Source organism: Aromatoleum diolicum, from assembly GCF_012910955.1.
Lineage (GTDB): Bacteria > Pseudomonadota > Gammaproteobacteria > Burkholderiales > Rhodocyclaceae > Aromatoleum > Aromatoleum diolicum.
Genome location: NZ_WTVQ01000016.1, coordinates 1 through 108,240, shown reverse-complemented (window position 1 = coordinate 108,240; position 108,240 = coordinate 1). Strand labels below are relative to the sequence as shown.

Genomic DNA, 108,240 nt, shown 5'->3' with positions numbered 1-108,240 from the left:
ATCCTCGCGGGCTGGTGGCTGCGCGACGAGTTGCAGGTGGCCCTCGCCGCGATGAGCACGCACGGCACGACGCTGATCGTGCTGGTGGTGCTCGCGCTGGGCGGCTGGCTCGGCTGGAAGCTGTGGCAGCGTTACCGTTTCGAGAAACTCGCGGCGATCCCGCATATCACCCCGTCCGAGCTGCTCGCGGCGCTCGCCTCGGACGAGCCGCCCCTGTTGCTGGATTTGCGCGGCGCGCAGATGATCGAGACGACCGGTCCGGTCGAAGGTGCCACGGTGGCCGATCTGGAAACGCTGGCGGGCGTTGTCGGCGATTGGCCGAAGCACCGTCCGATCGTGACGATGTGTGCCTGTCCGCGCGACGCCACGGCGATACGTGCCGCCCGGATGCTGAGCGAGCTGGGTTACGCCTCGACGCGGCCGCTGCGCGGTGGCTACGAAGCCTGGCTCCTCGCCACGCGGCCGGACTGAGCGAGCCGCGGCATGGCCCGCGCGGTGCTATTCGAACAGCGCGCCGACGCTCTCGCCACTATGGATGCGCTCGATCGCCGCGGCGAACAGCGGCGCGACGGTGAGCTGGGTGATCTTGTCGAGGCGCTTGCCCGGCGGCATATGCACGGTGTTGGTGACGACGATGGATTCGATCGCCGCCTCGCGCAGGCGCTCGATGGCCGGGCCGCACAGCACCCCATGCACGGCGCCGGCGTGGATCGAGTGCGCGCCGGCGGCCTTCAGCGTGGCGATCGTCGACAGCAGGGTGCCGGCGGTGGAAATCTCGTCCTCGAAAATCACGACGTCGCGCCCCTGCACGTCGCCGACCACTTCGCCGTGCTTGACGTCGGTGTCGCTGACGCGGCGCTTGTCGATGATCGCCATCGGAATGCCGAGGCGCTCCGAGAAGCGTCCGACGCGTTTCGCGCCGCCGGCATCGGTCGCCACCGCGACCATGCGCGACAGGTCGTGGTGCTGGCGGAAATGCTCGGCGATCGTCGGGATCGCGGTGAGGTGATCGACCGGGACGCTGAAGAAGCCGTGCACCTGGTCGGCGTGCAGGTCCATCGTCAGCACGCGGTTGGCGCCGGCGGTCTGCAGCATGTCGGCGATGAGGCGACCGGTGATCGAGATGCGCGGTGCGTCCTTCTTGTCGGAGCGCGCGTAGGAGTAGTACGGAATCACCGCCGTCACGCGCCGGGCCGACGCGCTGCGCAGCGCATCGAGCGTGATCATCAGCTCCATGATGTGGTCGCTGACGGGTTCGGTGAAGGACTGCACGACGAACACGTCGCGCTCGCGCACGTTCTCGCGGATCTGCACGTGCAGGTTGTCGTTGGAGAAGCGCGAAATCTCCAGCTGACTCAGCTGCAGCCCCAGTTCGTTGCAAATTTCCGCGGCCAGTGCGCGGTTCGAGTTGCAGGCAAAGATGCGCAGGGCGTCGTTCATCGCGATTGATCCGGTGGCGGACAGGCGGCCGTTGCCGCAGGGTGCCTGCACCACGCTTTGTGGTCGCAAGCCTCGCTGCGGATTGTAAGCCGACTCGGCGCCGGGGGATCAGTGCGATGTCGTTCGGACCGGTTTTCCGGATCCGTTGGTGCTGGCGGCTACCCGTTCAAGCGCCGGCGCGGGGTTCGCTATAGCGAAAGTACGCGCTCCATTCGCTCAGCGAGATCGTGCCGTCCGAGTCGGTATCGATGTCGCCGAAGTATTTCACGAGCGGTGCGGAAGCCTTTGCCTCTTCCTTGGCGATGCGGCCGTCGGTATCGAGGTCCAGCAGGCCGAAAACGTACTCGACGTCTGCCACCGACGGCAGCGCCTCGGTCTTCTCCGGTTGCGTCTGTACCGCGACGGAGGGGGCTGCAGCGGCAGGTGTTGCGGGGGCCAGGGCGCCGGCGGCGCCGGCGATGACCGGCGCGAGGACGCTGACCGCGATCACGGCGCAGATCAACTGCTTGGTTTTCACATCAGTACTCCAGTCGGGCGATCGGACCTGCAGGGCAACGCAGGTGGACGATCAGGACTATGCAAGCGCTGCGCCAGGACTGGAAAATTCTATTGTTTCAATCTGTTGGAGTCTGTTGCGGGGTTGCACGCGGTGCAGGACGGGCGAAAACCGTCGCCGCATGGCGACGGGATGAATGCCGAAGTCGCCAGGATCACCGCTGTGCGCGGGTTTCGCGCCGTCGCCGGTGGGCGACGGGTGTGACGGCGGGGCGGGGCGTCATGCGATCGTCTTGCGGATGGGGTTACCGACGCCGGTTACGATCGGACGCACATTTTGTGCTGCACTGCCGCAATTACGACGGTGTCGCCATTTCTTGGCAGGGCACTCAGCGATACAGCAGGAAGGCCTCGCGTTCGTCGCGCCAGCGTGTTTCGTCCGTCCGCGTCAGCGTCTCGAGGTCGGTCGGCGTCGCCGCCGGATCATCGACCCATTCGCGCAGCAGTTCGCTGCCGTTGATCAGATCGATCGCGAGGCGGTCATGCTCGTATTCATAGGGGAAGTCGCGCCAGATCGGGTAGCCCGGCTGCAGCCCGCGCAAGGCCTTGAAGGCCAGCGCCTGCAGGCGCCACGGACGGAAGGCGGCATGGTCGTAGTGCGCGGCATCCTCGACGTGGATCTGCAGGCCGCTGCACAGCTTGCCGGCGTGCTTGTGGAAGGTCGGCTCGAACCAGCATTCGCGCAGCACGCAGCCTTCGAGCCAGTGCGGGGCGAGGCGCTGCATTTCGGCACGCAGCGCGCGCGCATCGATGTCCGGGGCACCAAAGAGCTCCAGCGGACGCGTGGTGCCGCGGCCTTCGGACAGCGTCGTGCCTTCGAGCATCACGGTGCCGGCATAGGCGCGCGCCATCGACAGGTTGGGCGCGTTGGGACTGGGATTCACCCAGCTGCGTTCGCCCAGCGGCCAGCCATAGCCCGGCGCGGCGTCGGGCGCCCAGCCTTCCATCGTGACGACTTCGCAGTCGACATCGAGCTGCAGCGTCGCGATGAACCAGCGTGCCAGTTCGCCCATCGTCAGGCCGTGGCGCATCGGCATCGGACCGGCGCCGACGAAGCTCTCCCAGCCGGCGCGCAGCAGCAGGCCTTCGACCGGCCGCCCGGCGGGATTCGGACGGTCCAGCACCCACACCGACTTGCCGTGACGGGCGGCGGCTTCGAGCACGTAGCGCAGCGTGGTGATGAAGGTGTAGATGCGGCAGCCCAGATCCTGCAGATCGACCAGCAGTACGTCGAAGCTCTCCATCATGGCGTCGGTCGGGCGGCGCACCGCGCCATACAGGCTGAACACCGGGATGCCGTGCAGGGGATCGATGAAGTCGGGCGATTCGACCATGTTGTCCTGCTTGTCGCCACGCAGCCCGTGCTGCGGGCCGAAGGCGGCGGTGAGCTGCAGGTCGGGCAGCGCGGCGAGGGCGTCGAGCGAATGCGTCAGCTCGCGCGTCACCGATGCAGGGTGGGCGAGCAGCGCAACGCGGCGCCCGGCGAGCGGGCGGCGCAGGGCGGGGTCGGCGAGCAGGCGGTCGAGTCCGAACTTGACGGCAGCGGTCATGGTGTCCTGGCGGTGGGCGGGCGGCGCGCTCAGGGCCGAGGCGGCGAAAGCGTCAGCGTGAAGGCGTCGCGGTGGTGAAAGTCGGGGCGGGCACCCGGGTGGTGCAAGGCCCAATAGGATAGCGTGCCGTCGTCCGCTTCGACGACTGCCGACAGGCCCAGCTGCAACGCCTCGCCGGGCGGCAGCGCCGCGGCCTCGATCGCGGCTTCGAGCGTCAGCAGTTCGCCGTCGCGTCGCAGCGTGATGGTCGGCGCGGGTAGCGGTGCGGGCGCCGCCGCAGGCGTACGGTAAGCGCTGAAATCGTAGATCGCCCACTGGCGCGAGGGCGAGAAATTGAACTCGCGATAGGTCGCGCTGCCCTGTACCGCGACGAAGGCTTCGCAGCAGGTATGCGCCCACAATCCGTCGGTGGCGAGTGGCGCCTGTTGCGGCGGCACGACAATGCGCTCGAGCCTGCCTCGCAGTTCGAAGCGCAGTCTCAGCGTGCCGTCGGCTCCCCACTGCAGGTCTACGGCGATGGTACGGGTAGGGGATGTCGTCGTTTGCGGATGCGCCTGCAGGGTGATCGGCGTTGCCGCGTTCATGGGTTGCGGCTCACTCCAGCGCCATCGAGACCGACAGATACACCGTGCGGCTGACCGGATTGACCGGATCGTCGCCGCTGACGGCCTGCTGGCTGCGGTCGGCGATTTCCTGGTGCTTGGCGCCGAGATTCAGTGCGGTCAGCGCGAACTGGACCGCCTGACGGCCGATGCGGGTGGCGTAGCTCAGGTTGGCGTCCAGCGTCGTATACGGGCGCGCAAGATAGCGGTAGCGCGGCACGTAGCCGTCACCACCGGCGAGCGGCCCCATGCGCAGCACGCTGAGCATGCTCTTCCAGCCGCGTCCGTAATCCTGCAGCCAGCTCAGGCTGGTGGTATAGGGGGCGCTGCGGTCCTCGATGTCCGGGTTGCTGCGACGATCGATCAGACTGTGGGCGAGGCGCAATTCGGTGCCCCCGGCCGGGCGCGTGACGAGCTCGTATTCGATGCCGCGCAGGCGCACCGCGGGCCCGAGGTTCTCGTAGCGCGTCGAGCCGAGAAACGCCGACAGCAACGGTGCCGGGCTAGGATCCGCCTGCGGCACGCGGACCACGAAATCGTGGATGTGTTCGTTGAAGACGCGCACGTCGAGCGTCGTGTTCCACGTGTCGAAGCGGCCGAAATAGCCCGCCTCGATGGTGTCGATGCGCGGCTGCTTGAGGTTCGGGTTCGGCAGGAAGGGGCGCACCAGCACAGCGCCGCTCGCCGGGTCGATCGCACGGATGTCGCCGTAGCGCTCGAACGGGTTGTGCTGTCGGTAGGCGCGCGCAAAGCCCATGCGCAGGGTGTCGGCGGGCGAGGCTTGCCAGTTGGCAAAGAGCCGCGGGCTGAAATGGGCGCTGGCACCGGAATACTTTTCGTGTGCCGCGCCCAGGTTGAAGGTCAGCGTATCGAGCGCGCGCCATTCGACGTTGCCGAACAATCGGTAGAGATACTGCGGATCGGGGTTGTCGCCGTAGAACAGGAAGGGCGCGTCGACATCGTCGCGTCGCGCCTCCGCACCCCACACGAGTTGCAGGTTCGCAAGCGGCGCGCTGCGGTGCTGCAGTTCGAAATTGTCGCGCACGCTGTCACGGTTGCGGTTCAGCGGCACCGCCGGGAAAAACGGCGGTGCGCTGGCCAGCCATTCGTCGCGGATGCGTTCGTGGTTGCGGTAGTAGTTGAGCAGCCATTCCTCGTCCGCCGACGGGTTGTGCTGCCACTGCAGGTGCAGGGTGTGGCTGTGGTTATCGCTGTCGCGCAGCCCGTTGTTGCCGAACACCGAATCCGCATAGCCTTCGCTGCGACGCCCGTGATTGGTGGCCGCACGCAGCAGCAGGGAATCCTGTGGCGACAGCTGCAGGTCGCCCCGCAGCGAAAAGGTATCCGTACGGCGCGAGTCGTGCAGTCCGTCAAAACCCCCATCGCGCTGCGTTGCGGCACTCGCGCGCAGCGTCAGTGGTGCGTCGCCGCCACTCCAGGTCAGTTCGGCGTCGCGCACCCGGTCATGGCCGCCGCGCACGCCGACGCGCAGGCCGCGAGCTTCGGCGCTGTGGCGCGTGATGATGTTGATGACGCCGAGAAAGGCGTTGGCACCGAAGCTGGTGGGATTGGTGCCGCGCACGATCTCGATGCGGTCGATTTCGTCCAGCGTAAGAGGCAGCCCGCTCCAATCGACCCCGCCAAACGCACTCGGCGTGATGACCGAGCGTCCGTCGATCAGGACCTGCATCTCGGTCGGAAAGTCGTTCGACAGGCCGTGGTAGGTCACCCATTGCGCGTGGCCGCGCTCCTGCCCGACCTGCATGCCGGCCACCAGGCGCAGCACGCGCGCCAGATCGCGGTAACCGGTCGCGGCGATCAACTCGCGGTCGATCACGGTCACCGCGCCGGGCACTTCGTGCAGCGGCTGCGGCAGGCGCGTCGCGCTCAGCACCAGCGGCATTTCTTCGAAATACGGCGATTCCGTGGCGTGAGCGGCACTCATCCCGGTCATCAGCCAGGCGAGCGTCATTTTCATCGGAAGAAGGCGTCGCGACATGTGACCTTGTGACGGAACGAAATCGAGGCGAAATGCTGCGAAGCATACCCTGTCTGCTAACCCAATGGTAATAGCCGCGCATGCGATCGCACTGCAGCCTGCGATGAGCGGAGGCACAACTCCGGATCGCAGCTCATCGCGCCAGATGCGTGCCGTGCTCGGTGCGGACGTCGGCGGCGTGACCGGCGATCGGACCGGCAAGCACCGGCGTCACCGAGGGTCCGCAGCGCGTTCTGCGCCGTCAATCACGAAATTCCGAAGTTTGGGTGAGGCGCCACAATTCGGCATTCTCGCGGGCAGCATGCTATACAAGCGGCACCCTTTTCCACTTGAAAACAACATGCTCGAATTCATGACCGACCCGCAACTCATCGTTGCCTTCCTGACCCTCACCGCGCTCGAACTCGTTCTGGGTATCGACAACATCATCTTCATTTCGATCCTGGTCGACAAGCTGCCGCCCGAGCGGCGCACGTTCGCCCGGCGCCTGGGGCTGTTTCTCGCGATGTTCATGCGCCTGGCCCTGCTGTCGATCCTCGCCTGGCTCGCCGGCCTGAATACCGCGCTGTTCGAACTGTTCGGTCGCGGCATTTCGGCGCGCGACCTGATCCTGATCGGCGGTGGTCTGTTCCTGGTGTGGAAGAGCACCGGCGAAGTCCACCAGCTGCTCGAAGGCGAGGAGGGCGAGGCATCGTCCGCCGTGAAGGCCACGTTCACTGCGGTGATCCTGCAGATCATGGTGATCGACCTGGTGTTCTCGCTCGACTCGATCATCACGGCGATCGGCATGGTGAGCAACCTCACCGTGATGATGGCGGCAGTGATCGCGTCGGTCGCGCTGATGATGGTCGCCTCCAAACCGATCGGCGACTTCGTCTCGGCGCACCCGACGGTCAAGATGCTGGCGCTGTCCTTCCTGATGGTCGTCGGTGTCGTGCTGATCGCCGAAGGCTTCGGCCACCATGTGCCGAAGGGCTACATCTACTCGGCGATGGCCTTCTCGGTGGTGGTCGAGATGCTCAACATCCGCATGCGCAAGCGTGCGGCCAAGCCGGTGGTGCTGCACGAGCCCTACGTCGCGGAGCAGGCCGCAACGAAGTAAGCGAGCTAGCGCCGAAACCCTGAAGCCGAACCCCGCGCCGGAGCCCGACTCCGGCGCGGGCATTCCGGAGCTGGCGCGATCAGCGCGAGTCGTCGATACCCTGTTCGCGCTCTTCGCGCGCGATTGCCGACAGGTCGCGCAGATACCACGCCGCATAGGCAAACCCGGCCACTGCGACCAGCGCGGTAAACCCCAGCGTGCGATCGAACGGCACCCCGGCCGCAAGATTCGCGACCACGACGTAACCGAGGTAGCACGCCGCGACGAGCCCGCCGAGGATGCGGGTGAGGGCGAAGATCTTGCGCTGGCGCAGCGTCGGAGTGGCTCGGGTCATGACGGCATGGTCGGGTTTCGGAAGGGCCGCATCATCGCAGATTTCCCCGTGCCCGCGGCCAATCTCCTGCGATCGGGCGTAATTCCTTGATAGAATTGAGCTTGTACCCGCCTGGCCGCTCGGCTCGGCGGCTTTGTTTTTTTGCGATCCGACGATGTCCGACACCTCCCCCCCCGATACGCCTTTCCCGCCCGAACTGCTGCGCGACGTCGAACGCCGCCGCACTTTCGGCATCATCTCCCACCCTGACGCCGGCAAGACCACGCTGACCGAAAAGCTGCTGCTGTTCGGCGGCGCGATCCAGCTCGCGGGCACCGTCAAGGCGCGGAAGAGCGCGCGTCACGCGACCTCCGACTGGATGGAAGTGGAAAAGCAGCGCGGCATCTCGGTGACCAGCTCGGTGATGCAGTTCGATTACGCCGGACATACTATCAACCTGCTCGACACGCCGGGCCACCAGGACTTCTCGGAAGACACCTACCGCGTGCTGACCGCGGTCGACGCTGCGGTGATGGTGATCGACGCCGCCAAGGGCGTCGAGGCGCAGACCATCAAGCTGCTCGAAGTGTGCCGCCTGCGTAACACGCCGATCATCACCTTCGTCAACAAGATGGACCGCGAAGTGCGTGAAACCTTCGATCTGCTGCAGGAGATCGAGGAAGTGCTGAAGATCGACTGCGCGCCGATCACCTGGCCGATCGGCATGGGCAAGACTTTCCGCGGCGTCTATCACCTGCTCGAAGACCGCGTGTTGCGCTTCGCCGCCGGCGAGGAAAAGCGCAGCGAGGCCGAAGTCATCAAGGGCATCGCCAACGCCCAGCTCGATGAACTCTTTCCGCTCGAAGTGGAAAAGCTGCGCGAGGAAGTCGAGCTGATTCAGGGCGCCTCGCACCCGTTCTCGCTCGGCGACTTCCTCGCCGGCAAGCAGACGCCGGTGTTCTTCGGCTCCGGCATCAACAACTTCGGCGTGCAGGAGATCCTGCAGGCGCTGCTCGACTGGGCGCCGCCGCCGCAGCCGCGTGACGGGGGTACCCGCCTCGTGATGCCGGCCGAAGCGCCGTTCTCCGGCTTCGTGTTCAAGATCCAGGCGAACATGGACCCCAAGCACCGCGACCGCATCGCGTTCTTCCGCATCTGCTCGGGCCGCTACAGCTCGGGCATGAAAGTGAAGCACGTGCGCATGGGGCGCGAGATGAAACTCGCCAATGCGCTGACCTTCATGGCCAACGAGCGCGTGTTGATGGAAGACGGCGTGGCCGGCGACATCATCGGCATCCACAACCACGGCCAGCTGCACATCGGCGATACCCTCACCGAAGGCGAAAACCTCGGCTACAAGGGCATCCCGTACTTCTCGCCGGAAATGTTCAGTGCCGCGCGCCTGCGCGACCCGCTGAAGGCCAAGCAGCTGCAGAAAGGCCTGCAGGAACTCGGCGAGGAAGGCGCGATCCAGGTGTTCGAACAGGAAGGCGGCAACATGCTGCTCGGCGCCGTCGGCCAGCTGCAGTTCGAAGTCGTCGCCCAGCGCCTCAAGGACGAATACAAGGTCGACGCGATCTTCGAATCCGCCGAAATCCACACCGCGCGCTGGCTGACCTTCCCCGACGACCTCACGCGGCGCAACTTCGAGCGCGAGCAGGGGATGCGCCTCGGCAAGGACGTCGACGGCAACCCCGTCTATCTCGCGACGAGCCGCTACAACCTCGAAGTGACGAGGGAGAAGTGGCCGAAGGTCGGCTTCCACGCCACGCGCGAGCATGGAGAGAAGCTGGTCTGAGCGCGGGCGCGCGGCGGGTCCGCCAGGGGAACGCCCTTGTCCGTGCGCGGGGGTGGTCCCGGCAGCGGTATCCGTCGCGCCGACGCCGCAGTGTTGTCCCCTGACAACATGCAGCAGGAAAGAACGCACACTGTGCATCGAAGCGTCATCGTCCGGGCTATCTAAGCGGGCTGCCGATGCTGGATAATCCGGGTATCACATCATTCGGGCGCAAACGTGTCAGGAAACAACAGCAACAAGAATCCACCGCGGCGCGGGTGGTTCCGGGCGCTCCGGCGTGCGCTCTTCTGGCTGGTACTCCTGGTCATCGTGGTCGTGGCGGTTGCGGCGTTTTTCGAGAGCCAAAGCTCCTGGTTGCAGGCGCGCGAGATTCCGCGCTATGCCGCGAAGCTCGAGTACACGCTGCAGTCCGGGCCCAGCGATGCGATCCGCTTCCCCGAACACGGGCCCTTCGATGAGCGCCTGGGCTACACCCGCCTGCCGCATTTCGTCGAGCGTCTGGGGACACGCGACTTTGCCGTGGAAAGCCAGGTGCGCTTTGCCGATGCCCTGCTCGATTACACCGCACGGGGATATTTCCCGTCGTATCGCGAGAAGACGCGGGCCGGTCTCGACGTGCGCGATGCACATGACGAATCCCTGTACGAAACCCGCTATCCGCTGCACCACTACGCCACCTTCGAGCAGATCCCTTCGCGCGTTGTGGAAAGCCTGTTGTTCATCGAGAACCGTGACCTGCTCGACACCGAGCGGCCGGATCTGAACCCGGCGGTGGATTGGGCGCGCTTCGGCCGCGCGGTGTTCGCACAACTCGTCAAGGTGGTCGATGAGGATCTCAATACCCCGGGCGGCAGCACGCTGGCGACGCAGATCGAGAAGTACCGCCATTCACCGGATGGCGTGACGCATTCGCCCAGCGAGAAGCTGCGCCAGATGGTGTCGGCCAGCGTTCGCGCCTATCGCGATGGCGCGGAGACCCTGCCGGTGCGGCGCACCCTGGTGCTCGACTACCTCAACACCGTGCCGCTGTCGGCGGCGCCGGTGTATGGCGAAGTGCATGGCCTGGGTGACGGACTGTGGGTCTGGTTTGGCGCCGATTTCGCACGCGCCAACCGCCTGCTGGCCGCCGACGAGGCAACGGGCGAGATGCTTGCCCAGCAGGGCTTGGCGCTGCGCCAGGTGCTGGCACTGATGATTGCGCACCGCCGTCCCTCGCACTATCTCGGGCGCGGGCGCGACGACCTGTCGCGGCTCGCGGACGCCCATCTGCGCGTGCTGGCCGAGGGCGGCCTGATCGGGCCGGCTCTGCGCGACGCGGCGCTCAAGAGCGAACTGGTGTTCCGCGATCCCGCGACCGACCCCGCGCGGGTGCCGGCCGATGCCGACAAGGGGGCGACGCTGATGCGCACGCGTATCGCCGGCATGCTGGATGTGTCGCTGTACGATCTCGACCGTCTCGACCTGCGTGCGTCGGCGACACTCGATCGCAAACTGCAGAATGTGGTCAGCGACTATCTCGGACGTCTCTCCGATCCCGACTTCGCGCGTGCCAGCGGCGTGATCGGCGAACGCCTGCTGACGCCTGCCCAGCTCAACAAAGTGCACTACAGCTTCACGCTGTTCGAGCGCACCGCGGGCGGCAATCGCGTGCGGGTGCAGACTGACACCACCGACCAGCCGCTCGACATCAACGAGGGCAGCAAGCTCGAGCTGGGTTCCACCGCGAAGCTGCGGGTTCTCGCGACCTATCTGGAGCTCGTTGCCGAGTTGCACCAGCGCTTCGCCGGTCAGACCGTGCAGGCGCTGCGCGAGACGCCGGTCGACCGACACGACGCGCTCTCCCGCTGGGCGCTGGACTACCTGATCCGCAGCCCGGATCGCAAGCTGCCGGAGATGCTCGATGCCGCACTCGAACGCCGCTTCTCGGCCGGCCCCGGCGAAGCCTTCTTCACCGGTGGCGGGCTGCATACCTTCAACAATTTCCGCAAGGAAGACAACGACCGCATCCCGACGATCCGCGAGGCGCTGCAGGCGTCGATCAACCTGCCCTTCGTTCGCCTGATGCGCGAGGTGGTGCGGCACACGATGTACCAGGTGCCGGGCAGCACCGCCAAGCTGCTCGAGGACGACGGAGATCCGCGGCGCGACGAGTACCTCGCCAAGTTTGCCGACCGCGAGGGGCAGGTGTTCCTGCGGCGCTTCTGGCGCAAGTACCAGGGGCAGAGCCCGGACGATATCCGTGCGGCCTTCCTCGATGGCCTGCGTCCGAGCGCCGACCGGCTCGCGGCCGCGTTCCGCTATTTGAACCCGCATGCCGATCAGAAGGCATTCGCGGCCTTCATCGACGAGCGCCTGCCGGGCAGTGATCTCAGTGACGAGCGCCTGGCGGCGATGTTCCGGCGATATGCCCCGGGCAGCTTCGATCTGCCCGACCAAGGCTACATCGCGCGCGTGCATCCGCTGGAATTGTGGCTGGCCGGTTATCTCGCCGCCAATCCCGGCGCGAGCTATACCGATGCCGTGGAGGCCAGCAAGGAGGAGCGCCAGGCCGTGTACCGCTGGCTGTTCCGCACCCACGCCAAGGGCGCGCAGGACCAGCGCATCTACACGATTCTCGAAGTCGAAGCCTTTCTCGAGATTCACCGGCGCTGGGCGCGTCTCGGCTATCCGTTCAACCGCCTGGTGCCGTCGCTCGCGACCGCGCTCGGCAGCGCCGGCGATCGTCCCGCGGCGCTGGCCGAACTGATGGGGATCATCGTCAATGACGGAGTGCGCCTGCCGACCGCACGCGTCGACCGGCTGCATTTTGCCGCGGGCACGCCGTACGAAACGGTGCTGGCGCGTCGCGCCCGCGCCGGCGAACGGGTCATGGCGCCGGAAGTGGCCACCGCCCTGCGCAACGCCCTGTCCGAAGTGGTCGAAGGCGGTACCGCACGGCGCCTCGCCGGCGCGTTCGCCGCCGCCGACGGCACGCCGCTGGCGGTCGGCGGCAAGACGGGTACCGGTGACAATCGCATCGTCATTTCCGGCGCGCGCGGGCAGGTACGTGGCGCCATTGCGCTGAATCGCACGGCGACCTTCGTGTTCTACCTCGGCCCGCGCTACTTCGGCACTCTGACCGCGTACGTGATCGGGTCGGACGCGGCGTCGTTCCGCTTTACCTCGGGGCTGCCGGTACAGATCCTCAAATCGATGGCGCCGACCCTCATTCCCTACCTGCGCCAACCGGCGCCGGAACCCGAGCCGGTGCTGGCACCCGCGGAGGAGCCGGTAGGGGAGCCTGCGGTTGAGCCGGGCGTCGCGGCGAGCGGCGGCGGAAGCGCCGAGACGGAGTCGCCTGCCAATCCGCCGACCGACCCGGTCGCCCCGCCTGCCGCGGAAAACGATGGCGCAACGCCACGCTGAGCGCGCTGTCAAAAAAGCGCGTGGCATCGGATTTGAAAATAATTGTGTGAAGCGTCAGCACCTGCGGCGCACGTCCGTTGATCTTCACAGGACGTCCTCTTGCATGCGCCGATCCGGTGCCCGCCCGAGGGATGCCTGCCCGCCCCGTTGGGGTTTGACCGGAGTACCACCGAGATGGTCCGCGAGTTGATGCGTAGCCTGCGACTGCTGATTGCACTGCCGCTCGTCCTCACGATGTTGGGTGCGAGCGCTGTTTGGGCGGATCCCCCCACGCGGGTGGGGCGCCTTTCCGTGATCGACGGCGAACTCGCATTGCGCCGTGACGGCAGCCAGCAGTGGGAAAGCGCGAGCGTGAATTTGCCGCTCACCACCGGCGACGAGCTCGCCACCGAGTCCGACAGCCGTGCCGAAATCCGCATCGGTTCCAGCGTGTTGCGCCTGGCCGAGGACACCTCGCTGGAGATCCTCCGGCTTGACGACGAGCGCATCCGCGTGCGTCTTCACGACGGCAGCGTTGCGATGCGGGTGCGCAGCGCGGATCCCGAGGCGGCAATCGAGGTCGAGACGCGCGACGGCCTTGCGGTGCCCACCGAACCGGGCCAGTACCGCATCGATTACCTCGACTCCCTCACTCGCGTCAGCAATTATCGTGGTCACGTCGACTTCCGTGGCGACGGCCGTGACGTCAGCGTGAGCGATGGGCGCCGGGCGGAGATCCCGACGGATGGCCGCGATGAAGTCCGCTGGGATCGTCCGGACGACGACGATTTTTCCGACTGGTCGCTGGCACGCGACGAGCGTGACGACCGACTGGGGCGCCAGCGCTACGTTTCGCCCGAGATGACCGGTGCGGAAGACCTCTATGAGCATGGCGACTGGCGCGAATACGACGACTACGGTCCGGTGTGGTTCCCGCGCAGCGTGCCCTACGGATGGGCGCCGTATCGCTACGGGCGCTGGGTGTGGGTGGTGCCCTGGGGCTGGACCTGGGTGGACGACTCGCCGTGGGGCTTCGCACCCTTCCACTATGGCCGCTGGGTGCAGATCCGCAGCTCGTGGGCGTGGGTGCCGGGCCGCTACATCGCGCGCCCGGTCTATGCGCCCGCGCTGGTGGCCTGGGTCGGCACGCCGGGGGTGAACATCAGCTTCTCGGCGGGCCGATTCCCGGATGTCAGCTGGTTCCCGCTGGCGCCGCGCGAAGTCTATGTGCCGCGCTATCGCCATAGTTCGACCTACGTTCGGCAGGTCAACATCACGCATGTCACCAACGTCACCGAAATCAATCGCGTGGTGAGGGCGCCGGATCGGGTGCGTCACGCGTTCCGCGACCAGCGCGACGCCGTCACCCGCGTGTCGGACGAGGTCATCAGGCCGCCGCGCTTCATCACCCGTGACCCGGATCGTCGCCGCCATCGCGTGCAGCAACTGGAAGGGCGCCCGACGGTGCAAAGACGCGACGGCGGGGATGCCGCGCGGCCGCTGTTCGGCCAGCCCGAGTCGCCGCGCCGCGCTGAAGAGTCGGGCAGCGATTGGCAGCGTTTCCGCGACGACGCGCGTCGCCGCGAGGCCGAACGTGAGCAGGGCCAGGAGCGCGGGCGTCCGGTACTGCAGGAGCGCATGGAGCGGACCCAGCGCGAGGGCAGGCAGCGCCAGGAACAGGAGCAGCAACTGCAACAGGAACAAGGGGCCCGGCAAGCCGTGCCGGAGCGCCTGGAGCGGGCGCAGCGTGAGGGCAGGCAGCGTCAGGAGCAGGAGCAGCAACTGCAGCAGGAACAAGGGCGCCGGCAAGCCGTGCCGGAGCGCCTGGAGCGGGCGCAGCGTGAGGGCAGGCAGCGTCAGGAGCAGGAGCAACAACTGCAGCAGGAACAGGGACGCCGGCAGACGGTGCAGGAGCGCCTGGAGCGGGCGCAACGTGAGGCAATGCAGCGTCAGGAACAACAGCAACAGCAGCAGGCGCAGGAGGAGCGCAAGCGCTCGCAACTGCGGGCGCTGCAGGAACGCCAGCAGCTCGACCAGCGGCGCGAGCTGGAACAACGGAACCAGCGCATGCAGCTCGACGAACGCCGGCGCCAGATGGAGGCTCAGGAGCAGGCGCAGGCGCAGCAGCGTCAGCAGGAGCGTGCGGCGCGCGAACAGCAACAGCAGTCGCGTCGCGAGCCGCCGCGGGAAGAGCGCGAGCCGCGCGGTCAATGGGAGCAGATGCGCAAGCGCGCCCAGCAACAGCAGTCCGACCAGCCCGCGCAGTAATCCGGCCGCGAGGGCGAGTCCCCGCGCGGCCCGAGATGGTGCCATCCCGACAATTGATCGCGCGGGGTGGCAATCTCTCGCTCCGTAGCTAGGATGTTGCAGTGCAGCGGTTGCTTTTGGCGAGGGGAGGTTCTATCTTTGCCTGCCCTGCCTTGAAATTCCGCCTCCCGTGTCCGTCCACCACCCCAAGCTGCGCTCGTTCTGGGACCGTGTCCGCCAGATCCTCCTGTTCGAGCTCGGCGGGCTGGTCCTGATCACGCCGCCGTTTGCGTGGCTCAGCGGCGTGGCGATCGCCGATTCTATCGGTCTGCTGGCGCTGGTCGCTCTGATCGCGGCCATCTGGAACGGCACCTACAACACCTGTTTCGACTGGGTCGAAGGCCGTATCACCGGCCGCACGGCCGATCGCCGGCCGTACCGCATGCGCGCCCTGCACGCCGTCGGCTTCGAGGGCGGCCTGCTGCTGATGAGCCTGCCGGTGATCATGGCGTGGACCGGCATGGGCTGGCTCGAAGCGCTGGTCGCCGACCTCGGGCTGGCCTCCGCTTACGTACTCTATGCCTTCGTCTTCAATCTCGGCTACGACCGCATCTTCCCCATCGACCCGACCGGCTGCGAGACCCTTGCCCGTGCCGAATGAGCTTTCCGCCGCCGCAGCGGCGCCGCCGACGATCCGCAGGGCAGCCGATCTGCGCCCCTTCAACACCTTCGGCCTGCCTGCATATGCCGCGCTTCTGGCGGTCATCGACGACGCGGCACAGATCGCCGCACTGATCGCCCGCCCGGACTGGGCCGATACGCCGCGCCTGATCCTCGGCGGCGGCAGCAATATCGTGTTGACGCGGGACTTCCCCGGTCTGGTGCTCAAGGTCGAGATTGCCGGCCGGCGCCTCGTCGGCGAGGACGAGGCGGCGTGGTATGTCGAAGCCGGCGCCGGCGAAGCCTGGCACGACTTCGTGCGCTGGACCCTCGCGCAGGGCTGGCCCGGACTGGAGAACCTGTCGCTGATTCCCGGCACCGTCGGCGCTGCGCCGGTGCAGAACATCGGCGCCTACGGGCTCGAAGTCGCCGAACGCTTCCACGGCCTGCAGGCCGTGTCGCTCGAAACCGGCGACCTGCTGCAGCTTGGCGCGTCCGACTGCCGCTTCGCCTATCGCGACAGCATTTTCAAGCAGGCGCTGGCCGGGCAGGTGCTGATCACCGCCGTCACCTTCCGTCTGCCGAAGCGCTGGCAGCCGGTCACCGCCTATGCGGACGTCGCGCGCGAGCTCGCCGCTCGTGGCGTCGAACCCCCCACGCCGGTCGACGTTTCGGACGCCATCATCGCCATCCGCGAACGCAAGCTCCCCGATCCCGCACGCATCGGCAACGCCGGCAGCTTCTTCAAGAATCCGGTCGTCGACGCCGCCACGCTCGCGCGGCTCGACGCCGCCCACCCGGACCTGCCGCGCTACCCGCAGTCCGACGGCCACTTCAAGCTCGCTGCCGGCTGGCTCATCGATCGCTGCGGCTGGAAGGGGCGCAATCTCGGTCCGGTTGGCGCCTATGAGCAGCAGGCGCTGGTTCTCGTCAATCGCGGCGGTGCCACCGGTGCCGACGTGCAGCGCATCGCGCACGCCATCCAGTCCGACGTCATCGCACGCTTCGGCGTGGCGCTCGAACCGGAGCCGGTTTTTGTCTGACTGCCGCATCGCATGCGTGCGCCTGCGCAGTACCGGGGCGATGCTAAAATGCGGCGCACATACGCCAAGGCTAAATGCGCTGGCGTGCGATTACTCCGCAGGGAACACATCATGAATTGGACAGGCCGCCTGGCCATTGCCGCGGCCTTGCTGGCCGTGTTCTGCAACACCGCGTCCGCCGGACCCGAGGCCGTGCAGGGTCTGCTCAAGAAGGCCGCAGCCGATCCGGCCACGCGCGCGGCGCTGATCCGCGAAGGCGATTCTGCCGCCTTCTTCTGCAAGAACTGCCACGGTGAAAAAGGCATCGCCCGCTTTCCCGAGGTACCCAACCTCGCCGCCCAGAATCCCGCCTACATCGTCAGTCAGATCGACGCCTTCCTCACCGGCAAGCGCCGCAACGAATTCATGCAGGGCCTGATGAAAGTCCTCGGTGACCGAGAAAAGGCCGCCATCGCCATGTTCTATGGCAATGCTGTCCCCGCCGCGTCGGTTGCCACGCGAGGCCCCGCGGCTGCCGGCGGCGCAGAACACTACAAACGCCTGTGCGTTTCATGCCACCAGAACGACGCCCACGGCAGCGAAAGCTTCGCGCGCCTGGCCGGCCAGCAGGTCGATTACCTGCGGTTGAGCCTGAAGCGCTACCTCACCAGGACCGGCGAGCGCACCAACAGCGAAATGAGCGCAGCGGTCACCCAACTCGGCGAGCAGAACATCGAGTCGGTGGTGCAGTATCTGGCGAGTTTGAAGTAGGGAAGGGGCTCCGGCCAGGCGCAGTATTCCCCTGCCATGCACTACAGTCGCTCAACTTGTGGGGCGAGCTCTCGAACGCCTGCAGGAGCGCCGCGACGCATCGCATAAGCTTGCTTAATGAAGCTGGCGCCGCATGCGGCCTGTCAAAAGAGAGATTTTGGAAGGAGGCTGATCATGAATCGTGCACGATCCCTGGTTTTTGGTATGGCGGCGCTGTGCATGAGCGCAGTCGGGCACGCGGCTGACCTCCGGCCGGGGCTGTGGGAATTTCGCTCGACGCGGATGAGCATTGCCGGCCTGCCCGACATGTCGTCGCAGATGGCGCAGATGCAGCAGCACCTGAAGAACCTGCCCCCGGACATGCGCCGCATGATGGAGCAGCAGATGGCGGCGCGCGGCGTGAGCCTGGGTAATGACGGCGCGGTGCGCAGCTGCATCAGCCCGGAACAGGCGAAGCAGGACAACATCTACTCCGGCAAAATCGAGGGCAACTGCACGCTGGGCAATGTCGTGAAAACCGGCAACACGGTGACCGGGCGCCTGAGCTGCACGCAGCCGGACGCCAGCGGCGACTTCAACGCGCGGGTCGACGGCCCGGAGCACTTCACGACGCGCGTCAATATGAAGTCTACTAGCGGTGACTTGAAGATCGAAACCGATGCGCGTTGGCTATCCGCGCACTGCGCCGCGCCGCGCGGGGTAGTGCCCCCAGGGCCACAGTAGAAACAGCGGGCGGCGTCCCCACCGGGTATGCGAGAGCTACCTGTCGGCCGCTCCGAAGCGTGGCCAATTTCATCGCATCGATCAAGTCGTCGGCGGATTCGGGCCGATGAAGTACGGGCGCATCATCTCATTGTCCTCGTGCTCGACGATGTGGCAATGCCAGACGTAGAGGCCAGGCAGATTGAACAGGGCTTTGATTCGCGTGATCTCGCCCGGATAGGCGATGACTGAGTCCTGGAAGCCCGTCTCCCAGTTCTCCGGCGAGCGGGCCTCACCGTCCTCGATCGGCTGGCGATTCAGCACCTGGAACTGCACCTCGTGAATGTGAATGGGGTGCGCATCCTCGGTGAAGTTGTAGATCTCCCAGATCTCGATCGAACCGAGCGCCGGGTTCTCGGTGATCGCATCGTCCCAATCCCCCGGGACCGGATTGCCGGCGCTGTCGAGCGTGCCCAGCTCCGCTTCGACGGGGCCGTCAAATCCGGGGAAGGCACTGGCTTTTTCGTTGAGCGACACCTTCCGTGTCGTGCTTGCCGGGCCAAGCGGCCTGAATGCCGGCAAGGTCAGCCGTGCGGGATCCTGGCTGTTGTCCTTGCTGCTTAGCGGCACCACCACGAATTTCATGACTTGACCGGTCGTGTCGGGATCCGCTGCGTCGAAATCCGTGCCTGGCGTGCCGCCGCCGAAGGGCTCGTCGGGGCCCTCGTTGATGAGGTGGAACTCGGTACCGACCGAGAGGCCAGTGAAGTCGACGATGACGTCGGCCCGGTCGGAGGGGGCCATCAGGAGGTAATCGATCTCGACCGGCGCGGGCAGGAACCCGCCCGCGACGCCAATCTGCCAGAACGGGCGCGCCGCAGTCGCCGGCCGCGTTGCAGACGGGTCGGTGACGATTTTCAGGATCAGGAAGCGCGAGTTGCAGCCATTCAGGACGCGGAAGCGGTAGCGGCGTGGCTCGATCTCCAGATGGGGCCAGGTGCGCCCGTTGACCACCATGGTGTTGCCGAAGAACTCCGGGTTCCACATCGGCGGGACATCGCTGACCGGGATATAGGGCCCCGCGAAGCCGTCGAAGAACTCGCGGGTACTCGGGTAAAACAGTGAGCCGTCCGCGTTGAAGGAGCGGTCCTGGATCGCGATGGGAACCTCATAGAATCTCCCGAAGGGGTCGGCCCCCACCTCCGGGGCCGGACCGGGGAGAACCGGGTCCGGCAGATCGCCCGGCCCGCGGCGCAGGAGATAGAACCCGGCGGGTCCCGCATAGACGTTCAGGCGGGTCATGCCCAGCGTATGGTCGTGATACCAGAACGTGCTCGCCCGCTGATCGTTCTCATATTGGAACGTCGCCGTGCCAGGCTCCCAGACCTCGCCGAACTTGCTGGAGAACTCGCTCTTGAAGGACTCGTACCACGTGCCCTCGTTGGCGAAGCCCGCGGGGATGTCGTTCGCCGCAGGCAGGTACCAGGCCTCGGCATAGCCGTCGCTTTCCTGGGCGCTGTGCCCCCCGTGCAGATGGGTCACGATCGGGACCGGGCCGGTATAGGGCCCCGGGGTACGCGCGAAGCTCGGGCGCATGTCCCGGCCCGCGGCGCCGCCCGGCGGGTTAGCCCAATGGAGCGTCGGATCCACCGCCAGGAGGTGGGGAAGGAAGTTCCCGTCGGCGTCTTTCAGGTCGTTGATCCACTTGACCCGGACCGGCCTGCCGTACCTGGCTTCGATGGTGAAGGCCGGGTAATTGAACGTATCCGGGTGGTTGGCCGAGCCGTAACTCCATACCGTCGTACGGGGCAGGGGGGTAGGCAGGATCTGCTGCTGGAACTGCCGGACAGCGATCTCATAGTAGTCGACTCGCCCGCTGCTTGTTTTGGGCATCGCCGGCGGGATGACCAATGGCATGGCGTATTTCGTGATTAAAGCGGGATCCAGCGTGCCACCCGGTATCGCGGCAAAGGCACGCCGGATGAACCCGAACTTGGTGAAGAGGAAAGTCCCCGCGCCCGCCAGCGTACTGATTCTCAGGAATTCGCGTTTGGTAGTCATAAACGACTCCTGACATTGGCTGCGTAGCGGAGAGAAGTTGATTCGTCGTTCTGGCCGAAGAGAGTCGCTCGTCACGTCATTGATTCAACATAGCCTGCCGCCGATGACATTCAAGCGAAATGTAACGACGGCGGACGGCCCATGGCCGCCTGCTGCTGTCGCGCTGTCAACGGTCGTCCAGTGCAGCTCTACCGATGGATGATCGCCGCAGACACGGGAGAAACCCATGGCAGTGCGGCAGCGAGTTGTCCGATACGGGCCTGTCCTTACCAACGTCAGCCTGCGATAACAGTTCATCCCCACGGGCGCGGGGAACACCATCGTCTCGGGCTTGATGTCGTTGACGGTGACTGTTCATCCCCACGGGCGTGGGGAACACTGGATTGAATCGGGCGTCACAGATTCGACCAACGGTTCATCCCCACGGGCGTGGGGAACACGACGTACCGCGACGGGGCAGGGGCTGTGCTCGGGGTTCATCCCCACGGGCGTGGGGAACACGATGGTGGTGTCGCGTTCGGGTAAAGCGGTTGCGGTTCATCCCCACGGGCGTGGGGAACACACCATCCATACGCACCACACCGACGCACAAGACGGTTCATCCCCACGGGCGTGGGGAACACAGACTTCGTCGACGTACAGGTTGCCGTGGTAGCGGTTCATCCCCACGGGCGTGGGGAACACACCGTGGCCGGCTCGATGCTGGTCAATTCGATCGGTTCATCCCCACGGGCGTGGGGAACACATCCAGTCGCACGTCCTGCACACCCAGGTAGGCGGTTCATCCCCACGGGCGTGGGGAACACTGTCGTGATGCGCAGATTGTTCCGGCCGAATACGGTTCATCCCCACGGGCGTGGGGAACACTCGATGCACTCGATTTCTCCGCTCGCGTAGTGCGGTTCATCCCCACGGGCGTGGGGAACACGGTCTGCCATGCGCTACTCCGTCAGGTCGCGGTCGGTTCATCCCCACGGGCGTGGGGAACACCGTGCCCCGCCGCCAGGTCCGCCACGCTCACCACGGTTCATCCCCACGGGCGTGGGGAACACGCGTCTTCCTCGGTAATGGCCGCGTCCAACACCGGTTCATCCCCACGGGCGTGGGGAACACCTCCCCGGCAGACTCGCCCACTCGGCCGCGCACGGTTCATCCCCACGGGCGTGGGGAACACTAGCCTCGTCGCCCACGTCTACTCGGTCGCTCGGTTCATCCCCACGGGCGTGGGGAACACGACTCGATCATCTCCTTCGCAGAGACAGCCGGCGGTTCATCCCCACGGGCGTGGGGAACACAGCTCGAGGCCCAGCACGTCGGCCACCTCATTCGGTTCATCCCCACGGGCGTGGGGAACACGGGCTCAGGCGCGGGGCCTGGGTGAGGTAGTGCGGTTCATCCCCACGGGCGTGGGGAACACAAGACAGACACCGCCGCTGCACCAAATGCCGCCGGTTCATCCCCACGGGCGTGGGGAACACTGACGTGCGGCAGCAGGAGCGCCGGAACGCCCGGTTCATCCCCACGGGCGTGGGGAACACTAATCCGGTATCCAGATGCCCGCCTGCCCTTCCGGTTCATCCCCACGGGCGTGGGGAACACGACTTCTCGCGGATTGTGCTCGACTACCTGATCGGTTCATCCCCACGGGCGTGGGGAACACCCACGGTCGCAGCGCGAAGGGCGTCAAGGACTTGGTTCATCCCCACGGGCGTGGGGAACACCCGGTCGCCTCAATGATGACTTTTCCGTTAGCCGGTTCATCCCCACGGGCGTGGGGAACACCGCAGCACGTCCGGCGCCCTGGGGATGATCGCCGGTTCATCCCCACGGGCGTGGGGAACACTCCCGCAGGCCTTGCAGGTAGGCGAGCACGAGCGGTTCATCCCCACGGGCGTGGGGAACACAATCAGCAGGGTTTCGCCATTGACCGTCGAGAAGGTTCATCCCCACGGGCGTGGGGAACACCTCAGCGGCCTAAGCATCGGGTCGTGGAGTTGCGGTTCATCCCCACGGGCGTGGGGAACACTCAAGGCCGGTCTGGCCGTATTGGGTGGCGGTCGGTTCATCCCCACGGGCGTGGGGAACACACATACAAACACCAACCCCACAAATCGCGCACCGGTTCATCCCCACGGGCGTGGGGAACACACATTGCCTTTTGGGCGTCCCATGAAGCGTCCCGGTTCATCCCCACGGGCGTGGGGAACACTCCGGGCGCACGGAGACACCATGAACATCACCCGGTTCATCCCCACGGGCGTGGGGAACACGACGAACCGTGAGGCCACCACGGACGCTTCCGCGGTTCATCCCCACGGGCGTGGGGAACACTTTCTGCGCGAAGTCGATCCGACCTGGAGCGGCGGTTCATCCCCACGGGCGTGGGGAACACAGGGACAGGTCGGATTCGCTCGCGTTATTGCTCGGTTCATCCCCACGGGCGTGGGGAACACCGCACGCTGTTCGGTGGGCGCCTGTTCGATTCCGGTTCATCCCCACGGGCGTGGGGAACACGTATGCCCGTACCCCGTCACGAGCCGACATGCCGGTTCATCCCCACGGGCGTGGGGAACACATCAGTTCAAAGTCGAGTAGCATGCTGGCCTCCGGTTCATCCCCACGGGCGTGGGGAACACAAGATCGGCCCGGTCACGCAGACCTATGACGCCGGTTCATCCCCACGGGCGTGGGGAACACGGGGGCCGACATTCTCAAGAGTGGCGGGGTTCCGGTTCATCCCCACGGGCGTGGGGAACACCGACGACGCCATGCGCAGGAGTTCAAAGCGGTCGGTTCATCCCCACGGGCGTGGGGAACACTGAGCAAGCGCCTGAATCCCCGTTCCGGCCAGCGGTTCATCCCCACGGGCGTGGGGAACACGACGTTCAGGATCTGCAGCGCGGCATTCACGACGGTTCATCCCCACGGGCGTGGGGAACACGCTGTAATAGGCGGCGCCGCTGGCAAAGTAGGCGGTTCATCCCCACGGGCGTGGGGAACACCCATCCATCCATGTGCGCGCGTACTGCATCGACGGTTCATCCCCACGGGCGTGGGGAACACACAGCAGCATTGACGGTGCTGGCCGTCGTCACCGGTTCATCCCCACGGGCGTGGGGAACACGGTTGCTGCTCGTTCAGCCATTGCGCCGTTGTCGGTTCATCCCCACGGGCGTGGGGAACACGCGGCGTAATCGCTCGGCAATTGGTGCTTTGCCGGTTCATCCCCACGGGCGTGGGGAACACGAGGTCCGCCCACGCACCGATGGGCGTCAGGTCGGTTCATCCCCACGGGCGTGGGGAACACGAAACCAAGGCGACGTGTCTTTGGTTGAAGGGTGGTTCATCCCCACGGGCGTGGGGAACACAATGCGTAGTCGGATTTCAAGCCCTGCTTGACCGGTTCATCCCCACGGGCGTGGGGAACACGGTTTTGTAGCCTGCCCAACCGCGTTTCGATTCGGTTCATCCCCACGGGCGTGGGGAACACGCACAAGGCGAGCAGGGCGAATAAGGCGTGGACGGTTCATCCCCACGGGCGTGGGGAACACCGTGGAGGGTTCAGGCATGAGCATCCTGACTACGGTTCATCCCCACGGGCGTGGGGAACACCTGTGCGACTTCGGTCAGCAGCGGATCGAGCCAGGTTCATCCCCACGGGCGTGGGGAACACTCCATCGACGACAGCGAGATCGAGTTCATTCACGGTTCATCCCCACGGGCGTGGGGAACACCCGAGTCGTATAGCCAAAAACACCCCGCTTCCCGGTTCATCCCCACGGGCGTGGGGAACACACAACAAGGGACGATATGATCCGCGAAAGCATCGGTTCATCCCCACGGGCGTGGGGAACACACCGATCCCACAGGCATGACGCGCAGCGCCGACGGTTCATCCCCACGGGCGTGGGGAACACGTTGCACGGTGGATTACGTTGAACTGGGATCACGGTTCATCCCCACGGGCGTGGGGAACACTGGAGAGGGCCTGCTCGGCCTTGCCAATAACTAGGTTCATCCCCACGGGCGTGGGGAACACAAGACGCGGCCTGTTATGTATCGGACGTGTCGCGGTTCATCCCCACGGGCGTGGGGAACACACCTGGGGCGTCAATGCGGCGCTGTATTCGACCGGTTCATCCCCACGGGCGTGGGGAACACGGACTCGCGCGCCCTACGCTGCACCATCTGCGCGGTTCATCCCCACGGGCGTGGGGAACACCGGCGCGTGCGGCATCCAAAGCGCACGAGCGGCGGTTCATCCCCACGGGCGTGGGGAACACGGCGGGGCCGTGCCGGGTGTGCAGGGCGCTAACGGTTCATCCCCACGGGCGTGGGGAACACGCGATAGCCGTTCAGGCCGGCGGTCCCCTCGCCGGTTCATCCCCACGGGCGTGGGGAACACGAGGGTGCGTCCGCGACTCCCGGTACCGGCAACGGTTCATCCCCACGGGCGTGGGGAACACTTTCGCGCCGGCCTGCGCCGCGGCGGCGATCGCGGTTCATCCCCACGGGCGTGGGGAACACAGTTCCTGATACGGGATGGTGTGTTTGCCATCCGGTTCATCCCCACGGGCGTGGGGAACACGGCGGGGGGTGTTTTCGCATGAACAAAAATGACGGTTCATCCCCACGGGCGTGGGGAACACGAAATGCAAATGCACGACGAACAGGCGGCGGACGGTTCATCCCCACGGGCGTGGGGAACACTGCGGCATTCAGGTAGTCGCCCGTCACGTCGTCGGTTCATCCCCACGGGCGTGGGGAACACCTCGGGAAAGCGCGTCATCGTCAAGACGCTTGCGGTTCATCCCCACGGGCGTGGGGAACACATCGGGGCGTCGATGCCGACGAATCTGGCCGGCGGTTCATCCCCACGGGCGTGGGGAACACGCGGCCGCATCCACCACATACCGCATCACACCCGGTTCATCCCCACGGGCGTGGGGAACACAGCGCCGCATTGGCGTCGACGTCCTCGACCGGCGGTTCATCCCCACGGGCGTGGGGAACACGCGTATGCGCTGGCGCCGGATACCTGGTCGCGCGGTTCATCCCCACGGGCGTGGGGAACACGAGGCCACGCCAGCGATGAATCCGCCACGCACCGGTTCATCCCCACGGGCGTGGGGAACACGCACCCGTTCCATCGCCGATGCCGTCGATACCCGGTTCATCCCCACGGGCGTGGGGAACACGCGCGCATTGCCGCGCACCCGTACCGGCTCCGCGGTTCATCCCCACGGGCGTGGGGAACACGAACTGCCGCACGCCCCAGGTCGCCGCCCAGGCGGTTCATCCCCACGGGCGTGGGGAACACCCGAAACGACGGTATCGAGCGCAGCCCGGATTGCGGTTCATCCCCACGGGCGTGGGGAACACTCCGACATGTGGGGTTAATCAGGGCTCTGCGACGGTTCATCCCCACGGGCGTGGGGAACACTGCAGAATTCTCGGTCTTATTGTCAGATCCAGCGGTTCATCCCCACGGGCGTGGGGAACACAAGCGCCCGCCTTTTGCGCTGGCTGGCGAGAACGGTTCATCCCCACGGGCGTGGGGAACACGTCTTCCGAGCTGACCCCCGCATGCGTGGCTGCGGTTCATCCCCACGGGCGTGGGGAACACTCGGTTTTTTCTCCTGAGGTCTTTCAAAGTCCCGGTTCATCCCCACGGGCGTGGGGAACACTTCGCCAGCGTGGCGAACAATCTCGCGAGAGACGGTTCATCCCCACGGGCGTGGGGAACACCGTGATGCCCGGAGCCTATGCCGACGTGCTGGCGGTTCATCCCCACGGGCGTGGGGAACACAATGGCACGGCGGTCGGCGACAGCATCTCCGGCGGTTCATCCCCACGGGCGTGGGGAACACGTCGGTTCCGTAGCTCAGCTCGTCGCGCATGGCGGTTCATCCCCACGGGCGTGGGGAACACGTCATATTGCCGCCGTGGAAAACATGCACGCGCGGTTCATCCCCACGGGCGTGGGGAACACGTTCATGCAGCTGGTTTATCACGTTCGCCTCGCGGTTCATCCCCACGGGCGTGGGGAACACATGCGGGCATGTCATGAGGTACAGCGCAAGCACGGTTCATCCCCACGGGCGTGGGGAACACTTCATCACCTGGAATTCGCATTGCACGGCTGGCGGTTCATCCCCACGGGCGTGGGGAACACTCTTCGTCAGCGCCATCAACGCGGAGATGCAGCGGTTCATCCCCACGGGCGTGGGGAACACCAGTTCATCGAGCGTCTTGCCGAGCCCTGTGTCGGTTCATCCCCACGGGCGTGGGGAACACTTTGCCGGGGTGATGGTCAGGCGGGTGTAGCGCGGTTCATCCCCACGGGCGTGGGGAACACACGACCCGACACGGCGCACGCGGTTGAAGACGCGGTTCATCCCCACGGGCGTGGGGAACACGACCAACCCGCGACCGAATCCAACCCCTCACGCGGTTCATCCCCACGGGCGTGGGGAACACCGTACTGGTGCCGGTCGTGTTGCCGTTGGCGTCGGTTCATCCCCACGGGCGTGGGGAACACCCATGTGGCGATGCAGGCTAACGATACGGCGCCGGTTCATCCCCACGGGCGTGGGGAACACCAGATCGACAGTTCAGCGGGACGGATGGCGAGCGGTTCATCCCCACGGGCGTGGGGAACACTCAGGAAGGAAAGAGGCATGACCGCCAAGGAGCGGTTCATCCCCACGGGCGTGGGGAACACATCTGGTCGGAGAGCAGCTTGTGCACCGAGTCCGGTTCATCCCCACGGGCGTGGGGAACACCTGTTACGCGTCGCCCGGCTCGATTGGGGCTGCGGTTCATCCCCACGGGCGTGGGGAACACTGACGGCAAACCGATATTCCTGAGCGCGGAGGCGGTTCATCCCCACGGGCGTGGGGAACACGCAAGGGAGGTGGCGGCGTGACGCTCGTTCACCGGTTCATCCCCACGGGCGTGGGGAACACGCCGGTCGGCGCGGACAACAAGCCGCTGACCCGGTTCATCCCCACGGGCGTGGGGAACACTACCGCGCTCTGCCCGTCGCTGCTGGAGCCGACGGTTCATCCCCACGGGCGTGGGGAACACTATTCAGATTCCCCCCACCTGGACAACTGCCTGCGGTTCATCCCCACGGGCGTGGGGAACACCTCCCACGATGCGCTCTCCCACTCGATCTCCCCGGTTCATCCCCACGGGCGTGGGGAACACACGGTGGCGTTATATGCGGCCTTGTCGTTGGCCGGTTCATCCCCACGGGCGTGGGGAACACGTGTCGCCAGAAGTGAGAAACACGACGACGGGCGGTTCATCCCCACGGGCGTGGGGAACACCGCGGTCCGTGAGCTTCTCGAGTCCGTTTATGCGGTTCATCCCCACGGGCGTGGGGAACACACCCCATTCACGGTGCCAAAGCCCTGCCCACTCGGTTCATCCCCACGGGCGTGGGGAACACGTCAATTCCGCCTCAAACGGAAACGGCAAATGCGGTTCATCCCCACGGGCGTGGGGAACACGAGCTCGCCAGCATCGCCCAGAGCCTGCGCGCCGGTTCATCCCCACGGGCGTGGGGAACACAACCTGTGTGGCAGCAGGATCTTGCACGAGCACGGTTCATCCCCACGGGCGTGGGGAACACCCGACCGGCTGCATGGTGCTGTTCGAATACGCCGGTTCATCCCCACGGGCGTGGGGAACACAAACGAGGTCGCCGAGTTCGGACGGGGAACCTCCGGTTCATCCCCACGGGCGTGGGGAACACAAGCGAGCGCAAATGCAGATGCTTGCCGGTGAGCGGTTCATCCCCACGGGCGTGGGGAACACACCGTGAACTGCCGTTGCAGATGCTTACCAATCCGGTTCATCCCCACGGGCGTGGGGAACACCATTGGTTCCTATGCCGATGGGGTCGGCGTGACGGTTCATCCCCACGGGCGTGGGGAACACGTGGTTGCGAACTCCCGCTGCGCGACATCGGCCGGTTCATCCCCACGGGCGTGGGGAACACATCATCTGCATCTCACTGTCGCTGCCGAAGGCCGGTTCATCCCCACGGGCGTGGGGAACACTGCGCGACACGCTGAAAAACATGTTCAACACGCGGTTCATCCCCACGGGCGTGGGGAACACAATCTCGATGGACTGCACGACGATGTGCCAGTCCGGTTCATCCCCACGGGCGTGGGGAACACAAGATCCGCCACCAGACGGGCTGCCCGTTCTTCGGTTCATCCCCACGGGCGTGGGGAACACACGCAATCATCGTCCGCGACATGCAGCGCGACGCGGTTCATCCCCACGGGCGTGGGGAACACCGGCAGGCCGAGCTCGCCGCGATGATCGCCACCGGTTCATCCCCACGGGCGTGGGGAACACCTGCTTTTGCGCCTTCCCGGTGACCACGCCGGCGGTTCATCCCCACGGGCGTGGGGAACACAACGGCGCGTGTGTATCGGTTGCCGGATCAGCCGGTTCATCCCCACGGGCGTGGGGAACACACGGGTACGGGTTGAAAGACGGATGGGTGATCCGGTTCATCCCCACGGGCGTGGGGAACACCGGTTCGCCTCGCCAACCATGCCGTCTAGCTTCGGTTCATCCCCACGGGCGTGGGGAACACGAGGTGGTCGTAGTCCTCGGGCGTCGCGCGACCGGTTCATCCCCACGGGCGTGGGGAACACGAAGAACGGCCCGAACGCTGGCCGCAAGATGACGGTTCATCCCCACGGGCGTGGGGAACACATCTGCGCGTCGGGGCTGGCCCGGTCGGCGTGCGGTTCATCCCCACGGGCGTGGGGAACACCGGTGATTCGGTAGCGGATGGGGTCTCGCTCGCGGTTCATCCCCACGGGCGTGGGGAACACGGGTGCCCCGATCAGGTCGGCCAGTTTCCTCGCGGTTCATCCCCACGGGCGTGGGGAACACAACTGCCAGACGATCGAGCGCACGCCGAACTGCGGTTCATCCCCACGGGCGTGGGGAACACCCGCCCGGAATACAGCGTGCCCATGACGATTACGGTTCATCCCCACGGGCGTGGGGAACACGCGCCACATGATTAGCTGACGCGCGACGCAACCGGTTCATCCCCACGGGCGTGGGGAACACGACGCACCGCGCCGACTTGAGCGGTCGTCGCGCGGTTCATCCCCACGGGCGTGGGGAACACGGTGGCGCTCTATGCGGCCTTGGCCTTGGGGCAGGTTCATCCCCACGGGCGTGGGGAACACCTAGCCACCCTCGACATGACGCACCGCGCCGACGGTTCATCCCCACGGGCGTGGGGAACACCTACCCAGCATCTACGAGGAGGTGACGAGCCGCGGTTCATCCCCACGGGCGTGGGGAACACGTGCTCGCACCGGACGGCAACAGCATCGGCCGCGGTTCATCCCCACGGGCGTGGGGAACACTCATGTCCGCGTGTTTCATGCTGCCGCCTTCGCGGTTCATCCCCACGGGCGTGGGGAACACTTGCGCACACGAGCGCGCCAGCCAGATGCGATCGGTTCATCCCCACGGGCGTGGGGAACACCGTGGGTGAAGAAAGTCATGTGGAGCAAACGGCGGTTCATCCCCACGGGCGTGGGGAACACTCAGTAGACGTCCAGAGGTTCGAGGGTCTCGACGGTTCATCCCCACGGGCGTGGGGAACACTCCCACGCGGTGAGCCGATACCAGCAACCGCCCGGTTCATCCCCACGGGCGTGGGGAACACCGGCGAGAGCGCTTGACGTGCATGGAACTGGACGGTTCATCCCCACGGGCGTGGGGAACACAACTGTTTCGTATTCGGGATCAGTGGTGAGTGCGGTTCATCCCCACGGGCGTGGGGAACACCCGGTGCATTGCCGCAATGTGCGCGTGATTCGCGGTTCATCCCCACGGGCGTGGGGAACACCCCACGAGCGCACCGCCACTCGCCGGGAAAGCCGGTTCATCCCCACGGGCGTGGGGAACACTTCAGCGCATCGATGAGGGCCATTTCCTCGACCGGTTCATCCCCACGGGCGTGGGGAACACATATTCACCGGCGGGGTTTACGAGCGCATGGGCGGTTCATCCCCACGGGCGTGGGGAACACGGTGAACCCGTCGTCCATGCCGCTGGAAATATCGGTTCATCCCCACGGGCGTGGGGAACACAATGTTGTCGTTGTGGGCGTGGTCGCAAACGACGGTTCATCCCCACGGGCGTGGGGAACACTTCAAGTGGGTTCGTCGCGCAATGTAATGCGGCGGTTCATCCCCACGGGCGTGGGGAACACGACGGATATTGCGGGTGCTGCGGTGCCGATCGCGGTTCATCCCCACGGGCGTGGGGAACACGTATCTGCAAACAACGGGGGTGTCATGTACAGCGGTTCATCCCCACGGGCGTGGGGAACACACTTCTTCCATCTCCATGAATGTTCATGGAAATTTTGAGCAAATGAATTCTACCGACGAATTTGCATTCCGAATGAATTTGTTCTGGTTGTTAAAGATCGGTGCTGCCAATTTCCGGATGAAAGCTTACCAGTCGTACTCCGTCCCAATCGGCGGGCAGACGACGGTTAGCGCCGAGCGTCTGGAATTCGAAGCCGGCCTCGTTGTTTGTGTGCCATGCCATCACGGCGTTACCGTCTTCGATGCCGTCTTCCACTTGCGCCCAGATATGTTCGCGCACCTTGCGCGAGTAGTTGCCCACGTAGACTCCGGCGCGAATCTCGAGCAGCCACACGGCCATGCGGCCGCGCAGGCGCGGCGGGGCGTTTTCAAGCACGATGACCAGCATCGCCGAGATTCTCCGGGTTGGGGATGGCGGGGGCAACGGCGTTTTCGGGTGGATCGGGGCGCGGGATTTCTCCGGCGGCGAGGATTTCCTCGATGTCCGGGATGATGCGTTCGAGGAGTTTCGTCTGGCGGAAAATGTCGCGACAGGCGAGGCGCACGGCACGTTCCGGGTTCGGAGTCTCGCTCGCGGCCACTTTGAAGGCGGCCGGCACCACAGTTTCAAACTTGTAGATATCGGCCACGTCGTAGACGAACGACAACGGTTTGCCGGTGTGGATGAATCCCACCGCCGGCGCGTAGCCGGCCGCGAGCACAGCGGCTTCGGTCACGCCATACAGCGCCGCCGTGGCTGACGACAGGCAGCGGTTGGGCAGGTCCGAGACATCCCAGTTTTCCGGGTTGTAGTCGCGCCCCGACCATTTCACGCCGAACTTCTGTGCCAGCAACTGATAGGTGCGCCGCACCCGGGCGCCTTCGATGCCGCGCAACTGTTCCACGCTGCGCCGCGCAGGTGGCTCCTCGCCGAAGCGCAGTGCATACATCTTGCGCACGACCTTCAGCCGCAACGCCTCGTCCAGAGCCAGCTTAGCCTGATAGAGCAGCCGGTCTGCCCGCGCACCGCCCGGCTGGCCGGACGAGTAGAGCCGAACGCCCGCTTCGCCGACCCATACGAGCAGCGTCCCCACCCGTGCGGCCAGTGCCGCGGCGCGATGGGAAACCCGCGTGCCCGGTTCCAGCATGATGCAGGCGACCCCGCCCACCGGAATATGCGTAAGGACCGGGCGCACCCGGAAGCCCTGCCCGTCGACGACGACAAATGCGCCATCCACGACGTCGATTTCGCCCTTTTCGACGAATACGATCGACATCCTTTCCTTGATGGGAATGGGCTTGAGGGGCGGTAGCATGCTCAGATTTCTCCAGCACGGCGAAGCGCTTCGAGCACCATATCCGCCGGTATCCGATAACCATACGTGGCCAGTGCATCGAAAAGCGGCGCGAGCGCATCGACGTTGCCGGCCTGTCGCGCGGCGAGAAGCACACCAACGGTGCCGACTACCGGGATCCCCAACTGCCGGGCGACCCGGCGTCCTTTACGTTCGTCGACGAGTGCCGGGCAGGCGCGTTCCTGCGCCAGAACCAACGCCGCCGCTTCGCCCCGGTCGAGCAGATGGTCACCGGCGAACTGGTCGACGCCTGTCACCGCAACGCACGCGAACAAGCCGGACTCTTGAGCGGCGCGGATTGCCTGAGCGCCGGGGCGATGCGGATGTACGGTGCATTCGGCGAACACCGCGTCGGGCACCAGTACTTCGTCGAAATGGGTTCGCAGCAATCGGAGCAGATCCAGTCTCGCCAGCGCGATCAGCGGTCCGCTATCGGCGACGACCATGACGTGCAATCACTTCGAGCTCGTCGTCCAGTTCGTCCGGAGTCTGCTGAACTACTGCCACGCCCGCCGCGCCGGTGCGTTCGATCATCTCCTCGATCGCGAGTCCGGCCAGCTTCGCCGCCTGGCCCAGCGTGAGCGTGCCATCTTCGAACAGCTTGATCGCCAGCGACGTCCGCACCCCGCTTTCCAGCAGGGCATCGTCGAAGGGCACCGCGACGAAGACCGGATTGCCGTGCTTCGTGACGATCGACAATTTTCCGGCTTCGGCACCGCGGATCAGCTCCCCGGTGCGCTCGCGCAGGTCGCGGACGGTGAAGGTTTCCATGATCGGCTCCGGCATCGTGATTGTGCTATCAAATGATAGAACAATTCTGGTCGCGCACGGGGGCAAGGGACAGCATTCCAAGTCCCATTGCTTTTCCGTGGCCGATGCCGTTCACCAGGGCATGTCCCAATCGTTGTGGGTCGTCCGCCCGCAGCAGGCCATCGACCTGTACTACCTGCAGTGTGATGCGTTGCTTTGCGCGGCCCCTGCGATAGCTGACGCGCTCGCTGCGGCCGACGTGGGCATTCAGCAGTTTGAAACCATGCATGTGTCCCTGGCGCACGAGCCAAGCCAGCTGTTCGTCTTCGTGCAGCAGACCGTAGCGCTTGCCTGCGCGGGTGACGGTGGGATTGCAGACTATCCGGAACACATAGTTGCATCCTGCCCGTAGCAGTTGCTCGAGGACCACCTGTTTGTCGGGATTCACGGTGTTGGCATAGCCCGGCAACTCCCGCAGGGACTGCCAGCGACCGGCGGTAGCGGATTGCAGCAGCACGATGGCGCCGTCGTCCGGCAGTCTGTTTCCGCCTTGCTCTAGGCGCCAGAGGAAGCGTGCCGGCGGGAGGTCCGGAGTTTCGGAAAAAACTCGGCTGAGGGTGCGGTGCATCTCGTAGGCATTGGCCAGATCACGCCGGGCCTGCGGGTGGTTGGGGTCAAGCACCAGTTTGGACAGGTACATCCAGCACCTCTGAAAGAACGAAACGGGGACCGAAGCGTCGCTCGGCGAAGGAGGACAGCGGCTGGTCCATCTTCATCAAGCCGGTACTGTCAGCTGACTCGATGGAGAGCACCCACGGGGCGCGCCCCTGGTGGGGACGGGCGGTGGCGATGGGCGGCCAGCTGCTCAGTGCCTCTCGCAGATCCATGTCCACCAAGGCATCGGGCAGCCACACTGGCTCGGATGGGACATAGGACTTGCGCCCCAGAGCCAGCGGCCATACTGGATCGCCCAGCGCTGCATGAATGCGGGCAAGCAAGTCGCGGTCCGCGCCGTACAGGCCAACCAGAAACGCCGCGTCGGCGAGGTAGTGGCGCGTGGTTACGGCGGTATCGTGAATCTTTGATCCATCCGCCGAAATCACCTGTTGGGCGGTCTGGTAATCGCGCTTCGGTATGCCCGGACGGTCGTGGCGCACGCCCATGCGCAGGCGGCACAGGGGCTCCAGGTCGGCCCAGTTTTCTCTGTCGATGCCAAGCGCGGCGGCCACCAGACCAAGCACGCCGGATTTGCTGGGCTCCTTGCCGGTGTCCCGTTCATCGAAGCGGCTGGTGGTGCCCCAGGATTGCATGGGACCCACTAGACGCAGCAAGAGGGTTGCCATGGTTAGCTCCGCTGCACTTCGGTCATTGCAGCGTCCAGCAGCGCCGCGAGCGACGAGACTGGCTGGGAACCATCACCGATCTCGGCCCCGGTGAGGTCAAGGACGAAAGCAGCTAATTCTCCGCCATAAGCAGCCTGCAACGCCCTGGCCTTGTTCAGCAGGGCATTGGCGGAACTGCGCGTCAGGTTGTCGCGGGCTCGGATGGCCGTCTCGAAAGCGTTGGCGAGATTTCGTGGCGCACTGTTGCGACGCACCGTCACCAGCACGAATTCCGGCGGGTTATGGGCGGCAAAGGTGTTTTGCTTGCCGGTGGGCTCAGCCACAACGAAGCCTTCAAGGAAAGCACGCAACCCTTTGGCCGCCAGTTCGGTGTCGTTTTGCAGATTCTCACCGAGTTTGTTCCAGTCCACCAGTGCATAGCGGTAGAAGCAGGCGGAGTTGAACTCCACCGTGCCCATCATGTCGGCTCCAGCGGTGTCTTCGGGTTTGAGATCGTCTACCGCGGTATAGAAGTCGAATTCCCGCTCCACCGCGTGGGTGGACAGGGCGTGAGCGACCTGGCAAGCGGCGTTCTGGTTCTTTTCAGGCATGTCGGCGAGCATGCGGCCGAAAAGCGCCACATCCAGCGCCTTTCCTCCATTGAAGACCTTGTTTAGCGCCTTGCGGATTTCGGGGTCTATACCCTGAGCAGCTTGTTTCTTGGCCTTGCCAGGCTTCTTGCCCTCAGCGGGCGGTGTTTCCGAGGGCACCAAGAGGTCCCACTTTTCGTGGATCACCTCGGCGACACCATTAATTTCCCGCTGGCCAAGAAACAGCAGGTACTCAGTCTTGTCCTCCTCCTTGACCGTAAGCTCGATGGCGCTCAAGGCAATTTTGGCCTTCTCCTTAGCAACAGCGGGATCACGTCCTTTGCTGACTAGCTGCGTGCCAAGGGCTTCCAATACCCGCTTGCTGCGCTTGGCAAGATCGTCGGCAGTGAGGATGCCTTGTGCCACCTGATCGGCGAAGAATTGGCGTACCGCACGCTTGGAACACTGGCTCGATACCCGCGCCCGCCGCGTACCACCAAACAGGGCGTCCTTGGGGGCTCCGGTGTCGTCCCGGTTAAGGTTGGAGGGGGCGAAGTTCTGCAGAGCGTGGATTTCGACGATGGTCTTCATGCGGGTTCCTCTTCGGTCTCGGTGTTCGCGGGCAGATCGGTGTCTTGATGGAGCATGCGGTAGAACTGGCGTGCCCACAGGTGCTGGGTGCGCTTTTCCGGGGACTGCCAGCGCAGCAGGTCGGTGAGCAGGGCGTCGAAGTCGATGGTTTGCTCCTTCAGCAGGGCGAGCATCTGGCGAAGGCGATGGGGGAGTTGATCGGCGTCCGCGTCGAGCAGGGCGATGAAGCGACGCTCGGTGCTGACCGACTTGGTGGCCAACTGGTGCAGCGCAGCGGCCGTGCCGATGGGTTGGGCGCTACCGCTTCGTCCCGCCTTCCAGTGAGCCGCCCACAATGCCGCGACCAGGTAGTACGTCTGCCGGTGCCAGGACGTGGTGTCCTCCTTCAGAAAGGGTTCGACATAGGGATAGGCGGCAGGGAAGGCGCCGGGGGCGAAGGACAAGCTGCGGCGCAGGACAGCCCGTACCCTGGTATCCCGTTCGTTCAGGCTTTCCAGCCATTCGAGGTAAGCACTCATGCGGGTTCCTTCTGAGGTTCAAGTTTCGATATTTCTTGTTTGAGTCGTCCGATCTGGCGCAACACCGGTACCTCGGCTCGGGCCAGGGCACGGATGGCCCAAGCATCGCTGCCGGCAATGCTCGCCGCGTAGCCGCGCCAGGCGGCGCTCATTGCTGCGAGCACATGGCGCAGCCACAGCAAACGGATGTCTTCGGGATCGCGGGCCTCGGTGTATTCGCCGAGGATCTCGTGAAAGCGGGGTTCGAGGCTGGACCAGTAGCGGTCGATGACAGGCATCTGACGCAGGAAGCCATTCACGTCCTTGGTCGCAGGTTCGCGCTCGCCTCGGCTCAATACATTCCGTGCGAAGGATTTGCAGGCGGCCCCAAGGGCGGTTTGTGCCCCCTCCGCCGCGACCAGTAGCTCGCGCACATCCGCTCGCACATCACGATCACCCACCAACGCCGGCGGCAAGGTGAAGCGTTCCATGCGCCAGTACTCGATCTTCGCTTTGTCGTTGGATTGACCGACAACCATTACTGTGACAGGAAAGCGCGCCGGAAAAGCTCTGCTCAGGACAACGGCGTGGGTCATGACCAGTGGCGCATTGTTCGACGCGTCCGGCAGCAGGGAATCAAAGTCGCGCCAAAATCCGCGTTCGCGAAAGATTACCGGCAAGCGCCCATGCTTTTCATCGACGCGGTAGCACAGCATTGGATCGGACTGCTGCTCGGCGAGCGGGTTGATGCCGGATGCGAAGGCGAGCCGTGTCACGGAGAAGTCAGCCTCAGCTTGGAGGCGAACTGCGCGAATTTGCCAAGTGTAGCGATCCGCATAACCGCTGATGGCGCGCTCGGGGCCGCTCCTGAGAGTGTTCGCGGATTCCGGCTCCCGCTCCCACAGGGGGATGTCACCAACCAATACGCAACGATTCTGTGGTACCAATTGATACATGAGAGTGTCGGTTAGGCTGAGGCCCAGCGGCAGTGCCATGACAGCTGTGGCAGACGGAGCTGTACCTGTGTGAGATAACTCGCTCTTGCCGCAGCTAACCGAGAAGGTTTGAGTGGCCAGCAGCCAGCGCGCAGCATGCGCGGGGGAGATAGCACCGGCTTGGTTTACATCTACATGGTCAAAAAGCACCTTGGCATTGTCAGCATTGTGCTCAGCGGCCAATACTGTCCATGCACGCCAGTTTCGTGGCGTAAAGTCGGGAACCTGCGCAAAAGGGTAGCGCTTGTCGAACAGCCAGAAGCGGTCATGCCAGCGTTGCAGATACGCTTCGATCTTCTCTTGCGGCCAGCCCTGTTTGAACCACGTTTTTGCCTGCAGCGCATCCGTTGGTCCTTCGAGGGCCCGATACAGCACCGCCAGCAGGAAGCGATGCAGTGCAGCAACTACCAAGGGCGAGGCGTCTTGGATTTCCGCAATCTGCCCGGCCCTCAGTAGCGTTTCACGGATGCCCAGTTCCGCGCTGTCGCCGTTCAGATAGCGGACGGGAATCCAGGCTTCATCGACCAGATTGAAGTGTGGCGAGGTTGCCGGCCCGTCGGAGGGCGGGGCGGATTGCGGTAGTGGAGCGGTGTTGTCGTTCATCGAACCTCCGAGTTCAGTTCAGGCTTTCATACACGAGCCCCAGCGCCCGATCGAGCCGTACCGCGGGATCGGTAAGCCAGGCACCGAATGCGTCCAGGCACAAGGGGAAATGGTTGCGTAGTAGCGGCGACTGCTGCCACGGTTCCGGAATGCCCTGAGCCTTGAGCTGCCGCACCACGCCATTGCGGCCAATGCGCAGGCCCCGCAAGGACCAGCTGTGAGCCTGTATGGGCGTGGGGACGACTCGGGTGTCAAATTCATCGCCGGGCCACAGGGGGATGACGGTCAAGGATTCATCTCCCACGCGGGTCTCCGCGGCCAAGGTGCGATGTACGAAGGGATTGTCGTCGTCGTACAGGACGTAGCGTGCCGGGTCGTCCCACGAACCGTCGTCAGGCAGGCCGATGATGGCCATATGCGCCTGCTGCGTCTTGGCGATGCCGGTACCGTCGGATTCGGCAAGCGCTTTGTCCATCCGTTCTAGGATTGTCTCGGGCAGCACGACCTCTTCTTCGTACACGGAGCGAACCAAGGGATCAATGTCGTCCGGCAGGGTGATGTGCTGCCGCCCGTTTTTGCGCAGTAGGAACCAGGTGCTCAGCAGGATGGATTCTGCATAGACCGCGCTCCACCACAGGGGCTGACTAAAGCTCCCCGGTGCGTCTCCGGCCAGCCCGGCGATCAGCAGCACGGGCTGTGGCACGGGGCGCTGCGGCTGACGGTGGCGCCACAGCCGACCGGCTCTTTGCAGTAGCAGGTCGATGGGAGCGAGGTCGGTGGCGATGATGTCGAAGTCAAGGTCCAGACTCTGCTCTGCTACTTGAGTAGCGATCAGGATTTTGCGCCCGCTGCGCGATTCGCTCTGCTCACCGCTCGATTTGCCGAAGAGGTTTAGCACCCGCTGTTCGCGTACTTGACGCTGGCTGGCAGGGAAGCGGGCGTGGAACAGATAGAGTTCAGTGCCGTCGTCCAGCCGTTTGCCCACCTGTTCGCCGTTCCATTCCAGTGGCGTGCCGGCGGGATAGAGACCATAGAGTTCCTGCGCACGCTGCACGGTGTTGAGCAGCGCCAGCCCCATGCCGCCCTCGGCCAAGTGTTGCCCCAGCCCGGTCTGCATATCGTCGAGCCCTGTGCCGATGGGCTCGATCTCTAGCGTCAGTCGCCGCGTTGGATCAGCGGTGAAGTGGGTTTGTCGGACTCCATCTCCGGCGAAGGTGCTCAACCGTGGATAAGGCGCCTCCACGTCTGGCAAGACCGCTCCCACCACTTCAGCGAGCTTGCGGCGGATTGCCGGCGGCAAGGTGGCCGACAGCAGCACTACCGACGAACCCAGTGCGTGCAGCCAGCGCACGAGATGGATGAGCAAGGTACCGGTATAGGCGTCATAGGCGTGGATTTCGTCGAACACCACCACTCGGTTGGCCAAGCCCCAGAGGCGCACGAAATGATGCCGCACCGGCAGGATGGTCAGCAGGGCCTGGTCGACGGTACCGACACCGTATTCGGAGAGGAGCGCGCGTTTTTTGTAGGTGAACCACTCACTGGCCCGTACCCGGGCGGTATCCGCCTGTTCGCTGTCATACACCGGCGCCAGGCGCAGTTGCTGGTATGTGTTGTTGAGTTGGGCGCCACCATGCAGCAGTTGCAGGTCCAGCACATGGTCGTTCCCGTGGCCCTGCAGGAACGCCAGTGTGCGGGCGAACATGGCATTGCCGGTGGCCTGGGTGGGCAATGCGATGTAGAGACCCCGATGACCAAAGCGGCGCTGCAATTCCAGGTGTGCAAATAAGGCCGCTTCGGTCTTGCCCTCCCCCATGGGCGCCTCGACGAGCAGGACGGTCGGTGCGGCGAGGGTGCCAAGGGTCTCGGCGACAGTCTGCTGCAATGGGCGGGGAGAAAAACCGAAGACTGTATTGAAAGTGCGGAAGGCCGATGCGAGCGGGGTGCGCGGCTGCCAGCCGATGGCGTCCAGCGCCTGTTCGGCGTTGATACGGCGGGCGCCGAACCACTTGTCCGGCTCATCCGTTGCCACCTGATCCGCGAAACCAAACCAGTCGGTGTTGGAGCCGATCCAGTCGGCAAAGCTGGTGAGCCCCGCCAGCAGCATGAAGTCTGGACCGGAGAGAGATTCTGCGCCGGGCGCCTCGGTCGGCTGGAAGACCAGCTGCAGCGTGTTCAACAACTCTGCACGGGCATCCTCCCAGTCTGCACCGCCGAGGGCGCGGCGGCCATCGTAGCCGTGCTCCAGCCGCTCTAGTGCGGAGGATGATGCCCGACTGCCGTGATGACAGCCCACTGCATCTGCCGCCAACCTGGCCAGTTCCTCCGACCAGCCCTGATCCCGCAACCAATGGGTGAGCACGACTTGGCTAACGAAAGCGTGGTTGACCTCGGTGTTGGGGTTGCGGCCAACATCAAGACCCGAGAGGTTCTTCCATTTGCACTGGAACCCCGGGCAGGCCTTGCCGAGATCGTGGGCGGCAATTAGAAGCAGGAGCCAGGGTTGCGCCGCATCCCAGGACATTCCGAGCGCGTGGGCGTATCGTTGGCGGGTTTCGCGCGGCTCCCGATGCAGAATTGCCTGTGCAACGGCGGCCACGTCCAGGCAATGCAGCAGGAGGGGATGCCATTGGCCATCCGCCGCAGTCTTGGCCCAGATCGGGCGAGCAGTGGTCATCTTGCATTTCCTTCGAGCTGGGAAGCATTCCGGATCGGATTCCAATTCTGCGGGCTAGCCAGGAGCATAGGTTTGTTCGTTTCCTGCACCGTGATGAATCGATTTAGCCATTCTCCGAAGTGCCGGGCTCACCAGGTGAGCTACTCGTTATTTTCTTGCATCATATCTCTTCATCATCTCCGATACTTCCTCCCTCAGCACCCGCCGCAACCCCTCCGGCCCCAGCACCTCGCAATGCGTCCCGTGCTTCAGGATATCCATCATCAATTCCCGGTGATCGGCATACGGCACTTCCAGCACGTAGCTGCCGTCCGCGTCGAAGGCGCTTTTCTGCTTCGGGTGCCAATGCTCGGTCGCGACCCACCTTGCGCGTTCGGGGCTGAAGCGTAGCTTCGCCCACTGCAGCGTGGTGCCGCCGAAGATGCCGTAGCCGGGGCCGAGGACGGTGTCGAGGGTTTGGCTGGGAACGTCCTTGGCGGGGTGTTCGAGGAGTTCAACCTTGCGGATGCTGTCGACGGCGAAGTTGCGCAGGGCGCCGCGCAGGTGGCACCAGGCGTCGAGGTACCAGTTCTCGCGGTAATGGACGAGGCGCTGCGGAGAAATTTCGCGTTCGCTTTCCTCGTCCCGCCCGCGGGCGTAGTAGCGGATCGCGAGGCGTTTGCGTCGCAGCAGCGCGGAGCCGATGTTCTCGAAGTGCGCGAGTTTCATGCTGCGCTTGCCGATGCCGACGATGAGGACGCGGCGGCGGATTTCGTCGGCGGTGTCTGCGGCGGTGCCGAGCAGGGCGTTGAGGCGCGCGATCAGCGGCTGCACGTGCGGCGCGAGGATGCCGCCGGGGTCGAGGTTGGCGAGCAGGTGCTGCATGGTGAGGAGCGCGTGGATCTCCTTGTCGGAGAACCACAGGCCGGGCAGTTCGTATTGGGCGCCGATGCTTTCGCACTTGTCGAAGCGGTAGCCACCGGTGTCGCGGCACCAGGTGATCGGGGCGTTGAGGCGGTTGCGCAGGTATTCGAGGTCGCGCTTGAGGGTGGCGGGGGAGACTTCGAGGGCGTCGAGCAGTTCGCGGCGGCTGACGACGCGGCGCTCGCTGATGAGCTGGTCGATGCGGTAGAGCCGTTCGGTGCGGTTCATGCGGCCTCCGTGGCAGGGCCGCACGATCATACCGAGCGCATCTTTGAATGACAAAGAACTTGTCGCGAATCGAAACTGCCGGCTGGACGCATTGCGGTGATGGTCGTTTCTGTGCGGCATCGCACAGATGCGCGGCGCGCACCACGCGCAAGCTCGCAGCAGCGTATTTGCTTGACGACGTCAGTCACGCCAACCCCGAACCACACCTCGGTTTCGATCAACGGCAGGGCCAATGATGCAAGGGCACAAGAACAAGATGCTTCCGCGCCTGATCTGCCTGTTGGCCATCACGGCCAGCGGCTGCCAGAGCGCAGGTCCGGTTGCGCACGCGCCGAATCCCGTGGCCCCCCCGCGCACTGCGTGCCAGAAGGCGGATTCGATGTGGCACGACAGGATTATTCCGTCCCGCTACGACCAACTGCCGCCGCTGACCACCCCGGGGATTTTCGATGTACTGAAGCTGCTAACGACCCGTTTTTCGGTCAAGGCATTGACGGTGGAGGGGGATGAACTGGAAGAGGGCCGCCGCAAGCTGATTCATGCTTTCGGCGCGGAGGCGCGCTTGCGCCTGGTGATCAGCCCCGGGGCGGCAGGCGGCTATACCGGCATTTTCCAGAGCGGCGCGGAATGTGTGATCGGGCGTTTTTCTCTGGCCAGCAAGCCGGCGATCGACACCTCGATCCCGGCGCTGGCCCTGAAGGTCTTCATCGGCGGCGATCGGCCCTCGCTCAATCTGCATCTGATGCATTCGATTGACGACCAGGCCGGCCACAACTTCTTTGCCCGGACTTTCAGCAACATCCTGCCCCCTGCCAATGCCTTCGCGAAGCGCCTGCTGGCCAGCGCATTCGAACGCAGCGCCGTGCAGTTTGGCGCCAGCGACCCCGACCCGGGCCGGCTGACGCTGGAACACCTCGCCGGAACGCTGCCGGACGGCGCGCGTGTCGCCGCCCCCAAAACGCCGTACCAGCTGCTCGTGAAGCCCACCGCGTCGTCCCGCGCGCTAATGCAGGACGCCGATGCCGAGGACGACTTCCGCCTCAAGCTGGCCGGGCTGCCGGTCGGGCAAGCGGTGTACGAGCTCTATACGCTGGCCGAGGGCGATCCGGCGGAGCGCGCCAGGCTTCTGGGCGAACTGGTTCTGGCTGCGCCGGTCGTCTCCTCGCACTACGGCGATGAAAAGCTCTACTTCCAGCACAACATGGCCAGGAAATGACCTGGCGGCGCGCCGAGAGGGCGGTTTATGAACGTACTCATCATTCTCGGGCATCCGCGCACCGATAGCCTTTGCGGGGCACTGGCGAACGCCTACGGCAAAGGCGCCAGTGAAGCAGGCGTCGAGGTACGCCAACTGGATCTGGCGACGCTGGATTTCGACCCCCAGGTTCGCACCGTCTCTCCCAATCAACAGACCTTTGAAGACGATATCCTCAAAGCCCGCGAACTGATCCTTTGGGCCGAGCATCTGGTGTTCGTCTATCCCACCTGGTGGGGAACCATGCCGGCGCTGCTCAAGGGATTTCTGGACCGTGTACTGACGCCGGATTTCGCGTTCACGACCTGCGAAGGTGGAACCGGATATCAGGGGCTGCTCGACGGGCGATCCGCACAACTGATTACCACCATGGATACGCCGCCCCTGGTCCACCGTCTTGTGTACCGACAACCGGGCAGGAATGCGATGGCGCGGGCGACGCTGGGTTTCTGCGGCATCCGCCCCGTGCGTGCGCTGGTCTGCGGCCCGGTCAAGGACTCCAGCCTGCACCAGCGGCAGCAATGGCTGGAACAAGCCCGTCGTCAGGGGCGATGCCTGGAACGGGGCCGGATCACTCCGGGGGAACAGCTTCGGCACAAGGCCGGCGCCTGGCTCAAAGGCATGCGGCTGCAGTTCTATCCCATGACCTGGTTGGCCTACACCGCGGGCGCCCTGGCCGCTTCTCCCGTCGACGGCGTATTCGGCAATCCGCTGTTCTGGCTCGGCTATCTCTGCCTGTTCCTGGTGGAGGTCGCCACCGTACTGATCAACGAAGTCGTGGATTTCGAGAGCGACCGGAACAACCGCTTCTTCAGTACATTCACCGGCGGCTCCCGGGTACTGGTGGAAGGCTTGCTCAGTCCGATCGAGCTCAGAGTCGGCATCGCGGTGGCGCTGGCGGCATCCCTTCCGGCCGCGGTGCTGCTCCTGTTCATGACACCGGCAAATCCGTCAGCGGTTGCACTGGTGATGGGCACGATGGCGATTCTGGCCATGGGCTACACCGCGCCTCCACTCAAACTCTGCTATCGCGGGCTGGGCGAACTGGATGTGGCGGTCACCCATAGTATCGGCGTGATCCTGTGCGGTTACGTGCTTCTGGGAGGTGCCTGGAACGACTCGCTGCCATGGCTGCTGAGCGTGCCTCTTCTGCTGGCGATCCTGCCGTCGATCACCCTTTCCGGCATCCCGGATCTGGAAGCGGATGCCGCGGCTTCCAAACGCACCCTGGTGGTCCGTCTGGGGCAACGCGGCGCATTGATGCTGGCGCTCAGCCTCACGGTGCTGGCGGCCGGCGCGGCACTGATATGGCAGGTCATGAATCTGGCGGATGGCGCCTTTGCGGGCATCGCTTATGTAGTCATCCCCCACGCGGCCCTGCTGACGTGGCTGTTGCACAAGCGCATTGAAGCGGGAAGTCCACCCGGCCGTATCGACGGGCTGATGGTGGCGTCACTGACCTATGTGTTGTGGTTCGGGCTCATCCCGCTGTTCAGGCTGGCGGGATGGTAGGACCGGTGACACGCGTTGCTGCCCGCGGAAAGAGAGCGCCTGCCGTCCTTAAGTCCCGGTATTCCCCAGGCGTGCCGAAATCGCTTCGGCGCAGGCGCGCAGCTTCTTCGCCAGCGGGCCGTCCCACGCGGGGTCGAAGCTGCCGGCGGGGCCCATCGCGGTAATCGCCAGCGCAAGGTGGCCGTTGTGGTCGAAGACGGGGGCACAGAAGGCGTTGATGCCGGGGATCGGCTTGCCGGCAGCGCGGGCGAGGCGCTGGCGGCGGACCTCGTCGAGCTCGGCTTCGAGTTGCGGCTTCGACAGCCGCAACGCCGGCGGCGCGGTGGCGAGCTGGGCGAGTTCGTCGTCGAGCATGGCAGCGGTCATGCGTGCCGGAAGAAACGCCGCGAAGACGCGGCCGGTGGCGGAGTTGAGCAGGTTCATCACCGTGCCGACGCGCATGTTCACATGCACCTGGCGGCTGCATTCCTCGATGCTGACGATGGTCGGCCCCTGGTTGCCCCATACCGCGACGGCGACGTTTTGCTGGATCTCGTCCGAGAGCTTCGCCGCTTCCGGCGTGGCGACGCGCAGCGGGTTGAGGCCGTGCAGCGCCGACAGGCCCATCTGCAGCGAGAAGGCACCGAGGCCGTAGCGGCCGGTGAGGGGATCCTGTTCGATCAGGCCGAGCTTGCCGAAGCTCACGAGGTAGGGGTGGGCCTTGGCGGGCGGCATGCCGGCGTCGCGCGCGAGATCCTTGAGGATCATCGGGGCACCGTGGCGCACCAGCGCCTGCAGCAGGGTGCCGCCGACTTCGATCGACTGGATGCCGCGGCGGTCGCCGACGCGTTCGGCGTTGCGCTCCGCACTGTGCTCGTTGTTCAAGGTCATATCTCCCGTAGGGCGCGAATCTTAGCAGGTACGGTTCGGCGTGCATTTTGCGCGTTGAATTCAACCATAGCAAATCGATTGACGATTAACAAATCGTCGGCTACGATGATTTGCATCCACCGCGCTTCAGCAAGGAGTCATCCATGAACACCAAGGTTTTCGCGTCGCAGGCCGATCTGGAAGTAAAACAGATCAGCTTCGACAAGCTGTCCGAGCATGCGTATGCCTATACCGCCGAGGGCGATCCCAACACCGGCATCATCGTCGGCGACGACGCGGTGATGATCATCGACGCGACCGCGACGCCGGTGATGGCGCAGGGCGTGGTCGCGAAGGTGCGCGAGATCACCGACAAGCCGATCAAGTACGTGGTGCTGACGCATTACCACGCGGTGCGCGTGCTCGGCGCGTCCGGTTACAAGGACGAAGGCCTCGAGCAGATCATCGCCAGTCGCGACACCTACGACCTGATCGTCGAGCGCGGCCAGCAGGACATGGAATCCGAGATCGGCCGCTTTCCGCGCCTGTTCGACGCGGTCGAGAGCGTGCCGGGGCTGACCTGGCCGACGATCACCTTCCACGGCGAGATGAGCCTGTGGCTGGGCAAGCTCGAAGTGAAGATCATGCAGTGCGGCCGCGGCCATACGAAGGGCGACACCGTGGTGTGGCTGCCGCAGGACGGCGTGCTGTTCTCGGGCGATCTGGTCGAGTTCGACGCGGCCTGCTACACCGGCGACGCGTATCTGGCCGACTGGCCGGCAACGCTCGACCGGCTGGTGCAGTTCGGCGCCGCCAAGCTGGTGCCCGGTCGCGGTCCGGCCTTGACGACGCCCGAGCGGGTGGAGGAGGGGCTCGCGTACACCAAGGCCTTCGTGTCGACCTTGTACCGCAGCGCGCAGGAGGCGGTCGCGCAGGGCATGGACCTGAAGGCGACGATGGCGCACACGCGCAAGCACATGGATCCGCATTTCGGCCAGGTGTTCATCTACGAGCATTGCCTGCCGTTCGACGTGACGCGCGCGCACGATGAGGCGTCCGGCATCCGCGATCCGCGCATCTGGACCGCCGAGCGCGACCAGCAGATGTGGCACGCCTTGCAGGAGTAAACGCCGTACCCCCCCCGATTCCGCAGCGATGAAACGCCGGTGACACGCTCCCAAGAAGGCGGCGCCGGCGCATGACAGGTACACAGGAGGAGACACCGTGCTGAGCACGTACAAGTATCCGAAGTTCGAATACCGGCGTCCGCCGGAGCTGGCAGAGCAGCGCGACGGGCGCTATCCGGTGGTGATCGTCGGCGCCGGTCCGGTCGGGGTCGCGGCGGCGATCGACCTGGCGATCCAGGGCACGCCGGTGGTGCTGCTGGACAACGACGACACCGTCAGCATCGGCTCGCGCGGCGTGTGCTATGCGAAGCGCGCGCTGGAGATCATGGACCGCCTGGGCTGCGCCGAGGAGATGGTGCAGAAGGGCGTGTCGTGGAACGTCGGGCGTACCTTCTTCCGCGAGCAGGAGGTGTTCAACTTCAATCTGTGTCCGGAGCCCGACCACCATCGTCCGGGGATGATCAACCTCCAGCAGTACTACCTGGAGGAATACCTCGTGCGCCGCGGGCAGTCGCTGCCCAACATCGACCTGCGCTGGAAGAACAACGTGATCGCCGTGACCGATCACGGCGACCGCGTCAGCCTGCGCGTCGAAACGCCCGACGGCGCCTATTCGCTGGATACCGACTGGCTGATCGTCGCGGATGGCGCGCGCAGCCCGATCCGCCACATGATGGGGCTGGACATCGAAGGCAAGATATTCATGGACCGCTTCCTGATCGCCGACGTGGTGATGAAGGCGGACTACCCGACCGAGCGCTGGTTCTGGTTCGACCCGCCCTTCCACCCGAACCAGTCGGTGCTGCTGCACCGCCAGGCCGACAACGTCTGGCGCATCGACTTCCAGCTTGGCTGGAACGTCGATCCGGAAGAGGAGAAGAAGCCTGAGAAGGTGATTCCGCGTATCAAGGCGATGCTCGGCGACGAGCGCGAATTCGAGCTCGAATGGGTCAGCGTCTACACCTTCCAGTGCCGCCGCATGCACGAATTCCGCCACGGCCGGCTGCTGTTCACCGGCGACGCCGCGCACCAGGTGTCGCCCTTCGGCGCGCGCGGCGCGAACTCCGGCATCCAGGACACCGACAACCTGGTGTGGAAGCTGAAACTGGTGATGGACGGCAAGGCGCCGGCGACCCTGCTCGATACCTATTCGGAAGAGCGCGTGGCGGCCGCCGACGAGAACCTGATGAACTCGACGCGCTCGACCGACTTCATCACACCCAAGAGCGCCACCAGCAAGACTTTCCGCAACGCCGTGCTGGGGCTCGCGAAGGACTACCCGTTCGCCCGCGCGCTGGTCAATTCGGGACGCCTGTCGGTGCCGAGTTTCCTGACCGAATCGCGGCTGAACACGCCGGACAGCGAGGTCTTTGCCGGCAACATGGTGCCCGGCGCGCCGATGGACGACGCGCCGGTCGAGACCGCGAGTGGCGAGAACTGGCTGCTGCAGGTCGCCGGCAACCGCTTTCAGTTGCTGTACTGCATGTCGGACGCCGTCGACATCGACGCAGCCACCGCTGCCGCGTTCGCCGCGCTGGCCGATGCGCCGGTCCCGGTCGAAGTCATCGTCATTGCGGAGCGCGGTCGCGCGCCGGGCGGCCTGAAAACCCTGATCGACAGCCGCGGACGCATCCGCGAACGCTACGATCTGAAACCCGGCACGACCTACCTGATGCGGCCCGACCAGCATGTCGCCGCGCGCTGGCGCGCGTTCGACGCCGCCCGCGTGCGCGCCGCACTCGCCCGCGCCACCTGCAACGCCTGAAGGAGCGAAAGATGAGCCTCAATACCGATTCGAACTTCTTCACGCCCGGCAAACGCTATTTCCGCGCCTTCAGCCCCGGTGACGACTTCTACGAGGCGCTGATCGACATGCACCGCGACCTCTCCGACGAGCAGAGCGCGATGGTCAATGCGCGCCTGATCCTGTTGCTCGCGAACCACATCGGCGACATCTCGGTGCTGCGCGAGGCGATGCAGATTGCCCGCGAAGGCGCCTGATGTGCTGCGTTTCCAGGAGAATTCCATGCTGATCAAGAAGATCCACCACGTCGCGTACCGCTGCAGGGACGCGAAGGAAACCGTCGACTGGTACGAGAAACACCTCGGCATGCAGCTGATCCTCGCGATCGCCGAAGACGAGGTGCCGTCGACCAAGGCGCCCGACCCCTACATGCACATCTTTCTCGACGCCGGCGGCGGCAACGTGCTGGCGTTCTTCGAGCTGCCGACGCGGCCGCCGATGGACCGCGACCACAACACGCCGGACTGGGTGCAGCACTTCGCGATGGAGGTCGGCTCGATGGACGAGCTGCTGACGACCAAGGCCAGGCTGGAGGCTGCGGGCATCGACGTCGTCGGCCCGACCGACCACACCATCTTCAAGTCGATCTACTTCTTCGACCCCAACGGCCACCGCCTTGAACTCGCGGTGAATACCGGCACGCCGGAAATGCTGCAGAGGCTCGACGCGGTCAAGCGGGACATGATCGAGGAATGGTCGCGCACCAAGAAGGCGCCGATGCACGCGCGCTGGATGCACGATGGCAGCATGAGCGGGGGAGGGGGCGCGCAATGAAGCTCGCGACATTGAAGCAGGGCGGCCGCGACGGCACGCTGGTCGTGGTCAGCCGCGACCTCACCCGTTGCCAGAGCGTCGGCGGCATCGCCAGGACGCTGCAGGCCGCGCTCGACGACTGGGACAAGGTCTCCGCCGAGCTGGAGCTGGTCTATGACATGCTCAACCACGGGCACGCCAGGCACGCGATCGCGTTCGATCCGGCGCTCTGCCATTCGCCGCTGCCGCGGGCCTACCAGTGGGCCGACGGTTCGGCCTACATCAACCACGTCGAGCTGGTGCGCAAGGCGCGCGGCGCCGAGTTGCCGGAATCCTTCCACACCGACCCGCTGATGTACCAGGGCGGCTCGGACAGCTTCATTGGCCCGCGTGACGCGATCATCGCCGCCAGCGAGGACTGGGGCATCGACTTCGAAGCCGAGGTCGCAGTGGTGACGGACGACGTGCGCATGGGGGCCTCGGCCGACGAATGCGCGCAGCGGATCCGCCTGTTGATGCTGGTGAACGACGTGTCCTTGCGCAACCTGATTCCCAATGAACTGGCGAAGGGCTTCGGCTTCTTCCAGTCGAAACCCGCCTCGGCCTTCTCGCCGGTGGCGGTCACGCCGGACGAACTGGGCATGGGCTGGCACGACGGCCGCGTGCATCTGCCGCTGCGCGTGACGCTCAACGGCCAGCCCTTCGGCTGTCCCAATGCCGGCGTGGACATGACGTTCAACTTCCCGCAGCTGATCGCGCATGTCGCGAAGACGCGCGAACTCGAAGCCGGCTCGATCATCGGCTCGGGCACCGTGTCGAACAAGCAAGGCGGGCTGTACGGGTCGAGCATTGCCAACGGTGGCGTGGGCTACTGCTGCCTCGCGGAAGTGCGCACCTACGAGACCATTGAAGGGGGCAAGCCGCAGACGCCATTCATGCGTTTCGGCGACCGCGTGCGCATCGAGATGCTCAGCGAGCGCGGTGAAGACATTTTCGGTGCCATCGAGCAGCAGGTGGCGCCGCTCGAACGCTGAGCGGCACGTAGAACAGGAGCCGCGATGAAGCTCTACACCTATTTCCGCAGCTCCGCTGCTTACCGCGTGCGCATCGCATTGAACCTGAAGGGCCTCGCGTACGACGCCGTGCCGGTGCACCTCCTGAAGGACGGTGGTCAGCAGCGCAAGCCGGAATACCTGGCGCTGAATCCGGCCGGCCTGGTGCCGGCGCTCGAAGTGGAGGGGCAGGTGCTGAGCCAGTCGCTGGCGATCATCGAATATCTCGACGAGACGCAACCGGCGCCGCCGCTGCTGCCGTCGGACCCGCTCGGGCGCGCGCGCGTGCGGGCGATCGCGCAGGCCATCGCGTGCGACATCCATCCGCTCAACAACCTGCGCGTGCTGCGCCACCTGAAGCGTGAGTTCGGCATCAGTGACGAACAGAAGGATGCGTGGTACCGGCACTGGTGCGAGCTCGGGCTCGCCGCGGTCGAAGCGATGCTGACGGGCGATGCACGCACCGCGCGCTTCTGCCACGGCGACGCGCCGGGTCTGGCGGACTGCTGTCTGGTGCCGCAGGTGTTCAACGCGCGTCGCGTGAACTGTCGCCTCGACGATCTGCCGACCGTGATGCGCATCGCCGAAGCGTGCGAAGCGCTGGAGGCGTTCCGTCTCGCGGCCCCCGCCCATCAACCCGATGCCGAATGATAGGGTTGAAGGGGAATGGTGTGGCATAAATCAATTTATTGTCAAGGGCATGGTCCTGGGAACGGGATTGAGGCGATACTAAGCGCGTCCTGAATGCGCCCGGCCGCCTCCACCCATCCCCGATGACTGCTCCCACCCTTGCCCTCGCTGTCCTCATTACCGCACTGGTCGCGCTCGGGCCGTTATCGACCGATTTCTACCTCCCGGCGCTGCCCGCGATTACCGCAGCGCTCGGCACCGACGTCGCCAACACGCAGCTCACGCTGTCGGTGTTTCTGATCGGCTTCGCCGTCGGCCAGCTCGCCTACGGTCCCCTGTCGGACCGCTACGGGCGGCGGCCGGTGCTGCTGTTCGGCATGGTGGTGTATGCACTGGCGTCGGTGGCGTGTGTGTTCGCCGCCTCGATCGAAACGCTGATCGCGGCGCGTTTTCTGCAGGCGCTGGGGGCCTGTGCGGGGCCGGTGCTGGGCCGCGCGATCGTGCGCGACGTGTATGGCCCGCACGATTCGGCGCGCATGCTGTCCTACATCGGCACCGCGATGGGGCTGGCGCCGCTGGTCGGGCCGGTGCTCGGAGGCTGGCTCACGGTGTGGTTCGGCTGGCGCGCGACCTTCGTGTTCCTCTCCGTGTACTCGGTGCTGCTGACCCTGACGGTGTGGCGCCGTCTCGACGAAACGAATCACCACCGCGACGCCACCGCGGCCCGCACCGGCAAGCTGCTGGGCAACTTCGCCACCTTGCTGCGCGACCGGCGCTACCGCGGCCTGCTGACGTGCAACGCGCTGGCCTACGCGGGCCTGTTCGCCTTCATTTCCGCGTCGCCCTTCGTCTTCATCGGCATGTTCGGCTTTACGCCGCAGGGCATGGGTCTGGCATTCGGCGTGATGGTGTCGGGCTACATGATCGGCGCCACGGCCTCGGGCAGGCTGTCGCGCCGCCTGGGCCCGGAGCGCCTGATACGCATCGGCACGGCGCTTGGCGCCGTCGCCGGAACGGCCATGCTGGGCCTGGCGCTCGCCGGCGTGCATCACCCGCTTGCGGTGATGATCCCGATGTGGTTCTCCGCCTGCGCGATCGGTCTCGTCATGCCCAATGCGGCCGCGCTCGGCATGGCGCCATATCCGCAGATGGCCGGCGCCGCGGCGTCGCTGATGGGATTTTCGCAAATGGGGCTGGCCGCACTCGCCGGTATCTTTGTCGGCCATACGCTGGCTGACACGGTCGTGCCGATGGCCTTGGTCATCGCGGTCGGCGCGCTTGCAAGCCTCGCCAGCTATTGGGCCTGGGTGCGCACCGGCGAGGCGTAACGCCTTGCGGCGGCAGTGACGTTTAGCGTGAGCGCAGGATGTCCAGATCGGCGCCGTTGCGCTCGTCGGTATACGAAACTGGCGCGGTTGGCGGCGGACCGGCGAAACACTGCACCAGCACATTGCTCTGCGGGCGGTCGCGGAACAGGATCTCGACCGCGCATTGGCCATACACCGACTGGATCGTCGCCAGCAGATTGCGCGCGTAGGGGCTGGCGAGGCGCGCGTCGAGGATCAGGTTGGCGAACAGCACGCCGTCCGCGGCAAGCACGCGGCGCGTGCCCTGCCAGAACTCCCGCGTCACCAGATGTGCGGGAATGCTGGTCAGCGCGCTGAAGGCATCGACAACGACGGCGTCGAAGCGCTCGTCGGTGTCGGCGACGAAGCGGCGCGCGTCCGCGGCGATGAAGCGCCCGCGCACCGGCGTGCCGAGGAATTCCCGCTCGGCGACCTCGCGCACCGCCGGGTCGATGTCGACGTAAACATAGTCGTTGAGCGGTTCGCGGTGCGACAGCGTGAAACCGCCGCCACCCAGCACCGCGATGCGCTTGTCGCGGAAACCCATCTCGTCGAGCAGCAGCGCACGCAGCCGCTCGATGTAGCGCGCATAGCGCGGCGGTTCGCCGGCGTCGATCAGCGAGGCGGCCGAGTTGTTGATGCGGAACACGCGCGCATCGCTCATGCCCGGAAGGGCGATCGGTGCGACGCGGTAGGTCGCATAGGCCGTTTCGATGTGCTGCGGCAGCAGCATATTGCATGCGATCGCCGCCGCCGCGACCACGCCCGGCAGCGGCAGGCTGCGCCAGATGGAAAGCGCGGACGGATCGCGCAGCACCGGCACCAGTGCCAGCAACGGCACCGCACAGGCGAGCACCGCGGCCGATACGCCGAGCCACTGCATCACCAGCAGCGACAGCGATAGCGAGCCGAGAAAGGAGCCCAGCGTCGACCAGTACAGTGCCGCACCGCTGCGTGCGCCGGCACGCTCGTGGCGCAGCAGGTTCGTCAGCACCGGAACAGTCTGGCCGAGCAACCAGGCGATCGGGCCGAGCACACCGACGATGAAGATCAGGTAGGCAACCAGCGCCGGCCGTATGTGGGCGAACAGCGCCTCGACGACCGGCCCGGCGAGCCCCACGGCGATCAGCGCGGCGGCGATTACGAAATTGATCCGCACGCGCGCCAGGAAATCCCGCTCCACGCGGCCGCCTGCCTGGTAGCCCAGCGCGAGCGCGAGCAGGAAGAAGCCGATCGTCGGCGCCGTGACCGTGATCGAACTGCCCAGATGCGGCACCAGGCGCCGCAGCGCGATCACTTCGGCGCCGAGCGAGGCAAAGCCCTCGACAAAGACCAGGCCGTAGAGCACGGCGGACGAAATGGAACCGGTGTTGGCGGCAGGGGCGGACTTCATGCGGTGGGGTTCCAGGTCGTTGCCGGGAAGCAAGCGGATTCACCCGCGTGCGCCGCCATCGGTGCACCCGCGGACGCCGGACAGCATCATCGCTGCGCTGCCTCGGCTGCCAGCGGGGAAGGGGTTGGCGTGTCTAGACGCCCCAGACGACCGGAACCCCTTCCTTCTGCGACAGTTCCAGCAAGTCCAGCAGCGGCCAGGCGCGCTGTGCGAGGCCGACCGGTGCGGCCATGCCGCTGCGCTCGGGATCGGGTTCTTCGTCCTCGTCCGCATCCTGCGGCTGTCGTGCCTGGCGTGCCTTGTCCTCGTCGATCGCGGCGCGCAGGCGTGCGATCGCTCCCGGTAACTGCTCGACGGTGACGATGCCCTTGGCGTCGTCGGGGTCCTTGCCGAGAATCGCGACGAGCTGCTTCGCCACGTCGCCGAACATGATGACGTCCGCACCGGCGGCCGATTTGAAGGTGAACAGCATGGTTTGCTCCTTAGAGTCCTTTGACCGCGTAGATGCCCGGCGCGTTGCGCCAGTAGCCCTTGTAATCCATGCCGCAGCCGAACAGGAAACGGTCGGCGACGTCGAGGCCGGTGAAGTCGGCACGCATGCCGGGGTAGGCCTTGCGATCGTGCAGCTTGTGCGTCAGCACCGCGGAGCGCACTTCCTTCGGTCCTTCGGCCTTCAGGTATTCGAGGATCGCCTGCAGCGTGTGGCCTTCATCGAGAATGTCGTCCAGCACCAGCACCGTGCGCCCGCGCAGGTCCTGCGTCGGCCGCATGCGCCAGTCGAGCTGGTTGCCCTTCAGGGCGTGGCCGTAGCGCGTCGCATGCAGATAGGCGACTTCCAGCGGAAACGGCAGGCGCGGCAGGATCTGGCCGGCGAGGATCAGCCCGCCGTTCATCACGACATACACCAGGGGGTTGCTGCCCGCCATCTGCGCGGTGATTTCCGCCGCCATGCGCTCCAGCGCGGCCGCGACGGTGGCGCCATCGGCAAGACAGTCGGCGTCCTCGCGGATACGGGTGATTTCATCCAGATCGACCGACATCCCGGGCCTCCTGCAGCATCGTGATTGTGGAAGATCCTAATTCTACCGGACTGCTTTGGTGCGCGCGCTTGCGGTTAAACTGGCGCGCAATTCCCGCGCCGAGAGTGCCCGCATGCCCATCAAACAAATCAATCATCCGCTGGTCCGGCACAAGATCGGCCTGATGCGCGAAGCCGACATCAGCACCAAGAAATTCCGCGAACTGACCGCCGAGCTCGCGCGGCTGCTGGCCTACGAGGCGAGCCAGGACTTCGAGCTGGAAACGGTGACGATAGACGGCTGGGCCGGGCCGGTCGCCGTGGAGCAGATCAAGGGCAAGAAAGTCACCGTGGTGCCGATCCTGCGCGCCGGCCTGGGGATGCTCGACGGCGTGCTCGACATGATCCCGAGCGCCAAGGTCAGCGTCGTCGGCATCGCGCGCAACGAAGAAACGCTGATGCCCGCGCCGTATTTCGAGAAGTTCGTCGGCAACCTTGCCGAGCGCATGGCGCTGATCATCGATCCGATGCTTGCCACGGGCGGCTCGATGGCGGCCACCGTCGACATGCTCAAACGCGCCGGCTGCCGCCACGTTCGCGCCCTGGTGCTGGTCGCCGCGCCCGAAGGCATACGCCTGATGGACGAAAAACACCCGGACGTCGACATCTACACCGCCAGCATCGACAGCCATCTCAACGAGCACGGCTACATCATGCCCGGGCTGGGCGACGCCGGCGACAAGATCTTCGGCACCAAGCACAACACCTGAACCCGGCCCCCGCGGGGCCTTGCCCGTTCCCGCCGCGTCGGCAGCGGGGCAGGAGAGCACGCATGCGCGAACTTCCCATCCAGACCGCCGATCCGCTGTGGCGGCAGGCCATCTCCGGCGCCCAGATCCTGTTCGTCGCATTCGGCGCACTCGTGCTGGTGCCGCTGCTCACCGGTCTCAATCCGAGCATGGCGCTCCTCGGTGCCGGGGTTGGCACGCTGTTGTTCCAGCTGACGACGCGCCGCGAGGTGCCCTTGTTCCTCGGCTCGAGCTTCGCCTTCATCGCGCCGATCGTCTTCAGCATGCAGACCTGGGGCCCGGCGGCGACGATGGGGGCGCTGATGTGCGTCAGCCTGGTGTATTTCCTGTTTTCCGCGCTGGTGTGGCACCACGGCGCCGGGATCGTGCATCGCTTCATGCCGCCCGTAGTCATCGGCCCGATCATCATGATCATCGGCCTGTCGCTCGCTTCGGTGGCGGTGAACATGGCGATGGGACGCAGTGGCGACGGCAAGCTCGAACTTGTGCCCTACCTCCCGGCGATGACCGTCGCCGCGGTGTCGTTCGGCACCACGGTGCTGGTCGCGATCGCCGCGCGCGGCTTTTTCAAGCTGGTGCCGATCCTCGCGGGTGTGGTGGTCGGTTACGGGCTCGCCGCGATGATGGGCATGGTCGATTTCGCAAAGATCGCCACCGCGCCGTGGCTGGCGCTGCCGTCCTTCGTTGCCCCGAGCTTCGAATGGGCCGCGATCCTGTTCATGCTGCCGGTGGCGCTGGCGCCGGCGATCGAGCATGTCGGCGACGTCGTCGCGATCGGCGGCGTGACCGGCAAGGACTACACCGAAAGCCCCGGCCTGCACCGCACGCTGGCGGGCGACGGGCTCGCCGTCGCTTTCGCGGGCCTCATCGGCGGGCCGCCGGTGACGACTTATTCCGAAGTCACCGGTGCGGTGACGCTCACGCGCAATTTCAATCCGGCGATCATGACCTGGGCCGCAGTGTTCGCGATCGTGATGGCCTTCTTCGGCAAGTTCAACGCGATCCTGCAGTCCATCCCGGTGCCGGTGATGGGCGGCATCATGATGCTGTTGTTCGGCTCGGTCGCGAGCATCGGTCTCAAGACGCTGATTGCCGCGCGCGTGGATATGGACCACCCGCGCAATCTGGTGATCGTCTCGTCGGTGCTGGTGTTCGGCATTGGCGGGCTCGCCCTCAACCTCGACGGTTTTTCCCTGCAGGGTGTGAGCCTGTGCGGCATTGCAGCGGTGCTGCTGAATTTCGTGCTGCCGAAGGAAAAAGCTAGGCCCCGAAACGCCTGAGCATGACCTTGAGCGGCGCGAACCGGCGTTCAAGGTTGCGATAGAGCACCCATCCCAGCCACGCCCGCTGCGCGAGCCGCAAGGCAAGGCGGGGCTTGAGCAGGATGAATAGCAGCGCACCCGCCGACAGCAGCGGCGCGTTGTCACGCAGACTGCGTATGCCATCGCGCGCGCGATCGACCAGATTCAGCACCGATTCAATGCGCCCCAGGCGTGCGAGCATGTCCGCACGCTCCTGCTCGGCGCGCATCTGCAGGCGCTGTTTCTTCAGCGCCAATTCGACGATTTTCGAGTTCATTCCCTGCGCTGCAAGGCGTCGCGGTCACGTGCGAGTTCGCCCAGGCTTCCGGCGAACAGGCGGCTGCCACGCTGAATCTCGCTGGCAGCGTTACGCGCGGTCACCAGCCCCCCGGCGAACAGCGCCACGGTGCCCAGACCCAGTGCAAACAGGCGGTGGCTGTCCCAGAACAGCACCGTCAGGAATACGGCCAGGAACACGATGCCGAAGCCCAGCAACACGGCGCTCAACACCGTGTTCAGGAGCAGGCTGGTGAGGCGCAGTTTTTCTTCCTGCGCCTCGACCGCGAGCAGTTCCAGCCGCGTCTGGGCGGTCGCCAGTCCGGCGTCGAGAAAGCCGCGCAGGCTGGCTGCCAGGCGCGGCTTCGGCGCGTCAGCCATCAGCTTCAGCGACGTCCGGCCAGCAGGCCGAGCAGGAAGGCGACGCCGGCAGCAGCGCCGACCGATTGCCACGGATTCTTGTGCACGTAGTCATCGGTGGCGTACGCGACCTTTTTGGTCTGCTCGACGACGGCCGATTCCATGTCGGCGATGCGATCCTTGGCCGTCAGCATGCGGTCACCAAGCCGTGAGCGCACTTCGGTAAGCTTTTCGCCGGCCTGGCCAGCGGTCAGTCTCAGCAGCTCCTCGGCGTCGCTCATCACCACCTTGAAATCGGAAACCAGCTTGTCACGGGAAACCTCAGCGTTATTGGACATTTTTCGATCCTCCTGCTCGTTAACATGACATGCGCGCGAACGCGCGGCTGAAAGAAAGGCTAGCCCCAATCCGGTGCGAACGCAAATGCTGAATGCAACTAATGTGACAAGTTGGGCGGTCACTGAAGATTTACGTCCGCACCTCCTTGGGAGCACCTCAAACGCAAGGGGTTCCGTCGCGGCGCGTGCGTCCTGCATGCGACGCGATTTCCTCGCCGCGGGTTCGCAATCAGGACGGAAGGCGCCCTTGCAGCCGGCGATTGATCGCGCTGCGCGTGGCTGCCGCCGAAACCGTGCGCGATCGGCGCAGCGTTTCGATCGCGTCATCGTAGCGACCGCGGTCGAGGTCGCGGAAGGCCTGCAGTAGCGGTGCGCCGATCGTCCGGCCGATTGCTGCATGATCGCCGATCGTCGCCGCATCGAGGTCTTGCTGCGCGACCATCCAATCCTCGGCGCCCGGCTGATGGCGCAGGCGGGGCTTCTCGACGGCGAGCCGGCAACGACGCACTGGGCGTTCTGCGATGCGCTCGCCGAACGATTTCCGCAGATTCGCGTGCAGTACCAGCGGTCGCTCGTCGTCGCGGGGGAGGGCCAGCGCCTGGTGATGGCAGGGGGCGGCACCTCGTGGCAGGATCTGGCGCTGTATCTGGTCGCGCGTTTTGCCGGCGTGGACGCCGCGATACAGCTGGCGCGCGTGAACCTGATCGACTGGCATCACGTCGGCCAGCAGCCCTTTGCGCGACTCGCCGCAAGCCGGCAGACCGACGACGCGTTGATCGCGCGCGCCCAGGTATGGGTCGCGACCCACTATCAGGAGCCGGCGCCGGTCGCGGCGATGGCACAGCTCACCGGCCTGTCCGAGCGCGCCTTCGTGCGCCGTTTCAAACAGGTCACCGGCATGTCGCCGCTTGCCTACGTGCACGCGGTGCGGATCGAGGAAGCGAAACAGATGCTCGAGGCAACCCGTCTGCCGGTCGAGGCGATCGCCGAGGAATTCGGCTACGAGGATGCGAGTTTCTTTTTGCGCCTGTTCAAGCGCGAGGTCCGGCTTACGCCGTCGCGCTATCGCAGGAAGTTCGGCGACCTGCGCGACGTGTTGCGCGAGGCGGCCGGCATGCGGGCCTGAGGCGGGCGCCCGCAGCGTTGGTCGGCGCCGGTTGCGGTCTCAGTGCGCCCAGTCGTAATCGACGATCAGCGGCGCGTGGTCGGAAAAGCGCTGATCCTTGTAGATGCTGGCCTCGCGGGCCGCTTGTGCGACGCCCGGTGTCGCGAGCTGGTAATCCAGCCGCCAGCCGACGTTCTTCGCCCACGCCTGGCCGCGGTTCGACCACCACGTGTAGCAGGCGTCCGTGGTGTCCGGGTGGAGCCGGCGATACACGTCCACCCAGCCCTGCTCGTCGAACAGGCGGCTGATCCATGCGCGCTCCTCGGGCAGGAAACCGGAGTTCTTCTGGTTGGATTTCCAGTTCTTCAGGTCGATTTCCTTGTGCGCAATATTCCAGTCACCGCACACGATCACTTCTCGGCCGCATGCATGCAGGGCCGCGAGATGCGGCAGGAAGCGTTCCATGAAGCTGAACTTCACCTGCTGACGCTCCTCCGAGCTGGAGCCCGAGGGCAGGTAGAGCGAGATCACCGAGAGCTTCCCGAAATCCAGCTGCAGGAAACGGCCCTCGGCGTCGATGTCGGCGATGCCAAGGCCCTCGACGACGCGGTCCGGTGTGCGCCGCGTGTACAGCCCGACGCCGCTGTAGCCCTTCTTCTCGGCATGGTGGAAATAGCCTGCAAGACCGGCCGGCGCGCGCATCGCGTCGCTCAGGTCGCCGGCCTGGGCCTTGAGTTCCTGCAGGCAGATGACATCGGCGTGCTGGGTGTCGAGCCACTCGAGCAGGCCCTTGTTGACCGCCGAGCGGATGCCGTTGAGGTTGATGGTGATGACGCGTAACATTCTGCCGGGTAACCCAAAATTGGAAACAGGGACGTGGATTTTAGCCGGGATTTCATTGCATTGGCCTGTAACAAGGGCGTGCTGCGCTTTGGATCGTTCGTGACCAAGGCCGGCCGAAATTCGCCGTATTTCTTCAACGCCGGCCTGTTTGACGACGGCGCCTCGTTCCGCGAACTGTGCGGTTTCTACGCGCGTGCGATCGTCGCCGCGGGCGTGCCCTGCGACATGCTGTTCGGCCCCGCCTACAAGGGCATTCCGCTGGTCGCGGGCGTTGCGATCCGGCTGGCCGAGCAGGGGGTGAATCTGCCCTTCGCCTTCAATCGCAAGGAAGCCAAGGACCACGGCGAAGGCGGCACGCTGGTCGGGGCGCCGCTCACGGGGCGCGTGCTGATCCTCGATGACGTGATTTCCGCCGGTACCTCGGTGCGCGAATCGGTCGACATTATCCGTGCTGCCGGCGCGCAGCCGGCCGGTGTGGTGATCGCGCTCGACCGCATGGAGCGCGGCAAGGGCACGCAGTCGGCAGTGCAGGAAGTGCGCGACACCTTCGCCATGCCGGTGCTTGCGGTGGCGACGCTCGACGATTTGATCGGCTACCTGGGCGACAGCCCGCAACTGGCGGCGAATCTGGATGCAGTGCAGGCATATCGGGACACTTATGGCATCGCGACGCAGCATTGAGCTCTTGTGTGTGGTGGCGCTGAGTCTGCCGCTGGCGGACGCGTCGGCCCGGATCTATTGCTGCGACGACGCCAATGGTCGACGCGTGTGCGGCGACGTGCTGCCTGCGGCATGCTACGAAAGCGCCTATCGGGAGATGGGACCGCAGGGCACGATCAAGCGTCAGATCGCCGCGCCGCTGAGCGCCGAGGAAATCGCGCGCCGCAAGGCCGACGAGCAGCGGCGCAAGGACGAAGAGGTGCAGCAAGTGAAGCAGCGCCGTCTCGACCAGGCGTTGCTCGAGACGTATGGCAGTGTCGAGGACATCGACCGTCGCCGCGACCGCGAAATTGCCGAGATCGAACGCAGCCTTGCGGAAGCCCGCGAGCGCGAGGCGGAGTTGCGGACCAAGCGCAAGCGCCTCGAACAGGACGCCGAGTTCTACAAGGGACGTCAGATCCCGCGCGAGCTGAGCACCAGCTTGCGCGCGATCGACAGCGAGCTGGCGACGTTCGGGACGATATTCGAGACCAAGGCGCGGGACATCGAAGCGGCGCGCGCGCGTTTCGCCGCCGACCGGGCGCGTTACGCAGAGTTGATCAGGGCGGGGGCGAACACGGGGCGTGCGCCGCGCTGATGCGGGGTGCCGGCCGGCTCGGCTCCTGGATGCGGATGCGGATGCCGTGACGCGACGATAGGTGCGGCGGTGGATCACTGTGCCGGTCCGGTCGCCTGCCGCCGGGCAGCTGATGCGGGGCCGACATGCGGGCGTCGGATGCGTTGAATTTCGGGAATCGACATGAACTCTCCTGCCAGCAAGGTCGTACGCGCGGCCTGTCCACACGATTGTCCCGACACCTGCGCGATGGAAGTCACGGTCGAGAACGGTCGCGCGGTGAAGATCCGCGGCGCCGACGAGCTGCCGTTCACGAACGGCGCCCTGTGCACGAAGGTCGCGTACTACCTCGAGCGCGTGTATTCGGACCAACGCCTGCTGCATCCGCTGAAGCGCGTCGGCAGGAAGGGCGAGGGACGTTTCGAGCGCATCACATGGGACGAGGCGCTCGATACCATCGCTGCTAAGTTCCAGGCGATCGCCGCCGACGATCCGCGCGCGATCCTGCCCTACAGCTACGGTGGCACGCTCGGGCTGGTGCAGGGCAGCAGCATGGATTTCCGCTTCTTCCATCGCCTCGGCGCCTCGCTGCTCGACCGCACGATCTGCGCGGCAGCGGGGGCGGCGGGCTGGAAGGCGAGCATCGGCGCGTCGGTCGGCATGGACCCGGAAGCGATCGTCGATGCCAAGCTGATCCTGATCTGGGGCGGCAACCCGGTGGTGTCGAACCTGCACGGCTGGCGCTACATCCAGGAGGCCAAGCGGCGCGGCGCGAAGCTGGTGTGCATCGATCCGTGGCGCACGCAGACGGCGGAAAAGTGCACCATGCATCTCGCGCCCTGGCCGGGCACCGACGGCGCGCTGGCGCTGGCGCTGATGCAGGTGCTGATCGCCGACGATCTGCTTGACCACGACTACATCGCTGCGCATACGCTCGGTTTCGATGCGCTCGCCGAGCGGGTCAGGGACTGCACGCCGGAATGGGCGGCGCCGCTGACGGGCCTCGCCGCCGAAACGATCCGGGGCCTCGCGCGCGAGTATGGCAGCGTGAAGCCGGCCGCGATCCGCCTGAACTATGGACTCAACCGTTGTGCCGGTGGCGGCATGGCGGTGCGCAACATCGCCTGCCTGCCGGCGCTCACCGGCGCATGGCGTCATCCGGCGGGCGGCGCCCTGTTGTCGACGTCCGGCAACTTCCCGCTCGACCAGCAGGCGCTGGAGCGGCCGGATCTGTATACCGACGCCCACGCCCGCCCGACGCGCACGATCAACATGTCGACGATCGGCGAGGCGCTGCTGGCGGCCAAGGAGCCGCCGATCCGCGCGATCTACGTGTACAACTCCAACCCGGTGGCGGTCGCGCCCGATGGCGGGCGCGTGCGCGAGGGTTTCGCGCGCGAGGACCTGTTCTGCGTCGTGCACGAACTCTTCCAGACCGATACCGCCGACTACGCCGACATCGTGCTGCCGGCGACGAGCCAGCTCGAACATCGCGACGTGCACAAGTCCTATGGCCACTTCTACGCCGTGACCAACCAGCCGGCGATTGCGCCGCTGGGCGAGGCCAAGCCGAATACCGAGGTGTTCCGCCTGCTCGCCGCGCGTCTGGGGTTCACCGAGGCGGCGCTGTTCGAGTCCGATGACGAGATCGCCGCAGCCGCCTTCAAGCGACGCGACAATCGCGCGCTCGGGTTGGACCCCGCGACGCTCGCCGCGCGCGGCTGGGCACGCCTGAACCTGCCGCGGCCCTTCGCGCCCTTCGCCAAGGGGGAATTCCTGACGCCGTCGGGCAAGTGCGAATTCTTTTCCGCCAGCCTCGCCCAGCAGGGGCTCGATCCGCTGCCCGCGTGGGTGCCGCCGCACGAGTCGCCGGTCAGCAATCCGGCGCTCGCCGCGCGTTATCCGCTGGCGATGATCTCGCCGCCGGCGCGCAACTTCCTCAATACCAGCTTCGCCAACATGCCGCGTTTCCTGCAACAGGAGGGCAGCCCGAAGCTCGAGATCCATCCGGACGACGCCGCGCGACGCGGCATTGCCGCTGGTGAGCGCGTGCGCATCTTCAATGACCGCGGCGCCTTCCACGCGCAGGCGGTGATCACGGAGCGCGTGCGCTGCGGCCTCGTCGTGTGTCCGTCGATCTGGTGGCGCAAGCTCTCGGGCGATGGTGAAAATGCCAATGCGGTAACCTCGGCGGCGCTGACCGACATCGGCGGAGGGCCGACGTTTTATGATTGCCTTGTCGAAGTGGCCAAGGCGTGACCCATGACCGAAACTGAAACGCTTGATCGCGTGGCGCGGCTGATCGGCGAATCCGAGCGCATCCTGTTCATCACCGGCGCCGGCATTTCGGCCGACTCCGGGCTGCCGACCTACCGCGGCATCGGCGGGCTGTATCACGAACGCCTGACCGAGGACGGTCTGACCATCGAAGAGGCGCTGTCGGGCGAGATGATGCGCGTGCGTCCCGACATTGCGTGGAAATACATCGCCGAGATCGAGGCGAACTGCCGCGGCGCGCAGCCGAACATCGCGCACCGCATCATCGCCGCGCTGGAACACGAATGCCCCGGCGTGTGGGTGCTGACGCAGAACGTCGATGGTCTGCACCGCGACGCCGGCTCGCGCAATCTGATCGAGATCCACGGCACCGTGCACCGCCTGCGCTGCATGGAATGCCGGCATGGGCGGTCCGTGCATGACTATTCGGGGTTGCGGATTCCGCCTGACTGCCCCGTGTGTGGCGGGGTGTTGCGGCCGGACGTCGTGCTGTTCGGCGAGATGCTGCCGGAAACCGGCTTGCGCCGGCTGGAGGCGCTGCTCGCGGACGGCGTCGACCTTGTCGTGTCGATCGGCACGACAAGCGTGTTCCCTTATATCTCCGGGCCGGTGTGGTGGGCCAATCAGGTCGGCGTGCCGAGCGTCGAGATCAATCCGGGCGATACCGAGGTGAGCCCGCTGGTGACCTACCACCTGCGCCTGCGTGCGGCCGAGGCCATGCCGGAGCTGTGGCGGCGGCTGCACCGGGAACGGCCGCTGGAGGACCGATGAAACTCGGCGTCAGCGCGGACCCGGCCCGCGCGCATGGCGAGTGAAGCGCTCGTAATGGTGACCGCCGGACCGCCTGCACGAGGCGAACCGGCGGCAAGGTCTTACAGCAGCACCCGCTCGATGCCGCCGCTGTTGGCACGCTGCACGTACTCCGGCATCCAGTTCTCGCCCAGCAGGTGCTTGGCGATCTCGACAACGATGTAGTCGGCTTCGACGCCGCCCGCGTCGTTTGCGTAGCGCGACAGGCCCTGCAGGCAGGACGGGCAGGAGGTCAGGATCTTGATCGGGTCGGCGGGGTTTTCGCGCAGTGCCGCGGCACCTTTCTCGATCTCCTCCTGCTTGCGGAAGCGCACCTGCGTCGAGACGTCCGGGCGTGCGACCGCGAGCGTGCCCGACTCGCCGCAGCAGCGGTCGCTCAGATCGACACGCGTGCCCATCAGCTGGTTCGCCACCTTGATGCCCGAATGCACCTTCATCGGCGTATGGCAGGGCTCGTGGTACATGTACTTGGTACCGGTGATGCCTTCCAGCGCGATGCCCTTTTCCATCAGGTATTCATGGATGTCAAGCAGCCGGCAGCCGGGGAAGATCTTGTCGAACTGGTACTTCAAGAGCTGATCCATGCAGGTGCCGCAGGACACGATCACCGTCTTGATGTCGAGATAGTTCAGCGTGTTGGCGACGCGGTGGAACAGCACGCGGTTGTCGGTGGTGATCTGCTGGCCCTTGTCCTCCTCGCCGGCGGCGGTCTGCGGGTAGCCGCAGCACAGATAGCCGGGCGGCAGCACCGTGGTCGTGCCCACCTGATACAGCATCGCCTGCGTGGCGAGGCCGACCTGGCTGAACAGGCGCTCCGAGCCGCAGCCGGGGAAGTAGAACACGGCTTCGGACTCGTCGCGCTTGATCTGCGGGTTGCGGATCACCGGGATGACGGTGTCGTCCTCGATGTCGAGCAGCGCGCGGCTGGTGCGCTTGGGCAGGTTGCCCGGCATCGGCTTGTTGATGAAGTGGATCACCTGCGCGCGCAGCGGCGGCTTGCCGAGCGTCGCCGGTGGCGCATTCACCTGCGACTGGATCAGGCCGAGCGATTTGCCGACCTTGTGCGCGAGGCGCTGCGCCTTGTAGCCCCACTCGATCATGCCAGTGCGGATCAGCTTGATCGTCGCCGGATCCTTCGCGGTGAGGAAGGCCATCGCCGCGGCCTTGCCGGGGTTGAAGCTCTTCTTGCCCTGCTTCCGCAGCAGGTTGCGCATCTTGATCGACACGTCGCCGAAGTCGATGTCGACCGGGCACGGCTTCTCGCACTTGTGGCACACCGTGCAGTGGTCGGCGACGTCCTCGAACTCCGCCCAGTGCGCGAGCGACACGCCGCGCCGTGTCTGCTCCTCGTACAGCATCGCCTCGATCAGCAGCGAGGTGCTGAGGATCTTGTTGCGCGGGCTGTACAGCAGGTTCGCGCGCGGCACGTGCGTCGAGCACACCGGCTTGCACTTGCCGCAACGCAGGCAGTCCTTGATGTCGTGCGCGATGTCGCCGATCTCGGTCTGCTCCATGATCAGCGACTCGTGGCCCATCAGGTTGAAGCTGGGCGTGTAGGCATTGTCGAGGTTGCCGGTGAGCGTGCCGGCGCCGCGCATCAGCTTGCCGCGGTTGAAGCGGCCTTCGGGGTCGACCTTCTGCTTGTACGCCCAGAAGTTCGCCATCTCGGCATCGGTCAGGTAGTCGAGCTTGGTAATGCCGATCCCGTGTTCGCCGGAGATCACGCCGTCGAGCGAGCGCGCCAGCGCCATGATGCGGTCGACCGCCCGGTTGGCGGTCTGCAGCATCTCGTAGTGGTCGGAGTTCACCGGGATGTTGGTATGCACGTTGCCATCGCCGGCGTGCATGTGCAGCGCGACGAAGACGCGCCCGCGCAGCACTTCCTTGTGCACTTCCTCGATGCGCGCGACGACCGGACGGAATACGGCACCGTCGAAGATCTTGTCGAGACGCGGCTTGAGCTCGGTCTTCCACGAGGTCCGCACGGAGTAGTCCTGCAGGCGGTGGAACAGCACCGGATCCGCGGCGCGATTGGTCAGTGCCCCTGCGTGGATGCCGTAGTCGGCAAATTGCGCGTCCGCCGCGGCCAGGGGCAGGTCGAGGTTGTCGAGCAGCCACTGCCAGCGCCGGCGCACGCTCGCGATATAGTCGATCGCGGCCTGGCGACGGTCGCCGATCAGCTCGTCGCTGGCGAGGTTCGCGTCGCCCTGATCGAGCGGCAGCTCGCCCCGCAGCATGTCGGTGAGCGCATCGCACAGCTCCAGCTTGTTGCGCGTGGAGAGCTCGATGTTGATGCGCTCGATGCCGTCGCAGTAGTCGCCCATGCGCGGCAGCGGGATCACCACGTCTTCGTTCACCTTGAACGCGTTGGTGTGGCGCGAGATCGCCGCGGTGCGCGAGCGGTCGAGCCAGAAGCGCTTCCGCTGCTCGGGGCTCACCGCGATGAAGCCTTCGGCGCCGCGCACATTGCACATGCGCACCACTTCCGACGTGGCCGTCATCACGGCGGCCTCGTCGTGGCCGACGATGTCACCGACCAGCACCATCTTTGGCCGGCCGTGGCGCTTGGCCTTGGTGGTGTAGCCGACCGCGTTGACGTAGCGTTCGTCGAGGTGTTCGAGGCCCGCGAGTTGCACGCCGAGCCGGTGGCCTTCGCCGCCGGGTTTGAAGTAGTCGGTGATCTCGACGATCGCCGGCACCGCCTCGCGCACCTGGCCGAAGAACTCCAGGCACACCGTGCGCGTCACGGGCGGCATCTTGTGCAGCACCCAGCGCGCGGCGACGATCAGGCCGTCGGTGCCTTCCTTCTGCACGCCCGGTACGCCGCCGAGGAACTTGTCGGTGACGTCCTTGCCGAGGCCGACCTTGCGGCACGACGCGCCCGCCAGCGTGAGGACTTCCTCGGACAGCTGCTTCTTGCCGGCCGCATCGAAGCGGCGCAGGCGGAAATGCACGCGTTCCTGCTCGTGGATCTTGCCGAAATTGTGGTCGAGGCGTTCGACTTCCAGCCAGTTGCCGTCCGGCGTGACCATCTTCCACCACGCCAGATTGTCGAGCGCGGTGCCCCACAGCACGGCCTTCTTGCCGCCCGCGTTCATCGCGATGTTGCCGCCGATGCACGAGGCGCTCGCCGAGGTCGGGTCGACCGCGAACACCCGGCCGGCGGTGGAAGCGGCCTCGGATACGCGTTCGGTGACGACGCCCGCACCGGTGCGGATCGTCGCGTAGGGCGTCGTCGGCTTGCCGTCGAGGCCGGGTAGCAGGGTTTCCTCGACCGGGCCGATATCGATCAGCTTTTCGGTATTGATCACCACCGACTTCGCATCGAGCGGCACGGCGCCGCCGGTGTAGCCGGTGCCGCCGCCGCGCGGGATGATCGTCAGACCGAGCTCGATGCAGCTGCGCACCAGCGGCGCCATTTCCGCTTCGGTGTCCGGGTACAGCACCACGAAGGGGTACTCGACGCGCCAGTCGGTCGCGTCGGTGACATGCGACACCCGCGCGTGACCGTCGAAGCAGATGTTGTCGCGCTTGGTATGGCGGGCGAGCGCCTTCAGCGTCTTCTTGCGCAGCGCCTCGGTATCGGTGAACAGGCGGGCAAAGCGATCCACCGCCCCATGCGCGGCTTCGACCAGGCGGGCGACCTTGTCGCTGCGTTCCGGGTCCTGCGGGGCACTTTCCTCGCGACGTTTTTCGACTTCGCGCAAACGGTGGCGCAGCGCCTCGATCAGCGCCTTGCGCCGCTCCGGATTCTCGAGCAGATCGTCCTGCAGGTAGGGGTTGCGCTGCACCACCCAGATGTCGCCGAGCACCTCGTAGAGCATGCGCGCCGAGCGCCCGGTGACTCGTTCCTCGCGCAAGGCATTGAGCGCTTGCCACGCATCGGCGCCGAGCAGGCGGATGACGATCTCGCGGTCGGAGAACGAGGTGTAGTTGTAAGGGATCTCGCGCAGGCGTTGAGTCATGAAATGTTCCGGTACCGGGACGGCGGGAAGCCCCAAATTGTAGCTTACCGCAGTGCAATAGAAGGGCGCTTTAAGCCCATGTGCGGGGTAGGGGATTGATTTTGCAGCGTGTTGTACTGCGTGAGGAGTCAGACAGGGGCGCGTCGGGAAGATTCAGATACGGACTCAAACTGCCGCCATCACGGCAATTTCGATCCGCCATCCCGCGCGCGCCAGTCCGGCGACCTGCACGCAGGCGCGCGACGGCGCGCTGCCGGCGGGTAGCCACGCTTCCCACGCCGCGTTCATCGCGTCGTAATCGGCCAGGTCGGTGAGGTAGATTGTCGCCATCACCAGCCGCTCGCGGCTGCTGCCGGCGCGTGCGAGAAGCCCGTCGAGGCTGTCGAGGATCTCGCGTGTCTGGGTGGTGGCGTCGGCGCCTTCGGTGGCGGGGACTTCGACGATCCACGCGGTGCCGTTGTGCACGACGATGTCGGAATAGCGGGCGGTGGTGCCGTGGCGTTGGATGCTCATGGTATCGGTGCGGTAGGAAGAGTCAGGCCGTCAGGTGACGGAATAGGCGATCAGCGCATAGCGTAGCAGCTTGCCGACCGCCATCCATAGCAGGCACGGTAGCCAGGGCAGGCGCAGCCAGCCGGCGGCGGCGCATAGCGCATCGCCGATGACCGGTGCCCACGACAGCAGCAGGATCGGCGCACCGTGATGGCGTACCCGCTCGAGCCGGCTCGTGTCGGCCTTCTGCGGCAGCAGCCGGGCGAGCGCCCAGGTACTCATGCCGCCGAGGGTGTTGCCGACGGTCGCGAGCGTGAGCGCAGCGACAAGTTGCTCCGGGCGCAGCGTCAGCACGCCGGCGAGGACGATCTCGGAGCCGCCGGGCAACAGCGTCGCGGAGAGAAAGCTCGACGCGAACAGCGCGGCAAGACCGGCGTCGGGGCCGGGGTCGATCAGGGACAGGAAACTCATCGGAAGTGGGTTGGGCCGCGACGGCCCCGCGGGCGCGGCGTCTCGAAGGGGCGGTGTTGCGGGCGCCGGTAGAATGCGGACCCGGCCTATAGAATCTCGAAGAACACCAGGTCGCGCTCGATCTCGTTGGCGGAAAAGCCGCAGCCGATGCGTCCGGCGCCCGCCAGCGGGACTTCGCCCGCCTTGATGCAGCGCTCGGTGCTGCCATCTTCGGCGAGAAAGGTGCCGTTGGTGCTCTGGTCGATCAGGACGAAGCCCTCGCGGCGGCGTTCGATGCGGGCGTGCTGGCGCGACGCACGCGGGTCGTGGATGACCACGTCGTTACCCAATTCGCGCCCGAACAGCAGCACCGGACGGGTTTCCTCGACGAACAGGATGTCCTGCTGATGGCGGATGCGCAGACGCGGGGAAATTCGTGTGGTGACCGGAATCGATGCGATCGCACCGGGTTGGCGGCCGACCGCATAGGCGGGCCATCCCAGTCCGGCGAGAGCGGGGTTGCGCGATGGCGCCGCGCCCGCAAACTGCCGCGTACCGGGAGACAGCTCACTCAGTACGGCCGCGCTCGCCAGCGCATGGCCGGGCTTGGCCGCCTCGGCAAGGCACGTCGCGATGTGTTCGCCATCACCGGACTCGGCCGCGCCGTAATGCAGGCCGACGCGAATCGCCATGCGCAGGCCGCGTAGCGGTGGCAAGCTCTGCACGCGCTCGAGCATTTCGCAGGCGGCGAGGATGGCCCCGTCGCTGCGTTCGAACAGCGCGCAGATGCGCGCCGGGCCACGCCGCAGCGCAGTTCCCGCGTTGGCTTCGATCGCGCGGTCCATGCGGTGCATGCAGCGTTCGATGGCGTGGCTGGCCTCGTCGGCGTCAAGCGCATCGGCAAGACGGTCCGCGCCGGGTACTTCGGCAACGAGAACGCAGACCTTGTTCGGCTGGGCCATGAACGGGTTCCGGGGGCAGATGCAGGTCGGTTGCGGGGGGAGGCTTGCAGACAGCGTGACGATGATCGTCAAATGCGCCGGACGATGCAAGCCGGATTTCGGGCGCTCAATCCTCGTCCGTTAAATCGCTCACGATGCGGATCGTCGTCGTGCCGCTCGGCAGTTCAGGGCGGTCGAATGCGATATCGCCTTCGGCGACGGCGGTGTCGCGCGTCAGACCCTTGAAGTCGAACAGCGAGGCGTCGGCGAGGTGCGAGGGCACGACCTGGCTGAGCGCGGTCGCGATCGACTCGATGCGGCCGGGATGTTCGCGCGCCCAGCCCTGCAGCATTGTCTTGATGTGCTTGCGCTGCGCATTCTCCTGCGAGCCGCACAGATTGCACGGGATGATCGGGAACGCCATCGTGCGGGCAAAGCGCGCGATCTCGGCCTCGGTGCAGTAAGCGAGCGGCCTGATCACGACGTGCTCGCCATTGTCGCTGACGAGCTTGGGCGGCATCGCCTTGATCTTGCCGCCGAAGAACATGTTCAGGAACAGCGTTTCCAGCATGTCGTCGCGGTGATGCCCGAGCGCGATGCGCGTCGCACCGATCTCGCGCGCGACGCGGTAGATGATGCCGCGGCGCAGACGCGAGCACAGCGAGCAGGTGGTCTTGCCCTCGGGGATCTTGTCCTTGACGATCGAATAAGTGTCTTCGGTGACGATGCGGTACTCGACGCCAATCGACTCGAAATACGCCGGCAGCACGTCGGCGGGAAAGCCCGGCTGCTTCTGGTCGAGGTTCATCGCGACGATGCGGAAATTCACCGGCGCACGCTCGCGCAGCGCCAGCAGGCAGGACAGCAGCGTGTACGAATCCTTGCCGCCGGACACGCACACCATCACCGTGTCGCCTTCGCCGATCATGTTGAAATCGGCAATCGCCTTGCCGACCCCGCGCTCGAGCTTCTTCTTCAGCCGCAGGAAAGTATTGGAAAAGCGGCTGTCACCCGCCTCGGGGCGGGGCGCCTCGACGAGGGGCTGCGCATCGGCGGGCGGGAGGGCTGCCTCGGCGGCAGCGAAAGGGGCATTCACGGCGGGAATCCTGCGGGGAAAAACGTGCGGAATTATACCTTTGTGCGCTGCGCAAACGGTTTCGAAAAGTTCACAGATGCGCGCTGCGCCCGCCGTCGACGGCGAGGATCTGGCCGGTGATGTAGGGTGCGTCGAACATCAGGAAGCGTACCGTACGGGCGATGTCGGCGGGGCTGCCGGGGCGTCCGAGCAGCGTGTGGCTGATGATCGCCTCGCGTTCGGCCGGTGGAAACTGGCCGTCCTCGGGCCACTCGATCGCCCCCGGCGAAACCCCATTCACGCGCACCTCGGGCGCCAGCTCCAGTGCCAGCGCGCGTGTCAGGCCGAGCAGGCCGGCCTTCGCGGCGCAATACAGCGGATAGTGGCGCAGCGGCCGTTCGGCATGGATGTCGACGATATTCACGATCGCGCCGTGCGCCGCGCGCAGCGCCGGTGCGGCCGCCTGCGACAGGAATAGCGGTCCTTTCAGGTTCGAGCCGATCAGATCCGTCCACGCCGCGGCGTCGATCGTGCCGAGCGGTGTGGGGAAGAAACTCGACGCATTATTCACCACGCCGTCGAGGCGCCCCTGGCGGGTGAGAATCGCATCGATCAGGCCTTCCGGCGCGCCGTCTTCCTTCAGGTCGGCCTGCACGGCCCACGCCGAATCCGCGCGCAGACCGTTGAAGCCTGCGGCGAGCGCGTCTGCCTCGCCGGCCGAACTGCGATAGTGCAGCACGACGCTGGCGCCACCCGCATGTAGGGTGCGCGCGATCTCCGCGCCGACTCGTCGCGCGGCGCCGGTAATCAGGATGACGGGGGTGTCCTGCGTGTTCATCGTTGCGGTGGTCCCTGAATCGGTTTGCGTGGGTGTTCGGTCAAGCCAAAGGCCGATTTCACATGAAGCGCTCGGATCCTGCAAACGCCGCCGCAGGGGGGCGGATCACAACCGTCCGCGCATTTCCCTGCCAAGCGGCACGCGCGCGGCGAGGCGGGCGAGGGCTCGCGGTTAGAATACGCGTTTTCCCGTTCCCGGCCGCCTCATGTCCCTGCCCCAACCTTCCGCCGACGCGCTGGAACAAAGCACGCGCCTCGTCCAGACCATCACCGCCGCCATCGTCGACGCCGGTGGCTGGATCCCGTTCTCGCGTTACATGGAACTGGCCCTGTACGCGCCCGGCCTCGGGTATTACAGCGGCGGCGCGAGAAAGTTCGGTCCGGGCGGCGATTTCATCACTTCGCCCGAGCTGACGCCGCTGTTCGGCCAGGCGCTCGCAGCGCAGGTCGAGCAGGTCATGCGCGCCTCCGCCCCGCTCGTACTCGAAGTCGGTGCCGGCACCGGCCTGCTCGCCGCGGACCTGCTGCTGGAACTCGATCGTCGCGGCTGCCTGCCCGACAGCTACGCCATTCTGGAAGTGTCCGGCGAGCTGCGCGAACGCCAGTTCGACACCCTTGCCGAGAAAGTGCCTCACCTCGCAAGTCGGGTGCGCTGGCTGGACGCCCTGCCGGAACATTTTTCCGGCGTGCTGATCGCCAATGAGGTGCTCGACGTGATGCCGGTGCACCTCGTGGTGACACGCGCTGAAGGCCTGTTCGAGCGTGGTGTCGCGGTCGATGACACAGGCACCCTGCGCTGGGCCGATTCGCCCGCCAGTGGCGTGGTCGCTGAAGCGGCGGCAGCGCTTGAGCTGCCACGCTCGGACAGTGCCGAATACGTGACCGAACTGAACCTCGCCGCCCGCGCGTGGGTCGCGGAATGGGCTGCGCGCCTCGAGCGCGGTGCACTGCTGCTCATCGATTATGGCTACCCGCGCGCCGAGTACTACCTGCCTTCGCGCTCGAACGGGACGCTGCTGTGTTACTACCGCCACCAGGCGCACGGCGATCCCTTCCTGTGGCCGGGACTCAACGACATCACCGCCTTCGTGGATTTCACCGCGGTTGCCGAAGCCGCATTCGATGCCGGGCTGGATGTGCTCGGCTACACCAATCAGGCGGCCTTCCTGTTCAACTGCGGGGTGCTGGAATGTCTGGCGCGGCGCGGACCGGAGCAGAGTGCGGACTACATCCGCGCGGCGCGCGCAGTGCAGCGCCTGACCACGCCGCAGGAAATGGGGGAGTTGTTCAAAGTACTGGCGCTGGGCAAGGGGATCACCGAACCCCCGCTCGGTTTCATGCGCGGCGACCGCCTGCACGCGCTCTGACGGACAAGGCTGCGCCGCCGCGAGCAATCGCGCGGGGCGCCTCCCGCAAACCATCCCGCCGCGCGCGAGCCCGCAGCCTTGTGCAGGTCTGGCGCATGGCGCTGCCGGCAGTCATTCCTGGTAGCGGTAGACCGCTTCGAGGAAGTGCTCGACGTCCATCGGCGGGGCTTTCGGTTCCGTCTCGATGTGCTCGACCTGCTGCACCTGCAGCGCCGGCTCGGGCCGCGGTGGCAGCCAGCTGGCGTTGAGCACTTCCTCGCCGTATTCCTCGGGTTCCTCGATGACCTTGCCAGTATTCATGTCCATGATCGTCACCATGATGGCCTCCGCGGTGTGGTCCGGTGGTTCGGCTCCCTGACCGTTTTATCGGCAGCGGCGGCGGATACTTGAATTAACCCACCGGAACGCTCGGGCTTCCGCGATGTTGGCAGCGCCACCGCCCGAATCACGCTGGTCGGCAGGACTGGCAGGGTGCCCCGACGGCACCCACGATTTAATCATGAATCGAAATGATTGCGATTGCCAGTGCTATTTCATGCAATTTGTGTCGGAAGCCACGCCGCGATGTGCTCGGCGACCTTGAACCAGTCCTGCTCCAGCATCACGCCGTGCCCCATGCCAGGCATGATGTGTGCTGGCTCGCCGTAGGTGGCGGCCGTCATCGCTACCTGCGCCGGCGGAATCAGATGGTCGTGCTCGGCCCCCATGATCAGCATCGGCGGGCGGTGCATGCGCCCCGGTTGCGGCAGGTTGAACAGCGTCATGTCCCAGATCGCACGGTGCGATTCTGGCTGGCACTTGCGGTAGTAACGCATCAGCGTCTCGACCGTGATCGGCTGGTGGAACAGCGCTTCGCGCAGGCCATCCGGGTCGGGATGGCCGCCGTTGAGAATGCGGTTGAGGTCGTTGATCAGGTTGGGCTTGTTGAACATCAGCCCGATCGCCGAACCCATCAGCCCCTGTGGCGGGACCGAGCACAGCAGCACTGCAGCGGGAACGCTGGCGCGTTCCAGATACTTCTGCACGACGAGGCCGCCCATCGAATGGCCGATCAGCGCCGGTGTTCCGGGCAGCTTTTCCACGACTTCGGCGACGTCGCGCACATAGTCGTCGATCGAGAAACTGTCGAGCGGCCCGCGCCGGCGGCTCGCGCCGTGACCGGACAGCGACAGCGCGTAACAGGCGTAGCCGGCGTCGGCGAAATACGGCAGGAAATGTTCCTCCCAGCACCACGCGCCGGTGTAGGCACCGTGGATGAACAGCAGCGGGGTGGTGCAGGCGGGCTTGCCGGCGGGGCTGCGGGCGATGACCTCGAGATCGCCGAAACGGTTGGCATTCATTTTCCCACCTCCATGCCACGGGCCACTGCGGGGCGGGCGGCGATTGCGTTGTACCAGCGCTGCACTTCGGGGAAGTGCGCGAGATCGATACCCTGCCAGTCGTGGCGGGCGATCCACGGAAAGGTGGCGATGTCGGCGATCGAGTAGTCCGTGCCGGCAAGCCAGTCGCGGCCGGTCAGGCGGGTATTGAGCACACCGTAGAGGCGCGCCGCTTCCTTCGAGTAGCGCGTGACGGCGTAGGGCACCACTTCCGGCGCATAGCGCAGGAAGTGGTGCGCCTGGCCGAGCATGGGGCCGACGTTGCCCATCTGGAACATCAGCCACTGGATCGCGTCGCTGCGCGCCCGCGCGTCGGTCGGCAGCAGGCGGCCGGTCTTCTCGGCAAGATACAACAGGATCGCCCCGGACTCGATGACCGTGATCGGCTTGCCGTCGGGTCCGTCGCTATCGACGATGACGGGAATGCGATGGTTCGGGTTGAGTGCAAGAAAATCCGGGGCGAACTGTTCGTCGCGGGTGATATCGATCGGACGTACCTCGTAGGGCAGGCCGAGTTCTTCGAGCGCAATGGACACCTTGCGGCCGTTGGGGGTGGTCCAGGTATAGAGCGTAATCATGTATTGCAGTCGTCGGGTTGGGGGGCAATGTGTTCTTGTTGTGGGCCGTGCATTGTCGTTCGCGGCCGCATTGCGATACGGGCCCCTTGCGGGGTCTAATGCTTGTTTCGCGCCTGGAGAAGGGCATGTTCAAGTGGCTGGTGGTGCTCGTGCTGATGGTGCTGGTAACCGGTCTGTTCCGGCCCGGCCTGACGCGCACGCTGCGCCTCGGGCATCTCCCCGGCGACCTGCATTTCAGTCTGCGCGGTCATGCATTTCATTTGCCATTCACCAGCACGATTCTCCTGTCCCTGCTTGCCTGGGCGATTCTGCGCGCAATCTGAGTCGCGGCGTAACGCGATTGTTACATCGCCTGGCGGCCCTCAGTCCTCGCCGGCACGCTTGCCACCTTGCGGGCCGCGAAGCGCCTTCACGGCGGCTACCCGTGCCGCATGCACCTGTTGCGGAATCGCCGATTTGTCGCGACATGCCTGCGCAATCTCGCCCGCATTGACTGCCTGCACAGCGGTGAGCGCGGCACGCCAGATTTCCCGCTGAGTGTAACGGCGTTCGCCCATGCCGACGCGGCCAAAAAAATCACAGGCACCGGCATCAAGCAACTGGCCGAAACGTTCCGGCCGCCGCAAGGCGTCGGCGCGTTCGAGCAGTTTGACGATCGTCTCGGGCCGCAATTGTGCCGCCTGGTGAAGAATGCCATGTTCGCGCGCGAAGATGATCGCGAGATCACGGCAATCGACCGGCGCGCGCAGGCGCTCCGAGACGCTGCGTGCGCGTTCGGCGCTTGCCGCCTCGTGACCGTAATGGTGCGGCAACACATGCGCCGGCGTATCGCCCTTGCCCAGATCGTGCAGCAGACAGGCCCAGCGCACGGCCAGCGGCTGCTGTGTCCGGGCGGCGTAATCGACGACGGCCAGCACATGTTCTCCGGTGTCGACTTCCGGGTGATGCTCGACCGGTTGCGGCACGCCGAACAGGCGATCGACCTCCGGCAGGATGCGCGCCAGCGCGCCACATTCGCGCAGCACGCGCAGCATGCGCGAGGGGGTCGCTTCCATCAGCCCGCGTGCGAGTTCCTGCCACACACGTTCGGCGACGAGGTGATCGACCTCGCCGTCGGCCACCATCGCGCGCATCAGGGCCAGGGTATCCGGTGCCACCGAAAAGTCGCTGAAGCGCGCCGCGAAGCGCGCTACGCGGAGGATGCGTACCGGGTCCTCGGCGAACGCCGGGCTGACGTGGCGGAAGAGGCGCAGCCGAAGGTCGGACTGCCCGCCGTAGGGGTCGATCAGTGTGCCGTCCTCGTCCTGGGCGATCGCATTGATCGTCAGGTCGCGGCGCAGCAGGTCGTCTTCGAGCGTAACGTCGGGCGCGGTGTGCACGACGAAGCCGGTGTACCCCCGGCCGCTCTTGCGTTCGGTGCGCGCGAGGGCATATTCCTCGCCGGTCCTGGGGTGCAGGAAAACCGGAAAATCCTTGCCGACGGGGCGAAAGCCCCGTGCGAGCATGTCCTCGACCGTCGCGCCGACCACCACCCAGTCACGATCCTGCACCGGCAGGCCGAGCAAGCGGTCGCGGACGGCGCCGCCGACGACGTAGGTACGCATCAGCCGTAGAGGTCCTCGGCAGGAATCGACTCGCTCTCGTCACGCGCGGCGGTTTCCCATTCGCGCATCAGCGGATGGGCGAGCATCGCCGCGAGGTACTCGCCGGCCGCCCCCGCCGGCTGGATGCCATAGGTGCGGAAGCGGAAGCACACCGGCGCATACATTGCATCGGCGGCCGAGAAGGCGCCGAACAGATAGGGGCCACCCGGGGTGGCCTTGCTGCCGAAGCGTGCACGGCAGTCGTTCCAGATCGCCTCGATGCGTGCGATGTTGGCGTCGACGGCGGGGGTGTGGCCCTTGCCGGCGTAGTCCTTGCGGATGTTCATCGACATGTGCTGGCGCAGGTCGGTGAAGCCGGAGTGCATTTCGGCGCTCACGGAACGCGCCACTGCGCGCGCGGCCGGGTCGGTCGGCCACAGGCCCGGAGACTTCTCGGCGAGATACTCGCAGATCGCCAGCGAATCCCATACCGCCAGACCGTGGTCGATCACACACGGCACCTTGCCAGAGGGCGAGTGCTGCAGGATGCGCTCACGGCTGCCTTCGATGAATAGCGCAATGCGGATTTCCTCGAAGATCTGCCCGCTGGCGCGCGCGGCAAGCCAGGCGCGCAGCGACCAGGAAGAGTAGTTCTTGTTGCCGATGATCAGTTTCATGCGCTCGTCTCCGGTGTGGCTGTGTGGAATTGCATGGGGTCTGCGTGGGTAGCCGCGTTCAGCCGTCGTGGTGTCCCGAACGGCTGCGCATCGCGTAGTAGCGGGCGCGCGGGAAACTGTCGCCGATGTAGGTCGGCGCAACCACTTCGAGCGCTGCGGGGATCATGCCGAAGGGCAGCGGAGCGCCGCTGGCGACGTTGTCGACGCGCATCGAGCGCACATTGTCGCGACTCATCATCGGTTGCGGCGCGAGTTCCATCAGTCTGGCCTGCAGCATCGCCAGACCTTGTGGCAATGCAATGATCGGACGCGGGTGCCCGGACAGCTCGCTCACGTATTCGACCAGCTGACGCAGGGTGTAGACGGTCGGGCCGGCCAGTTCCCAGGTCTGGCCGATGCTTGTCGCGTCGAGCAGGCAGCGCCACACCACCTCGGCCACGTCCTCGACACATACCGGCTGGAAGCGTGCGTGCGCGCCCGCCAGTGGCAGCACGGGGAACAGCCCCGCGAGCCGCGCGAACAGGTTGAGGAAGTTGTCCTCGCGACCGAACATCACCGACGGGCGCAGGATCGTCCATGCCGGATCGTCACCCGCTGCGCGCACCGCATCCTCGCCCGCGGCCTTCGAGCGCAGGTATTCGGACGGCGCGTTCGCCGATGCGCCAAGCGCGCTGATGTGGATCAGGCGCGGCACGCTGGCGGCGCGGCAAGCGGCGACGATCTTGCGCGGCAACTCGACGTGGGCGCGCGCGAAGTCCGCGCCGTAGGGACTGCCCGAACGCGAATGCAGGATGCCGACGAGGTTCACGACCGCATCCGCACCGGCGAGCAGGCGCGTCAGCGTGGCGGGATCATGGATATCGGCTTCCTCGACATCGACCGTCGGAATCGGCAGCAGTGCTCCCGCGCGGCTGCGTCGACGGGTTGGCACCAGCACGCTGATGCCGCTGAGCGACAGGCGGTTGGCAATGACGCGGCCCACAAAACCGGACCCGCCGATGAGCACGACACGTTCCATTTTCACGCTGAGAACTCCATGCGAAGGACTATCGGGATATTACCGGTCACTCGCCAGCCGCGGCGCGATGGTGCCGAGGCGGGCCTTCAGTGACTGCGGACGCGCCTCGAAGATCGCGGCGTAGATGACGGCATTGGCCATTACTTTTTTAACATAATCGCGAGTTTCGTCGAAGGGGATCGTTTCGGCATAGATTGCACCTTCGAGGGCTCGCTCGTCACGCCATTTGCGTGCGCGGCCGGGTCCCGCATTGTAGCCGGCCGAGGCCAGCACCGGATGGTTGTCGAGGTCTTCGAGGATCAGGCGCATGTAGCTCGTGCCGAGCAGTACGTTGGTGTCCGGATCAGTGAGCATGCCATGGTTGTAATTGGGGAGTCCGATCTTGTTGGCGACCCACTTCCCGGTCGCCGGCATCACCTGCATCAGCCCTTGCGCGCCGGCACTTGAGCGCGCGGGGGCGATGAAGCGGCTTTCCTGGCGCATCAGACCGTACACCCAGGCCATGTCCAGGCCCTGCTGCTGCACTTGCGGTTCCACCAATTGCCGGTACGGCGCGAGAAAACGCAGGTCGAAGTTCGCCTTCGGATCGGTACGCTCCGCGGTGTTGATTGCGCGATCGAAGATCTCGTGACGCAGTGCAAGACGCGCGGCCGCGATCAGGAAACCGTCATCCTGGCCGCGCAAGGCCCAGTTCCACTCGCGCATCGCTTCGGTGCGCATGTCCAGACGGTAGAGCGCGAGCGAACGGCGCAGTCCGGCATCGGCCTCGGCACGTGCGGTGTCGTCGGCAGTGACCGTGCCGTTGCGTGACGGCGGCGCGAAAGGCTGGCCGAGTTCTTCGGCGGCGAGCATGCCGTAGAAGTTCGGCTGGGCGGCGATGCGCTGATACAGCGGCGTGGCGTCCGCCGGACGCCCCAGTGCGGCATATGCGCGGCCGAGCCAGTAGGTCCATTCCGGCAACGCCTGCTCGGTTGCCGGCAGACTTTCGATCGCCGCCTGCACGCCGGGCCAGTCTTCGCCGCGCAGTGTCGTGCGGATCCGCCAGGCGCGCTGTTCGCTGCTCAATGGCACCTTGCCGGCGGCGCGGAACCATGCGGCGGCGAAGGGCGAGCGCTGCAGCGCGCCGTGATGGCCGAGCACGGCCGAGGCGTAGGCGCGTTCGTCGGCACTCAGCCGCTCCTCGATGCGTGCGAAGCGCGCATGGGCAGCGGCCACGTCCTCGCGTGCAAGCCGCACCAGAGCCGCCAGGGCGAGCTCACGGCCGGCGCGCGACGCGGCAAAGCTCGCCGGCAGTCGATCGAGATACTGGCCCGGGCTCTTGATGGCGCGATCGAATTCGGCTATCGCGGGAGCTTCGTGCACAGGCAGCCATGACAGTGTCGCCCGCGCACTGGAAGGGTTGCGGGTATCCGTCTGCCGGCGCGCCCGCCACCACAATTCATCGCTGCCGATGTGTCCCGCGAACGCCAGCGTACGGAACACTGGCTCGCAGGCGTTGTGGTTGTCGGCCAGTTCCATCCAGCGCTCATGCACCTCGGTGAGAACCGCCATGTCGCCGGACTCTAGCCGGGCGTTACGCTGCAGGCAGCGCATCTCGGCGTCCGGTTCGCGCAAGTCCGGATACTGCTGCAGAAAACCCGTCCAGTCGCGTTCGCGCGCCATGCGCCGCAGCCAGTCGGTGCGCAGCCGCTCCGCCAGCACGCTGTCCGGTTCGCGTAGCAGGAACTCGGTCAACTCGTCACTCGGCGGCGCCTCGGGTCGTGCCAGAATGCTGGACAGGCGCCAGTAGCGCACATACGAATCGAGCACATGCGGTTCGCGCTCGTATGCCAGACGATCCAGCGTCACGTGGTCTCCGGTGCGCAGCGCATCGCGCGCTGCCAGAATCCGGTCATCCCCGAGCTGCCCGTGGGCACCCGGACTCAGGCTCGCCAGCACCAATGCCAGCGTTGCCCACAAACTCTTTGCCATCCCTTGCGATCCCCTTTAAAACCGTCCGACCATATCACAGTGAATCCAGAACTTCCTGCCCCCGCCACCGAATCCGCGCAGCAACGCAAGACCCTGCGTGCACGCACCATCGCCGCGCGGGAAGCCCTGACTGCGACGCATCGTGCGGCGCTGATGCGTCAGCTCGAAACCCACCTCGGCGAACTGCTCGCGCGGCTCGCCCCGACGACGCTCGGCTTTTGCTGGCCTTATCGCGGCGAGCCCGATCTGCGCACGTGGGTTGCGCACTGGCTGGCCGCTGATGCGGCGCGCGTTGCCGTCCTGCCGGTGGTGCCCCATCAGGCTGGTCCAATGGAGTTTCGCCGCTGGATGCCGGGGATGGACATGCCGCTCGACCGTCACGGCATCCCGCATCCTCCCGACGGCGAGCCGCGCATCCCCGACGTCGTGCTTGTGCCCTGCAACGCCTTCGATGCGGCGGGTTACCGGGTCGGCTACGGGGGCGGATATTTCGACCGTACGCTGGCGGTAATGAATCCCGTTGCCGTCGGCCTGGGCTTCGAGTTCGCGCGTGTCGACGATGTGGGGCCGCAGGCGCACGACCGGCCGATGGACTGGATCCTGACCGAGCGCGGTGCTTTTCCGGCCACGTCGCGTCAACCGAGGAACATGCGGTAGGCCGGGTTGGCGGATTCGTCGGCGTATTCGTAGCCCAGGCGGTCGAGGAAGCCCTGGAATGCCCCCTTGTCCTCGGGCGGCACCTGCATGCCGACCAGCACGCGGCCGAAATCCGCGCCGTGATTGCGGTAGTGGAAGAGACTGATGTTCCAGTCCGAATGCAGGTTGGTCAGGAAATTCATCAGCGCGCCCGGGCGCTCGGGAAACTCGAAGCGGTACACGAGTTCGTTATCCACGTGCGGGGCGCGCCCACCAACCATGTAGCGGATGTGGCTCTTTGCCATTTCGTCGTCGGTGAGGTCCACCGCGGGCAATTCGTGGCGTTCAAGCATCTCGACCACGTGTGTCGCCTCGGCGCGGTTATGCACCGAGATGCCGACGAAGATGTGCGCGCGCTGCGGGTCCGCATAGCGATAATTGAATTCGGTGATATGCCGGTTGCCGACCAGGCTGCAGAACTTGCGGAACGAGCCGGGGCGCTCCGGAATCGTGACGGCAATAACGGCCTCGCGCTGTTCGCCGACTTCGGCGCGTTCGGCGACGAAACGCAAGCGGTCGAAATTCATGTTCGCGCCGGAGGCGACCGCCACGAGGCTCTTGCCATGCAGGTTGTGGCGCTTTACGTATTCCTTCGCGCCAGCGATGGCGAGCGCACCGGAAGGTTCGAGAATCGAGCGGGTGTCCTCGAAGACATCCTTCAGCGCGGCGCAGATCGCGTCGTTGTCGACCAGGATCATCTCGTCGACGTATTGCTGGCACAGGCGGAAAGTTTCTTCGCCGACCTGTTTGACGGCAGTGCCGTCGGCAAACAGGCCGACCTGTTCGAGGACGACGCGCTCGCCTGCGGCGAGCGAGCGGGTCATCGCATCGGCATCCACGGTTTCGACGCCGATGATCTTCGTCTCCGGGCGCAGGCGCTTGACGTAGGCCGCGATACCGGCAATCAGTCCGCCGCCGCCCACTGCACAGAAGATCGCGTGGATCGGGTCGGGATGGGCGCGCAGGATCTCCATGCCGATCGTGCCCTGACCGGCGATGACGTCGGGGTCGTCGTAGGGATGGACGAAAGTCAGCTTCTCCGTTTTCTCCAGTTCCACCGAATGGGCATAGGCGTCGGAATAGGAGTCGCCGGCCAGCACGACCTCGCCACCGCGGGCCTTGACCGCGTCGACCTTGATTAGCGGCGTCGAGGTCGGCATCACGATGACCGCGCGCACGCCGAGCTTCTGTGCCGACAGCGCCACCCCCTGCGCATGGTTGCCGGCGGACGCGCAGATCACGCCGCGCTTGAGCGCCTGTGGCGACAGGTGCGCCATCTTGTTGTAGGCCCCGCGCAGCTTGAAGCTGAACACCGGCTGCATGTCCTCGCGCTTCAGATACACGCGGTTATGCACGCGTGCCGACAAGTTGGTCGCGAGGTCGAGCGGGGTTTCCTCGGCGACGTCGTAGACCCGGGCGTTGAGGATTTTTTCCAGATAGTCCGGCGTTGCAGCGGTCATGATCGGGGCCTGTGCCTGGGGGCGCAAAGACGTCGAGCGTAGCAGCCGATGCGGCACTGCGGCAAGAGTCAATGTAATGTCGGGATGAGTCGCACGAGCGTGCCTGCCGCCCGGAAGTGTCGGCGTGCGTCAGGCGGGCGCCCCGGCACGTGCGCCCGGTGCCGGATCAGTACGTGCCCTGCTCGGCGTCGAGCATGCGTTGCTGGCGGTCGATGAACTCCTGCGTGGAGTCGAGGCCACGCAGTTGCAGGATCGTCGAGCGCACCGCGGCTTCCAGCAGCACCGCAATATTGCGTCCCGCCGCGACCGGCAGGGTCGCGCGGATCACGGGTACGCCGAGGATGTTCTGGGTTTCGCGTTGTATCGGCAAGCGTGATGGGTCGGACTGGCCGGGCAGGCGGCGCTCAAGGTGCACGATCAGGCGCAGGCGCATTTTCCGCCGGCACGCGGTTTCTCCGAAGATCGTGCGGATATTGAGGATCCCCAGCCCGCGTACCTCGATGAAGTCCTTCAGCATGTCGGGACAGCGCCCTTCCAGCACTGTCGGCGCGATGCACGCGAACTCGACGATATCGTCGGCGACCAGGCCGTGACCGCGCGAGATCAGTTCCAGCGCGAGTTCGGATTTGCCGGCGCCGGAGCTGCCGGTGATGAATACGCCGATTCCGAGCACGTCCATGAATACGCCGTGCAGCGAAATTTTTTCAGCGAGTTCGCGCGAAAGGTACAGGCGCAGCTGGTCGATCACGCTGGCCGCGGGGAGTGGCGTGGTAATCAGCGCGACATCGGCATATTCACAGATGCCGCGCAGGATGTCGGGGATCTCGCAGTTGTCGGCGACGATGATCGCCGGCGGATGCGCACCGATGATCTCGGTGAGGTGATGGGCGACCTTGTCGCGCGACTGGCGCTGCGCCCACGCGAGTTCGGCGGCGCCGAGAATCTGCACGCGGGTGGGGTGAATCAGGTTGAGGTGACCGACCAGATCGGCGGGCCAGATGCGCTCTTCGGTGACCGACATGACCCGGTCGAGCCGGCCGCTGACGTGGGTCAGCTCCAGCCGTTCGCGGCGAGACTCATACAGCCGCGCGACGCTGGTCTGTCGCATGGGGACCCCAGGAGGCGAACAGGGAATGGATGGTGGTCGTGTCGGGTGCGTTCTGCAGTTGTTCGCGGAAGTCGCGGTCGCTGAACATCTGCGCCAGTTCGGACAGCAACTGGAGATGGTGCTCGTTGGCCTGCTCGGGTACCAGCAGCACGAACAGCATGGTCACAGGACGGCCGTCCGGGGCGTCGAACTGCACCGGCGTGGCGAGGCGTAGAAAGGCGCCGGCGGCGTCGCGCAGGCCCTTGATGCGGCCGTGCGGGATCGCAATGCCCTGGCCCAGCCCCGTCGAGCCGAGCCGCTCGCGCGAGAACAGGCTGTCAAACACTACGCTGCGGGCAATGCCTTGATTGTTCTCGAACAGCAGGCCAGCCTGTTCGAAGACGCGCTTCTTGCTGCTCGCGTCCAGATCGATGACCACGTTTGAAGGTGGCAGGAGTTCGGCAATGAGGCTCATGCGGATCACCGCCTGCGCGACGCCGGACTCGCCGGTGCCGTGCAGGCGCGGGAAAGGTCGGGAGGCGTGTGGCAGGCGCGAGTTGAAAACGCGCGAATTATAAACACACCCTAGACCGGGAGCACGAGGAAATGGATCACAGTTCCGTGGGTTGTTGATGCTTCAGCGTATCGTGACCGTGATCGTGGTTCTTGCCCTTGTACTTCAGAACCTGCCGATCAAGCTTGTCGACCATGCTGTCGATGGCGGCGTACATGTCACCATCATCGCTCTCGACATAGATGTCCTTGCCGCGAACGTGCAGCGTCACTTCCGCTTTCTGCTTCAGTTTTTCTACCGAAAGAATCACATTGACGCTGGTCACGTTGTCGAAGTGGCGGATGACCCGATCCAGTTTGGTATTGACGTATTCGCGGATCGCGGGGGTGACTTCGACGTGATGTCCGTTGATGGTGAGATTCATGATGATTCCTCGTATTGTCAGATCGTTTTGCGCAGGCTGACCGGCGGGATATTGAGTGATTCGCGGTATTTTGCGATGGTTCTCCGCGCTACCACGATACCCTGCTGGCCCAACAATTCGGCAATTTTCGCGTCGGACAGGGGTTTTTTCCTGTCTTCGGCTTCCACCAGCTGACGAATCAGCGCGCGAATCGCAGTGGAAGAAGCCGCCCCACCGGTGTCGGTGGCAACGTGGCTGCCGAAAAAATACTTCAGTTCGAACACGCCGCGCGGTGTGGCCATGAATTTCTGCGTCGTGACCCGCGAGACCGTGGACTCGTGCAGCTCCAGCTGGTCCGCGATCTCCCTCAACGTCAGAGGTCGCATCGCCACATCGCCATAATCGAAGAACTGTCGCTGCTGGTCAACGATGGCTTGGGAAACCCGTAAAATCGTGTCGAAACGTTGTTGCACGTTCTTGATCAGCCAGCGTGCTTCCTGCAGTTGGCTGGTCAGCGCACCGCCCGAGCCGCGGTTCTGCTGCAGGATGCTCGCGTACAGGGAGTTGATGCGCAGCTTCGGCATTGCCTCCGGATTAAGGCTGACGACCCAGCGGCTGCGTATCTTGCGCACCACGACGTCGGGCAGGATATAGCGTGTTTCCTGCACCGAGTGCTGCGAACCGGGGTGCGGGTCGAGACTGCAGATCAGGGCGTGCGCGCTGCGCAGGGCGTCGTCGTCGCAGCCCAGGGAACGCTTCAGGCGCAGGAAATTGCGTTCGGCCAGCAGCTCCAGATGTTCGTCGACGATCTTCAACGCGAGGTCGCGCGTCAGCCCGGAGGGCATCGCGCGCAGTTGCAGGCTCAGGCACTCCCGCGGATTGCGCGCGCCGATGCCGGCCGGGTCGAGGTTCTGCACGTGATGCAGCGCGATCGACAGATCGTCGAGGTCGTATTCGAGTTCCGGCGGCAGCAGCGGCAGCAGGTCTTCCAACGACTGGTTGAGGTAGCCGTCATCGTCCAGGGCCTCGATGATGAAGCGCACCAGCGCGCGGTCGCGGTCCGAGAGTGGCGACAGGCTGACCTGCTGGTCGAGATAGTCGCGCAGGCAGGTGCCGGCGGCTTGCAGTTCCTGGAAGTCGGTGTCGTCGTCGTCGTCGCGGTTCGATGATCCGCTGCCGGCGCTTGACCATTCGCCGGCTTCGTCGAAGTTGGCGGGTTCCGCGTCGGTGCGCTGTTCATCTGCGGGCGCAGGGCTTTCGGATTCACTGCTGGTGGTCGAGGATGACGGTGACGATAAGGCCTCCGACGGGGGCGGCGCGAAATCGCTGCCGTCGCCGTCCTCGCGCTCGAGCATGGGATTTTCCAGCAGGAAGCGCTCGAGCTCCTGGTTCAGTTCCAGGGTGGAAAGTTGCAGCAGCTTGATCGACTGCTGCAGCTGTGGTGTCAGCGTAAGGTGCTGAGAGATCTTGAGCTGGAGGGAGGGCTTCATAGCACTGCGGCGGAGTGTGGCTCAGAGTCGGAAGTGCTCGCCAAGGTAGACCTGGCGGACCTGCTCGTTGGCGACGATTTCATTCGGGCGGCCGCTGGCCAGCACGCGCCCTTCGCTGATGATGTAGGCGCGGTTGCAGATACCCAGCGTCTCGCGCACGTTGTGGTCGGTGATCAGCACGCCGATACCGCGGTCGCGCAGAAAGCGGATGATCTTCTGGATGTCGAGTACCGCAATCGGGTCGACGCCCGCAAACGGCTCGTCGAGCAGGATCAGGCGCGGGTCGGTTGCCAGCGCACGGGCGATCTCGCAGCGCCGGCGTTCGCCCCCGGACAGTGAGATTGCAGTGCTGTCGCGCAGGTGCGCGATGCCGAGTTCTTCGAGCAGTTCCTCGAGGCGCGCCTCGATCCTGTCGTTGTCGAGGTCCTGCAGTTCGAGTACGGCGCGGATGTTCTCGGCCACCGTGAGCTTGCGGAACACGCTCATTTCCTGCGGCAGGTAGGATAGGCCCAGGCGCGCGCGCGCGTGGATCGGCAGATGGGTAAGCTGTGCGTCATCGAGCGTGATGTCGCCGCCGTCGGCGCGTACGAGCCCGACGATCATGTAGAAACAGGTGGTCTTGCCCGCGCCGTTGGGGCCGAGCAGACCGACGACTTCGCCGCTGCCGACTTCGAAGCCGACATCGTGGACAACGGTGCGCGCCTTGTAGCGCTTCTGCAGTCCGGCGACCTTAAGCAGACTCATCGGGGCTCTCTTTCAGTAACTTGCGAATCACGTCGCCTGCAAAGCCGCGGCTTTGCAGGAAGCGCGCTTGCCGCGCCCATTCGCGCGCGTCAGCGGGGGCGCCGCCGAACTTGCTGTTCCAGACGGCACGCGCGCGCTCAATCTCGCCCTCAGTACATTCGGCGTCCAGCGCCGCGTCGATGGTGTCGCGTGGCACGCCGCGCTGCGCCAGATCGTGGCGCAAGCGCGCGCTGCCGAAGCGCCCAGCCTTGCCGCGTACCCAGGCCTCGGCAAAACGGTTGTCGCTGAGCAATCCGAGCTCGGTCATGCGGTCCAGTATCTCCTCGATCTCTTCGGCGGTGCCGTGCGGCGCCAGCTTGCGGGTGAGTTCGACACGCGAATGATCGCGCCGCGCGAGGTGCCGCAGGGCGCGTTCACGCAAGCTGGTGTCCGCCATGGCCTTGTGATCAGGCTGCGGCGGAGGCTGCCGGTTGGCCGAGATCGGTCGTCATTTCCTTCAGGCCGACGGCGACGCGAACCTTGTTCTCGATTTCGCGTGCGAGCGCCGGGTTGGCGCGCAAGAACTCGCGCGAGTTGTCCTTGCCCTGACCGATCTTGTCGCCGTTGTAGGCGTACCAGGCGCCGGACTTGTCGACGATCTTGTGCTGCACGCCGAGGTCGATGATCTCGCCCTCGCGCGACACGCCTTCCCCGTAAAGGATGTCGAAGTGCGCTTCCTTGAACGGTGGTGCGACCTTGTTCTTGACGACCTTGACGCGCGTCTCGGAACCGACCACTTCATCGCCCTTCTTGATCGCGCCGGTGCGACGGATGTCGAGGCGCACGGACGCATAGAACTTCAGCGCGTTGCCGCCGGTGGTGGTCTCGGGGCTGCCGAACATCACACCGATCTTCATGCGGATCTGGTTGATGAAGATCACCATCGTGTTCGTGCGGTTGATGTTCGCCGTCAGCTTGCGCAGCGCCTGACTCATCAGGCGGGCCTGCAGGCCGGGCAACTGGTCGCCCATCTCGCCCTCGATTTCGGCTTTCGGCGTCAGCGCGGCGACCGAGTCGATGACGACGATGTCTACACCGCCCGAACGCACCAGCATGTCGGCGATCTCGAGCGCCTGTTCGCCGGTGTCGGGCTGGGAGATCAGTAGGTCCGTGATGTTCACGCCGAGCTTTTCCGCGTAGCCGACGTCGAGCGCATGTTCGGCATCGATGAAGGCCGCGGTGCCCCCGAGCTTCTGCATCTCGGCGATGACCTGCAGTGTCAGCGTGGTCTTGCCGGAGGACTCCGGTCCGTAGATCTCGACCACCCGGCCGCGCGGCAGGCCGCCGAGACCGAGTGCGATGTCCAGTCCGAGCGAGCCGGTGGAGACGGTCTGGATGTCCCGTTCGACGTTGCCGTCGCCCATCCGCATGATCGAACCCTTGCCGAACTGCTTCTCGATTTGTGAGAGCGCGGCGGCGAGGGCCTTGGCCTTGTTGTCGTCCATGTCCTGTCCTTTCTAAACGTTCGTGAATTATGGCACAGAGATTGCTGGCGTGTGGATCGACACGTCAGCGTGCCGCGGAAAAGTCGTTTGTCATTAATTCGCGGAGCGCGTGAATGACCGCCTGGCGCCGCACCGCCTCGCGGTCGCCGGCGAAGTGCCGGGTTTCACTGCGGATTCCGCCCTTGCGTTCGCCCCACGCGAAACACACCATCCCGACCGGTTTGGCAGCGCTGCCGCCGCCAGGGCCGGCCACGCCCGAGATTGCCAGCGCCAGGTCCGCGCGGCTGCGTGCCAGCGTGCCGGCGACCATCTCGCACACGGTCTCTTCACTGACCGCGCCGTAGCGTTCCAGGGTGGCGGGCGAGACGCCCAGGAGATCCTTTTTGGCTTCATTGGAGTAGGTGACGAAGCCGCAATCGAACCACGCCGAGCTGCCGGCGGTGGCGGTGACGACTTCCGCGACCCAGCCGCCGGTGCAGGATTCGGCGCAGGCGAGTTTCGCGTTGCGTGCGCCGAGCCAGTCGCCCACGTCGCGCGACAAGGTGTTCAGTTGTGAGTCCATTGCATCATCCGAACAGGTGCACGAACACTGCGAGGGCGAGGACGGCGTAAGCGGCAGCGATCAGGTCGTCGAGCATGACGCCGAAGCCGCCCTTGACGCGGCTGTCAGCCCAGCGAATGGGCTGTGGCTTGACGATGTCGAAGAAGCGGAACAGCACGAACGCCACGGTTTGCCACAACAGGCTGGCCGGCGTGAAGAACAGCACGAGCCAGAAGGCAACCATCTCGTCCCATACGATCGCGCCGTGATCGGGCACGCCAAGGGCGCGACCGGTGCGGTCGGCTGCGATGACGCCAGCGACAAAGAAACTGGTGAGCAGCGCGAGAAACACGAAGTCCGAGATCGGCGCACGCAACAAGGGGTAGAGCAGCCATGCGGCAAGGGTGCCGGCGGTCCCCGGGGCGTAAGGCGACAGGCCGGAGCCGAAGCCCAGTGAGATGAAGTGAGCCGGATGGCTCAGGAGCAGGCGGCGTGTGGGGCGCATGGTGGCGGGCGCTTGGATGGAAAACAGGTATGTCAGGCGAAGTGATCGTAGCCGTTGTGCGGCGTCGTGTGCTCGCTGCCGTCCGCTTCGCGTAGCAGCAACTGATCGGGCGTGTCGGTGATCGTGCCGATGCGGGACAGCGGCAGCGCCTGCTGTCGGCTCAGTGCGACGAGGGCGTCGCGTTGTGTGGCGGGGGCGGTGAACAGGAGTTCGTAATCGTCGCCGCCCGAGAGCAGGCAGCGTCGCGCCAGCAGGGCGTCGGCTCCGGCGGCGCGCAGCGGGTCGAGCGGCAGGGCGTTCGTATCGACGATGGCGCCACAATTGGAACATTCGAGGATGTGCCCGAGGTCGCCGAGCAGGCCGTCGGAAACGTCGAGCATCGCGCTTGCAACGCCGCGCAGGGCCCGGCCGAACGCGACGCGCGGTTGCGGGCGGTGCAGTGCATCGAGGCAGCGGCGCGCATGGTCGGCGCGGAGCGTGATTTCGCCGCGCAGGTGGGCGAGTCCGAGCGCGGCGAGCCCTGGCGACCCGGTGATCCAGATGTCGTCGCCGCGATGCGCGCCGCCGCGCGTGATCGCCGAGCCGACCGGTGTTTCACCGAAGATCGTGACGCACAGGTTGAGCGGGCCGCGGGTGGTGTCACCGCCGGCGAGGTCGACGCCGAAAGCATCCGCACAGGCAAAAAAGCCGCGCGCCAGTGCGCCGATCCAGGCGTCATCGGCTGCCGGCAGCGAGAGCGCAAGCAAGGCCCAGCGTGGTTCGGCACCCATCGCGGCAAGATCCGAAACGTTTACCGCGAGCGTCTTCCAGCCGAGGGCTTCAGGATCGGTATCGGCGAAGAAGTGCGTGCCGGCGACCAGCATGTCGGTCGACACCGCCAACTGCGTGCCGGGCCGCGGCGTGAACAGCGCCGCATCGTCACCGACGGCAAGCTCGGTGTGATGGGCGGGACGGGTGAAGTGGCGGCGGATCAGGTCGAATTCGGAGGGCATGACTGGACGGATAACGGGTCGGGGGTACCGGTCGCGGGCAAGCTTAACTCAGACGGAGTAGCCGTCCGGAACAATTTTCGGGCTGCCGCGAGTCGCGTAAACCCTGTGACCGGCCCGTGCGGCGGGAGAGTAAGATGCAAGTGCATGTTTGGGCGTGAGGACAGGTTGATGGTTGTTGCAGACGCTGAGTTTCAACAGGAGGGCGCCGAGCCGCTTCCGCGTTTCATCATCAAGGATGAGAGCGGTGTGTGGGTCGATCTGAACTGCTTCAGGGCGTCTTCGGATTTCAGCGAATGGGTGGATCGTCTGTTCGTGCGCGGCGCGTATTTCCGCGAACTGGATTACCCGGTCTTCCTGCGGCTGGCCTACGATTTCGAACCCGGCGTGGTAGCCGATGAGATTGGTGCGTGCGAGGCGGCAGGTCGTCCGTCGCGCCTGCGCTTTGCGCGGGGAATCTCGCATATCCTGCCGCTGAGGAGCGTGCTTTACCGCGGGCTGAAGATTTCGGGCGGGCGGGCGGAGTATCTGTTCGAGCCGGTAAGCCTGGAGTTCTCCGTCGAGCAGCAGTCCGCCGAGGCCAACGAGACGGGCGATCAGCGTTCGGCGCGGACCGAAGCGGTCGTGGTGGCGCAGAAGACCCGACTCGATTTCGACGAGTTCATCGCCCAGATGTGGCTGAAGGGTTTGCGCTACGGCGTCGACGAAGCAGTCGTCCGCAAGGCCATCGGCGAGGACCATGTCGGGCGGGAGACGATCGCCGCCGCAAAGGCTCCCTCGGCGGGGCGTGACGCAGGCGTCGAAGAGTTGTCCGACGGGCTGCGCCGGGACGACGCGCCCGGCCTGCTTCCCGACGGTCGCATCAACCTGGCGCGTTTCCGCAACCGCTTTCCGCAGATTCGCGCGGGGGTGAAGCTGCTGCGCAAGACGCCGCTGGTGCTCGGGAACCTCGGCCGGGAGCTGAATGGGCGGCCGCTGGCGCCGGCCCTGCCGAAAGACCTCGACTTCGCGGCGCTGGCCGGCTCCGGCACACGCATCGAAAATACGCCGCAGGGCGAATACCTGGTGGCGACGATCGATGGTTTCCTCGATATCGACAACGACAGCAGCAAGATGTCGGTGACCGAAAAGATCATCAACCGTGGCGGTGTCAGCCTGCGTACCACGGGCGATATTGTGCTGATGGGCGACGAATACGAGGAGCACGGCGAGATTCAGGAAGGCCGGGTGGTGGAGGGGCTGAATATCACGACTTTCGCCGATGTCTTCGGCAAAGTGGTGTCGAAAGGCGGAGTGGTTGTCCTCAAGAAGAACCTTTCAGGCGGCGCGGTGGTAAACCACGGTGGCCAGGTGATGATTGAAGGGCGGGCCAGCGGCGCGACGATTCTCGCACCCGGAGGCGAGGTTACGGTCCGCCACGCCGAGAACAGTCTCATCGTCGGGCGGCGAGTCGTGATCAGCGAGCGCGCCGTCGGCTGCGACATCCTCGCCGATGAACTGGAGATCGCGCTGGCGGAAGCCTCGGTGCTGGGGGCTGCGGCATTGTCGATCGCCGAAGTGCGGGCGCACGGGTCAGCGGAAACCCTGGTTTCGATATTGTTGCCACCCGACGGCGAGCAGCATGAACTGCTTGCCGCCGCACGTGCGCAACTGGAAGGATTGCAGGCGGCGGACGACGAGGCGAAGCAGCTGATCGATTCCCTGCGCGGCCGGCCTGGCGTCGAAAACTACCTGACCATCGCGGGCAAGGTCCGCCGGCAGGAGCTGACCCTTTCGGTGGAGCAAAAAGTCGCATTCCAGAAGCTCCGTGACAGCGTGGCGCCGGTTTTGAAGGCGCTGGCGCAGATCTCGGAACAGGGCAAGGCGCGCGCGAGTCATCGCGAAACCTTGCAGGCTGCGATTGCAGGTGTCGAGGCTGAGCGGCGCACGGCCAACGAGGCGGTGAAATGCAGTATTGGCGAAATTTCCGGCGAGGTGATCGTGCGCACTCATCCGGCCGCGCCCGACGCGAAACTGCCGGCCAGCCTCGCGCCCAATGAGTTGAAAGCTTTTCTACGGGCCATGCCACCCGGTTGCCGGCCGCTGTTTGCGGGCAGTAAGGGGTGCTTCGAATGGCGTCTGGTGGACGACGCAAAGGTCACGTCCTGAAAACGCCCGAGCGGGCGGCGAAGCGGGGCTCGCGCCGGGGCCACTTGTCGCGCGCCAGTCGGGCTGGATACCGCCTACATCCGGATTCCGGAGCGCTTGATCAGTAGCGCCAGCTCACCGACGATGCCGCGCCGGAATGCGAGTACGCAGAGCACGAAAATCACGCCCGTCAACACCGTCACCCACTGGCCGAGTTCAGCGCCATAGTTCTGCAGCCCCACCACCACCGTCGCACCGACGATCGGCCCAAATACGGTACCCATGCCGCCGAGCAGAGTCATCAATACGATCTCGCCCGACATGTGCCAATGTACGTCGGTCAGTGACGCGAGCTGGAACACCAGCGTCTTGGTCGCGCCCGCCAGGCCTGACAGGCCCGCCGACAGCACGAAGGCGAGCAGCTTGTATTTGTCGACGTCGTAGCCGAGGGAGATCGCCCGCGGCTCGTTCTCGCGGATTGCCGTAAGGACTTGGCCGAAGGGCGAATGGATTGCGCGGTCGATGATCCAGAATCCGACGAGGAACACCGCCAGTACGAAGAAATACATGTTCATCGTGTCGGAAAGATCGATGAAGCCGAACAGATGGCCGCGCGGAACGCCTTGCAGACCGTCCTCGCCGCCGGTGAACGGGAATTGCAGCGCAAGGAAATACACCAGTTGCGCAAGCGCGAGCGTGACCATCGCAAAGTAGATGCCGGCGCGCCGGATCGCCAGGCTGCCGAACACGAATCCCAGCGCCGCGCCGGTTGCCGTGCCGGCGAGGATGCCCAGTTCCGGTGAAAAGCCGAGTTCCTTGACGCCATAGCCGCAGACGTAGCCGGCCCAGCCGAGGAAGGCGGCGTGGCCGAAGGACAGCAGGCCGGTGTAGCCGAGCAGCAGGTTGAAGGCGCACGCGAACAGCGCGAAACACAAGATCTTCATCACCAGCACCGGGTACACGAGGAATGGTGCGCTGAGTCCGACGGCGATCAGAACGATCCAGCCGATGTGTTTGCCTTTCATAGCGCGGATCCTGGTCTGGAAGATTCGTGTGGGAGGCGTGCGCCTTGCCCGCGTGTGATCGTATCGCGGTGTCGCATGGTTCAGCGCTCGCGCCCGAACAGTCCGGCCGGCCGCAACAATAGCACGATGCCCATGATGACGAAGATCACCACGGCGGAGGCTTCAGGGTAGAACACGCGCGTCAGTCCCTCGATCAGACCGAGCCCGAGACCCGTGATGATCGAGCCCATGATCGAGCCCATGCCGCCGATGACGACGACCGCGAACACGACGATGATCAGGTTCGAACCCATCACCGGGTTTACCTGGAACACCGGCGCGGCCAGCACGCCCGCGAACGCCGCCAGTGCCACGCCGAAGCCGTAGGTCAGCGTGATCATCAGCGGCACGTTGATGCCGAAGGCCTGCAGCAACTGCGGATTCTCGGTGCCCGCTCGCAGGTAGGAACCGAGTTTGGTGCGCTCGATGATGTACCAGCTACCGAAACACACCACCAGCGACACCGCGATCACCCACGCGCGATACTTTGGCAGGAACATGAAGCCGAGATTAAAACCGCCGGAAAGCAGCTCGGGGACCGGATAACTCTCACCCGAAATGCCGAAGCGGTAGCGGAACAAACCTTCGATGATCAGCGCCAGACCGAAGGTCAGCAGCAATCCGTATAGATGGTCGAGCCGATACAGGTGCTTGAGCATCGTGCGTTCGATGAGCATGCCAAAGCCGCCGACGACCAGTGGTACGACGACCAGCGCAACCCAGTAGTTGATGCCGAGCCAGGTCAGCGCGATCCATGCTGCGAACGCGCCCATCATGTAGAGCGCGCCATGCGCAAAGTTGATGATGTTGAGCAGGCCGAAGATGATCGCCAGCCCGAGGCTGAGGATGGCGTAGAACGAGCCGTTGATGAGCCCGATCAGCAACTGTCCCATCAGGGCCTGGATCGGAATACCGAAGATGTCCATGTGCGGGCGGCCAGGTTTCGGTGCCGGCCGCCCGGTCTGCCGACGCGTGCTGCGTCATGCAGTCCGGGGGCCGGAAACCGGTTGGAAATGCTATTTCTTCACCAGCGGACACTTGCTGTCGGCCAGCGATATGTATGCTTCGTCTCCGGGAATCACCGCGCGGATGTGGTAGTAGTCCCACGGATACTTGGACTCCGACGGCTTCTTGACCTGCGCCAGATACATGTCGTGCACCATGCGCCCGTCGATGCGCACCTTGCCGTTCTTGGCGAAGAAGTCGTTGACCGGCGTCTCGCGCATCTTCGCCATCACCGCTTTCGCCTCATCGGTACCGGCGCTCTTGATCGCCTTGAGGTAGTGGTAGACCGCCGAGTAGTCGCCCGCCTGGACCATCGTCGGCATGCGCTTCATCGTTCCGAAGAAGCGCTTCGACCACGCGCGGGTCTCGTCGTTGTAATCCCAGTAGAAGCCGGTGGTCAGGTACATGCCGGCGGTAGCGTCGAGGCCCAGGCTATGCACGTCGGAGATGAACATCAGCAGCCCGGCGAGCGACTGCTTCGGCGTGATGCCGAACTCCTTCGCCTGCTTGATCGAGTTGATCGTGTCGTTGCCCGCGTTTGCGAGGCCGATGACCTGCGCGCCCGAGGCCTGTGCGCTCAGAAGGAAGGACGAGAAATCGCTGCCGGGGAAGGGGTGGCGCACGCTGCCGACGACCTTGCCGCCGCTCTTGGTCACGACGTCGGCCGTGTTCTTCTCCAGCGAGTGGCCGAACGCGTAGTCGGCGGTCAGGAAGTACCAGCTCTTGCCGCCCTGCTTGACCACCGCCTTGGCGGTGCCGACCGGCAGCGAATACGTGTCGTAGGTCCAGTGCACGGTGGTGTCGTTGCACTGCTCGTTGGTGATCGGTGTCGAGGCCGCGCCCGAGATCAGTGAAATGCGATTCTTCTCGTTCGCGACCTTCATCACCGCGAGCGCCGTCGAAGTCGTCACCAGGTCGACGATCGCATCCACCTTCGCCGTGTCGATCCACTCGCGTGCTTTGTTGGCAGAGATGTCAGCCTTGTTCTGGTGGTCGGCGGACACCATCTCGATCTTGAAGTCCGGCTTTTCCTTGGCGATGAAGTCGTCGATCGCCATCTTCGTCGCCTCCACCGCGCCGGGGCCGGCGAGATCGGAATAGGTGCCCGACATGTCGGTCAGCACGCCGAGTTTCACCACGCCGTCGCTGACGGTCGTCGCCGCCTGCGCGAGCATCGGTTGCATCGACAGGATCGCGGTGGCAATGGCCGAACCCAGAATCTTGCGCTTCATTGTGTCCCCTCCGTTTTAGTCTACGTGCTCATACGCCCAGCAGCTTCTGCAGTAGGTGCATCTTTGTCTCCAACTCCTCCTTCGTCACCATTTCGACGATGCGCCCGTGCTCGATGACGTAATGGCGATCGGCGAGCGGCGCGGCAAAGCGGAAATTCTGTTCGACCAGGATGATCGTCAGGCCTTTCTCCTTAAGCTGCGCGATGACCCGCCCGAGGGTTTGCACGATCACCGGCGCGAGGCCCTCGGTGATCTCGTCGAGCAGCAGCAGGCGCGCGCCGGTGCGCAGGATGCGCGCCATCGCCAGCATCTGCTGCTCACCGCCCGACAGCCGGCTGCCCGGGCTGTTGCGGCGCTCCTTGAGGTTCGGAAACATCTCGTAGATCTCGTCGAGCGACATGCCGCTGCTATTTACCGTCGGTGGCAACAGCAGGTTCTCCTCGGCGGAGAGGCTCGCATAGATGCCACGCTCCTCCGGGCAATAGCCGACCCCCAGATGGGCGATGCGATGTGTTGCCAGGTCGATGACCTGACGGCCATTGATCATGATCGAGCCGCTGCGTCGACCGGTGAGCCCCAGGATCGCCTTCAGCGTCGTCGTACGGCCGGCACCGTTGCGCCCCAGCAGCGTCACCAGTTCGCCGCGATTCACGTTGAAATCGATGCCGTGCAGGATGTGCGATTCGCCATAGAACGCGTGCAGATCGCTGACCCGCAGCATTTCGGAATCGGGTTTGAACGCGCTCGCCTTAGCCATGTTCGGTGCCCATGTAGGCTTCGAGTACCCGTGGATCCGCGGATACCACCTCGTACGGGCCCTCGGCCAGCACCGCACCGCGCTGCAGCACCGTGATCGTGTCGCAGATGTGCGACACCACGCTCAGGTTATGTTCGACCATCAGCACCGTGCGGTTCTCCGACACGCGCTTGATGAGGTCGGCGACGCGTCCGACGTCTTCGTGACCCATGCCCTGTGTCGGTTCGTCGAGCAGCATCAGTTCGGGCTCCAGCGCCAGCGTCGTCGCGATCTCGAGTGCGCGTTTGCGGCCATAAGGCAACTCCACGGTCATCGTATCGGCGAACGACTGCAGATCGACCGATTCGAGCAGCTCCATTGCGCGGCCGTTGAGCACATCAAGACTCTTCGCCGAGCGCCAGAAGTGAAAACTTGTACCGAGCTTGCGCTGCAGCGCAATGCGCACGTTTTCCAGCACGGAGAGATGCGGGAAAACCGCGGATATCTGGAACGAACGCACCACACCGCGACGCGCGATCTGTGCCGACTTCTCGTGCGTGATGTCGTGCGAGTTGAAATGAATGCTTCCGCGGGTCGGCGTCAGGAACTTGGTGAGCAGGTTGAAGACGGTCGTCTTGCCTGCACCATTCGGGCCGATCAGGGCGTGGATGGTGCCCCGCCGCACCTGCAGATTAACCTTGTCGACCGCGACGAAACCCTTGAACTCTTTGGTCAGGTCGCGGGTTTGAAGGATGTAGTCCGTGCTCATCGCGTCTTTCAGATCCTGCCTCTGTTGGTGGAAGCTGAACTGCACCGGCAACGGGTGTCGGCGGAAACACGTGCCATCATCATCTAAAGACCAGCGATGGCTGAACGCTGATTATAAAAATCGATGTTTTATGTATATGTAGATTCGATTGCGCAAGGTGCAAGTTAACACCCGGCATGTAGCGCGTCAATGCATGTGTACTACGGGTGAACCCGCATGGGCTGTGCATTTCAAGGGAAATGCAGGGCGCGAGGACCGGATGGCCCCGCGCCGGGCTCGACGTGCTGTCAGTGCAGGACAAGCCCGGCGGGAGACCTGCTTACTCGATCGCCGAGGTCGACTTGGCCTGCTCGCGCAGCACGAACTTCTGGATCTTGCCGGTCGAGGTTTTCGGTAGGATGCAGAACTCGACGTACTTCGGCACCTTGTAGCGCGCCAGATGCTCACGGCAGTGGGCGATGATGTCATCTGCCGTGACCTGTGCGCCTTCCTTGATTTCGATGTACGCGGCCGGCACTTCACCCCATTTCTCGTCGGGCTTGGCCACAACCGCCGCCGTCATCACGGCGGGGTGGCGATACAGTACATCCTCGACTTCCAGCGAGGAAATATTCTCACCGCCCGAGATGATCACGTCCTTGGAACGGTCCTTGATCTTGACGTAGCCGTCCGCTTGCATCACGCCGAGGTCGCCGGTGTGGAACCAGCCGCCGGCAAAAGCTTCCGCGCTGGCCTTCTCGTTCTTCAGGTAACCCTTCATCACGAGGTTGCCGCGGAACATGACCTCGCCCATCGTCTCGCCGTCGGCCGGTACCGGTTCCATCGTTTCCGGGTTGATCACGGTGATCGCTTCCTGCATGTGGTAGCTCACGCCCTGACGACCGTTGCGCTCGGCGCGGCGGTCGATCGGCAGCGCATCCCATTCCGGGTGCTTCGCGCACACCGAAGCGGGGCCGTAGGTTTCGGTCAGGCCATAAACGTGGGTGATGTCGAAACCGATGCGTTCCATGCCTTCGATGATCGCGGCCGGGGGCGCAGCACCGGCGACCAGCGCCGATACCTTGTGTTCGATGCCGGCGCGCAGGCCTTCCGGCGCATTGATGAGCATGCCATGCACGATCGGCGCACCGCAGAAGTGGGTGACAGTGTGTTTGCGGATCAACTCGCAGATCAACGCCACGTCAACCTTGCGCAGGCACACGTTGACGCCGGCATTGGCTGCCATCGTCCACGGGAAGCACCAGCCATTGCAGTGGAACATCGGCAGCGTCCACAGATACACCGAATGCTGCGGCATGCCCCAGCTGATGATGTTGGAAGCGGCATTCAGGTACGCGCCGCGGTGGTGATATACGACGCCTTTCGGATTGCCGGTGGTACCGGACGTGTAATTCAGCGCGATGGCGTCCCATTCGTCCGGCGGCAGGCTCCATTCGAAATCCGCGTCGCCCTTGGCGATGAAGTCCTCATACTCGATTTCGCCACATCGATCCGTGCCGGGATACTCGGCATCCAGCGTGTCGATGACCACCGGCTTCTGTCCTTCCAGAAGTTCCAGCGCACGACGGACGATCGGGGCGAACTCCGGGTCGGTGATCAGCACCTTTGCTTCGCCGTGGCTCAGCATGAAGGCGATCGCTTCCGCGTCGAGGCGGGTGTTCAGCGTGTTCAGCACCGCGCCGGTCATCGGCACGCCGAAATGGACTTCAAACATCGCGGGCACGTTGGGCAGCATTACCGCGACGGTGTCGCCACGGCTCACGCCCTGTTGCACCAGCGCACTGGCCAGACGCCGGCAGCGCTCGTAGGTCTGTGCCCAGGTAAACGTCCGGTCGCCGTGTATCACCGACGTGCGCTGCGGATACACGTAGGCGGAGCGTTGAAGAAAACTCAGCGGCGACAGCGAAACGTAATTCGCAGCATTCTTCCCGAGACCCTGGCTGTAAGGACTATTCGACACGATTTTCCTCGTCGTTGGAGTAATTGATCGCTGGCGCCGCGGCCCGGGCTGCGGGGGCCTTTCGGCGTGCGGGCGCAAATGTACCCAATATCGCTAAACATACCAACCGCATTTCGACTCGAAATGGGGACTGCAGCAGTCGTCAGGCCTGCTGTTTGCTGAAATGCCGGACAAAGTCTGCCGCGCTGACCGCGTGCCCGTATAGGTGGCCCTGGAATTCGTCACAACCCTGATTGCGCAGGAAAACCGCCTGATCCTCGGTCTCGACGCCTTCGGCAATCACGCGCAGGCCCAGCGAGCGGGCCACGCCCAGCACCGTGCGCACGATCGTGTCGTTGGTGTTGTCCTCGCCGATGCTGAGCACGAAGCTGCGGTCGATGTTGAGCTTCGATATCGGCAGCGTCTTGAGGTTGCCGAGTGGCGAGAAACCCGTGCCGAATCCGTCGATCGACAGGCGGATGCCCATCCGGTCGAGTGCCTCCAGTGCCGGTACCACGTAGGCGACGTCCGACAACACCGATTCACGGAACTCGAATTCGAGTGCTTGCGGGCTCATCCCGGTCTCCTTGAGCAGGGCGGCCACGCTATCGACAAAGTCGATGCGTTCCATCTGGCGTGCCGAAATGTTGATCGACAGCACCGGCGGCGCGACCCCCGCCTCCTGCCAGGTGACGTATTGCCGGAACGCCTCACGCATCACCCACTCGCCCAGCGGATGAATCAGGCCGTTATCCTCGGCCACGGGTACAAAGCGTTCCGGAGCCACCACCCCGAGTTCCGCATCGGTCCAGCGCAGCAGCGCTTCGACGCCGACCAACTTCGCGCCCGAAGTGTCGAACTGCGGCTGGAAATGCAGTTCCAGTGAGTTGCGTGCGATCGCCTGGCGCAGATGTCGCTCGAGGGTGGCGCGTTCGTTGGCGAAAGCCGTCATTTCGGTGGAGAAGAAACGACACGTGTTACGTCCGCGCCGGCGCGCCTGCAGCATCGCGGCATCGGCAGCGGTCACCAGATCATCCATGGTATAGCCGTCCATCGGATACAGGCTAATCCCGACGTTGGCGGTGGCGTAGACTTCCGTGTCATCCACCTTAAGGGGCTTTTCCAGCGCCTTCAGCAACTGATCGGCAGTGACGCTGGCACTGCGCGGGCCGTCGACGCCTTCGATCAGCACGAGAAATTCACACTCGCCCACCCGCGCCAGCGTGTCGGTTTCACGCAGATGGGTGGAGAATAATCCGGCGACCGCGATGATGAACTCATTGGTTTGCGCGACGCTGCCTTGTGCGGACACTTCCACCATCAGTACCGCAAGTTGCCGCGCATCACGCAGGCAGCGCCGTGCAGCCTGGTCGAAGCGATCACTGAACAGCATCCGGTTGGGCAGACGCGTCAGCGGATCATGGTAGGCGAGGTCGCGCAATTTGACCTGTTCGATCATGATCTGCGAAATGTCCGTGAAGACGCCCACATAGTGCAGCACCGCGCCGGCCTCATCACGGACACTGCGGATGGACAGCCACTCAGGGTAAACCTCGCCGTTCTTGCGCCGGTTCCAGATCTCGCCCTGCCAGCGGCCCTCGTCCCGCAGTGCCAGCCACATGCGCGCATAGAACTCGCGGGAATGGCGCCCTGAGCGCAGGAGTGCCGGTGTCTTGCCGGTTACTTCGGTCTCGGTATACCCGGTCAGCTCGGTGAATGCCTCGTTGACGGCCAGAATCCGCCCCTGCGGGTCGGTAATCGCGACGCCCTCAGCGGCGTTCTGGAAAACGATGTGGGCAAGCTGAAGGGTTTCTTGAGTCGCTGTCGTCATTATCCGCCTCCCGGGCATATTCGATCATTATGCCCAAGAGTGCGCTCATGCGCGTGCGGCATTGTCATACGCCGAAGAGGCTGACAAGCTCGCAAAGACAAAAGGCCAGCTCCGGGGAGCTGGCCTTTTGTCTTGCGTCTGGTGGGGGCAGTAGGATTCGAACCTACGACCAATTGATTAAGAGTCAACTGCTCTACCAACTGAGCTATACCCCCTGATTGCTGCGCCTTCTGCCTGAAAACCACCTGAGTTTATGGTAGGCCGTGCGGGATTCGAACCTGCGACCAACGGATTAAAAGTCCGCTGCTCTACCAGCTGAGCTAACGACCCATCTGCAGAAGGCCCCGAATTCTATGTAAGAGAAGGGGTGTAGTCAAGCAATTGTGTGCGATCAGGAGCCAAACAGGCGGCGGAAGCCGGCGCCGAGTGTGGCCATGAAGCCGGCACCCTTGCTCGCGATGGCGGTTTCCGAGAGCGTCGCGGCTCTTTCGACGTCCGACATGAGCGAGTCGACTGTTCCCGAGGCGGTATTTTCCACGGCGTGGCGGAATGCCAGGCCGGGGTCGCCGGTCAGCGCGTTGTGTTTGCGCAGCGCGGAGTGGAGCACCAGTTTGAGGTAGCCCGAGCGTATCGGCTTGGGCACGAAACGGTAGATCTGGCCCTGGTTGATGAGCGTCGTGATGGTGTCGGCGTCGCTTTCTCCGGTGAGCATCACGGTGACAATTTCCGGGTGCTTGCTTTTCATCAGCCGCACCAGACGTGTGGCGTCGATCGACCCGACACGCGTTTCCGAGACGATGACGGAGACGGGTTCGCTATTGAGGATGCCGACCGCGTCCGCAAGGTTGCGCGTGTAGGAGACCTTCGCGGAGGTGCCGACGATGTCCGCGACGGCACGCCCCATGTCGGGGTCGTCGTCGATGACGAGAATGCGTTCGCCGTTGGCGACGAGCGGGGCGTCTTCCGTAACGTCGGCGGCGGTGTCTTCAACCGGCTGGGTCCTGGCGATGTTGATTGCCTGGTCGACGACTTTAGGCAGTTCGGCGATGTTCCACGGCTTGTTGATGAAGCGGAAAACTTCGCTTTCGTTCACCGAGCGCACGATCGCCTGCATGTCCGAATAGCCGGTGAGCAGGATGCGCATCGTGCGCGGTGACAGACGCCGCACCTCGCGCAGCACTTCCACTCCGGTCATCATGGGCATGCGCTGGTCGCTGATGACGACGTCGAAGTCGTGCTGCTTAACGAGTTCGATCGCCTCGGCGCCACTGGTGGCCGTCACGACCTCGAACTGTTTCTGCAGCAGCCACTGCAGGGAGCGGACGATGCTGGGTTCATCATCCACACATAAGACCTTGCCGCCTTTCTTTGCCATCGTTCGCTCCTTGCGGCCTTACGCGGCTAAAGCCGACAGCGCTTGCTGCCGCACCGGCAGTAGCACGGTGAATGTGGTGCCCACGCCGATGCGGGTGCTGACCTGAATCTCGCCGCCATGCTGGGTGATGATGTCCTTGGCGATCGGCAAGCCGAGCCCGGTACCTTCGCCGGTTGGCTTGGTGGTGTAGTACAGGTCGAAGATGTGCGGCAGTACGTCGTCGGGGATGCCGTGGCCATTGTCCTGCACTTCGATCCTGACGCGGTCGCCGTCCGTTGCGGTGCGCACGGTGATCTTGCCGGGGCCGTCCATCGCCTGCGCCGCATTGTTGATGAGGTTGAGAAATACCTGGTTGAGCTGCGAGGGGTTGCACTCGACGTCCGGCAACTGCGCGAATTCCTCGATGAGTTCGATGTTTTTCGGCAGCACGGTCTTGGCGATATAGGCGACGGTGTGCAGCGATTTGTTGAGGTCGGCGTTGGCGACCGCGGCGCGGTCGAGGCGCGTGAAGTCGCGCAGATTGACCACCATCTCGGTCATCTGTTCGATGCCTTCGAGCACGTCGGCGAGCATCGCCTGCAGCATTGAAACGTCTACGTTGCCGTCCTGAAGTTTTTCCAGATTGGCCTTGAGCTGCGAAACCTTGAGCGTGACCTTGTCGCCATCAACATCCTCGAGGATCGTAGACAGGCGGCTGGCAACCTTCATCGGCAGTTCCATGCTTTGCAGCGCGTCCTTGACCATCAGCACATTGTTCTGCGAGAAGGCGAGCGGCGTGTTGAGCTGATGGGCGACCCCCGCGACCATCTGGCCGAGCGATGCCATCTTCTCCGACTGCGCGAGTTGTTGGTGGGCGTGTGCGCGGTCCTTTTCCTGCTGCTGGATGACCTTTTCGGCACGCCGCACGATGACGAGCAGAGCGGCGAAAAGCAGGGCGAGCAGGCCGGCGATGGTGGCAAGCTGGCGGTAGGAGGTGGCGTCGACCGCGGTCTGGTTGGTCGTTGCCGCCTCTTCGAGCTTGCGCTGGTTTTCAACGGCGGTGAGCTTGATCTGCTCCGAGGTTTGCTGAATCTGCTTCAGGAACGGGGTTACGTCCGAATACACCTCGAACACGCCGACGATGCGGGAGCTGCCCGGCTCCAGTACCGGGAGATAGCTGCCAATCAGGTCGCGGTTCTCAACGACACCTTCGAAGGCGCTGAACTTGCCGCGGTGAGTCAGTTCGCTCTTCGGAACACCATCGAGTGCGGCGCTGCGCCAACCTTCGTTGGCGCTCTTGTCTTCACCGATCTGGGCGTGTTCGGATGAATACACGGTGATACCGCGCAGGTCGAACACCTTGATCTTGAAAACGGTGCTCTTCTTCATCGAGTCGAACACCTTCGCGTCGAGGCCCTTGAAGGCCGGCAGTGCCATGATTCGATTGCCGACATCGGTGAAGCACGCCTTCTTCTCGGGTGGTGCGACCTTCTTGCCCTTGTCGTCGGTGATGTCGGCGATCGCGCGGCAGGTTTGCACGTCGATGGCCTGGACACTCGCCACGAAGGGGGCGAAATCCTTTTCCCACAGCGCGTTGGCGAACAGGCGGGTGAGGTTGACGTTGCCGGCTTCGTGGATGCTCAGCAGGTCGCGCCGAGCCGACTCGTCCTGTTGTTTGGCGAAGGACTGCTGAACCTCGCTGAAGAATGTGCCCTGCTCGTCACTCGTCTGCTTGAAAAACTGCCCTTGCAGGTGCTCGAAGTAAATCAGGCTCAGGGCGACCAGCCCGAACATACCGAGACTGGCAAGAGTGAAATACCGAACTAGCCGAAACTGCATCGAAAGATCCCCCGCGAAGACGCATTATTGCATCGTCGATCGGCGAATGTTACGAAACCTTTCGCGCAGCAGGGCTGACTTAGATCAATTCACGCCAAGGCGGGTGTTACATCGGGTGTCAACGAGCGAAACGAGGCGCTCAGGCGTATGGCGTCGGGTCGGGTACGCCGGCCGCTTCGAATCCCGCCCGCCGAAGGCGGCAGGCGTCACACACGCCGCAGGCGCGCCCGGCATCGTCGGCCTGGTAGCACGAGACCGTCTGCGCGTAATCGACGCCCAGTGCGGTGCCGCGTCGGACGATATCGGCTTTCGACTGATCGATGAGCGGCGCATGGATCGTGAGGCGGGAGCCCTCGGTGCCGGTCTTGGTGGCCAGATTCGCCATGGTCTCGAAGGCTGCGATGTATTCAGGCCGACAGTCGGGATAGCCGGAGTAGTCGACCGCATTGACGCCGACGAAGATGTCGTTCGCGCCGAGCACTTCGGCCCAGGCGAGCGCGATCGACAGCATCACCGTGTTGCGCGCCGGGACGTAGGTGACGGGGATGCCGGCCGAGGCGCCTTCGACAGGAACCGGGATGCTCGCGTCGGTGAGCGCGGAGCCGCCGAACTGACCGAGTTCGACACATGCGAGTCGGTGTTCGCGGGCGCCCAGCGTGGTGGCGACGCGCTTGGCAGCGGTCAGTTCGGCCGCGTGGCGCTGGCCGTAGGCCACCGACAGCGCATAGCATTCGAAACCCATGTCGCGGGCAATGGCGAGGCAAGTGGCGGAGTCGAGCCCGCCTGACAGCAGGACGACGGCGCGCTTGGGGTTTTCAGTCATGTTTGAAGGCTTCCGCGCGGAGTCCCGAAAGGATGCTGGTGTATCGAGCCGCGGGGTATCAGCGCCCGCGCGCGTCGTTCCACAGGATTTTGTGCAACTGGAGCTGGAAGCGTACCGGCAGGCGGTCGCGCACGATCCATTCGGCGAGTTCGGTGGCGTCGAGCTTGCCCTGGACCGGCGACAGCAGCACGGTGCAGCGTTGCGCCAGAGCGTGCAGCGTAATCTGTGCCTTGGCCCAGGCATAGTCCGCTTCGTCGGCAAGCACGATCTTGATCTCGTCGTGAGACGTCAGGTGGGGGAGATTGTCCCAGCGATTGCGCGAGACTTCACCCGAGCCGGGGGCCTTGAGGTCCATGATGCGCGACACGCGCGGGTCCACCGGTGCGATGTCGAGCGCGCCGCTGGTCTCCAGCGAGACTGAAAAGCCTGCGTCGCAAAGGGCCGTCAGGAGAGCAAGACAGGCTCTTTGCGCGAGCGGTTCGCCGCCGGTCACGCAGACGTGATGGAGGCCATGTGCCGCAACGGCGTCGCAGACGTCCGCGATACTGCGGCTTTCACCGCCCTGGAACGCGTATTCGGTGTCGCACCATCCGCAGCGCAGCGGACAGCCGGTCAGGCGGACGAACACGGTCGGAAGTCCGACGCGCGTCGACTCGCCCTGCACGGAGGCGAAAATCTCGGTAATCCGCAGCTTGGCGCTGACGGCTTCGATCGACAGCATGAGGCCTCAGGGCTTGCGGACAGCGAGACGCTGCCGTGCGGATTTGGCGGCAGCGCTATCCGGAAAGCGTTCCACGAGTTTCCTGAGTGTTTCCTGCGACGCTTTCGCTTCGCCCATGGCCTGCTGGCTGTTGGCAATGCCAAGCATGGCGTCGGGAGCGACGGGATCGTTCGGCCAGTCGTTCAGGGCAGTCTTGAAATACGTGCTGGCGGTGGCGACTTCCTTGGCCTGCAGGGCGGCATTGCCGGCCCAGAAATGCGCGCTGGCCTGAAAGGTGCTGCGCGGATATTGCTTGATGAAACGTTCGAAACCGGTCAGCGCCTCCTTGTACTTCGCTTCCTTCAGGAGGTTGAGGGCGGCTTCGTAGTCGCGCGACTCGGCCGCCGGGTCGGCGGGCGGTGCGGCGGGGGCCACGGCGGCGGCGGCGGCGGCACTGACTGCCTCGAGCTTGCGCACGCGGTTATCGAGGTCCACATAGAAATCGCGCTGGCGTTGCTTCAGCGACTCGACTTCGTGCAGCAGCACCTCGAGTTGTCCGTTCAGCTTCGAAATTTCAGCCTTCAGCAGCTCGTTCTGGTTCGCCAGTTCGAGCTGCCCACGGCTGCTCACCTCCAGCCGCTCGAGACGGGTGCTCATTTCCGTGCGCAGATCGAATATCTGGCGCCGTGCCTCCTCGTCGTCGAACAGCGCCGCTTGCACGGGCGCCACCGACGACAGGGAGAGAAGCACTGCCAGCGGCAGGAGGCGTTTCATCAGAACTCGCCCGAGTAGAGCATGTCACCGCGACGGTTCTGCGCGAAGCACGATTCGGTGCTTTCGCTGCAGCGCGGCTTTTCTTCGCCGAGGCTGACGGACTCGATCTGCGCTTCCTTGGCGCCGAGCAGCGTCAGGGACTTGCGGACGGCATCGGCACGCTTCTGGCCGAGGGCGAGGTTGTACTCGCGGCTGCCGCGCTCGTCGGCGTTGCCCTGGATGAGCATCTTCATCGTCGGGTTCTGCACCAGGAAGCGGGCGTGCGCTTCGACCAGCGGACGGAAGTCGTCATTGATCACGTAGCTGTCGAAGTCGAACATCACGCTGCGCTTGGACAGGATGTTGTTCGGGTCGGTCAGTGCGGCGATGCCCGAGCCGGCGGCGGTCGGGGCGGTCACGGTGGTGACGCCGGCACCGGTCGAGCTCTTGCTGCGGTCTTCGACAGCGCTGCCGTCGGTCTTCTGGTCGAACGTGCCGGTGCTGCTGCAGGCGGCGAGCAGGGCGGAGAGGATGGCGGGCAGAACAAGCTTCTTCATGGAATTTCCTTGTAATAACATCAGTATTGTTGCTTAGGGTTGTTACCTGGCAAGCGGACCCCAGGAGGGTTCGCGCACGTCGGCGGCCTGCACCGTCAGGCGCTGCTTCACCCGGCCATCGGACGACACCGCGGCGAGCACCCCGCGGCCGCCGCTTTCAGTGGCGTACAGGATCATCCGGCCGTTGGGCGCGAAGCTGGGCGACTCGTCACGCGCCGAGTCGGTGAGGATCGTGGTCTGGCGGGTGGCAATGTCCATGACTGCCACCTGGAAGCGCCCGCTGTTGCGGGTGACGAAGGCCAGTGTCGCGCCGTCCGGCGAGAGGCGCGGGGTCACGTTGTAAGTGCCTTCGAAAGTCACCCGCTGGGCGCTGCCGCCGCCGGCGGAAATGCGATAGATCTGTGCGCTGCCGCCACGGTCGGACGTGAAATAGATCCACTGACCATCGGGCGACCAGGCCGGTTCGGTGTCGATGCCGGAGGAGGTGGCCATGCGGCGCACGCCGGAACCGTCGGCATTGAGGATATACAGCTGCGACTGCCCGTCCTTGGTGAGTACCACGGCAAGTCGCTGGCCGTCCGGAGCCCAGGCGGGCGCCGAGTTGGAGCCTTTGAAGTTGGCGACGACCTGGCGCTGGCCGGTTGCCAGCGTGTGTACATAGACGACCGGCTTCTTCGCCTCGAAGGACACATAGGCAAGGCGCTGGCCATCCGGTGCCCAGGCCGGCGAGATGATCGGTTCGCGCGAGGCCAGAGCCGTCTGGGCATTCATGCCGTCGGCGTCTGCCACCTGAAGTTCATAGCGCGGGCCACTCTTGACCACATAGGCGATGCGGGTCGCGAAGTAGCCGGGTTGGCCGGTGAGTTTCTCATAGACGAAGTCGGCGATGCGGTGGCCGATCGCGCGGTTCTGCGCCGGCGCCATGCGCATCGTGAGTCCGCCGAGTTCCGTCTGCTTCTGCGTGTCGAAGAGGCGGAAGCGCACTTCGAAGCGGCCATCGCCCTGTTGATAGACGCTGCCGGTGAGTACCGCATCGGCGCCGCGGCCGCGCAGGCCCGGCAGGTCGGGGGCGATGGTCACGGGCAGCGCGGTCAAGCCCAGATCCACCAGGCTGAACAGGCCGCTGCGTTCGAGGTCCGCGCGGACCACGTCGGTGACGCCGCGTGGCAGGCTGCCTTCGTTTTCGAATACGGGGATCGCGACCGGAAATCGGGTTGCGCCGGCACCGGTGATCTCGATCGACAGCTGTGCGTGCGCCATCAGCGAGAGCATGGCCAGTGCGGAGACGATCAGCAGGCGGAAGGGGGAGAAGATTTTTTTCATGGCTTTTGCTTGCCGTTAATCGTTAATTATAGCGAACGGAGCCGAACGGGGGGCGTAAGGATACCAACGGAGGCGAATTGCGCGTCTCATTCCTCGAGCGGCCTGAATCTCAGTTCCAGTGTTCGCGAAAAAAGTTCCGCCTCCTTCGGCAGCGGCAGCGGGCTGGAGCGGCGAATGGCCCGTTCGATCGCGTCGTCGAGCGCCGGCACGCCGGAGGAGCGTTTCAGGCGGATTGCGAGGACTTCGCCGGTCGGGAGCTGGTCGACTTCGAACACCGCCTCCGGATTGCCGCTCAGACCGGGAGGGCGCAGCAGGTTGCCGCGGACCTTGGTGCGCAGTGCATTCTCGTAGGCGTCTCCGGCGGCTTTGTTGCGTGCCGTCGATGCGCGTGCGGCGTCCTCACGCATCATGCGTTCGAGCTGCGAGCGCGCTGCGGTTTGCGCTGTTTCCTGCGCGAGGCGCTCCTTCATGTAGTCGGGGAGTGCCGTTTCTTGGTTGGGCTCGGGTTTCGGCTCCGGCTTCTTGGGTTCCGGCTTCGGTTCGGGCTTTTTCGGTTCGGGTTTGGGTTCCGGTTTCTTGGGTTCGGGCTTCGGCTCCGGCTTGGGCGGCTTCTTGACTTCGGGAGCCTTGGTCGCGATTTCCGGCTTCGGTTCCGGTTTCGGCTCGGGTTTTGGGGGCTCCGGCTTGACCTGGGCCTTGGGCGGTTCGGGTTGTGGTTTGGGAG

General features: G+C 65.1%; 95 protein-coding genes, 2 tRNA genes and 1 CRISPR repeat array. Of the genes, 29 read left to right on the top strand and 68 right to left on the bottom strand.

Annotated elements, in window-relative coordinates; genetic code table 11:
* A partial coding sequence (locus tag GPA25_RS11445) for a rhodanese-like domain-containing protein (RefSeq protein WP_343034906.1) occupies window positions 1–471 on the top strand: 471 nt, incomplete at its 5' end.
* Window positions 472–498: 27 nt separating this feature from the next.
* On the opposite strand, the gene GPA25_RS11440 is transcribed toward GPA25_RS11445, so the two are convergent.
* The 5 genes from GPA25_RS11440 to GPA25_RS11420 all read right to left on the bottom strand — a co-directional run bounded on the left by GPA25_RS11440 (window position 499) and on the right by GPA25_RS11420 (window position 6,125).
* On the bottom strand, window positions 499–1,440 hold the full coding sequence (locus tag GPA25_RS11440; protein ID WP_169260517.1) for a ribose-phosphate diphosphokinase: 942 nt from the start codon (window positions 1,438–1,440) through the stop codon (window positions 499–501).
* Between the two features lie 166 nt (window positions 1,441–1,606).
* Window positions 1,607–1,957: an EF-hand domain-containing protein gene (locus tag GPA25_RS11435; RefSeq protein ID WP_169260516.1), complete on the bottom strand. Its 351-nt coding sequence runs from the start codon at window positions 1,955–1,957 to the stop codon at window positions 1,607–1,609.
* Between the two features lie 367 nt (window positions 1,958–2,324).
* Window positions 2,325–3,545, bottom strand: coding sequence for an exo-beta-N-acetylmuramidase NamZ family protein (locus GPA25_RS11430; RefSeq protein WP_169260515.1), 1,221 nt, complete (start codon window positions 3,543–3,545; stop codon window positions 2,325–2,327).
* A 29-nt stretch (window positions 3,546–3,574) separates the two neighbouring features.
* A complete protein-coding gene (locus GPA25_RS11425) occupies window positions 3,575–4,129 on the bottom strand; it encodes a DOMON-like domain-containing protein (RefSeq protein WP_169260514.1) in 555 nt (184 codons plus the stop codon).
* A gap of 10 nt (window positions 4,130–4,139) precedes the next feature.
* Complete coding sequence (locus GPA25_RS11420; protein ID WP_169260513.1) at window positions 4,140–6,125, bottom strand: TonB-dependent receptor plug domain-containing protein; 1,986 nt, start codon at window positions 6,123–6,125, stop codon at window positions 4,140–4,142.
* A 361-nt stretch (window positions 6,126–6,486) separates the two neighbouring features.
* On the opposite strand from GPA25_RS11420, the gene GPA25_RS11415 reads away from it, so the two are divergent.
* Window positions 6,487–7,248, top strand: coding sequence for a TerC family protein (locus GPA25_RS11415; protein ID WP_169260512.1), 762 nt, complete (start codon window positions 6,487–6,489; stop codon window positions 7,246–7,248).
* A 79-nt stretch (window positions 7,249–7,327) separates the two neighbouring features.
* Here GPA25_RS11415 and GPA25_RS11410 read toward each other — a convergent pair whose 3' ends face one another.
* Window positions 7,328–7,582 carry a hypothetical protein gene (locus GPA25_RS11410; protein WP_169260511.1) on the bottom strand — a complete coding sequence of 85 codons (255 nt, stop codon included), beginning with the start codon at window positions 7,580–7,582 and terminating at the stop codon, window positions 7,328–7,330.
* 154 nt (window positions 7,583–7,736) lie between these two features.
* On the opposite strand from GPA25_RS11410, the gene GPA25_RS11405 reads away from it, so the two are divergent.
* The 7 genes from GPA25_RS11405 to GPA25_RS11375 all read left to right on the top strand — a co-directional run bounded on the left by GPA25_RS11405 (window position 7,737) and on the right by GPA25_RS11375 (window position 18,166).
* A complete protein-coding gene (locus tag GPA25_RS11405; protein ID WP_169260510.1) occupies window positions 7,737–9,359 on the top strand; it encodes a peptide chain release factor 3 in 1,623 nt (540 codons plus the stop codon).
* Window positions 9,360–9,575: 216 nt separating this feature from the next.
* Window positions 9,576–12,764, top strand: coding sequence for a transglycosylase domain-containing protein (locus GPA25_RS11400; RefSeq protein WP_425486385.1), 3,189 nt, complete (start codon window positions 9,576–9,578; stop codon window positions 12,762–12,764).
* Between the two features lie 174 nt (window positions 12,765–12,938).
* Entirely contained in the window at window positions 12,939–15,011 is a 2,073-nt protein-coding gene (locus GPA25_RS11395; protein WP_169260509.1) for a DUF6600 domain-containing protein, read from the top strand.
* A 169-nt stretch (window positions 15,012–15,180) separates the two neighbouring features.
* Complete coding sequence (locus GPA25_RS11390; protein ID WP_169260508.1) at window positions 15,181–15,651, top strand: PACE efflux transporter; 471 nt, start codon at window positions 15,181–15,183, stop codon at window positions 15,649–15,651.
* The gene (murB, locus tag GPA25_RS11385; RefSeq protein WP_343034905.1) at window positions 15,641–16,693 is read left to right on the top strand and encodes a UDP-N-acetylmuramate dehydrogenase; all 1,053 of its coding nucleotides are present in this window, start codon (window positions 15,641–15,643) and stop codon (window positions 16,691–16,693) included. Before GPA25_RS11390 ends, murB begins: the two co-directional genes overlap by 11 nt.
* A 111-nt stretch (window positions 16,694–16,804) precedes the next feature.
* Window positions 16,805–17,443 carry a c-type cytochrome gene (locus GPA25_RS11380; RefSeq protein WP_169260506.1) on the top strand — a complete coding sequence of 213 codons (639 nt, stop codon included), beginning with the start codon at window positions 16,805–16,807 and terminating at the stop codon, window positions 17,441–17,443.
* Window positions 17,444–17,617: 174 nt separating this feature from the next.
* The gene (locus GPA25_RS11375) at window positions 17,618–18,166 is read left to right on the top strand and encodes a DUF3617 domain-containing protein (RefSeq protein WP_169260505.1); all 549 of its coding nucleotides are present in this window, start codon (window positions 17,618–17,620) and stop codon (window positions 18,164–18,166) included.
* A gap of 81 nt (window positions 18,167–18,247) precedes the next feature.
* Here GPA25_RS11375 and GPA25_RS11370 read toward each other — a convergent pair whose 3' ends face one another.
* The 12 genes from GPA25_RS11370 to GPA25_RS11315 form a co-directional block, all read right to left on the bottom strand.
* Window positions 18,248–20,206 carry a multicopper oxidase family protein gene (locus GPA25_RS11370; protein ID WP_169260504.1) on the bottom strand — a complete coding sequence of 653 codons (1,959 nt, stop codon included), beginning with the start codon at window positions 20,204–20,206 and terminating at the stop codon, window positions 18,248–18,250.
* 289 nt (window positions 20,207–20,495) lie between these two features.
* Window positions 20,496–30,595: a CRISPR direct-repeat array (repeat unit 29 nt; unit sequence CGGTTCATCCCCACGGGCGTGGGGAACAC).
* 90 nt (window positions 30,596–30,685) lie between these two features.
* A complete protein-coding gene (cas2e, locus tag GPA25_RS11365) occupies window positions 30,686–30,982 on the bottom strand; it encodes a type I-E CRISPR-associated endoribonuclease Cas2e (protein ID WP_169260503.1) in 297 nt (98 codons plus the stop codon).
* Window positions 30,963–31,889, bottom strand: coding sequence for a type I-E CRISPR-associated endonuclease Cas1e (cas1e, locus tag GPA25_RS11360; protein WP_169260502.1), 927 nt, complete (start codon window positions 31,887–31,889; stop codon window positions 30,963–30,965). Before cas1e ends, cas2e begins: the two co-directional genes overlap by 20 nt.
* 2 nt (window positions 31,890–31,891) lie before the next feature.
* Window positions 31,892–32,374, bottom strand: a complete 483-nt coding sequence (locus GPA25_RS11355) for a PIN domain-containing protein (RefSeq protein WP_169260501.1) — start codon at window positions 32,372–32,374, stop codon at window positions 31,892–31,894.
* A complete protein-coding gene (locus GPA25_RS11350; RefSeq protein ID WP_169260500.1) occupies window positions 32,358–32,699 on the bottom strand; it encodes a type II toxin-antitoxin system prevent-host-death family antitoxin in 342 nt (113 codons plus the stop codon). The genes GPA25_RS11355 and GPA25_RS11350 overlap by 17 nt, the downstream gene beginning before the upstream one ends.
* 28 nt (window positions 32,700–32,727) lie before the next feature.
* A complete protein-coding gene (gene cas6e, locus GPA25_RS11345; RefSeq protein WP_169260499.1) occupies window positions 32,728–33,378 on the bottom strand; it encodes a type I-E CRISPR-associated protein Cas6/Cse3/CasE in 651 nt (216 codons plus the stop codon).
* Window positions 33,353–34,021 carry a type I-E CRISPR-associated protein Cas5/CasD gene (gene cas5e, locus GPA25_RS11340; RefSeq protein WP_169260498.1) on the bottom strand — a complete coding sequence of 223 codons (669 nt, stop codon included), beginning with the start codon at window positions 34,019–34,021 and terminating at the stop codon, window positions 33,353–33,355. Before cas5e ends, cas6e begins: the two co-directional genes overlap by 26 nt.
* A gap of 2 nt (window positions 34,022–34,023) precedes the next feature.
* Window positions 34,024–35,181 (bottom strand): type I-E CRISPR-associated protein Cas7/Cse4/CasC, encoded by a 1,158-nt coding sequence (cas7e, locus tag GPA25_RS11335; protein ID WP_169260497.1) that lies wholly within the window; start codon window positions 35,179–35,181, stop codon window positions 34,024–34,026.
* The gene (gene casB, locus GPA25_RS11330; RefSeq protein WP_169260496.1) at window positions 35,178–35,699 is read right to left on the bottom strand and encodes a type I-E CRISPR-associated protein Cse2/CasB; all 522 of its coding nucleotides are present in this window, start codon (window positions 35,697–35,699) and stop codon (window positions 35,178–35,180) included. Before casB ends, cas7e begins: the two co-directional genes overlap by 4 nt.
* Complete coding sequence (gene casA, locus GPA25_RS11325; RefSeq protein ID WP_169260495.1) at window positions 35,696–37,276, bottom strand: type I-E CRISPR-associated protein Cse1/CasA; 1,581 nt, start codon at window positions 37,274–37,276, stop codon at window positions 35,696–35,698. Before casA ends, casB begins: the two co-directional genes overlap by 4 nt.
* Window positions 37,277–37,289: 13 nt before the next feature.
* Window positions 37,290–39,953 (bottom strand): CRISPR-associated helicase Cas3', encoded by a 2,664-nt coding sequence (gene cas3, locus GPA25_RS11320; protein WP_169260494.1) that lies wholly within the window; start codon window positions 39,951–39,953, stop codon window positions 37,290–37,292.
* A gap of 147 nt (window positions 39,954–40,100) precedes the next feature.
* Window positions 40,101–41,084: a helix-turn-helix transcriptional regulator gene (locus GPA25_RS11315; protein WP_169260493.1), complete on the bottom strand. Its 984-nt coding sequence runs from the start codon at window positions 41,082–41,084 to the stop codon at window positions 40,101–40,103.
* 256 nt (window positions 41,085–41,340) lie between these two features.
* Here GPA25_RS11315 and GPA25_RS11310 point away from each other — a divergent pair, with 256 nt between their 5' ends.
* Both GPA25_RS11310 and GPA25_RS11305 read left to right on the top strand, forming a co-directional pair.
* Window positions 41,341–42,300 (top strand): hypothetical protein, encoded by a 960-nt coding sequence (locus tag GPA25_RS11310; RefSeq protein ID WP_169260492.1) that lies wholly within the window; start codon window positions 41,341–41,343, stop codon window positions 42,298–42,300.
* Between the two features lie 27 nt (window positions 42,301–42,327).
* Window positions 42,328–43,851, top strand: a complete 1,524-nt coding sequence (locus GPA25_RS11305) for an NAD(P)H-dependent oxidoreductase (protein ID WP_169260491.1) — start codon at window positions 42,328–42,330, stop codon at window positions 43,849–43,851.
* Between the two features lie 48 nt (window positions 43,852–43,899).
* On the opposite strand, the gene GPA25_RS11300 is transcribed toward GPA25_RS11305, so the two are convergent.
* The gene (locus GPA25_RS11300) at window positions 43,900–44,721 is read right to left on the bottom strand and encodes an IclR family transcriptional regulator (protein WP_169260490.1); all 822 of its coding nucleotides are present in this window, start codon (window positions 44,719–44,721) and stop codon (window positions 43,900–43,902) included.
* A 143-nt stretch (window positions 44,722–44,864) separates the two neighbouring features.
* Here GPA25_RS11300 and GPA25_RS11295 point away from each other — a divergent pair, with 143 nt between their 5' ends.
* The 7 genes from GPA25_RS11295 to GPA25_RS11265 all read left to right on the top strand — a co-directional run bounded on the left by GPA25_RS11295 (window position 44,865) and on the right by GPA25_RS11265 (window position 51,394).
* Complete coding sequence (locus tag GPA25_RS11295) at window positions 44,865–45,827, top strand: MBL fold metallo-hydrolase (protein ID WP_169260489.1); 963 nt, start codon at window positions 44,865–44,867, stop codon at window positions 45,825–45,827.
* A gap of 97 nt (window positions 45,828–45,924) precedes the next feature.
* Complete coding sequence (locus tag GPA25_RS11290; RefSeq protein WP_169260488.1) at window positions 45,925–47,592, top strand: FAD-dependent monooxygenase; 1,668 nt, start codon at window positions 45,925–45,927, stop codon at window positions 47,590–47,592.
* An 11-nt stretch (window positions 47,593–47,603) separates the two neighbouring features.
* Window positions 47,604–47,828 carry a DUF2783 domain-containing protein gene (locus tag GPA25_RS11285; protein ID WP_169260487.1) on the top strand — a complete coding sequence of 75 codons (225 nt, stop codon included), beginning with the start codon at window positions 47,604–47,606 and terminating at the stop codon, window positions 47,826–47,828.
* A gap of 25 nt (window positions 47,829–47,853) precedes the next feature.
* Complete coding sequence (locus tag GPA25_RS11280) at window positions 47,854–48,405, top strand: VOC family protein (protein ID WP_169260486.1); 552 nt, start codon at window positions 47,854–47,856, stop codon at window positions 48,403–48,405.
* Complete coding sequence (locus GPA25_RS11275) at window positions 48,402–49,418, top strand: fumarylacetoacetate hydrolase family protein (protein ID WP_169260485.1); 1,017 nt, start codon at window positions 48,402–48,404, stop codon at window positions 49,416–49,418. The genes GPA25_RS11280 and GPA25_RS11275 overlap by 4 nt, the downstream gene beginning before the upstream one ends.
* A gap of 24 nt (window positions 49,419–49,442) precedes the next feature.
* Entirely contained in the window at window positions 49,443–50,087 is a 645-nt protein-coding gene (gene maiA, locus GPA25_RS11270; protein ID WP_169260484.1) for a maleylacetoacetate isomerase, read from the top strand.
* A gap of 122 nt (window positions 50,088–50,209) precedes the next feature.
* Window positions 50,210–51,394 carry a multidrug effflux MFS transporter gene (locus GPA25_RS11265; protein ID WP_169260483.1) on the top strand — a complete coding sequence of 395 codons (1,185 nt, stop codon included), beginning with the start codon at window positions 50,210–50,212 and terminating at the stop codon, window positions 51,392–51,394.
* A gap of 22 nt (window positions 51,395–51,416) precedes the next feature.
* Here the strand turns inward: GPA25_RS11265 and GPA25_RS11260 are convergent, their stop codons facing one another.
* From GPA25_RS11260 to GPA25_RS11250, 3 genes are all read right to left on the bottom strand, one after another.
* Window positions 51,417–52,805: a fused MFS/spermidine synthase gene (locus GPA25_RS11260; protein WP_169260482.1), complete on the bottom strand. Its 1,389-nt coding sequence runs from the start codon at window positions 52,803–52,805 to the stop codon at window positions 51,417–51,419.
* Between the two features lie 133 nt (window positions 52,806–52,938).
* Window positions 52,939–53,277 carry a DUF1840 domain-containing protein gene (locus GPA25_RS11255; protein ID WP_169260481.1) on the bottom strand — a complete coding sequence of 113 codons (339 nt, stop codon included), beginning with the start codon at window positions 53,275–53,277 and terminating at the stop codon, window positions 52,939–52,941.
* Window positions 53,278–53,287: 10 nt separating this feature from the next.
* Window positions 53,288–53,845 (bottom strand): hypoxanthine-guanine phosphoribosyltransferase, encoded by a 558-nt coding sequence (locus tag GPA25_RS11250; protein ID WP_169260480.1) that lies wholly within the window; start codon window positions 53,843–53,845, stop codon window positions 53,288–53,290.
* 112 nt (window positions 53,846–53,957) lie between these two features.
* Between GPA25_RS11250 and upp the strand changes: the two genes are divergently transcribed.
* Both upp and GPA25_RS11240 read left to right on the top strand, forming a co-directional pair.
* Window positions 53,958–54,593: a uracil phosphoribosyltransferase gene (gene upp / locus GPA25_RS11245; RefSeq protein ID WP_169260479.1), complete on the top strand. Its 636-nt coding sequence runs from the start codon at window positions 53,958–53,960 to the stop codon at window positions 54,591–54,593.
* Between the two features lie 62 nt (window positions 54,594–54,655).
* Entirely contained in the window at window positions 54,656–55,912 is a 1,257-nt protein-coding gene (locus GPA25_RS11240) for a uracil-xanthine permease family protein (protein ID WP_169260478.1), read from the top strand.
* On the opposite strand, the gene GPA25_RS11235 is transcribed toward GPA25_RS11240, so the two are convergent.
* The 4 genes from GPA25_RS11235 to GPA25_RS11220 all read right to left on the bottom strand — a co-directional run bounded on the left by GPA25_RS11235 (window position 55,893) and on the right by GPA25_RS11220 (window position 57,349).
* Entirely contained in the window at window positions 55,893–56,210 is a 318-nt protein-coding gene (locus tag GPA25_RS11235; RefSeq protein WP_169260477.1) for a YqjK-like family protein, read from the bottom strand. The genes GPA25_RS11240 and GPA25_RS11235 overlap by 20 nt on opposite strands.
* A complete protein-coding gene (locus GPA25_RS11230) occupies window positions 56,207–56,590 on the bottom strand; it encodes a phage holin family protein (protein ID WP_169260476.1) in 384 nt (127 codons plus the stop codon). The genes GPA25_RS11235 and GPA25_RS11230 overlap by 4 nt, the downstream gene beginning before the upstream one ends.
* A gap of 5 nt (window positions 56,591–56,595) precedes the next feature.
* Entirely contained in the window at window positions 56,596–56,907 is a 312-nt protein-coding gene (locus GPA25_RS11225; protein ID WP_169260475.1) for an ElaB/YgaM/YqjD family protein, read from the bottom strand.
* 229 nt (window positions 56,908–57,136) lie between these two features.
* Window positions 57,137–57,349: a hypothetical protein gene (locus GPA25_RS11220; protein WP_169260474.1), complete on the bottom strand. Its 213-nt coding sequence runs from the start codon at window positions 57,347–57,349 to the stop codon at window positions 57,137–57,139.
* Here GPA25_RS11220 and GPA25_RS11215 point away from each other — a divergent pair.
* Window positions 57,305–58,033, top strand: coding sequence for a GlxA family transcriptional regulator (locus GPA25_RS11215; RefSeq protein WP_169260473.1), 729 nt, complete (start codon window positions 57,305–57,307; stop codon window positions 58,031–58,033). The genes GPA25_RS11220 and GPA25_RS11215 overlap by 45 nt on opposite strands.
* A 39-nt stretch (window positions 58,034–58,072) precedes the next feature.
* Here the strand turns inward: GPA25_RS11215 and GPA25_RS11210 are convergent, their stop codons facing one another.
* Window positions 58,073–58,855 (bottom strand): exodeoxyribonuclease III, encoded by a 783-nt coding sequence (locus tag GPA25_RS11210; RefSeq protein ID WP_169260472.1) that lies wholly within the window; start codon window positions 58,853–58,855, stop codon window positions 58,073–58,075.
* A 33-nt stretch (window positions 58,856–58,888) separates the two neighbouring features.
* Between GPA25_RS11210 and pyrE the strand changes: the two genes are divergently transcribed.
* The 4 genes from pyrE to GPA25_RS11190 all read left to right on the top strand — a co-directional run bounded on the left by pyrE (window position 58,889) and on the right by GPA25_RS11190 (window position 63,179).
* The gene (gene pyrE / locus GPA25_RS11205; protein WP_169260471.1) at window positions 58,889–59,536 is read left to right on the top strand and encodes an orotate phosphoribosyltransferase; all 648 of its coding nucleotides are present in this window, start codon (window positions 58,889–58,891) and stop codon (window positions 59,534–59,536) included.
* Window positions 59,514–60,152 carry a nucleotide exchange factor GrpE gene (locus GPA25_RS11200; protein WP_169260470.1) on the top strand — a complete coding sequence of 213 codons (639 nt, stop codon included), beginning with the start codon at window positions 59,514–59,516 and terminating at the stop codon, window positions 60,150–60,152. The genes pyrE and GPA25_RS11200 overlap by 23 nt, the downstream gene beginning before the upstream one ends.
* Before the next feature lie 162 nt (window positions 60,153–60,314).
* Window positions 60,315–62,390 (top strand): molybdopterin-containing oxidoreductase family protein, encoded by a 2,076-nt coding sequence (locus GPA25_RS11195; RefSeq protein WP_169260469.1) that lies wholly within the window; start codon window positions 60,315–60,317, stop codon window positions 62,388–62,390.
* A 3-nt stretch (window positions 62,391–62,393) separates the two neighbouring features.
* On the top strand, window positions 62,394–63,179 hold the full coding sequence (locus GPA25_RS11190) for an NAD-dependent deacylase (RefSeq protein ID WP_169260468.1): 786 nt from the start codon (window positions 62,394–62,396) through the stop codon (window positions 63,177–63,179).
* A gap of 101 nt (window positions 63,180–63,280) precedes the next feature.
* Here the strand turns inward: GPA25_RS11190 and GPA25_RS11185 are convergent, their stop codons facing one another.
* From GPA25_RS11185 to GPA25_RS11160, 6 genes are all read right to left on the bottom strand, one after another.
* Entirely contained in the window at window positions 63,281–67,183 is a 3,903-nt protein-coding gene (locus GPA25_RS11185; RefSeq protein WP_169260467.1) for a DUF3683 domain-containing protein, read from the bottom strand.
* 165 nt (window positions 67,184–67,348) lie between these two features.
* The gene (locus GPA25_RS11180) at window positions 67,349–67,696 is read right to left on the bottom strand and encodes a RidA family protein (protein WP_169260466.1); all 348 of its coding nucleotides are present in this window, start codon (window positions 67,694–67,696) and stop codon (window positions 67,349–67,351) included.
* A gap of 30 nt (window positions 67,697–67,726) precedes the next feature.
* Window positions 67,727–68,146 (bottom strand): YqaA family protein, encoded by a 420-nt coding sequence (locus tag GPA25_RS11175; protein WP_169260465.1) that lies wholly within the window; start codon window positions 68,144–68,146, stop codon window positions 67,727–67,729.
* An 86-nt stretch (window positions 68,147–68,232) separates the two neighbouring features.
* Window positions 68,233–69,087 (bottom strand): FHA domain-containing protein, encoded by an 855-nt coding sequence (locus GPA25_RS11170; RefSeq protein WP_169260464.1) that lies wholly within the window; start codon window positions 69,085–69,087, stop codon window positions 68,233–68,235.
* A gap of 106 nt (window positions 69,088–69,193) precedes the next feature.
* Window positions 69,194–70,162 carry a tRNA 2-thiocytidine(32) synthetase TtcA gene (gene ttcA / locus GPA25_RS11165; protein ID WP_169260463.1) on the bottom strand — a complete coding sequence of 323 codons (969 nt, stop codon included), beginning with the start codon at window positions 70,160–70,162 and terminating at the stop codon, window positions 69,194–69,196.
* Window positions 70,163–70,232: 70 nt separating this feature from the next.
* Window positions 70,233–70,979 carry a pteridine reductase gene (locus tag GPA25_RS11160; RefSeq protein ID WP_169260462.1) on the bottom strand — a complete coding sequence of 249 codons (747 nt, stop codon included), beginning with the start codon at window positions 70,977–70,979 and terminating at the stop codon, window positions 70,233–70,235.
* 205 nt (window positions 70,980–71,184) lie between these two features.
* Here GPA25_RS11160 and GPA25_RS11155 point away from each other — a divergent pair, with 205 nt between their 5' ends.
* Entirely contained in the window at window positions 71,185–72,345 is a 1,161-nt protein-coding gene (locus GPA25_RS11155) for a class I SAM-dependent methyltransferase (RefSeq protein ID WP_169260461.1), read from the top strand.
* Window positions 72,346–72,456: 111 nt separating this feature from the next.
* Here the strand turns inward: GPA25_RS11155 and GPA25_RS11150 are convergent, their stop codons facing one another.
* The 3 genes from GPA25_RS11150 to GPA25_RS11140 all read right to left on the bottom strand — a co-directional run bounded on the left by GPA25_RS11150 (window position 72,457) and on the right by GPA25_RS11140 (window position 74,302).
* On the bottom strand, window positions 72,457–72,663 hold the full coding sequence (locus GPA25_RS11150) for a hypothetical protein (RefSeq protein WP_169260460.1): 207 nt from the start codon (window positions 72,661–72,663) through the stop codon (window positions 72,457–72,459).
* Between the two features lie 215 nt (window positions 72,664–72,878).
* Window positions 72,879–73,685, bottom strand: coding sequence for an alpha/beta hydrolase (locus GPA25_RS11145; RefSeq protein WP_169260459.1), 807 nt, complete (start codon window positions 73,683–73,685; stop codon window positions 72,879–72,881).
* On the bottom strand, window positions 73,682–74,302 hold the full coding sequence (locus tag GPA25_RS11140; protein WP_169260458.1) for a glutathione S-transferase family protein: 621 nt from the start codon (window positions 74,300–74,302) through the stop codon (window positions 73,682–73,684). The genes GPA25_RS11145 and GPA25_RS11140 overlap by 4 nt, the downstream gene beginning before the upstream one ends.
* A gap of 125 nt (window positions 74,303–74,427) precedes the next feature.
* Between GPA25_RS11140 and GPA25_RS11135 the strand changes: the two genes are divergently transcribed.
* Window positions 74,428–74,625 carry a DUF2905 domain-containing protein gene (locus GPA25_RS11135; RefSeq protein WP_169260457.1) on the top strand — a complete coding sequence of 66 codons (198 nt, stop codon included), beginning with the start codon at window positions 74,428–74,430 and terminating at the stop codon, window positions 74,623–74,625.
* Window positions 74,626–74,664: 39 nt separating this feature from the next.
* Here GPA25_RS11135 and GPA25_RS11130 read toward each other — a convergent pair whose 3' ends face one another.
* The 4 genes from GPA25_RS11130 to GPA25_RS11115 are packed head-to-tail and all read right to left on the bottom strand — an operon-like array spanning window position 74,665 to window position 79,551.
* The gene (locus GPA25_RS11130; RefSeq protein WP_169260456.1) at window positions 74,665–75,906 is read right to left on the bottom strand and encodes a multifunctional CCA addition/repair protein; all 1,242 of its coding nucleotides are present in this window, start codon (window positions 75,904–75,906) and stop codon (window positions 74,665–74,667) included.
* Window positions 75,906–76,562, bottom strand: a complete 657-nt coding sequence (locus GPA25_RS11125) for a glutathione S-transferase family protein (protein WP_169260455.1) — start codon at window positions 76,560–76,562, stop codon at window positions 75,906–75,908. Before GPA25_RS11125 ends, GPA25_RS11130 begins: the two co-directional genes overlap by 1 nt.
* 58 nt (window positions 76,563–76,620) lie before the next feature.
* Entirely contained in the window at window positions 76,621–77,586 is a 966-nt protein-coding gene (locus GPA25_RS11120; protein ID WP_169260454.1) for an NAD-dependent epimerase/dehydratase family protein, read from the bottom strand.
* A gap of 33 nt (window positions 77,587–77,619) precedes the next feature.
* Complete coding sequence (locus tag GPA25_RS11115) at window positions 77,620–79,551, bottom strand: lytic transglycosylase domain-containing protein (RefSeq protein ID WP_169260453.1); 1,932 nt, start codon at window positions 79,549–79,551, stop codon at window positions 77,620–77,622.
* 39 nt (window positions 79,552–79,590) lie between these two features.
* Here GPA25_RS11115 and GPA25_RS11110 point away from each other — a divergent pair, with 39 nt between their 5' ends.
* Complete coding sequence (locus GPA25_RS11110; RefSeq protein WP_425486384.1) at window positions 79,591–80,208, top strand: 5-formyltetrahydrofolate cyclo-ligase; 618 nt, start codon at window positions 79,591–79,593, stop codon at window positions 80,206–80,208.
* Here GPA25_RS11110 and ilvA read toward each other — a convergent pair.
* From ilvA to thiL, 11 genes are all read right to left on the bottom strand, one after another.
* Window positions 80,187–81,707, bottom strand: coding sequence for a threonine ammonia-lyase, biosynthetic (gene ilvA / locus GPA25_RS11105; protein WP_169260452.1), 1,521 nt, complete (start codon window positions 81,705–81,707; stop codon window positions 80,187–80,189). The two genes, GPA25_RS11110 and ilvA, sit on opposite strands and share 22 nt — an antisense overlap.
* A gap of 166 nt (window positions 81,708–81,873) precedes the next feature.
* On the bottom strand, window positions 81,874–82,815 hold the full coding sequence (hprK, locus tag GPA25_RS11100) for an HPr(Ser) kinase/phosphatase (RefSeq protein WP_169260451.1): 942 nt from the start codon (window positions 82,813–82,815) through the stop codon (window positions 81,874–81,876).
* Entirely contained in the window at window positions 82,784–83,269 is a 486-nt protein-coding gene (gene ptsN / locus GPA25_RS11095) for a PTS IIA-like nitrogen regulatory protein PtsN (protein ID WP_169260450.1), read from the bottom strand. The genes hprK and ptsN overlap by 32 nt, the downstream gene beginning before the upstream one ends.
* 136 nt (window positions 83,270–83,405) lie before the next feature.
* Window positions 83,406–83,732 (bottom strand): ribosome hibernation-promoting factor, HPF/YfiA family, encoded by a 327-nt coding sequence (gene hpf / locus GPA25_RS11090; protein ID WP_169260449.1) that lies wholly within the window; start codon window positions 83,730–83,732, stop codon window positions 83,406–83,408.
* 17 nt (window positions 83,733–83,749) lie between these two features.
* The gene (locus tag GPA25_RS11085) at window positions 83,750–85,201 is read right to left on the bottom strand and encodes an RNA polymerase factor sigma-54 (protein WP_169260448.1); all 1,452 of its coding nucleotides are present in this window, start codon (window positions 85,199–85,201) and stop codon (window positions 83,750–83,752) included.
* A gap of 21 nt (window positions 85,202–85,222) precedes the next feature.
* Window positions 85,223–85,945, bottom strand: a complete 723-nt coding sequence (gene lptB / locus GPA25_RS11080) for an LPS export ABC transporter ATP-binding protein (protein ID WP_169260447.1) — start codon at window positions 85,943–85,945, stop codon at window positions 85,223–85,225.
* Complete coding sequence (recX, locus tag GPA25_RS11075; RefSeq protein ID WP_169260446.1) at window positions 85,932–86,381, bottom strand: recombination regulator RecX; 450 nt, start codon at window positions 86,379–86,381, stop codon at window positions 85,932–85,934. Before recX ends, lptB begins: the two co-directional genes overlap by 14 nt.
* Window positions 86,382–86,391: 10 nt before the next feature.
* Window positions 86,392–87,429 (bottom strand): recombinase RecA, encoded by a 1,038-nt coding sequence (recA, locus tag GPA25_RS11070; protein ID WP_169260445.1) that lies wholly within the window; start codon window positions 87,427–87,429, stop codon window positions 86,392–86,394.
* A 64-nt stretch (window positions 87,430–87,493) separates the two neighbouring features.
* Window positions 87,494–87,991 (bottom strand): nicotinamide-nucleotide amidase, encoded by a 498-nt coding sequence (gene pncC / locus GPA25_RS11065; RefSeq protein ID WP_169260444.1) that lies wholly within the window; start codon window positions 87,989–87,991, stop codon window positions 87,494–87,496.
* A gap of 4 nt (window positions 87,992–87,995) precedes the next feature.
* Window positions 87,996–88,475, bottom strand: a complete 480-nt coding sequence (locus GPA25_RS11060; protein WP_169260443.1) for a phosphatidylglycerophosphatase A family protein — start codon at window positions 88,473–88,475, stop codon at window positions 87,996–87,998.
* Between the two features lie 32 nt (window positions 88,476–88,507).
* The gene (gene thiL, locus GPA25_RS11055; protein WP_169260442.1) at window positions 88,508–89,467 is read right to left on the bottom strand and encodes a thiamine-phosphate kinase; all 960 of its coding nucleotides are present in this window, start codon (window positions 89,465–89,467) and stop codon (window positions 88,508–88,510) included.
* Between thiL and GPA25_RS11050 the strand changes: the two genes are divergently transcribed.
* Window positions 89,417–91,612: a flagellar assembly protein A gene (locus tag GPA25_RS11050; RefSeq protein ID WP_343034901.1), complete on the top strand. Its 2,196-nt coding sequence runs from the start codon at window positions 89,417–89,419 to the stop codon at window positions 91,610–91,612. The two genes, thiL and GPA25_RS11050, sit on opposite strands and share 51 nt — an antisense overlap.
* A gap of 74 nt (window positions 91,613–91,686) precedes the next feature.
* Here GPA25_RS11050 and GPA25_RS11045 read toward each other — a convergent pair whose 3' ends face one another.
* The 17 genes from GPA25_RS11045 to GPA25_RS10965 all read right to left on the bottom strand — a co-directional run.
* On the bottom strand, window positions 91,687–92,616 hold the full coding sequence (locus GPA25_RS11045) for a branched-chain amino acid ABC transporter permease (RefSeq protein WP_169260440.1): 930 nt from the start codon (window positions 92,614–92,616) through the stop codon (window positions 91,687–91,689).
* A gap of 80 nt (window positions 92,617–92,696) precedes the next feature.
* Complete coding sequence (locus GPA25_RS11040) at window positions 92,697–93,581, bottom strand: branched-chain amino acid ABC transporter permease (protein WP_169260439.1); 885 nt, start codon at window positions 93,579–93,581, stop codon at window positions 92,697–92,699.
* 90 nt (window positions 93,582–93,671) lie between these two features.
* A complete protein-coding gene (locus GPA25_RS11035; RefSeq protein ID WP_211163064.1) occupies window positions 93,672–94,892 on the bottom strand; it encodes an ABC transporter substrate-binding protein in 1,221 nt (406 codons plus the stop codon).
* A gap of 28 nt (window positions 94,893–94,920) precedes the next feature.
* On the bottom strand, window positions 94,921–95,649 hold the full coding sequence (locus GPA25_RS11030; protein ID WP_169260438.1) for an ABC transporter ATP-binding protein: 729 nt from the start codon (window positions 95,647–95,649) through the stop codon (window positions 94,921–94,923).
* A complete protein-coding gene (locus GPA25_RS11025; RefSeq protein ID WP_169260437.1) occupies window positions 95,642–96,397 on the bottom strand; it encodes an ABC transporter ATP-binding protein in 756 nt (251 codons plus the stop codon). Before GPA25_RS11025 ends, GPA25_RS11030 begins: the two co-directional genes overlap by 8 nt.
* A 319-nt stretch (window positions 96,398–96,716) precedes the next feature.
* Complete coding sequence (locus GPA25_RS11020; protein ID WP_169260436.1) at window positions 96,717–98,357, bottom strand: long-chain-fatty-acid--CoA ligase; 1,641 nt, start codon at window positions 98,355–98,357, stop codon at window positions 96,717–96,719.
* 142 nt (window positions 98,358–98,499) lie between these two features.
* Entirely contained in the window at window positions 98,500–100,167 is a 1,668-nt protein-coding gene (locus GPA25_RS11015) for a putative bifunctional diguanylate cyclase/phosphodiesterase (protein WP_169260435.1), read from the bottom strand.
* Window positions 100,168–100,306: 139 nt separating this feature from the next.
* A tRNA-Lys gene (locus GPA25_RS11010) sits at window positions 100,307–100,382 on the bottom strand.
* Window positions 100,383–100,421: 39 nt separating this feature from the next.
* A tRNA-Lys gene (locus tag GPA25_RS11005) sits at window positions 100,422–100,497 on the bottom strand.
* A 61-nt stretch (window positions 100,498–100,558) separates the two neighbouring features.
* A complete protein-coding gene (locus GPA25_RS11000) occupies window positions 100,559–101,542 on the bottom strand; it encodes a response regulator (protein ID WP_169260434.1) in 984 nt (327 codons plus the stop codon).
* An 18-nt stretch (window positions 101,543–101,560) separates the two neighbouring features.
* The gene (locus GPA25_RS10995; protein ID WP_169260433.1) at window positions 101,561–103,360 is read right to left on the bottom strand and encodes a sensor histidine kinase; all 1,800 of its coding nucleotides are present in this window, start codon (window positions 103,358–103,360) and stop codon (window positions 101,561–101,563) included.
* A gap of 139 nt (window positions 103,361–103,499) precedes the next feature.
* On the bottom strand, window positions 103,500–104,183 hold the full coding sequence (gene queC / locus GPA25_RS10990; protein WP_169260432.1) for a 7-cyano-7-deazaguanine synthase QueC: 684 nt from the start codon (window positions 104,181–104,183) through the stop codon (window positions 103,500–103,502).
* A gap of 58 nt (window positions 104,184–104,241) precedes the next feature.
* The gene (gene queE, locus GPA25_RS10985; protein WP_169260431.1) at window positions 104,242–104,904 is read right to left on the bottom strand and encodes a 7-carboxy-7-deazaguanine synthase QueE; all 663 of its coding nucleotides are present in this window, start codon (window positions 104,902–104,904) and stop codon (window positions 104,242–104,244) included.
* A gap of 6 nt (window positions 104,905–104,910) precedes the next feature.
* On the bottom strand, window positions 104,911–105,657 hold the full coding sequence (gene ybgF / locus GPA25_RS10980) for a tol-pal system protein YbgF (protein ID WP_169260430.1): 747 nt from the start codon (window positions 105,655–105,657) through the stop codon (window positions 104,911–104,913).
* Window positions 105,657–106,193 carry a peptidoglycan-associated lipoprotein Pal gene (gene pal, locus GPA25_RS10975; protein WP_169260429.1) on the bottom strand — a complete coding sequence of 179 codons (537 nt, stop codon included), beginning with the start codon at window positions 106,191–106,193 and terminating at the stop codon, window positions 105,657–105,659. Before pal ends, ybgF begins: the two co-directional genes overlap by 1 nt.
* A 42-nt stretch (window positions 106,194–106,235) precedes the next feature.
* Window positions 106,236–107,516 (bottom strand): Tol-Pal system beta propeller repeat protein TolB, encoded by a 1,281-nt coding sequence (gene tolB, locus GPA25_RS10970; protein ID WP_169260428.1) that lies wholly within the window; start codon window positions 107,514–107,516, stop codon window positions 106,236–106,238.
* Window positions 107,517–107,602: 86 nt separating this feature from the next.
* On the bottom strand, window positions 107,603–108,240 hold a 638-nt coding region (locus GPA25_RS10965; RefSeq protein ID WP_169260427.1), incomplete at its 5' end, for an energy transducer TonB.

What these genes read in the sequence shown, in the direction of transcription:
- GPA25_RS11395 (WP_169260509.1), top strand. Translation starts at nt 12,939, where the DNA reads ATGGTCCGCGAGTTGATGCGTAGCCTGCGACTGCTGATTGCACTGCCG.
- GPA25_RS11130 (WP_169260456.1), bottom strand. Translation starts at nt 75,906, where the DNA reads ATGCGTACCTACGTCGTCGGCGGCGCCGTCCGCGACCGCTTGCTCGGC.
- GPA25_RS11140 (WP_169260458.1), bottom strand. Translation starts at nt 74,302, where the DNA reads ATGATTACGCTCTATACCTGGACCACCCCCAACGGCCGCAAGGTGTCC.
- GPA25_RS11280 (WP_169260486.1), top strand. Translation starts at nt 47,854, where the DNA reads ATGCTGATCAAGAAGATCCACCACGTCGCGTACCGCTGCAGGGACGCG.
- GPA25_RS11060 (WP_169260443.1), bottom strand. Translation starts at nt 88,475, where the DNA reads ATGCGCCCCACACGCCGCCTGCTCCTGAGCCATCCGGCTCACTTCATC.
- GPA25_RS11300 (WP_169260490.1), bottom strand. Translation starts at nt 44,721, where the DNA reads ATGACCTTGAACAACGAGCACAGTGCGGAGCGCAACGCCGAACGCGTC.
- GPA25_RS11275 (WP_169260485.1), top strand. Translation starts at nt 48,402, where the DNA reads ATGAAGCTCGCGACATTGAAGCAGGGCGGCCGCGACGGCACGCTGGTC.
- GPA25_RS11240 (WP_169260478.1), top strand. Translation starts at nt 54,656, where the DNA reads ATGCGCGAACTTCCCATCCAGACCGCCGATCCGCTGTGGCGGCAGGCC.
- GPA25_RS11375 (WP_169260505.1), top strand. Translation starts at nt 17,618, where the DNA reads ATGAATCGTGCACGATCCCTGGTTTTTGGTATGGCGGCGCTGTGCATG.
- GPA25_RS11195 (WP_169260469.1), top strand. Translation starts at nt 60,315, where the DNA reads ATGAACTCTCCTGCCAGCAAGGTCGTACGCGCGGCCTGTCCACACGAT.
- GPA25_RS11000 (WP_169260434.1), bottom strand. Translation starts at nt 101,542, where the DNA reads ATGGCAAAGAAAGGCGGCAAGGTCTTATGTGTGGATGATGAACCCAGC.
- cas3 (WP_169260494.1), bottom strand. Translation starts at nt 39,953, where the DNA reads ATGACCACTGCTCGCCCGATCTGGGCCAAGACTGCGGCGGATGGCCAA.
- GPA25_RS11420 (WP_169260513.1), bottom strand. Translation starts at nt 6,125, where the DNA reads ATGAAAATGACGCTCGCCTGGCTGATGACCGGGATGAGTGCCGCTCAC.
- queC (WP_169260432.1), bottom strand. Translation starts at nt 104,183, where the DNA reads ATGACTGAAAACCCCAAGCGCGCCGTCGTCCTGCTGTCAGGCGGGCTC.
- GPA25_RS11040 (WP_169260439.1), bottom strand. Translation starts at nt 93,581, where the DNA reads ATGGACATCTTCGGTATTCCGATCCAGGCCCTGATGGGACAGTTGCTG.
- GPA25_RS11285 (WP_169260487.1), top strand. Translation starts at nt 47,604, where the DNA reads ATGAGCCTCAATACCGATTCGAACTTCTTCACGCCCGGCAAACGCTAT.
- ybgF (WP_169260430.1), bottom strand. Translation starts at nt 105,657, where the DNA reads ATGAAACGCCTCCTGCCGCTGGCAGTGCTTCTCTCCCTGTCGTCGGTG.
- GPA25_RS11225 (WP_169260475.1), bottom strand. Translation starts at nt 56,907, where the DNA reads ATGTCCAATAACGCTGAGGTTTCCCGTGACAAGCTGGTTTCCGATTTC.
- GPA25_RS11305 (WP_169260491.1), top strand. Translation starts at nt 42,328, where the DNA reads ATGAACGTACTCATCATTCTCGGGCATCCGCGCACCGATAGCCTTTGC.
- GPA25_RS11295 (WP_169260489.1), top strand. Translation starts at nt 44,865, where the DNA reads ATGAACACCAAGGTTTTCGCGTCGCAGGCCGATCTGGAAGTAAAACAG.
- GPA25_RS11310 (WP_169260492.1), top strand. Translation starts at nt 41,341, where the DNA reads ATGCTTCCGCGCCTGATCTGCCTGTTGGCCATCACGGCCAGCGGCTGC.
- maiA (WP_169260484.1), top strand. Translation starts at nt 49,443, where the DNA reads ATGAAGCTCTACACCTATTTCCGCAGCTCCGCTGCTTACCGCGTGCGC.
- cas5e (WP_169260498.1), bottom strand. Translation starts at nt 34,021, where the DNA reads ATGGCAACCCTCTTGCTGCGTCTAGTGGGTCCCATGCAATCCTGGGGC.
- lptB (WP_169260447.1), bottom strand. Translation starts at nt 85,945, where the DNA reads ATGAGTCTGCTTAAGGTCGCCGGACTGCAGAAGCGCTACAAGGCGCGC.
- GPA25_RS11145 (WP_169260459.1), bottom strand. Translation starts at nt 73,685, where the DNA reads ATGAATGCCAACCGTTTCGGCGATCTCGAGGTCATCGCCCGCAGCCCC.
- cas7e (WP_169260497.1), bottom strand. Translation starts at nt 35,181, where the DNA reads ATGAAGACCATCGTCGAAATCCACGCTCTGCAGAACTTCGCCCCCTCC.
- GPA25_RS11440 (WP_169260517.1), bottom strand. Translation starts at nt 1,440, where the DNA reads ATGAACGACGCCCTGCGCATCTTTGCCTGCAACTCGAACCGCGCACTG.
- GPA25_RS11220 (WP_169260474.1), bottom strand. Translation starts at nt 57,349, where the DNA reads ATGGTCGCGCAGCAAGACCTCGATGCGGCGACGATCGGCGATCATGCA.
- GPA25_RS11025 (WP_169260437.1), bottom strand. Translation starts at nt 96,397, where the DNA reads ATGAGCACGGACTACATCCTTCAAACCCGCGACCTGACCAAAGAGTTC.
- GPA25_RS11160 (WP_169260462.1), bottom strand. Translation starts at nt 70,979, where the DNA reads ATGAACACGCAGGACACCCCCGTCATCCTGATTACCGGCGCCGCGCGA.
- GPA25_RS11210 (WP_169260472.1), bottom strand. Translation starts at nt 58,855, where the DNA reads ATGTTACGCGTCATCACCATCAACCTCAACGGCATCCGCTCGGCGGTC.
- GPA25_RS11265 (WP_169260483.1), top strand. Translation starts at nt 50,210, where the DNA reads ATGACTGCTCCCACCCTTGCCCTCGCTGTCCTCATTACCGCACTGGTC.
- pal (WP_169260429.1), bottom strand. Translation starts at nt 106,193, where the DNA reads ATGAAGAAGCTTGTTCTGCCCGCCATCCTCTCCGCCCTGCTCGCCGCC.
- GPA25_RS11260 (WP_169260482.1), bottom strand. Translation starts at nt 52,805, where the DNA reads ATGAAGTCCGCCCCTGCCGCCAACACCGGTTCCATTTCGTCCGCCGTG.
- queE (WP_169260431.1), bottom strand. Translation starts at nt 104,904, where the DNA reads ATGCTGTCGATCGAAGCCGTCAGCGCCAAGCTGCGGATTACCGAGATT.
- GPA25_RS11135 (WP_169260457.1), top strand. Translation starts at nt 74,428, where the DNA reads ATGTTCAAGTGGCTGGTGGTGCTCGTGCTGATGGTGCTGGTAACCGGT.
- casA (WP_169260495.1), bottom strand. Translation starts at nt 37,276, where the DNA reads ATGAACGACAACACCGCTCCACTACCGCAATCCGCCCCGCCCTCCGAC.
- GPA25_RS11235 (WP_169260477.1), bottom strand. Translation starts at nt 56,210, where the DNA reads ATGAACTCGAAAATCGTCGAATTGGCGCTGAAGAAACAGCGCCTGCAG.
- GPA25_RS11175 (WP_169260465.1), bottom strand. Translation starts at nt 68,146, where the DNA reads ATGAGTTTCCTGTCCCTGATCGACCCCGGCCCCGACGCCGGTCTTGCC.
- GPA25_RS11425 (WP_169260514.1), bottom strand. Translation starts at nt 4,129, where the DNA reads ATGAACGCGGCAACGCCGATCACCCTGCAGGCGCATCCGCAAACGACG.
- GPA25_RS11355 (WP_169260501.1), bottom strand. Translation starts at nt 32,374, where the DNA reads ATGGTCGTCGCCGATAGCGGACCGCTGATCGCGCTGGCGAGACTGGAT.
- GPA25_RS11085 (WP_169260448.1), bottom strand. Translation starts at nt 85,201, where the DNA reads ATGAAGCCCTCCCTCCAGCTCAAGATCTCTCAGCACCTTACGCTGACA.
- GPA25_RS11015 (WP_169260435.1), bottom strand. Translation starts at nt 100,167, where the DNA reads ATGACGACAGCGACTCAAGAAACCCTTCAGCTTGCCCACATCGTTTTC.
- GPA25_RS11170 (WP_169260464.1), bottom strand. Translation starts at nt 69,087, where the DNA reads ATGGCCCAGCCGAACAAGGTCTGCGTTCTCGTTGCCGAAGTACCCGGC.
- GPA25_RS11405 (WP_169260510.1), top strand. Translation starts at nt 7,737, where the DNA reads ATGTCCGACACCTCCCCCCCCGATACGCCTTTCCCGCCCGAACTGCTG.
- ilvA (WP_169260452.1), bottom strand. Translation starts at nt 81,707, where the DNA reads ATGACCGCTGCAACGCCGGACTATCTGGAAAAAATCCTCAACGCCCGG.
- GPA25_RS11200 (WP_169260470.1), top strand. Translation starts at nt 59,514, where the DNA reads ATGGCATCGCGACGCAGCATTGAGCTCTTGTGTGTGGTGGCGCTGAGT.
- GPA25_RS11050 (WP_343034901.1), top strand. Translation starts at nt 89,417, where the DNA reads ATGGGCGGGACGGGTGAAGTGGCGGCGGATCAGGTCGAATTCGGAGGG.
- GPA25_RS11215 (WP_169260473.1), top strand. Translation starts at nt 57,305, where the DNA reads ATGATCGCCGATCGTCGCCGCATCGAGGTCTTGCTGCGCGACCATCCA.
- GPA25_RS10995 (WP_169260433.1), bottom strand. Translation starts at nt 103,360, where the DNA reads ATGCAGTTTCGGCTAGTTCGGTATTTCACTCTTGCCAGTCTCGGTATG.
- recX (WP_169260446.1), bottom strand. Translation starts at nt 86,381, where the DNA reads ATGGCGGACACCAGCTTGCGTGAACGCGCCCTGCGGCACCTCGCGCGG.
- GPA25_RS11315 (WP_169260493.1), bottom strand. Translation starts at nt 41,084, where the DNA reads ATGAACCGCACCGAACGGCTCTACCGCATCGACCAGCTCATCAGCGAG.
- GPA25_RS11250 (WP_169260480.1), bottom strand. Translation starts at nt 53,845, where the DNA reads ATGTCGGTCGATCTGGATGAAATCACCCGTATCCGCGAGGACGCCGAC.
- GPA25_RS11380 (WP_169260506.1), top strand. Translation starts at nt 16,805, where the DNA reads ATGAATTGGACAGGCCGCCTGGCCATTGCCGCGGCCTTGCTGGCCGTG.
- cas1e (WP_169260502.1), bottom strand. Translation starts at nt 31,889, where the DNA reads ATGCTACCGCCCCTCAAGCCCATTCCCATCAAGGAAAGGATGTCGATC.
- thiL (WP_169260442.1), bottom strand. Translation starts at nt 89,467, where the DNA reads ATGCCCTCCGAATTCGACCTGATCCGCCGCCACTTCACCCGTCCCGCC.
- pncC (WP_169260444.1), bottom strand. Translation starts at nt 87,991, where the DNA reads ATGGACTCACAACTGAACACCTTGTCGCGCGACGTGGGCGACTGGCTC.
- cas6e (WP_169260499.1), bottom strand. Translation starts at nt 33,378, where the DNA reads ATGTACCTGTCCAAACTGGTGCTTGACCCCAACCACCCGCAGGCCCGG.
- GPA25_RS11030 (WP_169260438.1), bottom strand. Translation starts at nt 95,649, where the DNA reads ATGGCTAAGGCGAGCGCGTTCAAACCCGATTCCGAAATGCTGCGGGTC.
- GPA25_RS11185 (WP_169260467.1), bottom strand. Translation starts at nt 67,183, where the DNA reads ATGACTCAACGCCTGCGCGAGATCCCTTACAACTACACCTCGTTCTCC.
- recA (WP_169260445.1), bottom strand. Translation starts at nt 87,429, where the DNA reads ATGGACGACAACAAGGCCAAGGCCCTCGCCGCCGCGCTCTCACAAATC.
- cas2e (WP_169260503.1), bottom strand. Translation starts at nt 30,982, where the DNA reads ATGCTGGTCATCGTGCTTGAAAACGCCCCGCCGCGCCTGCGCGGCCGC.
- GPA25_RS11115 (WP_169260453.1), bottom strand. Translation starts at nt 79,551, where the DNA reads ATGGCAAAGAGTTTGTGGGCAACGCTGGCATTGGTGCTGGCGAGCCTG.
- GPA25_RS11255 (WP_169260481.1), bottom strand. Translation starts at nt 53,277, where the DNA reads ATGCTGTTCACCTTCAAATCGGCCGCCGGTGCGGACGTCATCATGTTC.
- GPA25_RS11125 (WP_169260455.1), bottom strand. Translation starts at nt 76,562, where the DNA reads ATGAAACTGATCATCGGCAACAAGAACTACTCTTCCTGGTCGCTGCGC.
- casB (WP_169260496.1), bottom strand. Translation starts at nt 35,699, where the DNA reads ATGAGTGCTTACCTCGAATGGCTGGAAAGCCTGAACGAACGGGATACC.
- hprK (WP_169260451.1), bottom strand. Translation starts at nt 82,815, where the DNA reads ATGCGACAGACCAGCGTCGCGCGGCTGTATGAGTCTCGCCGCGAACGG.
- GPA25_RS11045 (WP_169260440.1), bottom strand. Translation starts at nt 92,616, where the DNA reads ATGAAAGGCAAACACATCGGCTGGATCGTTCTGATCGCCGTCGGACTC.
- GPA25_RS11430 (WP_169260515.1), bottom strand. Translation starts at nt 3,545, where the DNA reads ATGACCGCTGCCGTCAAGTTCGGACTCGACCGCCTGCTCGCCGACCCC.
- GPA25_RS11190 (WP_169260468.1), top strand. Translation starts at nt 62,394, where the DNA reads ATGACCGAAACTGAAACGCTTGATCGCGTGGCGCGGCTGATCGGCGAA.
- GPA25_RS11410 (WP_169260511.1), bottom strand. Translation starts at nt 7,582, where the DNA reads ATGACCCGAGCCACTCCGACGCTGCGCCAGCGCAAGATCTTCGCCCTC.
- tolB (WP_169260428.1), bottom strand. Translation starts at nt 107,516, where the DNA reads ATGAAAAAAATCTTCTCCCCCTTCCGCCTGCTGATCGTCTCCGCACTG.
- hpf (WP_169260449.1), bottom strand. Translation starts at nt 83,732, where the DNA reads ATGAATCTCACCATCAACGGACATCACGTCGAAGTCACCCCCGCGATC.
- GPA25_RS11155 (WP_169260461.1), top strand. Translation starts at nt 71,185, where the DNA reads ATGTCCCTGCCCCAACCTTCCGCCGACGCGCTGGAACAAAGCACGCGC.
- GPA25_RS11180 (WP_169260466.1), bottom strand. Translation starts at nt 67,696, where the DNA reads ATGAGCATCCAACGCCACGGCACCACCGCCCGCTATTCCGACATCGTC.
- upp (WP_169260479.1), top strand. Translation starts at nt 53,958, where the DNA reads ATGCCCATCAAACAAATCAATCATCCGCTGGTCCGGCACAAGATCGGC.
- GPA25_RS11350 (WP_169260500.1), bottom strand. Translation starts at nt 32,699, where the DNA reads ATGGAAACCTTCACCGTCCGCGACCTGCGCGAGCGCACCGGGGAGCTG.
- ptsN (WP_169260450.1), bottom strand. Translation starts at nt 83,269, where the DNA reads ATGAGCCTCATTGCCGAACTCCTGCCACCTTCAAACGTGGTCATCGAT.
- GPA25_RS11230 (WP_169260476.1), bottom strand. Translation starts at nt 56,590, where the DNA reads ATGGCTGACGCGCCGAAGCCGCGCCTGGCAGCCAGCCTGCGCGGCTTT.
- GPA25_RS11150 (WP_169260460.1), bottom strand. Translation starts at nt 72,663, where the DNA reads ATGGTGACGATCATGGACATGAATACTGGCAAGGTCATCGAGGAACCC.
- GPA25_RS11035 (WP_211163064.1), bottom strand. Translation starts at nt 94,892, where the DNA reads ATGAAGCGCAAGATTCTGGGTTCGGCCATTGCCACCGCGATCCTGTCG.
- GPA25_RS11370 (WP_169260504.1), bottom strand. Translation starts at nt 20,206, where the DNA reads ATGACTACCAAACGCGAATTCCTGAGAATCAGTACGCTGGCGGGCGCG.
- GPA25_RS11415 (WP_169260512.1), top strand. Translation starts at nt 6,487, where the DNA reads ATGCTCGAATTCATGACCGACCCGCAACTCATCGTTGCCTTCCTGACC.